Source organism: Phocaeicola sartorii JCM 17136 = DSM 21941, assembly GCF_054653615.1.
In genome coordinates, this window is sequence record NZ_BAAIFW010000006.1 from 403699 (window position 1) to 519041 (window position 115343).

Here is a 115343-nt window from a genome sequence, read left to right on the forward strand (position 1 = left end):
TTCAAATTGAGCCATATCTCTCCGCACGGATAGCATAAAAGCCTCAAGAATCTTTTCCATCCTATCTATGTGGCGCTGCAATTTCTGCTCATATTCCAAAACTTCCCTCTTCTGAATACTCATAAATATGCCTTGAGCGCGTAAAAGAGTACGCATCTCATTCAACTCACTTTCTGTTATAATACCCGGCTTCCTCTTACCCGCTTCATTCAACGCCATTCTCTCTTCAGGCGAATCATTCTCCGGCAATGTGGAATTTACCAAATTCCGGATATCCTCCAATAATTTCTCTGCTTTCTCTTTGTCCATCATTTTATCTATTTTTTAAATATTCATCCGAATCATAAAGTGAAGCATACAAGGTTTGCCGCTTCAATTTGTCCAAGCGCCTGTGCACCCATTCTGTATTGATAAGAAACCTCTCTATGCTAAATGACAACTGACAGGTATCGTTATTCAAATCATCATCCAAGAAACATAAAGTGCGGATCATTTCCTTATAGGTTTTCCCCTCCGAGTGCATGCCTATAGCCTTTTCATAATATCGTATGATCATTTCTATCTGGTCTGTCCGTGTCAGACGATGAAACATATCCACACCTACCAAATGCAACACCTCGTCTTCCAACACCTCCGAAGGCTTCTTGCCGTCCTCCCGTTTCCAGTCTTTCATCGCTCCACGCAGACTGAGTACAAGCGTTCTAAATACAAACCCGCCATTGCCGGATTCCAACCCATATTTGCGTTTCAGCACTTGAAAGATTCCAGCATAAGCATGACCTTCCGAGGCCCGGTATCCTAAATGAACCCAATCAAAGATGACTGTCCACCGCCATAAATGTTCACCAACCTCACCCATAAATACATTCGTATAAAGCGTAGTGTTGCTCAGCGGACTCACGATCCCGATTATTTTTGTCAGGCAGAACAGTGAATCAGCAATCAGGAAATTGACCAGTTCTATCCGGTCCTGCTTTCCCGTTTCTTCATCATACAGTCCATTTATACTCACCTTTTCCCCTTCTGAGAAGAGAGATTCCATTTTCTCCATAAATCTGACGTATCCGGCACCTCCATGCTCCAAACGCACCAGTTTCATATCTAATAGCTGCTCCAAAACCGATTCATTCATCATCACCTTCATCCGCAAGTTCTGCACATCCTGCGTCAAAGTGGAGATATGTTTATAAGGCCCCATCAGATCACTTTCATACAACCGGTACCGAAGAGACTTGGCGTTGCTATCATCCACTGCCATTTGCAACATATAATATCCATACAGCAATTCCTCTATATCCGGTGATACGGAGAGCGTGCTCAGGTCTAAATCGTCATAAGCTTCCACTCCATACATTGATTTCAGTTTCTGAGATTCGGCCAGGTTTATATGATCATAATGTGCATACAAAGCCATAATCCCCCTATCCACAATATACTTTTTTATCCGTCCCAAATATTCCTTCACTATCTGTTTATACTGCACCGCACTATGAACCTTCAAATAAGCATTCAGCATTTCTATCAGATGCTTATACAAAGCATACGCCGTATGCCCGTCACCTGCCATGCCATAAAAAACAGAAGCTTCCCAAAACAGCATGATCGATTTTTCCAATTTATTAGGAGCATAAGTCCCTTTATACGACAGTTTTCCCTCATAATAAATCTCAAGTATACGGAAAAAATACTCCAAGAACCCTCTGTTTATCAGCTCATGCTCACCGCTACAACTCAGCATCACGCATCCCAGTCCTTTCAGTGTATCACCTATAAGACTATGTTGGGTTTCGCGCATATTTTTCAGCTGCGGTTCATTATTCAGCAGCAAGTCCGCTATAATGACCGCCTTTTTCTCTTTCCTCCTGTCTGCTGTCCAACTCCAGCCCATCATCCGTTCCAATTCAAAGTTCATGCTGTGATTATAATACTTGCAAGCATAGCAGGGTGTACGCAGTCCTTTTTCAAAAAACCGTTCACGGTGTATCACGCATTCCCTTACCTTTTCCAGTGGAATATAGTCATCAAAAGAGTAATCAATCACTTCGTTCCAGTCCACTTTCTCACAACACCGGGTGCCTATGCGCAGTTCTGTTTCATGCCTCAGGTAATACCTCAGCCCTTCTTTAGTGGTTATCGCCTTTTGCTGTTCATTTGCCGGCTCATCAAACCAGCTTTCCACTATTTTCCGATAGTGATGGTAAGCGTCCCCCTTTTCACAAGTTTCTCCCCGACTTTCCAGAAAGGGCTTACAGATAGTATCCTTCAGCCAGCCCAAATCATATCCCCAAAAGTAAAGTGCCTGAAACAAATTACCGCTTTTAGTGTTGGCCAGCCCGTTCTTGTAATACACAATATCCCCGAACTTATTATAGAAATCGGCCACAGCCATCACCTTTTCCGAATCATCCGTGGCTAGATGCAGGAAGAAGAACTCCGCTTCCGCCACTTCCAGATTATTAAATGTGATCCCCTCCATATTCATCTTCTCCAGCACCGACAACTTGGCTAGTATAGGCAGGTAGGCCATACGGATATCATCAAAAAAAGTCATGCGTCCTATCACGGAATTCTTCAGTGGAGTGAGCAAGCGTGCAAACTCCGTCTTCAGGTGGTCGCACTGAAAAGCAAAGCCTTTTTTCCGTTCCGATTCCCCAAATCCGGGAAACATCGCTTTGGCCTGTCCCGAATCCTCCTCCGCGTCAAAAAAGAGCAGGGCATCCTTGTCCGCCCAACGCGTCTTATCCAGTATCTGATAGTGAAGGCCAAAATTTTCCTCCTTCAGGAAACGGTAATCCACCATCCGCTGTACCAGCTCGCTATAGGCCAGATAAGCGGAATCCAGCGTTTTGCGTTTTTCATAGGTCAGCCCCAGTTTCAACATATTGCGCACCAGAAAAAGCATGGACGATACCCAATGCGCATCCTTGTCATAATCCGGATCCTTTACCTGCCTCGATAATAGCTGCAAGCCTATCTGGTATTCAAAGATAGCTTGCGAATAGTCTTCGTCCTCCTGGTAGAGGTCTCCCAAGATATGATGGATGCTGGCCATTGCATGAAGCTCACGGTTCTCTATCCGGTTTATATTCCTGGAGTAATATTCCAGCAGGTTAATATAATGTTTCCGTATAGAGCGCGACTCATCCTGGGAAAAATTGAACAAGGCCGACAAGTCCTCCGACTGTTTGGACATAAAGGAAATCTCTTCCGATATCCTCATCGGGAACTTGAACAGATACAGTCCGGACAAGATGCGGGTGAGATGCGTCTTGCGTAAAAAGGCAACGATCGTCCCGATAAAGTCACGCAGTTCCGGAGTCTTGTTTATCTCCAGCAATTCCGGGATATGCTCCAGATTGCGCCATGAAAAGCCCGTGTTATGATACTTATAGATATGGTTGATCATAAATGAGGTGGATACCAGCAACTTGTCCTCATACACTTTCGATTTGTTGATCATGACTTGTGTCACAGGATAGACCACATAATGCACAAAGCCTATCTTCTGCACATCCTTTGCCCCGAAAGACAGATAGCAACCGCATTTCTCCGGTGGCTCATCCAAAGAGATATGCTTCACCTCTTCCAGGTATTCCCGCGAACGGATGTATTTCTCAAAATAGATGGAAATCTTTTTCGGCGACCCGTTGCTGACATGCACCAGATAGATAACAAACTGATAAAGCATCCCCACATTTCTGCTCAACCGTTTCCGATGCACTTCTTTAAGTCCTTCCTCAACCGTCTTCTCTATTCTTTCCTTTTCGATTTCGAAGTATTTCTTCAGCGTCATTTTTCCACCCTTCGTGCCTTTCTTTGCCAGCAAATGCAGGCACACAAACTCTTCCGTCAGCGATGTGATGTCGCTTCTGGAGTCTACCGGTTTTAAAAAGCTATTTACATTTATTACCCCATTGAATATACTGCTCACCGAGAACTCCCGGTCGGACACATCCTTCAAATAGGCTTCATACAAGTCCCTACCGGCTATAAAGACAAATTTGGCATGTACAGTAGACATGAAGTATTTCATGTTTGCCAGTGTACGTAGCAATTCTTTCTGACGGCTGTGCGGACTGTTCTTTCCCTCAAAGCCACCGACCGACGGATTGAATTCCGGCAAGATATCTTTATCCTCTCCGGCAACGGGCGGATCTACTTTATCCAATTCATCCAGCACAATGATGAAACGGGGATTTTTTATAAGCAGCATCCTTTCCATAGCTGCAAAAATAGAAACCAGCTCCTGTTCCATCTCATGCACAGAAGGTACATGATACTGCTTGCGGCGAAACAAGTTAAAAGCGATATGCTGATTAATGGAAGTCAAGTCATCACTGACAGAAGCGATAGACCTTTCATGCAACTGGTAAATTCGGTGCAACAGGGCGGCAGCCGTCTGAAAAGGGAACAGTTCTGACAGCCCCAGCAAACATAAAATACGCTCAAACACGATCGAAATAAAAAGAAAGACCAAGATATAGCCCAGTGGCGCGGCAAAGCCTCCCAATCTGTCTGCCGTGGAGGAGAAGACCTCCAGCACCCATCTCATATACTCGTTTCTCGGTGTCAGTGCCGGCATACCGTCCAAGGCAAGAAAGAGGAGAAAGGCCACACTTAGCTTTATCAACAAGGACAGATTATGATATAGTTCATTGCGCCCATAGTCCCAAACATATTCATTGAATTTATCGTAGGTGTTCTTCACAATAAGGTGAAGTATCTCACGATTACCCAAGATCTCATTCCCCACATTGATCTTCACTATGATAAACGGTTGCCTGCCTTTGGGCTTATGCCCCTTTCCCCTCATCAACCGGATGATGTATGTGATGCCTGTCAACCAGGCAATTACGCCTCCTATATATAAGCAATAAAAATAGGGATTGCTGTTTTTCGTTAAAATCCAAGCGCTTACCATTATCGTGCATATATAAAAAAATATGAAAAGACAGTTCACCCTGATATCCCCTTCCGTGCCATTCAACTGATGCAATGCTTTGCCTACAAAGCTGGACTTTCCCATTCCCCGAAAACCAGTTATCAGATAAGCCCCGTTTACGGAACGCGGATCGGCCAGCCAATGCTTCAGTTTGTCCAAAACAGGCTCCCTACCTAGAAAATTCTCGTCTCCTTTTTCCTCAGACACCGTCTGATGATAGCCATGAAAGCCACATAGCGGAATCAGAATATGTTTCACATACGAAGAATGCTCATCCGCAATAGTCCGTTTCTTATTCCCACTCTCCTCCGGGCTTTTCTCTTTGCTAAAGAGCCTCAAGAAAAACTTTAAACAAGTTTTGATATTCAATGGTTTCATCCTCCAATTCTTCTTTTATTGCTATCGGACATTTGGTCATCTTTATATGCTTGTCATAGAGTTCCTTCGCAACGCCACCGGTAGAGGAAACTGGGAGACAGAAAGCATCCTTATACTTATCAATGAACTGCAACGCCACAGCCAGATCTCCGGCTGCTCCCCCAATGACCACACCTGCATCATAACTATCCACTTTCAACATTTCATCATAAATAAGTTTCCAAGCCCCGGCCTCATCATTCTTTTCACTCTGCTCGTTTATAGTAACAATACAATCTTTAAATATCCCGTCATAATCAGGATGCTTTCCAATAAAATAGCCGTGCTTATATATTTTAACGCAATCTTTGGGGGGCTGTCCTCTCCATTTCAAAATAGACCCGATTAGAAAAAGGACAGAGGGATGCACCGCCAAATGCACCATGACATCAGACGGAAGCATGGCAAAGAATGTACATATCGCATGACGCACCGCCAACAAATTGATTGTCTGGAAATAGCTTTGATCTTCCTCCTTCCAAGGTGAAGGGATAGATACCAACAAGAAGACATTTTTCTTTTTTTTAGGTTGCTGAACAGGAAAGAATTTACGCACATCCATCAGTTCTATAGGCGAATATCCATTCAATCGTTCTCTATACGTTTCGTCACAAGACTTCGTACACAAACTGTCATAAAGCAGATATATCTTTTCTTTTTCCTCGCCTTTGGGAACAAGTCTTTCTGCCCGGGCCGACAGGGCATCAAAGCATTCGGGATGCGTAGCGCCTATGGCGGGCACATAACACTGTGTTTTGTCATATTGATAAGAGGAAACCCAATATCCCGGATGTAGTTTCCAGTCTACAGTAGAAAGTTTTGTTATATATTTGCACAACGTTCCGGTCAGGTTACTTGTTTGCGCCGTCCTATTGTCTATCCGCAAGTATTCTACAATGTCGGCCAGTCTGGCAGCAATGCCAGTCTGGCTGCGATTCAGTACCGCCAGTTTATCCAGCCGTACCTGCTTGTTCAAAAGTCCATACGGAAGCACATTATCCCATTCCATCACTTCCACTACCCCCACTTGCAGTCTGGCAGCATAAGCCAGCCGTGCCTGCACCCAAGGATCTTTCAGGCTGTGGGAGGTATGAAAAAAGATCAAAATTTCCGAGTCGGCCAATCGGTCTGTGCAAGTTTCTTCAAAATTCCCATTTCCTTTGATCTGATAAGGTTCTTCAGCCACATCATAGTTGCGTAAGAGCAGTTCCCTGGAAAGCGCTTTCACTATTTTATCCGATGCCTCTTTCTCATAATTAACTAACACCTTCTTCTTATCCAATAGTCCAAACAAATCCAACACATAATCAGCCAATTTTAAATAACTATCCGAAGAAGAAGAAGAAGCGAGCGTAAAGTTATCCTCAGAAAATAATGGTGATGCTTGCTCCTCTTTCATTTTATCAGAAAATCTTGCCACAGTCACCATAGGGACGCCCTCAGATTGAAGATTTTTTATCACTCTCTCATCTTCATTTTCTACAATTCCCTTTATTTTAAAATAGATAGCCAGAGCAGGCATATTCCGCACTCGGCATTCAGGGGTAGGATAATCTATCAGTTTATCCATTTCCAGCCCCAGCCGGCTCATCCGATCAATTAACATGCCTTTAAAATCATTTAAATGCTGATCTGAATCACCCAATAAAATCAGTTGGTATCTGCTCGTTATCTGGCCCATCGTTTATTTTAAAATTATATTGTTTTTAGCATACTCCACTTTGCGTTTCCATCCGTAATACCCATCCACAGGACTTTAAGAAAAACGATTTTTACAAAGATATAAATAATTTTCCATAATAAGGCTATTAATTGAAGGATAAAAAAGAAAAAAGCAGGGAAAGAACCGCCCGTTGCCGGATGCGTTTTCTTTCCCTACTTGGAAGAGTTAATTATATCTTTTATTTGACTACGACATTATAATTATTTGTTCACAATAACCTTAACATCAATAGACGCATCCTTAACATAACCCCATACGTCAGTTACCGTAACCTTAACAGGGGCAACAGTAGTCTGTGCAATATTCATAGGTTCTACCGGAACGTAACTTGCAGCCTTAGCTGTTGCAGCAACGCGTGTACCAACCTTGAATACATTTTCATTTTCAGACTTGAATGCTACATCTTTAATATATACACTGGCGAATGCGCTGGCATTTGAAATCCATTCAGGGAAGATGTGGTAAGCAACTGTATTATAAGTTGTTGCTTTAAAGTCACTTTCCACTAACTTAGCTTTAGAAAGATCAGTAGCTTCAACTTCGATAGCAGAACCTGTTGCAGAATCAACAGTACCTCTTTCTATCGGACTCATAACCTGGATGCTAAATGCAGCAGCTTCACGTTCTTCTTTAGTATAAGTGTATTTACCCAAATAAGAAGCAGCAGTGATATCAATGTTGATAGCCTTGTTGTATGCCTTCTCATTGTTAGTTAACTCAATTTGAACACCAGCAGCATTAGCATTATTCAACTTAGCCAATGTTGATACTTTATCATTACCAAACTTCTGATCAGCATTAATTGCAAATGTGATAGTAGTTCCATCCTTAAATGCATCAGCAAAGTTCTTGAATGCATATTTGAATGAATAAGTAGATGCTTTAATGCCCTTATCATTTTCTGTTGCAGCCTCTGCATCCTCGCTGTTCATATATGCCTTAGCAAGAGTAGTACCGGTAAATACAGCTTCTTCTTTTACCAACAGGCTAGCCAAAGAAGGAATAGAAATAGTGAACGGAGCTTTTACAGTATTCAACTTGTTACCTGTTGTATTGGCCTCATCATAGAATTCAATCAAAGCATAATAGTTCTTTGTATGGTCTAAGACTGTAGCGCCATCAATGCTAACTTTAACTTTAGTGATGTCTTTCAATTCCTTTTTATCAAATGTTACAGTCACTCCTGATATACTTGTATCTTCTGTTTCTGTTCCTGATTTAACTCGGTAAACAGTAACCTTGTGAGATTCAACATCAGACTTCCACAATGCGGTGTTATTCGTACCAAGATCAGTAAACATAGGAGCCAATGAAGCTTCAAAATTGTTCTTAGTTTGATCTTTCACAATTGCAATATTATTAGAAGCCAACTCTGTAATACCAGCGTATGCTTTAGCAGGCTGAACACTCAAAGTAGTTGTTTTCGCCTTACCCTCTAATGTTACATAATGAACATCTACCGAGATTGAAGGAACAGTAATTTGGTCAGCAAGTTTTGTAACTTTAAAGCTAATTCCATCAGTATATTCTATACCCCAACGAATCACATCTGCTTCATTAAAATGTAAATGAGCATCATATACATTTTCAATATTATCAAATGTTACAGTATTAGTCTCACCCAATTCAACAGGAGCCGAACCATCGGTAGTTTCATTGATTCCAATGGCATTCGCATCCAAATTAAGGTTTTGATTATAAGCAAATGCTAAATTATAATTAGTAGCAAAGCCATCTTTTTCTTGCAAAGCAAAAACAATTGCTTGATCATATGAAGAAGCATCTTCAAAATTTCTCGTAACAGTAAACTGTGCTTTATAGGCATCCGCATCTTTGTATGTCATTCCTTCCTTAGCTGATACAGGAATAGCCCATAGACCATTACCAGAAACAGCAGCCCTAGACAGCAAGCCATTGTATGCTTCAGGAGTACCTAAAACGAAAGGCGCTTCCGTCATCTTTGAATTAATCAATTTAAACGACAGTTGACTTGCATCTAATGAAGCAGGAGCAACGCGAACCAACAAATTGCTCCCCCATGAATTTACTGAAGATAATGCTTGACCTTTAATTATTTTCTTCACGCCTGCTTCTTTATTCCAAGCTTTCATAGCGTCAGCGTTAAGAATTGCATCGTCCACTAGCGTAAAGTTATAAATGAAATTGCTATATGTTGTATTCGCAACTACATCAACATTCATAGGAACCCACTTTCCATCTTCATAAGAGTCAAGAGTATAAAGATATCCCAAAACTTCTATTTCAGTGATAACAGTCGGAGATTTCGGCAATTTCACAGTAGTATAAGAAGTACCGGCCTTGTCAGCGGCTACATTCAATGTATAGTAGTTACCTTCATCTACTACATAAGCGCTTGCACCTTTGGCTGAAACACCTGTATCAGTACCTACATACTCTTGTTTATCAGCATCCCATGCATAAACTACCCAGTTTCCAGTAGTAGCATCGATAGAAGGTGATTTTGCACTGACACCGTTAGTAGAATTACCATCTTTGCCCTGTGCGCAAATACCGGTATCTTCGCCATCGATAATCCAGTTTTTAGTAGTAGGATCGATAGAGATTTCTACAGCGTCACCTTTATCACCCTTGTCACCTTTGATAGTTTCAATGGTACTTGTAGAATTGTCATTCCAAGTAATAGTAATACCATCACCGGCTTTTGTTATGTTGGTAACATACTTACCAGCATCTACTTTGGTTTGCAAAGCATCCAATTTAGACTTCAAATCGTTCAACGTATTGTCGATACGATCGATGTCTTCGTCATAGTCTTTACAAGACACAAATGTTCCCGTTGACGAAACCATTAAGGCTCCGAACAGGATTGCACTTAAAAACTTTTTGTTCATAATAGAAAAACTTTAAATTTATAAATTTAAAAAACTAAAATTGGTTATACATATTGAGCTTATTATTAACAGCTTGCCTAATTGGTTATCGGTATTCGCTGCCTCCTCCTTTCTCTTGACTGGTACGATAAAGGCGATACCCCCACAACACGACTGAAAGCCGAATAGAAAGCACTCTTCGACGCAAAACCACAACTACCGGGAAGTTCATTCAATGCACAACGGTCGGAACGAAGAAGCTCCTTGGCATATTCCACACGGTAACCATTCACAAGCTCCTTCAGATTGCACCCAAAGTACTTGTTCACTACATTACTCAGGTAAGTCTGGTTTGTCTCAAGCAGGTCGCTCAGCTTTTTCAAGGAAAGCGAGGTATCCAGAAATACCTGACGTATCTCAAGCTGGTACAATATACCTTTATATATATGGCAGTCCACCTTACGAGCGTCCGCTTCCTTTCCGGCAAACTCTTCCTTCCATTGCCGCTCGGCAGCCTTGAAAAGCAAAGTCCGTTGCCGCTCGGAAATGGCAGTCGTTTTTTTACGTCGTAGAAATAGATATTCCATCTGCTTTATGTTGTTTTCATTTAATTTCACAGCTTCAAGAACCAAGGTTGTCCCATATATAAAAAGGTCTTAAAAGCTACTTTTTTGTAGATCTCTTACTAAGAGATCTATATACACCCATTAACACGCATTATATCAATGAATTACGTTATATTCTAACAGATAGAAAAAGAAGATCAAAGAGATTCGGAAACTGATTTTTTATATAAATTCCTATTTTTTTTGCCAAAAATGTATTAGTTCTCAAAACTTTGCTTATTTTTGCACAGAAAATGTATATCTCTTAGTAAGAGATACATTAATAATCCGCTAACATTCTTCATTAAGCAGCTAGTTTTCAAGCAATTAAGCACAAGAAAAGTTTTTACCCTGTTCATACGATGGCATTTTGTGCGTTTACAACATTCCAAAACCAGACTTTCAGAAATATATCATTCAATTGGTGCCGGAAGACCCGTTCAATCTCTGAAGAAGAATATTCGGGTAAGAAATGCCCTGGTATGACTTTTGATAAAAGTTATGTAGAAAAGTAAGTTAAGTTCGTGGAGTAAGTAAGATAAGTAACTTGGCAAAGTAAGTTAAGTTCGTGGGGCAAGTAACATAAGTAACTTTTCCAAGTAACTTAAGTTACATAAAAAAGCGTACCGGCTTCGCCCGGCAAGCATTATGTATAAAATAAATCCGGGCTGCACTTTCAACGAATGAAAGCGCAGCCCGAACAGTGACTATCTTTTGTTTATAAACAAATATTCAAGCCTATCTGACCAGATCCTTTGGATAAACAGGAGGCATTTTCACCCGTTTCCAAGTTTCATAATACCAGGAATTAATCTCATTTCCGTCCTTATCCGTTTTCACAAAAAACTTCAGCACCATGACATCGCCCCCCTTCATCTCAAATTCCAGAATATTATCCACACCTACCAATTGCGGAAGATGCAGGTTTTTCTCCACATGCTCCGTATAAGCGTTAGGCGCTGTCTGCCGGTAAGTACCGGAACCAATGATAATAGCCCCATGATTGGGAATCATGGTCATATTGGTAAACTTGCCGTCATCCGACAAGATCTTAAAAGAATTACTTGGTTTCAACTCACCCGGAACCTGAGGAGTTCCTGATACATAAAAACACATCTGCCAGATACCTTTCAGGTTGACAGGGGCAGCGTCCGATTTTTCCTGTCCCACTACACGCGAAGTACCGATAAGCAAAAATGCTATCATCAGTAGGAATAAATTTTTCCGTTTCATAGTTGTATATATTTAGTTAACAATTTGCGTAATGTGGATATACAAAATTAGAAAAATTTTTCAAACTTCCTGCTTTTTTAATAACTTTTTTACAGGTAAATGCAAAAAAAATCCTGCTCTATGTTATAGGGCAGGATTTCTTGAATTATTTCCAGCAATTAGAATTCAGCATTGCGCGGAGTACGTGGGAAAGGTATCACATCGCGAATGTTGGTCATACCGGTAACGAACAGCAACAGACGTTCAAAACCAAGTCCGAAACCGGAGTGAGGACATGAACCGAACTTACGGGTATCCAGATACCACCACATATCTTTCATCGGAATTTCCAATTCCTGAATACGGGTCATCAGTTTGTCATAATCCGCCTCACGTTCAGAACCACCGATAATCTCACCAATCTTCGGGAACAATACATCCATGGCACGGACAGTCTTGCCATCCTCATTCTGCTTCATATAGAATGCCTTGATTTCCTTCGGATAATCTGTCAGGATGACAGGACGTTTGAAATGATCTTCCACCAAATAACGTTCGTGTTCAGAAGCCAAATCCACTCCCCAATATACCGGGAACTCAAACTTATGACCTTTTGCTACAGCCTCTTCCAGTATCTTGATACCTTCCGTATAAGGCAGACGGACAAAATCTTCTTTCAGCACGCCTTGCAAACGCTCTATCAATCCCTTGTCGAACATGTCGTTCAGGAATTTCACGTCATCATAGCAGTTGTCAAGCGCCCACCGCACACAGTATTTGATGAAGTCTTCGGCCAAATCCATATTATCAGTAATATCATTGAAAGCAACCTCAGGCTCAATCATCCAGAACTCGGCCAAGTGACGCGGCGTATTGGAGTTTTCGGCACGGAATGTAGGACCAAAGGTATAAATAGCCCCCAAGGCAGTAGCCGCCAGTTCACCTTCCAACTGTCCGGATACCGTCAGACTGGCTTGTTTGCCAAAGAAATCATCCTCATAAATAATCGCTCCGTTTTCATCTTTCTTCAAATCATAGAGGTTCTTGGTAGTAACCTGGAACATCTGTCCCGCACCTTCACAATCGGATGCCGTGATAATAGGTGTATGGAAATAGAAGAATCCCCGTTCATGGAAGAACTTATGGATAGCGATAGCCATGTTATGGCGGATACGGAACACAGCGCCGAATGTATTGGTACGGGGACGCAAGTGAGCGATCTCACGAAGGAATTCCATCGTGTGACCTTTCTTCTGCAACGGATAAGTGTTATCGCAAGTACCCAGCACCTCAATTTCGCGCGCCTGAATTTCGGCAGCCTGACCAGAGCCAATGGATTCGGTCAGCTCACCGTTCACACTGATACATGCACCGGTGGTGATCTGCTTCAGCATTTCTTCGTCGAAGTTTGCCAAATCAACCACAATCTGCACATTATTTATTGTAGAACCGTCATTCAGGGCGATAAAGTTTACCTGTTTGCTACCACGGCGGGTGCGAACCCAACCTTTTACATTGACCATCGCACCAAAGTCACGGCGCTTCAGCAGGTCAACAATCTTTGTTCTACTAATTTTTTCCATTGTTTTGTCTCTTTATTATTTATTATTCAAATGAGCCCATGCGGAGCATGTTCACTTCTTGTTCTGTCAGGTAACGCCAGTCACCGCGGCGCAGACCTTTTTTAGTCAGACCGGCAAAATAAACACGGTCCAGCTTGATCACCTTATATCCCAAGGATTCAAAGATACGACGCACAATACGGTTCTTTCCGGAATGGATTTCAATACCGACTTGTGACTTGTCTGTTTCTGACGCATAGCTGATGGCATCTGCATGGATTTCTCCATCATCCAATGTCACACCTGCTGCTATCTGATCGAGATCCGCCTTGGTTACATTCTTATCACAATATACATGATAAATCTTCTTCTTCAAGTATTTAGGATGAGTCAGCTTGGAAGCCAAATCACCATCGTTAGTCAGCAGCAATACACCAGTCGTGTTACGGTCCAGACGGCCCACAGGATAAATACGCTCCTTGCAAGCACCTTTCACAAAGTCCATGACCGTCTTACGTTCCTGAGGATCGTCGGAAGTTGTCACACAATCCTTCGGCTTGTTCAACAAAATATAAGTCTTGCGCTCAATGCTTACCGGTTCGTCATGGAACTTCACTTCATCAGTGCGCTTGATCTTAGTACCCAGTTCGGTCACCACTTCACCATTCACACTGACCACACCTGCTGTGATAAATTCATCAGCCTCACGACGGGAACATATACCGGCATTAGCCAGGAACTTGTTCAGACGGATCGGCTCGTTCGGATCTGTCAATATATCTTTGTATTCAATCTGCTTCTTCAGACTATATTTCGCATTCGGATTATAATCAGCCGTACGGGTACGGTAAGGACGATTGTATCCACCGCCTTGATTGTAACCGCCACCTTGGTTATAGCCACCGGTACGAGGACGATAAGGACGGTCGCCACCCTGATTGTAACCTCCGGTACGGGGACGCGGTGAGTAAGAACGCTGATCGCCCCCTTCACCACTGTTGAAACGGGGACGCGGAGAATAAGGACGCTGATCGCCGCCTTCACGATTGTAACCTCCGGTACGGGGACGCGGAGTGTAAGAACGCTGATCGCCGCCTTCGCGGTTATAATTCGTGCGGGGACGATACTGACGCTCACCACCTTCCTCACCATTAGGATTAAAGCGGGGACGCGGAGTATAGGAACGCTGATCGCCGCCTTCACGGTTATAATTCGTGCGGGGACGATACTGGCGCTCACCACCTTCCTCACCGTTAGGGTTAAAGCGGGGGCGTTGCGGACGGTCACCGTTATTGTTATAGCGATTATAGGAAGGACGGTCACCGTTGTTATAAGAAGAACGGTAGGGACGGTCTCCACCTTCGCGGTTATAGCTGTTCATACGGGGGCGGTAGGGACGCTGTTCGCCGTCGTTATTGTATCTGTTGTAATTACTGTCTCTGTTATAAGACTTATAACCACCATCACGGCTTACATTCTGGTTTTCCTCATTTGCAGCGCCTTCTTGTCTGCTTTCATTTTCTGTACTCATGGTTTCCTTCAATTTTTTAATTAATGTATAACGCCCTCTCGGGCTTTTGGATTAAAATCTAACTAACTATTTTTTAAATACCTGTATAGTTATGCGGTGTAATCACCCGCAATTCTTTTTTAATGTCTTCGCTTACATTCAATGTCTCAATGAATTCTTTAATGGATTCTTCTGTGATGGCCTGGTTTGTACGGGTCAAAGCTTTCAACGCCTCATACGGATGCGGATAGGCCTCACGGCGCAGAATAGTCTGGACAGCTTCCGCCACCACACTCCAGCAATTATCCAGGTCGGCATAGATTGCTTTTTCATTCAGCAACAGTTTGCGCAGACCCTTCAGAGAACTCTGGACAGCAATGACTATGTGGCCGAAAGGTACACCGACATTACGCAACACAGTAGAATCAGTCAAGTCACGTTGCAAGCGGGAGACAGGCAACTTAGAGGAAAGGTGTTCCAGAATGGCGTTTGCCATCCCCAGATTACCCTCGGCATTTTCAAAGTCAATAGGGTTCACTTTGTGCGGCATGGCACTGGAACCTACTTCGCCCGCTTTAATCTTCTGCTTGAAGTATTCCATAGAGATATACTGCCAGAAGTCGCGGTTCATGTCAATCATGATGGTATTGATGCGCTTCATGGCATCAAAGATGGCTCCCAGATTGTCATAGTTAGAAATCTGAGTAGTGTATTCCTCACGTTCCAACCCTAATTTTTCAGCTACGAACTTATTGCCGAATGTTTTCCAGTCATACTCGGGATAAGCTACATGATGCGCATTGTAGTTACCCGTCGCACCACCGAATTTGGCCGTGATAGGACAAGCCTTCAATGCAGCCAGCTGACGGTTCAGACGATAAACGAAAACCATGATTTCTTTACCCAGACGAGTCGGAGAGGCAGGCTGCCCGTGAGTTTTTGCCAGCATCGGGATGTTTGCCCATTCCTCAGCGTATGTAGTCAGCTGGGCAATCAGTTCTTCTATTTGCGGATAATACACTTGCTCCAATGCTTCCTTGATGGACAGAGGAACGGAGGTATTGTTTATATCCTGTGATGTCAGTCCGAAATGAATGAATTCCTTGTATTCCTCCATTCCGCCCAACTTATCGAATTCTTCTTTGATGAAATATTCTACAGCCTTCACATCGTGGTTTGTCACACTTTCTATCTCTTTGATACGCTGTGCATCAGCCTCTGTAAAGTTTTTATAAATAGCGCGCAACGCATCAAAACGTGCCTGATCAAAACTTTTCAGCTGTGGCAACGGTAGTTCACACAGGGTGATAAAGTATTCAATTTCTACCTGCACACGGTACTTGATGAGTGCAAATTCAGAAAAATAAGAGGCCAAAGCTCCCGCTTTTCCTCTGTATCGACCGTCAATAGGCGATATTGCCGTGAGTAAATCGAGCTCCATATTATATTCTTTGATAATTATCAGACTGCAAAATTAATTCTTTTTCTTGAGTTTAACAGTCTGAAGACGCATAAAGTTTGCGAAAATAAAGATTTATTTCACAAATCCCTTTTTTGCCCATTTCAAACTGTTCCAACGCTTCACAAAGATAATGCCGCGCAGATTTTCATCCAGCACGAATGCGCACCACATACCAGCCAGCCCCCACCCCCAATGGATGCCGAACAGATAGCCACAACCTACGGCCACCCCCCACTGGACGACAAGTCCCACATAAAACGGATAGTTCACATCACCCGTTGCGCGCAAAGCATTCGTAGCGTAAATATTAATCGCCCGGCCCACTTCCAAAATCACATCAATAAACAGGATGATAGTACCCAAACGGACAATCTCCGGATTGTCTGTCAACCAGCCGAACAAGGTATACCCCATCAAAGCCCAGATACAAGACAGGACAAGAGAGACCAGAATGGAGATACGCATCACATATTTGCCCAGCAGATAGGCTGCACGAATTTTCTTCTCGCCTACCAGATGTCCGATGCAGATGGCTCCCCCCTGCGCCATGGCGATGGCAAACAGATAGACGAACATCACTATATTCACCACGTATGTACGGGTAGTCAGCGCTTCATTCCCTAACATATTAATAAAATAGGTCAAGACTACCTGAGAGAAACTATAGGACATATTCTCTCCAGCCGAAGGGATCCCGATTTTCAACAGGTTTTTCAACTCGACAAACGGGAAAGGATGAAAATAGGACAACGGGAACTTGGGAATATGTTTCCGGAAAAGAATCACAAAAAGGATCACCATAGACACTCCCCGGGCAAATGCCGTAGAAATGGCCGCACCTTCCACCCCCAAAGCCGGCATACCGAACTTACCGAATATCAGCGAATAGTTGCCGATGATATTCAGAATATTCACAACCACCGTCACCATCATGGGATAAACTGCTTTGTCGGCACTTCGCAAAGAAGCGGAAATAGTCAAAGATATGGCCTGAAAGAAAGCGAACGCTCCTACTATTTCCATGTAACTCACTCCATATTCCATCAATTCGGGACGAAGCCCCATCATGGTCAGCAGAAAAGCGGCCCCGTAATGCAGAACAGCACTGACAAGCAGGCCGAACACTAAATTAAGCAGTAACGACACCCCTACTACTTGCACCATATTTTTCCGCATCTTCGCCCCCAGGTATTGGGAACAAAGCACGGAAGTTCCTATATTAATCACCTCAAATATCAGGAAAGCGAACATAACAAGCTGGTTGACTACCCCCACGGCGGCCACGCTATTGTCTGAATACTGACTCAGCATCACGGTATCCACCGCCCCCAGCATCATGATCAGTAATGTCTCTATGAAAATAGGAACCGCCAGCCTGGTCAGGTTCTTTCGCACACTCCTCGGTTCTTGAATTACGTCCACTTGTCTTCTTTTGATTTTCGGGGTGCAAAGGTACGTACTTTTCACGATGTAACGGTTTGATTTATATCAAGAAATACAAAGTTGAGATTTTTATAAAAAGATAAACAGGAGTCTGGTGTTTTCTTTTTATCTTTAGAACCGAATCTTAAATCAACAGAACAACATGAAAAAAGGAATCCTTTTGTTATCTGCACTTCTTGCATGGGGCTCCCTGTCTTCACCCGCCCAAAGAAGAACGGCCAACATGACCGGCGAAGAAATGTACCTGGATGCCATGCATCGTAACATCACCACCGAAAAAATTTTCGGTTATGTAAAGCAACTCTCAGACCCGGCTCTGGAGGGACGGCTCGCCGGTTCGTCCGGAATGGCCAAAGCCGTAGACATTGTAAAAGGATATTTTAAACAGTGGGGGCTGCTCCCCGGTGGTGAGAATGGTTCCTACATACAGCAATTCCCCCACCCTTGTGTGGAGATACAACCGGGAAGCACCATGGACATCTTGTTCCCTGTCACCCAGAACAAGAAAGAAACGGTATGGATTTCCAAAGCATATCCTTGGGCGGACGGCTGGTTTGCCGGAGGAATGACGAGCGACGGGGAAGTGACAGCCGATGTGGTATATGCCGGATTCGGCGTCACAGCGCCCGAGTTGGGATATGATGATTATAAAGGTATAGACGTAAAAGGCAAAATTGTACTGATAGAGGGAGAAACTCCTAATGTAAGCCGTAATCCCGATTCACTGGCCATGTGGTACAAACATACCTTGCACCAGACCAAGCTGAACAATGCTGCTGCCCATGGTGCGGCAGGCTTGTTATATAAATGGGTTCCCGGACCGAATGCCCCCTATAATCCGGGATTTGTCTATTGCCATGTCACAGACACGGTGGTCAATGACATTTTCAGGGGAACTGGAAAAACGTATAAAGAAACGGTCAGGCAAATTTATAAGACTCAGAAGCCTGCCTCTTTCCATACCGGAAAGAAAGCCCACATCAAAATGAATGCTACCTATCATCCCGATGCTACAGGGAAAAATATTTTCGGGGTGATCAAAGGCAGCGACCCTATATTATGTAATGAATATGTAATCATCTCCGCCCATCTGGACCATCTGGGAATGATTCCTTTCCTGATTGAAGGAGCAAATGACAACAATTCTTCTTCCGCTGCCATGCTGGGAGTCGCCGAAGCACTGGCCAAATCAAAAATAAAGCCGAAACGCAGCATCATCTTCATGAGTGTGGACGGTGAGGAAGCCGGACTTACCGGCAGCACTTATTATACGAATCATCCGCTTGTGCCAAAGGATAAAGTGGTGGCAATCCTGAATCTGGAGCAAGTGGGTGTAGGCAGGATGCTAGGAGCGAATTACCACCATGAATACCCCGAGCTGGCCGAACTGTCAAAAAAAGCCAATGACAAGTATGTGCATCGACGTCTGTTCACGAATGAGACTCATTTCCTGACCCGCCCTCGTACAGACGGTGCTGTCTTTATGAAAGCCGGTTATCCATGCATGGATTTATGGGCATTAGGAGGCGGTTATTACCATCATCCTAAAGATAATACCCGGTCTATCAATCCCGATATCCTCCGGGCAGCGACCGAATGGTTATACTGGACTGCTATTTTTATAGCAGACAAGTAACCGGATATAATAAATCCCGGCAAGTCATCGCTCTGCCGGGATTTCCTTATTCAACCGATGTCATGTCTGCATTGTTCCGTATATGTGTTGTGTTATTGTTGAGTCAGATATTCCTTGTACATTTTCTCTATCTCCTTCATGGGAACATCCAATGTCTTCATTTGTCTGAAAAACTCGGGCAGGTCTTCATGCAGGAATGTATCTTTGCGCAAAGCAATGATCCGTTCCTTGGCCCCTGCCGATACAAAATAACCGATACCGCGTTTATTGTAAATAATCTCCTGTCCTTGAAGATAATCATACGTGCGGACTACCGTATTGGCATTCACCTCCACTGTGGCAGCGTATTCCCTGACCGATGGAATACGCTCTTCTTCGGCATATTGCCCTTGCAGGATTTCATCACATATCCGGTCGGCTATCTGCAAATAAATGGATTTACTCTCTTTAAAATTCATAGCAAACGGAATTTGGGTTTAACAACTTGCGAACGGGTAAAGAGCCGGTAACTCAGCCACCAGTTAAACAGGGTGAACGCACTGAAGAATGCCACTCCTAACGAAAGTAACTTGTTCAAAGTCATCCATTGGAAATTGGCTTCCAGCCATTCCGCGAAGCTACGCATACCGTCATCGCCTACCCATGATATGATTTGCACCGACAAGACCGAACACAGAATAGAAATAAGTGTCAATGTACCCAATGTCTTGAAAAAAGGTTTCTTGTACCAATAACTGCCCCCTAGAATATACAGTGAGTGCGACCATACCAGGAAAGCCCATCCGCACAGTTCGCCCAGCCACTTCTGGTAGGACATATTCATGGCATAGCCTCCGTATGCCTGCTCACCATCTGCCGAAAGCATAGAAAGAAGGTTATACAGAACAGATTGATGGAATGTTTCAGGCACATTAAATAAAGGAAGTAACAGATAACGGGTAATTTCCGCCAATGACGCCGCAACAAAGACAGCCACCGCCAGTCCTACCGTAACAAGTAAGAACCGTGCCACAAATTTCTCTATCATAGTTGCCGGAAGCATCAGAAAAGCGATGCGTTTTTCTTTGGTAATCATGTTCTCCATAATGTTGGCAGCATAGACAATGCCGAAAATACCGATGATCAGAGCAAACGCCCCCAGCACATTAGAACAGTAATGCTGGAAAGCCGTCTGAGGATCATAATACGACGACGCCTGTTTCAACATTGTAAACACCATCACCAATAAAAATCCGGCATAAATCCCGATCAGACGATAAAGATTTGTTTTCCAATTTTCCATTATCTCGCGTTTCATGACCATTGCAATACGCGGAAAGCTAAAGAATTTATTCGTATCCATAGTGTTTGTGTATGTTACTTGTTAAACATTGACTGCATTTTTTCTCTCTCTGCCAGCATAGCGTTGAACAGTACTTCCAGATTCAGATTCGTCTCCTCATTATGTGTATTCGGAAAGATGACGCTGTTTCCCTGGACGGACGGCTGAACATACAGTGCGGTGTCTGTCGGTTCATTCATGCCTTGCTCTGCAAAATAAACCTTGTCACAGATGGTCTTTACCGACGCATCCAACAATACACGGGTTCCGTCAATAATAACCACATGATCCAGCAGGCTGTCAATATCCCTCACCTGGTGCGTAGAGATGATGACTGATTTTTCATCGGTCATGCCCGAAGCGATGACTTTGCGGAACTGACTTTTAGAAGGAATATCCAATCCGTTGCTGGGTTCGTCCATGACCAACAAAGAGGTATTGGTAGCTAATGCAAAGCACATAAATGCTTTCTTTTTCTGCCCCATCGAAAGCTCGCCCAGATGAATATCTTCATTCATATCAAAATCACGGAGACAGGCGTTCAACAGTTCTCTACTGAAATTCGGATAAAACGGAGTATTCAGTTTTAAATATTGTTTCAAACTGACTGCCGGCAAAGCAAATTCCTCAGGCACTAGAAACATGTCCTGCAAAGTCAGTGGATAGCGCATGGAAACATCCATCCCTTTGTAAAGCACCCGTCCGGACTGAGGACGAAGCAATCCCGTCATTAAATAGAGCAAAGTAGATTTGCCTGTGCCGTTCTTTCCCAGAAGACCGTAAACTGAACCTTTGTCCAATGCCAGCGAGAAGTCATCAAAGACTTTCTGTTTTCTCTTTCCATAACTGAAAGACAAGTTCTTTACTTCAATCATCATTGTGTTTATGGTTTTATTAGTTATTTAGTGTATTAGTTAATTAGTACACTGCAAATGTATATAGTTTATTTGAATAAACAAGAAGGACAACGGATATTTAATATTCATTAACCATTAAACGAATTAAGCGGGCAGCAACCAAGTGCTGTCCGCTCAACTCAAAATGATAAATGAAAAAAAGAAGGACTATTTAATTCCTCCCAGTGCCTTGGTGGCAGTCTCGTTTCCTGGATCAATTTCCAGGATCTTATTCCAATACAGTTTGGACTGGTCATAGTCTTCTTTTACAAAATAATAATATCCCAAATAGCTGTTACATTCCACCAACACCGACTTAGTAGCATCCGGCTTTTGCTCCAGAATGCCCAATGCAGCCTCATAATAAGGTTTTGCCAGTCCCTGAGCTGTCTCAGGATCACGCAACGAATTAACACGGGCACGCCAGAAGTTTCCTAAATAGTTATCGGGAACTTTAGCAGCCACTTGTGCAAAGACAGTATCGGCTTCTGCCAAATAGACCGGTTGCTTATCCTGACAAGCCGAATCGGTAGCCGCATAATAGTTCAGACGACCATACAAGAAGAGGTCACTGATATCCGGAGAGTTTTTCATTCCGTCCAGATAATTCTTATAAGCTTCTATCGCTTTCGGGAAATCACGTTCCTTCTCGTACACATCTGAGATCTCTTTATAAATTTCCGTATGCGACTGATCCATGGACAATGCTTTGTCAAACTGTGCCACCGCTTCTTCGTATTGCTTGTCCGCTTCCAGCAAACGGGCAAAATAGATATAGTCCAAGTACACATAATCCGGATTAGCGGGATTGGCAAAGAAGGTGGCAGCCGCTTCCAAGCCTGCCGTGTAGTCTTTCAATTCCAGATTATCATACATTGCCAGACGTTTCAGCACATGATTTTCCGGAGCAAGCTCCAGACCTTTCTCCGCCATGTCCAAAGACGGTGCGTAGTCTTTATTCAGATACAACAGCATGGCGTAGCGGGTATAGTCCTGCTCAGTGGGAGTGCCTGCTTTCAGATAACTTTCGTAAGCCTCTTTTGCCTTGCCATACTGCCCCATCGTATAATAGACGTCTGCCATCTCCTTGCTGATCCGGTTATCCTCCGGAGTCTTGGCCTGTAAGCGCGTCAGCATATCCAGTGACAGTTGAGGGTCTACCCCTTTATATACCTGTGCATATTTAAAATAAGCTTCGCCGCAATCCTCGTCCAGATAAATAGCCTGGTTATAATCACTGCTGGCTTTGTTCACATCATTCAGTTCCAGTGCCACATCCCCACTCAGCAGATAGGCTACAGCACATTTGCTGTTCACATCTTTAGCGCGCTGTGCATATTCGGCGGCTTCTGCCGTTTTCCCTTGGTCCAGATAAGCCCGGCCTATCTCTACCAACAAGGAAGTATTCTTCTTATTTTTACCTTTCAACAAGGCCTCAAAAGCCTCAGAAGCTTTTGCCGGATTCTCCTTTATCATCGTGGCAGCCTGTTTCACCTGCGGTGACCATTCACTGCCCGCCGATGTCTGTCCCCACATCGTTACAGCCAGGCACAGGCTCATCACGGTTAATGCTAATTTCTTCATGGTTCTTCTTTTTTTGATTCATTTATTATTCCTCTTTTACATCCACAATCCTCACGGCAGCCGTTGCAGGCACCAGCCCTGACTTCAAGATGATGCGCTGCCCCCGGAAGTCCGTCAGAAATGAAGTCAGACCACTGGGAAGGCCGCTTTTAGGATCATTGAGTAAAATATACACATTACGGGTTAGCGGATACTGGTTCATAGCCAGATAAGCTTGATAAGGCTTGAAACTATTTCCTACTGTAGCCGAATCCGCACGGCTGACAGCCATTATCCGAATGGCGTCATTGAAAGAGAGTCGTGTACTATCCGTAGGATTTCCTATCCAGTTGACACCGATAACCCCTAAAGCTGCGGGATTCCTGGCCACATACGAAATCACCTCCGGATTTGTTTTCTGCGCCTTCAGGTCCTTCGACAAAGGCTTACCCCCGCAGATCGAGTCGAGCACATAATGTACGGTGCTCGAATTGGGATTATCAAATACCAGTTGGAGTTTACCCAAACGGGAAGCGGGATTCAGCTGTTTCCAGTCAGTAACCTTCCCCGTCAGTATATCCTTGAACCGGTCAACCGTAATTAATGAATCTGTATTTTGCTTGTTCACGATCAAGGCCAGACCATCTGTCGCCATCTTCACCGATACGGGAAAGAATTTCTTGCCGTTGAAATACGCCGTTTCCTCCTGGGTCAGCTGCCTCGTGGTGACAGCCAGACGCACACTGTCCGCCAGCAAAAGTTTCATGGCTTCCACTTCACTGCAATAAACGGGATGCACGGTGGCATCCGGTGTCAATGCGTGAAACACCTGTAACTCCTCTTCCATAATGGGACGGAAAGTTTCGTCCACCGCTATCGTGATAGTGCCTGAGATCAACGTATCGTCTTCCCCCGGCCCGGGCTTGTTGCCGCAGCCCGAAAGCAGCAGCAACAAAGCAGCCAACAATGCAATATACAGTTTCATCATCATATATAGATATTATTGTAGCTTAAAAGTAATAGGAACGGTATAGTACACGGGAACATTGCGTCCGTTCTGCCTTCCCGGAATCCATTTCGGCAATGACTGGATGACACGGACTGCCTCTTTATCACAATATGGGTCCAGCGAGCGGAGCACCTTCACATCCTTCACCTCGCCTGTAGCCGAAACCACAAAGCGGACAAACACTTTACCCTGTATCCCATTTTCCTGCGCAATGGTAGGATAATGCAGATTCTTTGCTATAAAAGACAGCAATTCTCTGTCACCCCCCGGAAACTGAGGCATCTGTTCTACCATAGTATATGGTTTTTCTTCTGCTTCGGGGGCTTTGGTTATCACTTCTTTCAGTTCGGCAATATCTTTACCATTCAGTTCATCATTACCTTTCACATCGGCAATGGAGATAGCCACTTTGGTCTGAGTCAGTTCTTCCTGGCTCTTTATCTCTTCGTCATCACGCACCTCTTCATCCTTTTTGATGACAGGAGCGGTAAATTTGATAGAGCTTTTCAGAGCGGGAGGCGGAGCCACCGGTTCCACTTTCTTGAACTCCTCCTGCTTCACCTCGGGCTCTTCCAGTTGCGATAAGGTAGTCACTTCCGTCATCACCTCTTTCTGCTTCGGAGTTGCCAGTTTTACCAATGCAGGTATGCTGAAACCTATGGCGGCAATAATCACTACAATTACCATCGCCCACGTGTGGCGTTTCGGTGAATTGGCACGCATCTTATAGGCACCGTATGCCTTGTTCTTACCTTGGAATATCAGTTCACACCATTCGGGTGAGGTCAAATCTATTTTTGTCATTTTCTTTTCCTCCTTTTAAAAGTGTGTCACTATTCCGCGATGTCTTTACTCAGATCGCCCTTCGTATCATAATTCTTGATCAGAAACTGATCCGCATCGGCCATATCCGTTATCACATACTTACCTATATTGCATATCTGCATTTCATCCAGAGCATCAATCAGATTCTTGTAGGAAGAGTCGTCCGTCGCCTTTATGATGACCGTCGGAGTATCCTTTCCGCTTTTTATTTCAGAAAGTTTCTTCGTGTAATCTTCCTCTGATATCTTTAGGTCAGCTTTCTGCTTTTTCAGTTCGTTTACTTCACGAACTGCCGCCGAGTTCTTATCAAGAAGGATGGAACGCAGACCATCCGCCTGATAGGAAGTCTCCTTCAGCGATGTATAGTCTTTGTAATTAGGTTCTCCTTCATAATAATACAGTTTATCTCCTCCAGCCAGCAACAGGGTTATTGCTTGTGAAGCCTTCACCTTGCTCTGCTGCTCTTCAGTGATGTTCTTGTCATTGCTCGGCATACTTATTTCCATCGTCTGAGGTTTGCTCAGCGTGGTACACAGCATAAAGAAAGTAATCAGCAACATGTTCATGTCCACCATAGGCGTAAAGTCCACACGAACAGTCATCTTCTTTTGTTTTGATCCTTTTCCTTTTTTGCCGCTTTCTTGTACTTCAGCACTCATAATTATTCGGTTTTATTTATCAGAAGTAGTCTTCAGAGAAGTAATCAGATTATATCGGTTCTCTCTGAGGTCCTGAAGTGAGCTCATTACGTTTTTAATCACAGCATAGGGAGTTGAGGCATCAGCTTTGATGGCAATGCGCAGATCCGGATTCACCTGACGGGCATTACGTACCCATGATTTAAACTGATTGTCCGTACTGTCACAGGGGATACCTTCGTTTTTCAACAGTTTGTCCTGTTGTTCGGAAGGCAGATCCAGATATTTCTGCATGCTTCTCATCGGAACGCCAAATGCAGAAGCGGTCGCAAATTTCTTCTCCTGTTCGGGAGTAAACTCAACTCCATATTCCTCACCCATTTTCTCCAATACAGCCTTCATGTCGGGCTGTTTGTCGAGGCTCATAAATATTTTCCCTTGCGGGTCCACCAGAATCTGGAGGATATTCGTTTCCGGAATCTTGATTTCGGAAACGGAGGCGGGCGTAAACACCTGTACCGGTTCTTTCTTTACGAATGTCGAAGTCAACATAAAGAAAGTAAGCAGCAATACAGTGACGTCACTCATGGCCGTCATATCTATGAACGTACTTTTCTTTTTAATCTTTGCTCTACCCATAGCAGTTCATTTTAAAGGGTGGCACGATTATTTATGAGAAGCCGCAAAGGTCTGTACAATAGAGAAACCTACTTCATCGAGGCTGTAAGTCAATTTATCAATCTTATTAGTATAGTAGTTATAAGAAATAACCGCCAACGCACCTGTCAGGATACCGAACGCCGTATTGATCAACGCTTCGGAAATACCTTGTGACAATGCCATGGAGTCCGTACCGCCACCGGCAGACAAAGCCGCAAACGAACGGATCATACCGATTACCGTACCCAGCAGTCCCATCAGGGTACCCAGCGTGGTGATAGTACCGATAACCGGCAAGTTCTGCTCCATCATGGGAAGTTCCAGCGCTGTGGCTTCTTCCAGTTCTTTTTGGATGGCCAGTACTTTCTGGTCTTTTGATAGTGTAGAGTCGTTCTCCACATCGGCATACTTCTTTAAGGTGGAAGTAACGACATTGGCTACAGAGCCGCCTTGTTTATCACAAAGTTCCTGTGCTTTCTTCATATCCCCGGCAGCCAAAGCCGATTTGATATTAGCGACAAATTTCACCAACGAGCCTTTACCGAAAGCCGAACGGATGGCGAAATAACGCTCGAAACTCAAAGCAATGACAGTGAGCAAGAGGGTTTGAATAATAGGGACCACAATCCCCCCTTTATAGATAGTTCCCAGGAAATTACCCGGCAACGGATGATTGTTAGGATCATTGTTCATAAAATTAGCTGGGTTTCCCAGTAAAAAGTTGTATATACAAACCGCTATGATAAAGCAGCATACAATTACCCAACCTGCATTTTTTATACCTGCAATCTTATGAGTGGTTTTATTTTGAATAGCTTCCATGATATGTTTTAATTAATCGTTATAGTTAAGAAAAAGACAATTCTATACCAACCCCGACACTCTGCAGGGCGCCGGAGGAGGTTAAACAACTAAATTTATAACGATTAATTAAATCAAGATGCGTCTCAGCGTGAACACAAAATAATGACATGCCGGAGACACACAATGAATGGGGTTAGAGGGGAAGATTCTGGCGCGGTCAACAGCCAGTAGTCCCTCCCGTAGTGAAAAACGATTTATGAGAATTTTTAAGAAGTTCTGTTGAAGTTCCTCCGCCCTACGGATCCGAAGATCTTCAGGCATCAGTTTAACTAATACCTGCTGCTGCCCCGTTAGTAAAGAAGTAGTGAAACCCATCGTATCCAATGTTCCGTGATCAGAGTGCAGAGATTCCGTAGTAACAGCATATCTGTCAACAGCGGAAGAAAAAACATCCGCATTGACTCCCTGATAATTCAGCATTAAAAGCAGGGTGATTAATCCTATTTTGACGATAAGCTTCATTGGCTACTGATTTCGCAAGATTCTAGGTTTATATTATACAAACAATTCTGTTGTCTTTTTGTTCATGCAGACCTGAAATTATTCAAGTGTTTTTTTATACGAAGTTTTTCTTTTATCCTATAAGGTTTCTCTCATGAATGATTCGAAATGCACGTAACAAATGTAGCCAATATATTCGGTTATCATCAAGGGATGATGAAATAAAATCCCTTGTTTAACTCCTTTTCTGATTCCAGACGATAAAGAGCATTCTTTTCACTTTAATTAAAGATGCATCATACGAATACAAGCCTGCCTGTTTCTATTTCCGGGTGAATTTACCGGGCGTACATAACAAAAAAACTCCTCCGGAACTTGATTGTTCCGGAGGAGTTCTGTAAAACGGCGGCTACCTACTCTCCCACTGTGACGCAGTACCATCGGCGTGGTGAGGCTTAACTTCTCTGTTCGGAATGGGAAGAGGTGGAACCCTCACGCTATAGCCACCTGAATAAGGTTGACATATTGATAAGCTGTTATCGTAATTTCAATTCGTAGCAACAATGCTAAAGGTATACACCATCCACATATAAAGAAAGTGGACGGGCAATTAGTAATGCTCGGCTTTGATGTCTCCATCTTTACACCTGCATCCTATCAACGTCGTCGTCTGCAACGACCCTGAGAAATCTAATCTTGTGGCCGGCTTCGTACTTAGATGCTTTCAGCACTTATCCGATCCCGACTTGGATACCCGGCGATGCACCTGGCGGCACAACCGGTAAACCAGAGGTCAGTCCAACACGGTCCTCTCGTACTAGTGTCAGAGCCACGCAAATTTCATACGCCCACGATAGATAGAGACCGAACTGTCTCACGACGTTCTGAACCCAGCTCGCGTGCCACTTTAATGGGCGAACAGCCCAACCCTTGGGACCTTCTCCAGCCCCAGGATGTGACGAGCCGACATCGAGGTGCCAAACCACTCCGTCGATATGAGCTCTTGGGAGGGATCAGCCTGTTATCCCCGGAGTACCTTTTATCCTTTGAGCGATGTCCCTTCCATACGGAAACACCGGATCACTATGCTCTAGTTTCCTACCTGCTCGACTTGTGAGTCTCCCAGTCAAGCGCCCTTATGCCATTACACTCTCCCGGCGGTTACCAATCGCCGTGAGGGCACCTTTAGAAGCCTCCGTTACACTTTTGGAGGCGACCACCCCAGTCAAACTACCCACCAATCAGTGTCCTCGCATCACGAGTTAGAACTCAAACAAATGAAGGGTCGTATTTCAACAGCGGCTCCACAAATACTGGCGTACCTGCTTCAAAGCCTCCGACCTATCCTACACATCACGTGCCCAAATTCAATGATAAGCTATAGTAAAGGTTCACGGGGTCTTTTCGTCCCATCGCGGGTAATCGGCATCTTCACCGATACTACAATTTCACTGAGCTCACGGTTGAGACAGCGTCCAGATCATTACACCATTCGTGCAGGTCGGAACTTACCCGACAAGGAATTTCGCTACCTTAGGACCGTTATAGTTACGGCCGCCGTTTACTGGGGCTTCAATTCAACGCTTCTCTTGCGATGACGTCTCCTCTTAACCTTCCAGCACCGGGCAGGTGTCAGGCTGTATACCGGATCTTTCGATTTCGCACAGCCCTGTGTTTTTGTTAAACAGTTGCCTGGACCTATTCTCTGCGCCCTCTCTTGCGAGGAGGGACCCTTTATCCCGAAGTTACAGGGTCAGTTTGCCTAGTTCCTTAACCGTGAATCACTCAAGCGCCTTAGAATATTCATCCCGACCACGTGTGTCCGTTTACGGTACGGGTACCTTTACGGTATAGCTTAGCGGATTTTCTCGGCAGTATGCTTACGTGCGCTATTGCCTTGTCCCGGAGGACGCGGCATACTGTCAGGTTCGAATCACGTGGTGGATTTGCCTGCCACGATCAGCTTCTACACCCTTCAACCATCTATTCCGTCAGATGGCGGCACTGTCACTTCTGCGTCTCCACATCGCCCGTAAAGGTAGTAACGGAATATTAACCGTTTCTGCCATCGGCCTCGCCGTTCGGCTGAGCCTTAGGACCCGACTGACCCTGATCCGATTAGCGTTGATCAGGAAACCTTGGTCTTGCGGCGAGCAGGTTTCTCACCTGCTTTATCGTTACTTATACCTACATTTGCTTTTCCACACGCTCCAGAATACCTCACGGTACGCCTTCGACGCCGGGTGGAATGCTCCCCTACCGATCATTTACATGATCCCACTGCTTCGGTAGACAACTTCATACCCGATTATTATCCACGCCGGACTCCTCGACTAGTGAGCTGTTACGCACTCTTTAAATGAATGGCTGCTTCCAAGCCAACATCCTAGCTGTCATGGCAGTCCGACTTCGTTAGTTTAACTTAGCTGTCATTTCGGGACCTTAGCAGGTGGTCCGGATTCTTCTCCTCTCGGGCACGGACCTTAGCACCCATGCCCTCACTCCTGCGGTAGGACTGATGCGCATTCGGAGTTTGTCAAGACTTGATAGGCGGTGAAGCCCTCGCATCTTATCAGTCGCTCTACCTCACATCAGTAACCCGCAAGGCTGCACCTAAATGCATTTCGGGGAGTACGAGCTATCTCCAAGTTTGATTAGCCTTTCACCCCTACCCTCAACTCATCCAGAAGCTTTTCAACGCTTATTGGTTCGGTCCTCCAGCTGGTGTTACCCAGCCTTCAACCTGGTCAAGGGTAGATCACTTGGTTTCGCGTCTGCCACTGCCGACTCAGGCGCCCTCTTCAGACTCGCTTTCGCTTCGGCTCCGGGTGTCATCACCCTTAACCTTGCCGGCAACGGCAACTCGTAGGTTCATTATGCAAAAGGCACGCCGTCACAGCTCAAACTGCTCCGACCGCTTGTAGGCGCACGGTTTCAGGGACTGTTTCACTCTTCTGTTCGAAGTGCTTTTCACCTTTCCCTCACGGTACTGGTTCGCTATCGGTCTCTCGGGAGTATTTAGCCTTACCGGATGGTCCCGGCAGATTCACGCAGAATTCCTCGTGCTCCGCGCTACTCAGGATACCACTATGCTTCGACAACATTCGAATACGCAACTTTCATGCTCTATGGTTGAACTTTCCAGATCATTCCTCTCTGTTGTTTTCATGCAATATCGTGGTCCTACAACCCCACACATGCCGTAACATGGATGGTTTGGGCTCTTCCCCGTTCGCTCGCCACTACTTGGGGAATCATTATTTATTTTCTTTTCCTGCAGGTACTAAGATGTTTCAGTTCCCTGCGTTAGCCTCCTACTAAGTAGGATAATATCTCTTCAAGATATTGGGTTGTCCCATTCGGAAATCTTCGGATCAAAGGTTATTTGCACCTCCCCGAAGCTTGTCGCAGCTTATCACGTCCTTCATCGCCTCCGAGAGCCAAGGCATCCGCCATGCGCCCTTGCTTACTTTCTTTATTCATTCGCTGACACTTGCATGTCGGCGGGATGATATATACTTCCAGCTCTTTACTACTAAAATTACTTTTTGCTTGTACAATATGTCATAGACCGTTTCTCTTTTCAGAGACTGTGGAGAATAACGGATTCGAACCGTTGACCCTCTGCGTGCAAGGCAGATGCTCTAGCCAGCTGAGCTAATCCCCCGAATCTTGAGATTCGTAGTCCCAGGCAGAGTTGAACTGCCGACCTCTACATTATCAGTGTAGCGCTCTAACCAACTGAGCTATAGGACTAAGTTCAACCTAGTCTGTATTAGACCCGGCTTCTTCTTTCTCTTCTCTGTATTTCTACAGTTATATGTTAAATAAACAACCAGCAGCACAAGGACAAGAACCTTTCGATCAGTCATCCTCTCCAGAAAGGAGGTGTTCCAGCCGCACCTTCCGGTACGGCTACCTTGTTACGACTTAGCCCCAGTCACCAGTTTTACCCTAGGGCGCTCCTTGCGGTTACGCACTTCAGGTACCCCCGGCTCCCATGGCTTGACGGGCGGTGTGTACAAGGCCCGGGAACGTATTCACCGCGCCATGGCTGATGCGCGATTACTAGCGAATCCAGCTTCGTGGAGTCGGGTTGCAGACTCCAGTCCGAACTGAGAGAGGCTTTCGGGATTGGCATCCACTTGCGTGGTAGCGGCCCTCTGTACCCCCCATTGTAACACGTGTGTGGCCCCGGACGTAAGGGCCGTGCTGATTTGACGTCATCCCCACCTTCCTCACATCTTACGATGGCAGTCTCCATAGAGTCCTCAGCATGACCTGTTAGTAACTATAGACAAGGGTTGCGCTCGTTATGGCACTTAAGCCGACACCTCACGGCACGAGCTGACGACAACCATGCAGCACCTTCACACTCGCTATTGCTAGCTATAACGTTTCCGCTATATTCGAGTGCAATTCAAGCCCGGGTAAGGTTCCTCGCGTATCATCGAATTAAACCACATGTTCCTCCGCTTGTGCGGGCCCCCGTCAATTCCTTTGAGTTTCACCGTTGCCGGCGTACTCCCCAGGTGGAATACTTAACGCTTTCGCTTGGCCGCTTGCAGTATATCGCAAACAGCGAGTATTCATCGTTTACCGTGTGGACTACCAGGGTATCTAATCCTGTTTGATACCCACACTTTCGAGCATCAATGTCAGTGGCAGTTTAGTAGGCTGCCTTCGCAATCGGAGTTCTTCGTGATATCTAAGCATTTCACCGCTACACCACGAATTCCGCCTACCTCAACTGTACTCAAGGCTGCCAGTATCAATTGCAATTTTACGGTTGAGCCGCAAACTTTCACAACTGACTTAACAACCCATCTACGCTCCCTTTAAACCCAATAAATCCGGATAACGCTCGGATCCTCCGTATTACCGCGGCTGCTGGCACGGAGTTAGCCGATCCTTATTCATAAAGTACATACAAAAAGGCACACGTGCCTCACTTTATTCCTTTATAAAAGAAGTTTACAACCCGTAGGGCAGTCATCCTTCACGCTACTTGGCTGGTTCAGGCTCGCGCCCATTGACCAATATTCCTCACTGCTGCCTCCCGTAGGAGTTTGGACCGTGTCTCAGTTCCAATGTGGGGGACCTTCCTCTCAGAACCCCTATCCATCGTCGACTAGGTGGGCCGTTACCCCGCCTACTATCTAATGGAACGCATCCCCATCTTATACCGAAGTTCTTTAATCACGAGAAAATGCTGGCTCGTGATACCATCCCGTATTAATCTTCCTTTCAGAAGGCTGTCCGGGAGTATAAGGCAGGTTGGATACGTGTTACTCACCCGTGCGCCGGTCGCCATCAGTCTTAGCAAGCTAAGACCATGCTGCCCCTCGACTTGCATGTGTTAAGCCTGTAGCTAGCGTTCATCCTGAGCCAGGATCAAACTCTTCATTGTAAAAATATTCTTTCCACTATTGCTAGTGTTGTAATCTGCTCAAGGATCCAGATCTATCAATATCAATTATTGACGGTTCTTGTTTTTCCATACATCATATAATGTATAGGCTTGTACTACTTGTTTGTTTATCTATAAGTCTTTCAAAGAACTCTTCTTCTTGTTGTGCTATCGGTTTCGAAAGCGGATGCAAAGGTAAGGGATTTAATTTTAACCACCAAATGTTTTTGAAAGTTTTTTAAAACTTTTTTTTCAAGGCGGCCGGTTGTACGTTCCGGAAGGTCTTATCCGTTCTCGCTCCCTTAGCCACGCCAAGGTAAGATACCGGGTGCAGATCCTTATAAAGGAAAGCAACGCTCCTACGTTTGTATCACCAAGTCAGTCACACTGTTTTGTCAGTGCCGCATCTCTCCCGATTGCGGTTGCAAAGGTAGACGGTTTTAACTTAACAGCCAAACATATCTTACGGTTTTTCCTGAACTTTTTTGAAACAAGTTTGTAACAGGCTGGTTTACAGTTGTGTTACAGAACATATTTTTATGGTGACGTCCGGAGGCGGGAAAACAGATACACATTATAATATTCACGCGCGGGCGTGCAAGCGCGTATATGGGAAGGGAAAGGGGAAAGAATGGGAAAGGAATGGGCGGGAATGGGAAAGGAAGCGGATTACGGCAGCGGCAAAAAACATCAGGACCTTTTTTAAAAAGACCGGCATCTTTTTAGAAAAGACCATCATCTTTTTATTAAAGACCGTTATCTTTTTGGAGAACGGCCTCATCCTTTTCCGAAAGGACAAGAACGTCCGGGCCGGAGAGGAAAGGGCATTTCACATACATATCCGGAGAATTCCGTGCACACCCGGACGATTCACAAAACACCTACAACAGAGTTTTGCAAAACTGCTGCCACTGCTACCACCCACCCCTCTGAAACCACGATGGACAGGGCGTTTCAAGGGGTGGTGGCAGCATCTTTTTTTATGCGGTAAAAAGGGCTGCTGCCACCACTTTCACCTGTTTTTTACCCCGGAACGACCGTTGGAGGGGGAAGATACAGGAGGCGGAGGAGGACCAAACACAGGGAAAAGGAGACGGGTACGGACAGACAAAACTACGGTTGCATACAGACAAAGCCACAGTTGCAATCCGGCGGAACTCTGGTTACATCTTGACGGAACTGAAGTTACAGCCGGACGGAACTGTAGTTTCAACCGGATGGAACTAAAGTTTCAGCCGGACGGAACCGGTTGAAACTCCTTGTCCGTATGCTCATTCATTGTAGCTTAACGCTTCAGGCTGACTACTACTTCATCTTACTTGTAAGGATGGTTGACGGAGTTAATACTTAGTTATGATATCAGTTGACGCTTTCAAGATGAACAAGGCGGACCGTACGCATCACCAGCTCCGGACACCAGCCCCGAAAAAAACAGCCGGAAAGCACCGGTCATCCGGAAAAAAAACGAAGAAAGGTGGTGGCAGCAGCCCTTTTTACCGCATAAAAAAAGATGCTGCCACCACCCCTTGAAACGCCCTGTCCATCGTGGTTTCAGCAAAAAGGGTGGTGGCAGTGGCAGCACTTTTGCAAAACTTCAGGAGGGGGAAAAGGCAGAAAAGAGAACCCCGAAACTACACAAAAAGGAAAGAGTTCATTTTCTTACATATTGACAGTTGTCCAAAAGCACTATCAACTTCAAAAAAATACTTGCATCCAGCCAGAAGCAACAAAACAAACACATTATCCATCGAGCCACATATATTCCGCTTCATGAATAAAAGACAACTGCCCTATTTAAAGAAGAAAAGTTTTCAGTAGATTTGCACCATAAAAGATATACAATGAAAAAAGTAATTATCGCCATCGATTCATTCAAAGGCTGTCTAACTTCAGCAGAAGCAGGAGAAGCTGCCGAAAAAGGTATCAAAAACATAAATCCTTCCTGCCACACTTCAGTTATTCCCATCGCCGATGGCGGTGAAGGTTTACTGGACGTACTCGTCACAGCCACCAAAGGAGAATATATAACCCTATCAGCACACGACCCACTCATGAAAATGACAGAGACACGTTACGGTCTGTCCGGCAACGGCAATACAGCCATTATAGAAATGGCCGCCATCAGCGGACTGCCTCTCGTACCCATTGAACAAAGAAATCCTATGCTGACAACCACCTTTGGCACAGGAGAATTGATAAAAGACGCATTAGACAAAGGATGCAGGGATTTTATAATCGGCATTGGCGGAAGCGCGACCAATGACGCAGGGCTAGGAATGCTACAGGCACTAGGGTTCCGCTTCCTGGATAAATCAGGACATACATTAGGGACAGGAGGCCGAATCATGGAAGCCGTGGCCAACATAGACACATCCAGTATTCACCCCGCACTAAAAGAAGCGCACTTCATGGTAGCATGCGATGTAGCCAACCCTTTCCACGGCCCTGACGGAGCGGCATATACCTTTGCACAACAAAAAGGAGCCGACCCTGAAATGGTGCAAAGGCTGGACAAAGGCCTGCAATCGTTAGCCGAAGTTATAAAAAGAACGACAGGAAAAGACCTCACAAACTACCCCGGTGCGGGTGCGGCCGGAGGCATGGGTGGCGGACTGCTGGCTTTTCTACATGCAGAATTAAAGCCGGGAACAGAATTGTTATTGGAAGCTACCGGCTTCCCCGAGAAAATAAAAGGAGCAGACCTCATTATTACGGGCGAGGGAAAAGCAGACCGTCAGACTGCCATGGGAAAAGTGCCATACGGAATACTGAAGGAGGCACAAAAAGAACACATCCCCGTCATTGTACTAGCTGGCTGTATAGAAAACCTGCCGGAATTAAACAAAGCGGGATTCAAAGGTATATTCTCCATAGCCCCCGGCCCCATCACCCCGGAGGAGGCAATGAAACCGGAGTTTGCTAAAGAAAATATCACCCGGCTGGTGTCCCAGCTCTGTTCTGTTATAACTAGCTTCGGCTAATCTGCAAGCCCTTGTCGGACAAAGTCATATCAACAAAGCGGGCACAACTGTTGGGTGGATTCTGAGTAAGGATACTCCGGATACGTATAGCAGCCTCGGGATCTTTAGCCACCATATAAAGATAGCCGCCTCCCCCCGCACCTGGCAATTTATACCCCAGGCAATAATCATCAATCCGACGAATGACAGCCTCAACCGCCTCAGGATTAGTGCCGGGATCCAACGCCTGGTTCAGTTTCCAGCTTTTACCAACCAAACGTCCCATTTCATCGAAGTTTCCACACTGAATGGCTTCATATAAGTCAAGGGCATGCCCCTTCATACCGCCAAGTATAGACAAATGCTCTGTGGAGTTGAGGAACATGCTGCGCACGATTTCAGCTAAAATTCCTTTGGCTGTACGGGTAATTCCCGTGTAATAAAGCAAATGACACTTTTGATATTCGCCGCCTGTAAACAAATAATCGGGCAGCCAGCGCACCAATGGACTCTGATCCATACCTGCATGGGTCTGTAATAATTTCACTCCACGAAGCACACCTCCGTATTGATCCTGCCAGCCCCCTCCGGTAGTCAGCAGCTGTTCCAGAATAAGCGTACGGTTGCATACCTCGTTCTTATCCCAGTTCAGCCCGCAGAAATCAGCGACAGCCCCCAGCACAGTCGATGCAAGAATAGAACTTGTACCCAGACCGGAGCCCGCAGGAATCGCAGAAAGCAGCGTTATTTCCATTCCGGAGCCAAACGCCTTCAACTGCTCTTCCAGTGAAGCGTACGATTCGGTGGAAAAGCCCGGTTGAAAACCTGCCAGCACCAATGCCGCTTTAGGTATGGAGAACGGAGAACCCACCTGCATGAAATCCCTCAGTTTCTCGTAAGTGTCAACCTCCTCCATAGCGCCTAAGTCTATGGAGCGAAGAATTATTTTATACTCCCGGCAAGGTTTCACATAAACCTGCAAAGGAGGCTGCCCGTTCAGTTCAATAGCTATATTCACCACATTCCCTCCTTCGTTCAGGCAATAAGGCGGAGTGTCCGTCCATCCGCCGGCCAGATCAATACGGACCGGACTGCGCCCCCAGACAATCTGATCGGAGTACACAGACAGATGCGGCTGCTGTCTTTTGGCCAAGGCCGAAGCGGTGAGCCCGTCGCGCATCAGGCGGAAAGCCTCATCCTCATATTCCCGATAAGCCATTCCCTTGAGCTGCTGCACCCGGGCACGGAACATGCTGTCACTGATACGCGTCATCAGCGGAACCGAGTCCGATAAAGGCTCAGGCAACGACAGGTCATACCGGGCAAATTCTCCGGCAGCATTCTCCAGATTGAGCTGATAAAAGACACTTCGCTCATAATTGTGCGCCAATGCCGGCCAATTCTTTACCCGGAAAGCCTCACGCTGTTCTGCCAGACGGTGAAGATCAGCATAAGCGGATATTTCATCGGCAGACAACTTACGGCTGCGTTGCCATATTTCTTTTCCTTCCTGTAATGCCGGTTCAGAGACCATCCAGCGCATAACCGCCCCCAGTTCTTCCACAGACGAACAAACCGGGAACAGGCGTGCGGCCTGCAAATCGTGACCATTCTCTATTTCCTCCACCGAAAGACCGCGCACTGCACACCACTCGCCTACAGGCATCCCTTGGTAACAGGTTCCAGCCTCGGACAAAGCCCCCTTGAATGTATCATGGAAGCCGTATGGACGCGCCACATAGTCAGATTCTCCGAAAGGCACCACATCAATGCAGACACCGGACGGAACCTCCAGATTCCAATCATTGACCGGCACACCTGTTATGATGGTCTGCTGATGGATGTTCCACGCTGCTCCTACACAACTGTTCTCTATCCATATTTCCGAATTCTGCGAGGTCAGCTGATAACCTACCTCAGCGTTCTGGACAAACATAGCCGGATGCGGTTTTACCTTCCTGTGCATGATCTCCCGCTGGTCGTTTACCAGATTTTGTACAGCCAATGTAGAAGAAATAAGCTCACGACTGGTTCCGTAATGATAAAACTCACCTCCGGGCAGCGGCAGAATAGCCACGCTCAGCGCGTTAAGCTCATCGTCCATCATACGCGGATGCTCTCCCAATGTCAGTCCGAAATCGGAATACATGTCATAATAAGAAAGCTTTCCTTCCTGATGCGAGCGCTTCACCAACAAACTGACCGCACGGTCACTCAACAGCCAGATACCGATGTCCATCAGGAAAAGATGAGTCTGCATTAATTTCCCCAATTCCTCCACCGAAGGCTTCTGAAGCATAAAATCGAGTTTGTCGGGAGTGGCCCGTGAAGAGACAAAAACGCCATGGTTCTTTGCCAGATTAGGATCCACCCATAAACCGTAACACACCACATCTGCATCAGGAATAGCCTGAAGCGGCTGGCCCGCACGAATATAGACATCCCCACTGGCAATCAATGTATGAAGAGAAGACGGAGCCTTCTCCATGATCCGCTCGTATAAAGGAAGTTGGAGCGAAAGCAGGTTTTGCGACAGTCGTTGTCCTCTGGCCCATCTGAACACAGGGACGGGGGTAAGAATTTTGCCGGACGGCGCATATCCGGGCAAACGGCGGCTCTGTCCGCCTGCATGAAGTAAAATACGTTTTTCTTTTCCCAGCCAGGTAAGAAAATCACTGTCAGAATCCATTTCCTGACGACAAGCTTCCAGCAGCCATGCGGTCCCCCCGCCCGACCCCAGCTTGCTGCCTATAGGATCGGAGGTACAAAACCATTCAGTCCGGTCTGCTTTCTCTATATCATGAAAACATTCCACCAGATTAGGAGGAAGTGATAATAATTTCTTCATAACGCATCTTTGTTTTTATTGCACACAAAGATGCTCATTTTCCCCTAATAAGCCAAAAGAAGAGGCATGAATTTAATCAGTGAACTCAAAAACGCGCTTGTCCAGCGGCATCACTTCTTTAGGCCCCGGTTGCGCAACAGGCACACCGAACGGCATCTGTGCTATCAATTTCCAATCGTCGGGCAAATTCCAGGCTTTACGTACTTCATCATCAATCAACGGATTATAATGTTGCAAAGACGCCCCCATTCCGGCCTCCTCCAGCATAGTCCATACCGCCAGCTGATGCATGGCGTCGGTCTGTTCCGACCAAACAGGGAAATTCTCCTTATAGGCAGGAAAACGTTCCTGCAAAGAACGGACAACAGCCACATCCTCGAAATAGAGAATAGTACCGTATCCGCAAGCGAAACTGCCGTCAATCTTCTCTTCGGTCTTACTGAACGCCTCTGCCGGAATCCGCTTGCGCAAGGCATCTTTTACAATATTCCACAACCTTTCATGCGCCTTACCTGTTAATAATACAACACGTGTGGATTGAGAATTGAATGCCGAGGGAACATGTTCTACAGCAAAGCGGATCAGATCTCTTATTTCTTTATCAGACAACGTGGACTTGCTATCGATCTGATAAAATGTGCGACGGGCTTTCAGGGCCTCTTTGAAACTTTTTGTCATATCATACAACGTATTTATGGGTTATTATAGAGGAAGAACAAACAGGCGACAAAAGAAGTTCACTTTTTTTGCTTTTTTCAATGCAATAACCTATTTTTGTTAGCTAATTATTAACATTAAAACAACACATTCAATGAAAGATTTTTTAAAATTTACGTTCGCCAGCGTCATCGGCGTCATTCTGGCAGGCGTAGTGTTCACGATACTAGGGATTATCACTCTGGTTGGCGTAGTTGCATCATCGGATACCGAGACGGTGGTAAAGGACAACTCTATCTTTGTACTCGACTTTAAAGGCAGTTTGTCCGAACGTGTACAGGAAAACCCACTCCAGCAGCTGTTGGGCCAGGAGTTTGAAGCATACGGGCTGGATGATGTTCTGGCTTCCATCAAGAAAGCAAAAGAAAATGACAAAATCAAAGGAATCTATCTCCAACCTTCTTATTTGGGAGCTTCCTACGCTTCCTTAGAGGAGATACGCAACGCACTGCTGGATTTCAAGGAAAGCGGCAAGTTCATCGTTGCCTATGCAGACCAATATGCACAGGGAATGTATTATCTCTCCAGTGTGGCCGATAAAGTAATTGTCAATCCACAGGGAAGTATCGGATGGCACGGGGCAGGCATGCAACCTGTCTTCTTCAAAAATCTGGTTTCCAAACTGGGACTGGAAGTGCAGGTATTCCGGGTGGGTACGTACAAATCGGCCGTGGAACCGTTCATCGCTACAGAAATGAGTCCGGCCAACCGCGAACAGATGACCGAATGCCTGGAGTCCGTATGGCATCGCATCCTGGCAGATGTGTCCGACTCACGCCACATCCCGACAGATTCCTTGAACGCTTATGCTGACCGGTATATGGATTTTTGCCAAGCCGAAGAGTACGTTCAATGCGGACTGGCAGACACCCTGATGTATAAGGACGAGGTAATTTCCTATCTGAAACAACTGAGCGGCCGTGACGAAGACGACAACCTGAACAGTCTCTTCATGGAAGATATGATAAACGTCAAGAAGAATGTGCCCAAAGACAAAAGCGGAAACGTAATTGCCGTATATTATGCATACGGAGAGATTCTGGACGCCCCCGGCAGTTCCACCGAAGATTGCATTGATGTACAGAAGATGTGTAAAGACCTGCGCAAACTACGCGACAATGAAGATGTAAAGGCTGTCGTATTACGCGTCAACTCACCGGGTGGCAGCGCATACGGTTCAGACCAAATATGGCGTGAAGTAGTAAGACTGAAAGAGAAAAAACCGGTTATCGTCTCTATGGGTGATTATGCCGCATCAGGAGGCTATTACATTTCCTGTGCCGCCGACCGTATCTTCGCCGACCCCACCACGCTGACCGGCTCTATCGGCATATTCGGCATGATGTACTCGGGTGAGAAACTGTTCACTGAAACCTTAGGACTGAATTTCGATGTAGTGAAAACCAACAAGATGGCTGATCTGGGCGCCAGCCTGGGCCCTGTCCTTACCCGTCCATTGAACGCATCAGAACAAGAGTTAATGCAGAACTATGTCAACCGTGGCTACAAGTTGTTCGTAAGCCGTTGTGCGGAAGGCCGAAAAATGACGACAGAGGCTATCGAAAAAGTGGCTGAAGGCCGTGTATGGACCGGTGCTATGGCAAAAGACCTCGGGCTGGTGGATGAACTGGGAGGTATAGACAAGGCTTTGAATGCCGCCGCCACCCAAGCCGGTATAGAAAATTACAGCATTATCAGTTATCCCGAAAAAGAAAATATTTTCGCAAGTCTGCTAGGCAGCCAGAAAAAACATTATGTAAACAGCGGAATCAAAGAATATCTGGGAAGCTACTATAACAGTTTCAAGGCGTTGGAGAACATAAAAGACGCCGACTGCATACAGGCACGCATGCCGTTTGATCCTAATATTCAATAATTTGCGCATGGAAGGTAATCTTATCAAAATAAACAAGTGGCTATATCCGGTTTCATGGCTTTATGGAACCGGTGTATGGCTGCGTAATAAATTGTTCGACTGGGGGATATACAAAGAACGCAAGTTTGATATCCCGGTCATCTCGGTGGGCAACATCACCGTGGGCGGAACCGGAAAGACCCCCCATACAGAATACCTGATAAGATTATTGCAGAAAGATTACCAAGTGGCCGTACTGAGCCGTGGCTACAAACGCAAATCCAAAGGCTTTGTACTAGCCGGACCGGACACGCCCGTACAGATGACAGGCGATGAACCTTTCCAAATGAAACAGAAGTTTCCGGAGATCTATATGGCCGTGGACCGGAACCGTTGCCACGGCATAGAGCAGCTATGCAACAGTCACGTCGCCCCCGGAACAGAAGTGATTATTCTGGATGATGCCTTCCAGCACCGGTATGTGAAACCCGGCATGAACATCTTGCTTGTGGATTACCACCGGCCGATTTGCGAGGACGCCTTGCTGCCTGCCGGACGAATGCGCGAACCCGAAAGCGGAAAAAGCCGGGCGCATATTGTCATTGTCACCAAATGCCCAGAGGACATCACCCCGATGGATTTGAGAGTCCTGAGCAAGCAAATGGAACTTTACCCCTATCAACAACTCTATTTCACGACATTGACATACGGCAAGCTGTATCCGTTGTTTACAGCAGAACATGCGGTTTCATTGAAAGAGACAGGAAAGGACCAGCATATCCTACTGGTGACAGGTATAGCCTCACCGGCAAAACTCATTCAAGATTTATCACCCTACAATGAGCATATTGACTCGCTGGCTTTCAGTGACCATCATGACTTTACAGCCAAAGACATGGAACTGATAAAAAAGCGTTTCATGAAACTTCCGGAAGGTAAACGCATGATTATCACCACAGAAAAAGATTCAGTGCGGCTGGCCGCCCATCCGCTGATGGACGAGACACTGAAACCTTATATATATGTGTTACCCATTGAGGTATCCTTTTTACAAGACCAACAAGAACTGTTTAACTCAAATATAACCGACTATGTTAGAAAAAATTCAAGAAACAGCAGCTTTTCTTAGAGAAAAGATGCATACCAGTCCCGAAACTGCTATCATACTAGGTACCGGCTTAGGAAGCCTGGTACACGAAATTACCGATAAATACGAAATCAGTTACAAAGATATCCCCAATTTCCCTGTTTCAACCGTAGAGGGACATAGCGGCAAATTGATTTTCGGCAAATTGGGCAACAAAGACATCATGGCCATGCAGGGACGTTTCCACTTTTATGAGGGATACTCCATGAAAGAAGTCACTTTCCCTGTACGGGTAATGCGTGAATTAGGTATCAAAACGCTGTTCGTGTCCAACGCCGCAGGAGGTACGAACGCAGACTTTGAAATCGGTGATCTGATGATAATCAGAGACCATATCAACTTCTTTCCCGAACATCCGTTGCACGGCAAGAACATTGAATACGGCCCCCGTTTCCCGGATATGAGTGAGGCCTACTCCAAAGAACTGATTGCCAAAGCACTGGAGATCGCCAAAGAAAAGGGTATCAAAGTGCAACAGGGAGTATATATCGGTACACAGGGCCCGACTTTCGAAACTCCGGCAGAATACAAGATGTTCCACATTCTTGGAGCTGACGCCGTAGGCATGTCCACCGTTCCCGAAGTCATTGTAGCGAACCATTGTGGCATCAAAGTGTTCGGAGTATCAGTCATCACAGATCTGGGTGTGGAAGGAAAGATTGTGGAAGTTTCACACGAAGAAGTTCAGAAAGCGGCAGATGAAGCGCAGCCGCGTATGACTACCATTATGCGCGAAATGATTAATAGAGTTTAAAAAAAGATATGCAGGAAACAAACAGAACAGAAATAGCCACCTTGGGCGAGTTCGGTCTCATCAAACATCTGACAAAAGATATCGAGTTAAAGAATCCGGAAACCCAATATGGCGTGGGAGATGACGCAGCCGTGCTGGAATTCAAAGACAAAAAGGTTTTGGTGACCACAGACTTGCTGATGGAAGGAGTGCACTTTGACCTGGTCTATACCCCGTTGAAGCATTTGGGATATAAATCGGCCATCGTAAACTTCTCGGACATTTACGCCATGAATGGCACTCCGAAACAAATCACAGTCTCTATCGCACTGTCCAAACGTTTTTGTATCGAAGATCTGGAACAGTTCTATGACGGGCTGAAACTGGCTTGTGAACTACACCATGTAGATATTGTGGGGGGAGACACAACTTCTTCCGTAACGGGGCTCGCCATCAGTATCACTTGCATAGGCGAGGCGGACAAGGACAAAGTGGTTTATCGCAACGGCGCACAGGACACGGACCTGATTTGTGTCAGCGGCGACTTGGGAGGAGCCTATATGGGACTTCAGCTGCTGGAACGTGAAAAGGCCGTCTTCCAAGGAGAGAAAGAGGCTAATCCGGATTTTTCGGGAAAAGAATATATTCTGGAACGTCAGTTAAAGCCTGAGGCACGCAAGGATATTATTGAAAAACTGGCAAAGGCGGGAATCAAACCTACCGCCATGATGGATATTTCCGACGGCCTTTCTTCGGAACTGCTGCATATATGTTCACAAAGCAATACCGGTTGCCGTGTTTACGAGGAAAGAATTCCCATTGACTACCAAACGGCTGTGATGGCGGAAGAACTGAATATGAATGTGACAACATGTGCCCTAAACGGTGGTGAGGATTATGAGCTGCTATTTACTGTTCCTTTGACGAAACATGAACAGGTTTCGGCCATAGAAGGCATTAAAGTGATTGGCCACATCACCAAGCCGGAACTGGGATGTGCCTTGATAACCCGCGACGGACAAGAGTTTGAACTGAAAGCGCAAGGCTGGAATCCACTAAAAGAAAAATAAATTCAGCAGAATAGCACTGATAATAAGCATATTATGTTTTTATCAGTGTTTTTTCTTTAGAAATAGTTTGCAGATTTAAAAAGTTTCACTACCTTTGCAACCGCAAACGAGAAACAATGGTGCCATAGCTCAGTTGGTAGAGCAAAGGACTGAAAATCCTTGTGTCCCCGGTTCGATTCCTGGTGGCACCACTTTTCAAGAAGGCAAAACGATGTAAATCCCTGAATTTCAAAGAAGTTCAGGGATTTTTTTTTCCAAGAATAGGCAAAATTAGTGGGATTGAAGCAAACCATACGTCCTTATTCAAGGGACTGGTTTTAAAAGCCCAGAATGTTCCACCACAAAGCATCTACTTCATTCTTTTACAGCACGTTGCACTATTTTACATAACAGGGTTCTCGGTTCGATTTCCTAACTTTGTATCATTAAAAATTGAGCCGTATGGAAAGAAAAAGATTCAGCGTGTTGTTCTTCATCAAGCGTAGCAAACTGTTAAAAAACGGGGAAGCACCCGTGCGTGTGCGTGTCACTTATGACCGCCTATACGTGGAACTTCAACTAAAGCGGAGTATCAAAGTCTCACTTTGGTCGCAGGAAAAAGAGAAATCGACAGGCAAAGACCGAAATTCAGTCGAACTTAACCATTACATTGACGCCCTGCGTGTGAAATTCTATCAGATTTACCAAGACTTGGAACTGGAGGGAAAGATTATCTCCGCACGTGCCATAGTGAACCGCTATCAGGGAAAGGACGAAACTTTCAAGACATTGTATAATGTATTCAAGGAACATAATGACAACTGCCGAAAGCTAATCGGGACGGACTATGCCGACATCACCGTAAGACGTTACGACAATTGCCTTAAATACCTCATGGAACTGGTTAAACGGAATTACAAGGTAGATGATATACTGTTGCGTGAGGTAAACGGGGAATTGGTGCGTAAATTCGATTTATACCTAAAGACAGAAAAGCATTGCGCACAGAATACCGTTATCCGGTACATGAAATGTTTCAAGAAAGTGATAAACCTTGCCATTGCCAACGAGTGGCTGACAAAGAACCCGTTTGCAGGAATCAAGTTTCACGAGGTGGAGGTGAACAAACAGTTCCTAAGCCAAGCCGAGATAAACCGGATATGGCAGAAAGAGTTCAGGATTGAACGGCTGGAACTGGTACGGGATGTTTTTATCTTCTGCGTATATACCGGGCTGGCATTCATAGACGTGTATAACTTGCGCCCCGAACACGTTTCAGAGGACAGCAACGGCAACCTGTGGATAGTGAAACCCCGTGAAAAGACAAACAACCTCTGTAACATCCCGCTTTTGAGCATTCCCAAACAGATACTTAAAAAGTATAAGGATAACCCCTACTGCATGGATAAAGGAACTTTGTTGCCCGTTCCCTGCAATCAGAAGATGAACAGCTACCTGAAAGAGATTGCCGACCTGTGCGGTATCAAAAAGAACCTGACCACGCACACAGCCCGGCACAGTTTCGCTTCGGTTATTGCGTTGGCTAACAACGTGTCACTGCCGAACGTGGCTAAAATGCTGGGACATTCATCCACCCGAATGACACAGCATTATGCAAAGGTATTAGACCAAACGATACTAAGGGATATGCAAGCCGTTGAAAAACAACTATCTGTATAACAAAAGATTACTTAATACATACTTATAGAACTAATACTTCCTAAAATTGTGAGGAAAATTTTCCTCACAATTTTAGGAAGTATTGACCTATTTCTTTATATTTGCAGAAAATTTTCTGCAAATATGGACAATATAGACATAGAACTTAGTAAAGTAATTGATGCAGCTGTTCAATCTTCAATCGATATAGGTCAGGTTGCATCCTTAAAGGATTTGTATAAAGAAAAGAAAAATTCACTAAACTTATCAGATAGGCAGATTCAAAAAATTTTAGGAATGGATTCTAAAACTATAAATCCTATATTAAATGGAACTGCTAAACAAATCAATTTCATAAATGTAGTAAAATTGGCTCATTTTTTAGGTCTGTCTGTTAATGACCTAATAAAAGTTTACGTACCAGAATTAGCTCCTAAACAAATAGGAGAAATCCAACGAGCAAGAGAAGCAGGATATATCGTTGAAAATTTTGATGTATCTATCCTTGTTAAGATGAAGTTTTTTAATTCCAATGCTTCATCTAAAGATATGAGTGATAAAATCAAACGTTTTTTTGACATTGATAATATTTACAGTTACTCGGAAAATTCTTTGCTTCCCGTTTTTAGTCGCTCTAAAAGAAACTCGAATGATTTAATGCGTAATTTTTGGATACAATCTGCGTTTATCCAATTTAAATCTATTGCAAATCCCAATCCATACATAAGAAAAGAACTAGTTGAACTAATACCCAAAATCAGACCATACACAAGAGATATAAAAAATGGTCTAATTAGAGTGCTGAAAGCACTATTTCGTATTGGGGTCACAGTTATATATCAACCAAGCTTAGAAAAAATACAAGTTAGAGGAGCTACCATGATAATAAATGATAAACCATGTATTGTACTTTCTAATTTACAAAATAATTATCCTACATTATGGTTTACTCTTTTACATGAACTACATCATGTACTTTTTGATTTTGATGAAATCAAAAAACAGACGTATCATATTAGCAATAATGAGGGAGACATATTTTTAATGAATGAAGAACAAGCAGATAATTTTGCTTGTGAATATTTATTAAATGAATCCCGATTAAAATTTGCATCAGGGTATATTACATCACATTATAATATTGAAAAACTAGCTAAAGAATGGGGAGTACATACCTCTATTATATATGCAATGTATTGTTATAAAACCAACGAATGGGCTTTTTATAATAAATATATACCTAAAATGAATGAAGCCTTAGAGCTTATAAATACTCACCCATTTGAAAAAGAAACGTTAATGGAATCAGTACAACAAATCAAAGAGTTTTTATACAATTAATTATGGAAGAAAAAAAGAAAAAAAAATCTCAGGAGGAATTAGAAGAACTCCAAAGGAAACAAGAACAAGATTTAGAGCGTGCAGCAATTTTAATGAAAGCTGATGAAATCAAAGAAGAAACATTTGATTTTGATGTAAACGGTCAAATCGAACTCAAAAATGAGTTGGCAGATATGGTTTTAGAACAAATCGATGACCCTGAAGCTAAATATAATTTATATTATAATGTTGTCAATCGTTTATTAAGAAAATATCTTCCAAAAGGCGATACATATAAAGATGCGAGAGATTTGATTTATGAAGAAAAGAACACATTTTTAACTCGTGGACACAGAAAAGATGCACAAGGTATAAGAGGAGCAGACGGAAGAATGTCCTATATTTCAGATATAAATGAGCTTGTTAACATTATCACTGAATGGATTTCAAACAAAGGAACAATGTTTGATTTATATACTCAAATTAGGGATTTGAATATTTCTAAAGGATATGGTGCTCCACAGTCAAAATAAAATGAATAGAGCTATATATATACTCATAATCTCTATTTTAACCTTTCTTTGTTTACACAGTTGCACTGTGGATATTGACCCTAAAATAGCTAATACAGCCTTTGGGCTTACAGCTATAAAATACGAATATATAATAATGATTTTAAGTTTATGCAGTGGCATCTTCTGCATTATTGGAGGTATTATACTTACTATTTTAGGGTTTACTGGGAACATCAATTGGATTATTGAAGGAACAGATTTTACATCAAAATTAATAAATGCTTCTCCTGGAGTTTTACTAATGGTAATAGGAGCCTTGATTATTATTTTTAAAAGATTGAAAATAAGAAGTAAGTAAATAGAAAAGCCAGCAACACAGTTTTCAAGAAAACATGATTGCTGGCTTTCAATCAATCAAACAATATAGAAAACAAGATAGCTATATTTCAAGAAAGCAAGACATCAATAAAACAAGATTTCATGTTTTCAAGATTTCATTTTCTGTAATGCCTTTCCAGCAGGTCTAAAATCTCGCTTTCACGGTAGATGATTTTTCCCGGAAGCTGCACGTAACCCAGCAGCCCCGTGTCCCTGTAATCCTGCAACGTCCGTTTGCTGATGCAAAGCCGTCTGCACACTTCATCGCCCGTCAGGTAGTGTTCACCGTTCAATACCGGGCGATAGTTCATTACCACGTACTCCACGTTTTCCAATACCCTGTCGAGGGAAGAAAAACAGTACCAGCGTGGTTTCGGAGTCTTTCGTTATCAAATCCATACGCCTACTTTTTAGAATTGTCCCTTACTTGGTCGAGCAGAAAGGCTTCCACGTCCGAAGCCTTGTAGTAAATCTTGCCGTTAACCTGCGAGTAAGGCAGTTTTCCCGTGTCACGGTAGGTCTGCATCGTCCGGGCTGAAACGTTCAGCAGGCGGCAGGTCTCGCAGTTATCCAGCCATTTGTCACGCTTCCTGCGTAAAGGCACGCAGAGCGCATCCACACGTCCCACAAAGTTTTCAAACCTCTGTTTCCATAGTTCAAACGTTTTCTTTTCAATCGTCACTATTTCCATAACCGATATATTTATTCTTGTCAATACTCCGTTTTTCTTCACTGGTGCAAATATATAAGGCTGAATAATAGGTTGTTCCCCTCTGTCCGAAAATGACCTTGCGTGTCCGAAAATGTCCACTGCCAACCCAAAAACAACATGAAAGAAACGAACCGATAACAAAAAAACTGTTTTTTCTCCACTCCTTACATAAGTAAGGTAATGAACACAAAGCCGTTTTCTATTTGCCGACATTAATTTGGTGCAGAGCGAAGCAAAGCGATTCCAAACGGCTGACGCTTTGTTTTTTACCGATTTTTCTTATTTTATTTGTGGTGCTAATTCAAAAAATAAGCACTTATGAACAATCCTTTCGAAGAAATTTTCAAACGGCTGGAGAACATCGAAAAGATGATTGCCCCGGTCACGGGCGCACAGCCCGAAGAACGGCAGGACGGAAAAGAGCCTGTGTTAGTCAAAATATCCGTTGCCAGCGGTATAACCGGGTATTCGGTCAATTACCTGTATCATTTAGCCGGCAAGGGGATGATACCGTGTGTCAAGCGTGGGCGTACTCTGCGTTTCGACATGGAGGAACTCAAAAAGTGGATGCAGCAGCAGTATGTCCCGGCTTCTAACAGACTTCCCGATGAAAAAGAAAAGAGGTGATGAAACACGGCATATCGAGGGCTGGCAGTCAAAGAACGAGCGCATCGAAAGCCTGTTGAACGTCCTGTACGATTTCCGGTTCAACACCGTAAAGAGCCGGACGGAATACCGGGCTGCGGGCTCTTCGGACTTGTACCAGCCCGTTACAAAATTCGCCCTGAACACTTTCAGGCGCAGGCTGGACGCAACGGCTGACATAGCCACCTCGACCGACAACATACGCATGATACTGGAAAGCGACTTCGCAAGAAAGGCTCACCCCATACAGGAGTATTTCAACGCCCTGCCGCTTCTCAATCCAGCCGAACACGGGCATATCGGCAGGCTTCTGAACACGGTACAGGTAGCCAACCCCGGCAAATGGGAGGAATATTTCACGAAATGGCTTATCGGTGTAGTAGCCAACGCGATGAACGACACGGGGTGTCAGAACCATACTTGTCTGGTACTGACCGGGGACAGGCAGGGGCAGTTCAAATCGTGGTGGCTGGACAACCTTTGCCCGACACCGCTTAAGAACTACCTGTTCACCGGGAAGATAGACCCGCAGGGCAAAGACATCCTGACACTGATAGCCGAATACCTGTTCATCAACATTGACGACCAGCTAAAGGAACTCAACAAGCAGAACGAGAACGCATTGAAGAACCTTATCACCACCCCGGCGGTGAAATACCGCAGACCGTATGATATTTACATCGAGGAATACCCCCACCTCGCCAGCTTCATGGCTTCGGTGAACGGCAACGAGTTCCTGACCGACCCGACAGGCAGCAGGCGTTTTTTGCCGTTCGAGGTGCTGCACATAGACAAGCCCACGGCAGAAAATATTCGCATGGATAACGTCTATTCCGAAATCATGTACCTCTACCGTCAAGGCGTGCGCTACTGGTTCAATGATGCGGAGATTGAAGAACTGCACCTGACAAATGCGGAATTTGAGGTACAGACAATCGAGTTTGAGATGCTTACACAATACTTTGAGAAGCCGACAGAGGAGGAAGAAGCCCTGTTCTTCATGACAACGGCACAGGTACTCGCATACCTGCGTAATATATCCCCCGTCCAGCTATCCGAAAAACGGCTGGGCGAATCATTGCGGAAAATCGGTTTCAAGCGGGTACAGAAGCGCATCAACAACAACCATTATCCGGTATACGGGTACAGGATAAAGCCCGTTCCGGCTTCCCGTACAGGGGATGATTACGGATAGAACCGGAATGTAGTAGCTTCTACATATTGTCTTATATATACATAACAATCTAATAAACAACAGTTTACCAATTATGTAGTATGAAGTAAGATAGAATCCCAAACTTTTGGAAAATCCGGGAAAAAGAAAAAACGGCAATATGATATATAGAATATATTTATTCCTTTTTTAAAGGATAAATAATTACTATGTTACTACATGTACTACAATCCGTTGAAAAAGAAAAAGATAGATGTAGTAGTGTCCCGTGCTTCTTCTTACTCGCTTCTTGCTTCATTATTACTATCGTTAAATAAAAAAATAAAGATTATGACCTACAAGGAAGCCAACAATATCAGTATCAAGGATTACTTGAACTCTTTGGGAATCCAGCCCGTCACGGAAAAGGGAAGTTACGGGATGTACCGTAGCCCCTTACGGGAGGACAACACACCGAGTTTCAAGGTGGATTATAACGCCAATCTATGGTGTGACTACGGAACTGGCGAGGGCGGGACGCTCATCGACCTTGTGATGAAGCAGAACGGGTGCAACGCCTACGGTGCTATCTGTCGGCTGGAACAGGGCGACACCGCCTCTTTTTCCTTTCACGGGAAAGATCTGCCCGAAAGGGACACGAAAAGGCAGGCTGCCAGCCCGATAGAGATACGCAGAATACAGCCGTTACAGAATCCGGCACTCATGCGCTACTTGCTGGAAAGGGGGATTTCCCCCGGAACGGCAGCCCCATACGTGCAGGAAATGTATTACCGCATCGGTGGGAAGCCTTATTTTGCGCTGGCATTCAGGAATGATTCAGGAGGTTACGAGCTTCGCAATCCCCGTTTCAAGGGCAGCACATCGAAAGACATCACCCATATAAGGCAGCAGGGAGAGCCGAGAGATACCTGTTTCGTGTTCGAGGGCTTTATGGACTATCTTTCATTCCTCACTATCCGGCAGCGGGAAAGCCCGGGTATGCCCTGTACCGACTGGCAGGATTACGTTATCCTGAACTCCACCGCCAACGTAGATAAAGCCTTATATCCGCTGGCTGGTTACGGGCATATACCCTGTATGCTTGACAATGACGAGGCAGGCAGGAAAGCCGTTGAAGCCATAAGGCAGGAATACAAATGGCGTGTACGTGACGCATCACACCTGTACAGCGGTCACAATGACCTGAACGACTATCTGCGTGGGATAAAGGCAAGCCAGCCGGAAAAGCGGGGCTTTGAAAGCAGGATGAAGCAGCCCGGCAACATATCCCAGCCAGAGCAAGGCAACAGACAAAATCCGGGTGAAAAAAGAAAGAGAGGGCTAAGGATGTGACCTGCAAGGCTGACGGCATGAACCGACGGCAGGCTGTGTGATTAGGGAGAGCAAGGTTATGTTTCGGTAGACCGAAACACCTTGCTTTGCTTGACAGCAAAGAAAATTTCTCCCGTTGGTCGCAATTTTTAAGATACCACCTAAAAGCAAAAACGTATGACAGGGATAAGGAATAAACCGGGAGGTCGCCCGGCAAAAAGCCGGATAGACAAGCAGAACCGGGTAGTCAGCACGAAGTTGACCGAGTTACAGTTCTATGCAATCAGGAAGCGAGCCACCGAAGCCGGGCTGCACGTCAGCGAGTACGTCCGGCAGGCGGTCGTTTCGGCAGAGGTAACGCCCCGGCTGAACAGGCAGGATGCGGACACTATCCGCAAGCTGGCGGGCGAAGCCAACAACATCAACCAACTGGCGCACCGGGCGAATGCCGGAGGATTCGCACTGGTAGCGGTGGAACTGGTGAAACTCAAAAACAGGATTGTTGAAATCATAAACCGGTTGTCGGATGATTGGAAAAATAAAAAAGGGAAGCGGATTTAAGGGCTGTGTAAATTACGTGCTGGGCAAGGAACAGGCTGCCTTGCTTCATGCGGAGGGAGTGTTAGCGGAAAGCAACCGAGACATCATACGCAGTTTCATTCTGCAAGCCGGGATGAACCCCGACCTGAAAAAGCCTGTCGGACATATTGCGCTAAGCTATTCCCCAGTGGACGCACCCAAGCTGACAGACGGGAAAATGATACAGCTTGCGCAGGAGTACATGCGTGAAATGAAAATCACCGATACGCAGTACATCATCGTGCGCCACCAAGACCGGGAACATCCGCACGTGCATATCGTGTTCAACCGCATAGACAACAACGGCAAGACCATTTCGGACAGGAACGACATGTACCGTAATGAACAAGTATGCAAGAAGCTGAAAGCCAAACACGGGCTTTATTTCGCTAAAGGCAAGGAGCATGTAAAGCAACACCGTTTGAGAGAGCCGGACAAATCCAAATATGAGATTTACAACACAGTAAAGAATGAAATTGGGGAATCAAGGAACTGGCAGCAGTTACAAACCCGGCTGGCAGAAAAGGGTATCGGGATTCATTTCAAGTACAGGGGACAGACTGGCGAAGTGCAGGGTATATCCTTTTCCAAAGGCGAATATACGTTCAAGGGTTCGGAGATAGACCGCAGTTTCAGTTTCTCCAAGCTGGATAAATGTTTTGGGGATGTGGGGCTGAACACTACCGAAAGCAACCGACAGACGATTTCCGCACCTGTTCAGGAGCTATCGCAGACACCGGGCAAAGCCGACAGTCCGTTACTGGCAGGCTTGGGCGGTCTGTTCTCTACCCCGTCCTCTCCGGCTGATGATACGCCCGACAATCTCGGTGAAAGAAAAAGGAAGAAAAAGAAACGACACTTAAAATTGTAGGAACATGGAAGAAAATTTAATTTTGGAGGGGCTTCTCTCTATGGTTACGGAACTGAAAGAACGGCAGGAGAAGCAGGTAACGCCAGCCAGCCGGGAGGAAACGATTAACCGACTGGACGTTATCGAACAGCGCATTTCGGAAATGCAAGGTAAATCCGGCATTACTGAAAACACGGTACGGGAGATTCTAAACCAAATCGGCAGTATCGGAAAAGGGCAGTCCGAGAACCAAAAACAAGACCTTGAAGATATAAAGGGGCTTATCGTGACCTCGCACCGATATTTCAAGGAACGGTTAAAGGTGTTGTTCCCGGCTGATGATACAACGACAGGGGAAGCAATGCCCGTTTCATGGTACGGCAAACTGACATACCGGGTAACTCCCTATTTGAAACCCAAGTTCTTTCTTCTTTCAGCAGGGATAATCATTTGTCTTGTGTCGCTTGCATTGAATGTGCGGTTTATACAAAGAATGCAGCGGTTACAGGACAACGATATAAAATACCGCTATATCCTGATGAAAGGAAAGGCAGACGGCAGCAGCCTTGATTTGCTGGAAACGAGGTTCAGCAGGGAACGGGACAACGATTTCATCCGAAGCCTGACCGATTCGGTGAAAGGCTTTGAATACCGCAGCAGAAAGCAGGCGGAAGCGTTGGAACGGGCAAGGCTGTTAAACGAGCAAGCCGAGCAGCTAAGGGAGCAAGCCGACAAATTAGGCAAGCCATAAAACAAAAGCGAAACCGGAACAGAACCGCCCCGGCTTTTTAATTCACTTCTTTTTCTTCGTGCAGTGTTCTTTCTCGAACTGGCGCAACGTGGTGACGCTGAACCGCTCCTTGATGAACTCCCGGACATCGGAAGCCTTGTAGTACACTTTTCCGCTGATTGTGAAGTACGGCAGCGCACCGATAGCCCGGTAGCGTTGCAGGGTCTTGATACTTACTTTGAACAGCAGGCACAAGTCCTGATTATCCAGCAGGTTGTCATCTTCGGGCAGCACCCTGTCGGCATTGCGCAGTACCCGTACATCCTTGCAGAGTTCTTCCAGTTTGGCGTACAGCTTCTGCATCCATACGCTGAAATCGTCATTGTCTATATACATGATTGCTTCATTTTTCTGATTATACATTATGGTCTGTCAATCGATTGATGAAGCAAAGTTCAGAAAACAGGTGCAAAGAAATTATAGGGGAACTAATGGAATCCCCTATAAATAAATCGTAAGCCGTTGGTTATCTGTACCCCTTCTTGTCATGTTCCTTTTTGATAAGTTCTACCAATCCATTAAGAAACCCGGTCAGTTTGCCCGGCTTTCGTTTTATCACGTCCTCATGTTTTTGGTAACAGTCGCCTATCTTGATGTTGAACAGCCATTCAAAGGCTTTCGCCAAGTCCACCAAGTAGGCGGGCTTGCCGTTCTGATACACGATGTCTTTGGAGAGGAACAAACCGCTTACCATTTCCATGATGTTGATAAGGGTTGTCTTGTCAGCGAGGTAGAGAGGGGAAAGTGGTTGTGTATTAGAATGTGTCCTGAACTGTTCGGGATATTTAATTCGTAACCTTATAATATAAATTTCTGTATTTATTATTCCTATTGCTTCATCAATAAATTGCGTAAAGGGTATTTTCCTTTTGCCCAAATTGCATACGATACAATTTGAGCTTGTTTAATCCCATTGAATAAAAACGTAATAGGACTGCATAATCCTGTTCTACTGTACTTATTTCTACTAAATAAGCAGTCAATTCATTGATAGCATCTGTCAACTCTGCAACAGATGCTTTGTGTTGAGTATATTCAGACAATAACTGAAATATGCTCAATTCAAGGATTCTTTTCATTTTCTTTAATTTAAAGTGTCGTTAAACATGATTTTATGTACTCGTCAGTCGATATAATAGTGGCATAAAATGGTGTTAATGCAGCTAAAAAAATAGCTTGCACTTTTTCTGCTTCTACCTTAAAACCTTGAAATTCTAAATCTTTAGTAGCGCAAGCGTCCTGTATTATAGTGCATTTATATCCCAAGTCTTTAGCAGCTCTTACGGTAGCATCCACGCACATGTGTGTCATCATACCACAAATAACTACATCTGTGATATTTTTAGATTGTAACAAATTATTTAATTCTGTCTGATAAAAACTGTTCGGAGAATGTTTAATAATTATATCTTCGTTTTTTATCGGAGCAACACTGCTATGTATTTCTGCCCCTATAGTATCAGGTAGAAAAAAAGTTGCATCCTGTCTAGATGAAATATGCCGTATATATATAACTGGTAGGGAATTTAACCTAAAATAATGTATAAGTTTTTGCGCTTTTAATACAGCATCCAAACTGCCTACCAGTGGATATAATCCACCTTCAAAATAATCATTTTGGAGGTCTATAAGAATTAATGCTTTCTGTTTTTTCATTTTTATGCTTTTAATATTTCCCACAAAGTTAAATGTTTACTATCTTTGTATCAAGTATGTACAATTTAGTATGATACAGACTAAAAGGTATCGAATATTGATTATCAAATTAATGTGCTCAAATAAAAATGAATAAGAACATTAAAAAAGATATTTGTGTGCTTGATTTTGCTTTCCAACGGATAGGAGGGAAATATAAAGGACGTATTCTTTGGGCTCTGTCAAAACATACGGTTATGCGATATGGTGAACTGAGCCGTGAAATATCCGACATAAGTACAAAGATGCTCACACAAACCTTGAGAGAGTTGGAAATGGATAATTTGATTCATCGTGAAATGTATCCCCAAGTTCCCCCAAAAGTCGAATACTCTTTAACCAAGACAGGCAAGGAGCTTATTCCATTCATTAAATATTTGGTTGATTGGGGATATAAAAAAATGGCTGAAGAAAACGAGAATTGATTAATTTTCATAATAACTAATTTTGTATCATCGTCATAAAAACTTATGCTGAATACAGAAACCATACAATCACTCATTGACAGTGGAGAGGGCTACAATGTGGAGTTTAAAGTTCGTGTTCCTTCAAAGGTTCGTGAACTGACAGAGGAAATATGTGCTTTCGCCAATGCAGACGGAGGATATTTGCTTATTGGAGTAGATGATAACGGGCAAGTGGTAGATACTAACTTAGAAAACGATAAGCGTTCTGCTATTCAAGGTTCTATCAGCGAAATATCTCCTGCACTCCACTGTGAACTGTATTCCGTAAATATTGTGAATAAAACTGTTTGGGTGATTGATGTTCCGTCCGGCAAGGATAAACCTTATATATTCTCCGGTTCTATCTATGTCCGTGAGGGGGCAAACTCACAGAAACTTCGCACAGCCGAAGAAATGCGCAGCTTCTTTCAGGAGTGTAACAAAATCTTCTTCGACCATATACCCTGCCATTGGTTCAATATCTACACAGATGCAGATGAACAGATGATTAAGGATTTCCGAACAGAAGCAAAACTAAGTCCATCCACACCCGACAAACAAATATTTGAAAACTTGGAACTGTTTACCGAGAATGGAACGGCAAAGAACGGTGCAGCGATGTTCTTCGGCAAGCAACCTGAACGAAAGTTTCCACATGCTACCACAAGGTGTGTTCTTTTCAAGGGAACGAATAAAGTCTATATTATAGATGATAAAACATTCGGAGGTTCATTGTACCAGCAATACCTACAGGCTATAGCTTGGTTGGAAAGTAAACTGCAAGTAGCCTATAAAATAGAGGGAACAGGACCAAGAGAAGAAATTTGGGAAATACCTCTGACCGTATTTAAAGAAGCTATTATAAACGCTCTGTCACATCGTGATTACTATGAACAAGGTGCAAGCATTATGATAGAAATGTTTGACGACCGGGTAGAGATTTCCAATCCCGGAGGACTTCTGCCTGTTGTGGCTAAAGATTTCGGGCATAAAAGCATGACACGTAATCCGTTAATTTTCAGTTTATTTACCCGTATGCACTTAGTAGAAAGAGTTGCATCCGGTATTCCTCGTATGCAGGAAGCCATGAGGGAAGCAAATCTGCCTGAACCGGAATTCCATACAGAGGGGATGTTTACAGCAGTATTCAAACGCCAAATCTCTAACTCTGCCAACTATGACACAGTAAATGGCATAGTAAATGGCATAGTAAATGACATAGTAAATGACATAGTAAATGATACTATAAACGAGAATGAACAAGCTATTCTCAATCTATTGGTAACTACTCCCGGCTTAAATGCTTCTGAAATCAGTAAGCATATCAACAAAAGCTTAAGAACGACTATGCGATATATCAAGATTTTACAAGACAAAGGTTTGATAAAATTTAAAGGCGCGCCCAAAACTGGAGGATATTATATATTAATTTAATAGATATTTATGGAACAAAATTTTTTAGAATCAAATTTTTTACAAACTATTATAATGACAATAACTGTTTGTGTTACGGCTATTATCTATTGGAATAATAAAAGAAATGCACTTCAAGCAGCAGCAACTATATTGAAGCTTCAAATTCAGGATATTGAAGAAAATATTGAAACATTGAAAGCGGAAGCGATTGTAGGAAACAGTTTGTCAGAACAACCATTATATTATTCAAGAATTATTTTTGAAGAGAATAGTTGGTTAAAATATAATCACATGTTTGCTAATAAACTAAAAGCTTCCGATTTTGAAACAATAGATAAGTTTTTTAAAGTAGCTCAAGAAATTAAAACTCAACAGATTTTTATCAAAATGAAAATCCAAGATTCAATAAATACTAAATGCTCTTTTTATTATTTACAACAATATAATAGAATAAATCAAACAGTATCTGATATTAGAGAAAATAGAGAACAACTTTGTACATTTGATTTACAATATGCTAAAACTCTATACAATACTCCAGCTTTAAGTGTCGGAACATATATACATCAAGAATTATGTAATGGGTTAGAAAAAGGATTAAATAGATACCAAAAACTATCAGGAAGTATTGCTTTTCAAAAACTATGTGAAGTTGGCAAGATTATTCGTTAATACTTATTTGTTTTTTACTTCTTAATTACTATCTTTGTATTCAGAAATCGTACCCAAGATACAAACTAATGTCGAACGGTGCAAAGCTGTGAAAACCTTATTCAAGGGACTAACATCGTGATAAAGATATAACTTATTGAGAAATAGTGCTATACAAACCGATTTTCGGTTGCTGGTGGCACCACTTTAATAACCAGAGAGTTACTTACTAAAGTAACTCTCTTTTTTTGTCTATACCCTACCTGTTTCACCCATGATTTGAGCAGAAAGTTAAACCAAGAGTTAAACCAGTTTTCTTATGAATACTAACGTTAACATCTTGTGCTACAAGTCTAAAACATTATCAAACGGCGAGCATCCGCTCATGATTAGGGTCTGTAAGGATGGAAAGAAGAAGTACCAAAGTTTAGGAATTTCTGTTCATCCTGCTCATTGGGACTTCAAGAAGAACAAGCCCAAGAACAATTGCCCTAATAAAGAATACATTAACAAGATTATCGCAGACAAGTCTAATGAGTTCACGGAACAAGTAGTTAAACTAAAATCTGAACATAAAGATTTTACAGCCAACAGTTTAATAGATAACACTTCTAAGAAAGTTAAACCAAGAACTGTTGGAGATGTGTTTTTGGAGCAGTTACAACGTCTTGCAGACGAGAACAGGCGTGGCTATATGCTCTCTACCAAACAAGTTTATAACTCTCTTATGGAGTTCAACAAGCATTTGAATATCTACTTTTCTGACATGGATGTTACTTGGCTGAGAAGATATGAAACTTATCTAAGGAAGAAAGGACTTGCAGAGAACACAATTGGAATAAGGTTCAGAACGCTACGAGCCATGTACAATCTGGCGATTGAGGAGAACATTGTAAAAGCTGAACATTATCCATTCAACACCTTCAAGGTCTCCAAACTCCACAAAGAGACAGCTAAGCGAGCTATATCTAAAGAGGATGTAAACAGGATATTGGAATACCAATCCACCAATAAGTACATGAGGCTTCCCATAGACCTATTTGCATTCACTTATTATGTGGGGAGAATAAACTTTGTGAATATTGCCTATTTCACTAAAGAGAATCTTATTGATGGAAGATTGATTTACACCAGACGCAAGACCGGGAAGCTGATCAAGCTCCCTCTGCCCCCCAAGCCTTGGGCTTGATAGAAAGATACAGGAATGAAGACAATCCTTACTTGTTTCCAATTCTCTCCCCTAAACACAAGACTGAGCAACAGAGAGCAAACAGGGTACATAAGGTTATCTCCAAGGTCAACCAAAGGCTGAAAGAGATAGGAAAGGCTTTGGACATTCCTATAGACTTGACCACATACGTGGCAAGGCATAGCCAAGCAACTGTAATGAAGAAGGCTGGTGTTTCAACGGCTGTAATCCGTGAGATCATGGGGCATAGCTCTGAAAGAGTGACACAGATCTATCTTGACAGCTCCGACAATGAGCAGATAGACGAGGCGATGAAGAATCTACTCTAAACCAATAATTCTCCACTTGTAGCAATACAGGTGGGGATTATTCATTTGCTGACGTTAAGGGATGTGTTTATAATTTAACTAATCCGCACGGTTTTCAGATGAGACATGAAATTACCACTGAGAGGTTTGGACACTTCTAATAATATGCCTTACTTTACATTGTCGAAAGGTTCTTGATACCAGCCGACTGATCTTCTGATAAAGACTGTAGTACAATCTTATTTCACCTACGGAAGGCGTAGGTCACTAAAAGAAGACGAACAGCATATCTTTTAAATCAAAGTGAACAATAACGGTCATCCCCGCAAAGGCTGACTATTTATTTCCTTTAAAATTTAATTGATATGAATATAATTAATTTTGGGACGGAAACAGCCCCTAAGTGGCTCGCAGTAGCCACAGTTTCAATCAAGGGTGAAGAACAAGATATTATTCCGGCATTCACCGACTATTCCATCAAGCAGAAAGACTTTAGTAAAGATAAGGTTTATACAGCAATGGATAAATCTAAAATTTTACCTACCATTTTCTGTTTAACAGATGCGGAAGTGTTCATTAAGGAAAATGTTAAGCTATTCGACTACAATGGTCAAGAGATTGATGGACTTCCCGAAGGAGCACCACGAATATTAGTCTGTCTTGACAAGCCGGATAACATCAATCTTTGGAGCTTAGATATTCCGATCAAAGCAGAAATAGTGGAGTGTGACAGCGTAGCTGATGCTTATCAACGGGTGGCAACGACAGCATATCTATCCCAATGCCCATCAAAGGATGATTGGATAGGACTTGCCGGAATCGTTTCCAAAGATGAGCTTCTGTTGCAGATTAAAAAGTTCAGCAATAGTTTTGGAATGAACGGCACGGCCGCACAAGGTTATTTTGGTTTAGATACCACAACTTCCTTAATGCAAAGCAAGGCAATTGTAACAAGTACTCTGCTGCCAAAGGGAGAGCACCGAACATACAGCCAAGCTGAAATTTTAATGAAAGCCACCGTCCAAGCATTTGGAGCAAAAGCAGCCAAACAGACCAGATACATCAAAGCCATTAATTATTGCATTTCACAATACGGTTTTGATAGAATCTGTGAGGCTCTTAACAATATTGAAGCTGACGAGAAACTTAAATTGGATGCTTCCAAATGTGAGGATAAAGTTCAATGCCTTCAAGGAATTATCATTGAGCAGGTGCATATACTGCACAAAAATTCCAACAATAATTAATTAAGTCAAATAAGGTTGTACATAAAATAAATGAAGGGGGGATCGAACTAATTATAGATAATCCTGTCTGTGGCCACTAGTGTCGTATTCCTATTTCTTACCCGCAAAGACCACCTTTTGTCCCCGGCTGCGCAAGGCGATCCTTTGGACAGGTTGACTGAAAAAATCATCCTCGCTTCGCGAGGGCACTGGAAAATAAGGACTTTTTCAGATTCCTTTCGATTGAGTCCTAAAAAATGAGTTCTCCAAATCCCTATTCTCGGATTTGGAGAACTTTTTGTTTTTATACACCTATGATGTTCATAGTGTGATGTTGTTTTTATGAACTAATTTGCTGTTATACACAAAACAGAGGACTGATTTATATTCGAGACTGGAAAAACGATGTCATCAAATATCATCAAAAGTCATCAGATGCCACCGATCATCCATCTTAAATATTCATTATCCAATACGATGTTCCATAGCATTATCCAAGAGTTTTGATAATAGAGTCGAAAATGAAATAAGAATACAGTTTTGAATCCAGAGAACTTTTTGTTCTATGGAAACAGGATTGTCACTGAAAACTCAGCTATACTCTGTTCTTTTCCAAGTTCATGTAAGGAACATGGTGTCAACCCAAAAGAATGGCAGAACGATGTGGTCGGCAAACGTCCTTATTATCTTGCTCTAAAATTCAATAAAAACTTGAAAGAACTGTTTCTGGATATATGGAGAAAACAATCGGGACAGTTCCGGAAAAAAACGAGATAGTGTGGGGATAATACTTAAAAATCACTCTAATAGACAAAATTGGAATGTCTTTATTAACTAATACATTTTTTGAATAAGAGAACACACTAGATGTATTAACTCAACTGCTTACTGTACATTATGCAATGCCGATATATTGATGATAAGGAGAACCAAGACAGCCGAAATAAACATACCTCCATGATAAGGAAGTTTATCGGGTATTTACACTAAAAGAGGAGCAAATAGTCAAATATATATTGTCATTCATCCTGACTTTTATAGATAAAAAGCAGACCCTTGAAAAACAGATACTTGTACAATATGCATCCTTGTACATTAAGCCCTCTTTTCTCTTTTGAACGAAAGGATCTTTTGTTTGTACGATACGGACCACACCTTTCTTCGCGATTATCGACTTTTGTGTTAAAATCAATTGTGTGTTGAAAGGTCAGACCAAGTATCCGCAGTTATTATTGTTCTTTTCCGGTGGAATTTTTTTATGATTTTAACTGCGGATTCATTCTGGATACAAGATGTTTCTTGGAGGATTCAGTCGCCTGAAAAGAATCAACGCCGATATGTCGAATCTGGGATAACAATATTGGGTGTTATCCTTTACATGGAATATAAAATATGAGATTAAAGTATGAGTATGAATGATAGAAAAATAGACAGAATCCCTTACGGATGTTCGGGTATATCAGTTATAATTGTTGTCATCATTAGCGTTTTATTTTATAAAAGGTGTTTTTGTGACGATGACATCCTGCTTACCGGAAAGCTAAAAAATCTTGAGGCCGGTGAGTTATTGCTGTTCTCGGAGAACAACGAGGAAGCTGACAGCATCCCGGTGGGTACGGATGGCACTTTCGTGTGCCGTTTCGCTATGGATGAACCGCCCGGGGTCTATATGCTGTATATACCACAGACCTCGACATCCGTTTATCTATATTTACGAAAAGGCGCCCGGGTACATGTCATGTCTGACCCGGCACAAGCCGGTCAGTATCCGAGAATATGTGGGAATGTTGCCAATGAATGCGAGATAGTCCGTAAAATGAACGAGGAGTTCATCCCCAGAGACCCGGAAGAGATAGCCCGGATGAGTTTCCCTGAATACAGGAAGGGAATTATGGAGGAATACACAAAGATCACCGAGTTGCTGGAAAAGGTCAAAGACAAGGATTTTGTGAATTCCGTCACGAAAGAGCTGAACGCACGCAAGGATTATCATCTCTATTGTTACCGTGCCAGTTACAAACTTTATGTCTCGCCCGAAGGCGATGTGCCGGATGAGATGTTCCGGAAATTCGCGGAAGGAATAGACCTGGACAAACCGGAGAATGCCAGAAGCGGACTGACGAACCTTGTACTGGTTTGGGATTTGCAGGCCGCGGGGAAGCCACGCTCAGATATCAACATACTGTATGAATTACGGAGAAGGGTGTCCAACCAGGAAGTGCTGGACTATATATCCGAGCGTTGTCTCGGCTCCTCTCTGGTCAACGAGACTTCCATAAAAAATTTGGAGGAGGTTTATACGCTTTTTACCCGTACATGCAGGGACAGTAAAATGTTGCAGGACATGGGACGTAAATATGAATCCGCCATAAAGGCGCTGCACGACCTTTCTCGGGGGAAAGAGCTGCTTGACATAGAAATGGAGGACCGGTATGGCAACAGGACCAGTATCTCCGCCCTGAAGGGCAGGGTACGGTATGTTGACGTGTGGGCCTCATGGTGCGGCCCCTGCCGCCGGGAAATTCCCTTTCTTGAGAAATTGGTGGAAAGGCGCCGCAAGGACGGACATCTGGAAATCATAGGTCTTTCCATTGACGAGGACAGGAATGCATGGCTGAAGAATGCCCCGTCTGACCGTCCCGGATGGAAACAGTACAGGGCGACGGAACATTCACGCAAAATGCTGGAGGATGAATACGGCATCACCGCCATCCCGCGCTTCATGCTGTTTGATGAGAATGACAGGATTATTGACGTACACGCCCCGTTTCCTTCCGATACAGAAATCGATATCATGTTGCGGGATTATTTGGTTCCGGAGGAGAGATGAGGCGGTATTGAACCATAAAAAACAAATCTTATGAAAACAAACAGGAGACTTATTCGTACAGTGTCGCTTCTGGCCTTTCTTTTAATCCCCATACCCCTCTTACCTTCAGGGGACAGTCTGCGGGCCTTCGTTTATTTTGACCGTGGAAGTTCCACGTTGGAATCCATCCTGCATGACAATGCCAGGGAACTGGAGAGCTTCGTGTCAAGCATACGTTTCGTGGGAAAGCGGGTCCCGTGTCACCCGCGGCATATCCGCATCATTTCAGGTTCCTCCGTCGAGGGAAATCCGGCCCTCAACGAGAGACTGTCCTGGCAGCGTGCCATCCAAATCCGTTCATACCTTCAGGAACGCCTCTCTTTCCCGGATTCACTGTTCGTCTTGTCAAGCCGTGGCGAGGATTGGGACGGTTTGTATCGTCTGGTCGTGGATTCCGACCTCCCTTGCCGTGGCGAGATTCTTACCGTCCTGAATGAAATCATGGGAGAAGCGGATCGCGGTGACATGACGAAAGAAAAGCTTAAAAGTCAGCTCATGATGCTGCATGAGGGACGCGTATGGCATTATATGCTCAGACACTTCATGCCGGAATTGCGCCGGGGCATAATCGTATGCGAGTTTGAAGAGGCGCAGCCCGCCCACTCCCCAACCATCCAGATACGGGAGGGAAAAACACAAGAGGGGGCATCCCCCATACGGGAGTTCGTCGGTGCTGTCCCCGACACGGTAATCCCACCGCGTGGTGGCATGCATTCAGGAATACCGGAAAATACACACGGACATTGTCGTATGGCCCTGAAAAGCAATCTGCTCTATGATATCGCCCTCGTGCCCAATATCGGCCTGGAATACGCCCTTGGCAGGGGATGGAGCGTAGGGTGCGGCTGGCAATATGCCTGGTGGAAAAATGACAGGCGTCACGATTACTGGCGTGTTTACGGTGGAGAGCTGGAGATCCGCAAGTATTTCGGCGCACATGTGGCAGAAAAAGCGTTTGCCGGACATCATGCCGGACTTTACCTGCAAGCCCTGACTTATGATTTTGAATTGGGCGGACCGGGATATTTAAGCAGGTTCAGCTACGGCGGCGGTTTCGAATACGGCTATTCCCTTTCCCTCCACCGCCAGCTCAGACTTGATTTCAGTATCGGCATCGGCTGTCTGTCCGGCAGATACGAACAGTATACTCCGGCTGACAGCCATTATGTCTGGGAACGGACCGGCATGCACTACTGGTTCGGGCCGACCAGGGCCGGGATCTCATTGCTGTGGCTGCCCGGAAACGGGTGCCGCAAATCAAGAAAGGGAGGTGTATTATGAGATTTTTCCGTAATCTGTCCGTCCTTCTTTTCTCTCCGCTGGGAATTCTCGTGTTCCTGCTCGCTTCCTGTGAGCATAAAGAACTTTGTTATGACCATTCCCACACGGTCGATGTGCGTGTCGTCCTCGACTGGAAGAATGCAGCGGAAGCCAGTCCGTCAAGCATGCGACTCTATCTGTTTCCTCAAGACGGGGGGGATGTCCTTTCATACGGGCTTGCCGACTGTCGTGGTGGAAATATCACTGTACCCACCGGTTGTTACAAGATCTTGTGCCTGAACAGTGACACCAGGTCCATTCTCTATCGCAACATCGGCCGGTTTACGGATTTTGAGGCTTATACCGTCAATGATGTTCTGGTACGTCGTTCCGCTTCTACGCCGCGCGCCGACGGGACACAGGAGGAACGTGTCGCCAGATCCCCCGACAGGCTCTGGTGCGCCCGTGCGGACGGGGTCTGTATCGGAGAATCCGACAGGCTTCTTACGCTTTACCCGGAAGAAGCCGTATGCCGGTACCGGTTGGAAATCAGACATGTGGAAAACCTGAAACACATCGCCCCGGATGGCATAAGCGGAGCTCTCTCTGGCATGTCCGGAGGTTTGTTTGCCGGCAGGGGAGTCACCGGCACGGAAGTCGTCACCGTGCCCTTTGGAATCATCCGCGGGGACTCAACCACGCTGACCGCCGATTTCCTATGTTTTGGCTGTCCCCCTCCACCGGGGAAAAAGCACATACTGACCGTCTATGCCTTTTTGGCTGACGGCGGCAAATACTATTATTCCTATGATGTGACCTCCCGTATTCACACTGCGAAGGATCCCCGGGATGTCCCCATAATAATTGACAGCCTCCATCTGCCCAGACCGATTACCAATGGCGGCGGTTTCCGCCCCAGTGTGGACGAATGGCAAAACATGAACATTGATATCCCCATGTAAACATGCATGTATAATAAGAACATATTCATTTAACTATTTATCTTATGAAAACGAAACTTTTATTTGGAGTCCTGGCTACAGCAGCCCTGGCTTCCTGTAACAACGACGATGTGGTGAAGGTAAACAACGGGAAGGGTATCTTTTTCCGCACCTCATTGGACAATCCTGTCACACGTGCCAACACGATATCGCAGAGCAACCTGGACGTGTTCTATGTCACGGCGGTCGGTAGTGAGCCCGTCCTGATGACACACAACGGGGTAAGATCGACGGATGGGGGGAACACATGGAATTGTGACCGCGTATATTTCTGGCCGGATTACCGTGTGAGATTCTTCGCTTATTCCCATCTGGACACCACACTGGTGAAAATAGACAACGTATCCCAAAAAATCCTTGGATTCGAACCCGCCCATACGGTATCCGGACAAAAGGACCTTGTGGTCTCCTATAACAGCGGGACACGGGAAGCGAACGAGGCGGGAGGCGTGGCCATGAATTTTAAACATGCCCTCTCGCAAATAGAGCTCAGGGCCAAGTGCTCGAACAGCAACATAAAAATCAATGTCCGGGGTGTGAAACTTGCGAACGTGGCCACAAAGGGCGATTTCACGTTTCCTGACGAGGTGACCGACGCCAGCTATGTATTGAGGCAGGAAAAATGGGACAATCTGAAGGGGGGTGACGCCCCTTCCCGGGCTTATGTGATAAGGGGTGACGAGTTTTCCCTGACGGGTGACGCCGAATCCCTCATGTTCGGAAATGACAATTTCATGCTGCTCCCGCAAAAACAACACAAGTGGAATGCCACCAGAGACACCACCGGCGTTTATATTTCCGTGCTGTGCCAGATTTTCAACGTGGATGGCGACAACAAGACACAACTTTTCCCGAAAACGGCCGGACTGTTCGGTTTCGCGGCCGTACCCGTTGAAATAGACTGGCAACCAGGTAAGAAATATATCTATACACTAGACTTCTGCAGTGAGGGGGGAGGAGCCGGAAAGCCCGATCCGGATCCACAGGACCCCACCAACCCCAAGGATCCGCTGATCGATCCCGATCCCGCGGTTCCGGGTAAGGACATTCTGGGAAAACCTATCAGGTTCACGGTGACGGTCGAAGAATGGGGTGAGGAGGACAGTGATATCAGGATGTGATAATTATTCCATCCGCGTTGCCGAACGGGCATCCCGGTGAAATACCGGGTGTCCGTTCCACGCATGGCATAGCCGGACTTTGGGAAACGCTGGTACCCTTTTTGTTCCCCTCATTCAAGTCCGTTTCTCCAAGGCGCTTGACGTTACCTTGAGACCATACGCCCTCCCTAGCCATGACAAAAAATATTTTTAGGGCATATTGGTCCTATTGCCTTGTCCAAAAGAGAAGACAATGTGAAAATGGCTGTCAGTCCTGAACCGATATGACCTTTTGGGGAGGGATGTTGGGAAAGCCCATAAGATGTAGCGGGTTTTGCGGGCGTCTTGAACCGGTTATACGGGCGGACAGTCCAAGTCAATTATACCGACACATACCGCAAAAGCGATCATGATAATATGGTAGGTGCAAGGCGTCACTGTTTCCGGGGATTGAGTCTATTTCCCTACCCGCATTTTAGTGCCGGTTATCTCAATTTTCATCGTATCAATAAAAAAAGAAGAAAAATGAAAAGAATATCTGACGGAATTCTTTATTCCTTATCGTTGGCGCTTCTCGTGCTCGTGTCCTGTGACAGGCATGAGAACAACGGAGACATTTGTCCTACGGGACCGGATGCGGACTACACGGTCATGATGTATGGTTGTGGAGGCGGTGATCTGGATGAAAATATGATATATAATCTGGAACAGACGGAAAGTTACGGCTATACGCCGCGCGTCCATTTTTCCGCCAAATTGAAGTTCTCCAGAGAGTTACAGGAGGAAGCGGGCGCTTATGGAGGCACCCGCCTTTTTACGCTGACAGAGAACGGTCTGGAAAATGAATGTGTGGCCGACCGGGAGTTCCGTCTGGACGATCCGCGGAATATCGCCGACTACATCCTTGATACCCGACGGCGTCTGCCCGCCAAACATTATGTCCTGATTTTGTGGAACCATGGGGACGGATTCAGTATCGGGGACCAGCCGGTGGAGAAAAATTATCCGTCAGAGGCGGGCACACGTGGTGTCGCCTTCGATGACAACACGAACGAGAATATCTCCATTTTTGAACTGGAAGAGGGGCTGAGACGTGCCGGGGTGAAAATGGACCTGATATATTGGGACGCGTGCCTGATGAACATGCTCGAAAACCTGTACCAGATAAAGGAGCGTGCCGCCTATACGCTGGGTTCGGCGCACCTCGTCCCGGGAATAGGAGGAAATTACGCGCAGCTAATGCATGCGTTGGACAACCATCCCGTCCTGCTGGAGGCGATGCGGGAATACGTTCCCGCCACCGTGGCGCATTGGGGGAACGTGCTGGGGGAGGATGACGGCAGGGACCTCACCCTTTGTAACATGGAGTATATTGACGGGGTCGTACAGGATGCAAAGGAGTACGTGGACGAGTTCTTGCGACTGCGTGGCGGAATGGAGGCGGACAGCGAGGAGGAGATGTATTTCCAGAAAATAAACGGAACGCTCCAACCGCATTATCATTCTGACGAAGGGGTTCTTTATTTCTTTCACAATGACGAGGATGAATTTGTTCCGAGCGCCGACATGTATTCCGCTTTCACACGCATAGGCAACCGTCTCATGTCCGGCAGGCTTTCGGCGATAACCACCCGAATGCGTATAGCGTTGGGACGAATGATTCCCGTGAGCGCCTGTCATGGAATTCCTGACTATATGGACAGGGTAAGCGTCGGGATATCATGGATGGAGCGGGATGATTTCATGTCTGCCGATCAAAGTCATGCCGTTCCATCGCTGGACAAATTGTATCCTCTGTTGAATTTCGACAGGGCGACAGGATGGAGCCGCTTTTTAAGAGACAATGTGATGAGAAAGTCATTTACAGAATAAGAACGATACTTCCATATATGCGAATATTTTCCATAAAATTAAAACAATACCATTTTACCATGAGACATTTCTCGTTTATATATGACATCCTTTGGAAAGCAGGATTTTGTTTGCCGGTCTGCGTCTGTCTGTGCGTGCTCTCCTGTTCCGATGAACTGGAACATCCTTCCCGTTCCTCCCGCGTCTCGTTCAACCCGAGCGTTCGGTATTCGTGCCTCTCCGTGTCCCGTGGGGCTGTGGACACCTTCCCCGGAACCACCGTCCCTTTGACGACCGATGACGGGAATGGTATTTTCCTGCATACATCTTACACGGACGGCATCGTTCCCGTCCCGGCGCAAGCGGGCGGTGATGGCACGTCCGTTACCCGTGGCACCCCCATAAAGGGGGACAACATGTACGCCACCTTCGGCGTATCCGCCTATGCCTATACCGGCCCATGGAATGAAAATTGTCACCCCAATTTTATGTATGACATCCCCGTAACCAGATCCGGGGACTCCTGGGCTCCCTCCTCCGATTATTATTGGCCCGGAGAAACGTACAAGACAAGGTTCTTTGCGTATGCCCCGAGAGGAAATGCGGCCTACCGGTTGTCAGGGCAGGTCGCCGGTGCCCCCACCATAGCCTGCACCATACCTGCCGATGTCGCGGAACAGGAGGATCTGCTTGTCGCGGGTACGGGGGAGCTGGACGGAAACTCCAACTCCGTCGTAAACCTCACATTCCAACATGCCCTTACCGCCGTCAAATTCGTCTGCGGCAGTGACATGCAGCCCGGAACGGTAAAAAGCGTGGTTTTGAGAAATGTCTGTTCGGGTGGCGTTTATAACATGGAGACCGGAGAATGGAGCGATACAGGAGGGACGGCCTCCTTCTCCCAAACACTTGACCGGCAGACTAACGGAACGGAAGGGGATACTATCACCTTCGAGCCGCAGACCTTCATGATGATTCCACAGACACTTCCCGACAGTGCGGCGGTCGAAATAGTTTTCAATGACGGAAAAATAGACCGTACATTGAAAGCCAGTATCAAGAATAGCGTATGGCCGAAAGGCAAGACCGTCACTTACAGAATCTCCACCAGTTCCATCAACTGGAGATACATTCTGGATGTTACAGCCCCGAAAGACATGGAATATTATGGCGGCAGCCAAAACTACAGTGTCTCCAGCTATAGGGAAAACGCAAGCGGGGTCAGGGAACCCGTTCCATGGAATGCGGTATATTCCACGGACGGAGGGATAACTTGGATGCCGACAAAACCCGAATGGCTGGCAACCTTTACGGCGGAGGGTGACGGCGGTATCACCGCAACCTCCTACAGCGTATCCGTTTGCTCCCAGACAATCAGCCCCCAGACTGTGAGGGACAACGCGCATATCCGGAACTTGCAAGACGCCCCGAGCAGGGGAACCGCCGGACGGCCATACAACCTGTCGAACAGCAACGGGGATAGGGATGTGGAGAATACCGCAAACTGCTACATTGTCGGTGCGCCGGGTGTATACTCTCTCCCACTGGTATATGGCAACGCCATCAAAGAAGGGAAACCCAATGAACCGGCTTATCGTTCGAATAAGTTGAATAACAGGATGTTGGGCAACTTCCTGAATCATCGAGGTGATATAACCGATCCCTATATCAACAACAATACTGGGTGCGAGGCGAAAAGCGCCGAACTTGTCTGGCAGGACGCGATGGACCTGCTGGCTGACGTGGAATTGGAGGGCAGCGGAGAATCCGCCTACGTCTCTTTTAGTGTAAACAAGACGACAATCCAGCAAGGCAACGCAGTGATAGCCGTAAAGGACGCCGGAGGGACAGTCCTATGGTCCTGGCACATCTGGGTAACTGACAGGGATATGACCGGGACCAAGGAAATCACCAACTACCAGGGAACAAAATATGAGTTAATGCCTGTCGATTTAGGATGGTGTGATGGTGGAAACATAATTTACGAGGCACGGAACGTGAAAGTAAAATTCACACAGGGAGAAGCCGGTGAGACAAAAATCATCATGATCTCCCAAAAAAGGCATGAGGAGATCCTGAACGGAAACGCGCCTTACTATCAATGGGGACGTAAAGATCCTTTTCCACCGTCAGTCGGAAAGGGAAGCGTTACCAATAAAACGTGGTATGACGCGGAGGGAAAAGCCTCCAGTCTTGCTCCTAAAGTGTCCGCTTTTCAAACGGGCAAGGGATGTATCACTGACGGCATTCAAAATCCCGCAGTGATGAACAAGAATATGTATATGACCAATGTCTTTTATAATCTGTGGGATGCCAGTTGCTCTGCAAATGTCGATCAGGACAGCCGTCTTGTAAAAACTATCTATGATCCTACCCCCGTTGGTTTTCATTTGCCCAACAGGATGACATTTACCGGCTTCGTCGCTGGAGGTAAAGCCGGCTCGAATATAAAGGGCTTTTGGGATTCAGCTTTACACGGTTGGTATTTTTATTGCAATTCAAGAAAAGAGGAAACCGTTTTTTTCCCGGTTCTAGGGCGTAGACTAAATAATGGTAAAGTCGAAAACACCAAACCACTTCAAACTCGTTGGTTGGCCAGTGCGGCCACTGAAGCATTAGGAGGAGTTCTCTCTTTTCCAAAAAAATCAAGCGGTTCTCTGAATCCTCGTCATTCGGGCTACAGCGGAGAGGGAGTTGTCATTCGTGCGGTCAGAGAATAAAGGCTTGTCATATATTAGTCAGCCTTAGTAATTATAGGTGATATAAAGACCTTATTGTTCCTTTGGCCGGCAGCGTTGGTCTTTTTTCTGACAGACACCTTGGCGCAGAAGAAAAAAACGATAATTCATCCTGTAGTAGTACGGGAACGGATTCCTGTTTCCGGTTGTATTTCAAAAATATTACAGGGGATTATGGGATCCGTACTTTTCACGGTACCAGATTGCACGATTCATAAATTGAAATGTGCAATTTGATACCGTTCAAAATATGACGCATCCTTTGGCAAACAGTTCCCATGGTTGTGAGAGGTTTCCGGAAAATAAGTCACTTTGGAGGGAATGACAAACAGCGCAATTCATCCCGTACCTTCCGATTTCCGCCTTTTGCCCACCCCCGACAGGTCATGGGAAAAATATCACGCTCCTCTTATTCCCGGAGCCTGTTTTAATTTTACTTTTTTTATTGAATTCTCATCCATTCTCACTATCTTTGTATCGTATATAGTTCGCAATCATGGCACGTCGGAACCAGAGGAGACAGTCGGTTGTATTTCGCCCATGAAAAAACACGGATTTAAAAGCGATATGTGACTGTTGGAATCTTACCGGTAATAGTCGAAACTGTCATATAAGTATATGTTGATATATATCCAGTTAATACTGAGTCTGATGATCTTAAGCCTGTGTGTGTTTGGTGGAATAACCCTCCTCGCACATCCACGCAGGAGCAAGGCCAAATTCATTCTAGGGGCAAGCATGTTGTTCTGGGGAGTGCTGATAATCCTCCGGCTGTCTTTCAACCCTTTTTTGGATTGCGCCAAGACTCTTTTTCAACCGATGATTCTCATCACGGGAAGTATCGTGATGGCGACCACGACATGCTATGTCATTGAGGTTCTACGGCCCGGATATCTTACCTTCAGACGGTTTTGCCTTTTCATTTCCCCGGCTATTGTCTGCTCACTGCTTTTCGGATGCCATTACATATGTTCACCTCAGACGCAAACGTATTACAACCTGTACGATTTGTTTCTGTTTTCGGATACCGACATCTTCTTACGGCTCATGCTATTGGCGTGCAATATATTCTATATGGGTATACCGGCTTATCTTACGGCACGTTACAACAGGGAGTATTCGCAGTTCATTAAAGAAAACGTATCCGATCCGTACGACTATGATTTGCAGTGGCTGCAAAGGACCATGTTCACTTTGTCAGCCCTATACATATCCTACCTGGTACTGCTGTTCACGAATGACACGCTCCTGTATGTGATCAATAAGGTCTTTATCCTTGTCTTATGGTATTATCTTTTTTACAAGGCCTTGTTCCTGAAAGAAATCCCATGGAAGATATCCTTCAAGGCGGGTTGGCAACATCCAGACGAGGGAGTGGATGAGAATAGGTACGAGGACTGTATCTCTCAAAAAACAAACTGTCTGGAGGATATAAACCGATGGTTCGAATCTGAAAAGCCGTATCTGCGGGGTGATTTACGTTTATCCGACTTACAGAGAAAATTTCCAATCAGCAGAACTTATCTCTCCCAGTTGTTCAACAAGGTGCAGGGAGTTTCCTTCTCTGATTATGTAAACCGGTTCAGGATTGAGGAGAGCAAACGCCTGCTTGAAACGGAACCTCAAACAAGCATCAATGAGATCGCAGAACGTTCGGGGTTCAATTCTATCAGTGCTTTTCGCAGGGCTTTCATAAAAAGCACAAACATATCCCCTTCGGAATATAGAAAAAAACATAGTGAGAATTCCACATCATTGTGATACACAGGATACAAGTCTGACTAGTACAGAAAAAATCAGACTTTAAGAACATATTCTTCGTTGCGTAAAGTAAAAAAGTATCATTTTCAAAGCCGCTTTTAGCATAGTCTATGATAGCGGCTTACAAAATCTTAGAGCCTGTTTTGTTCAAGCCAATATGTTATGTTATTTCATTCGTATTTGTTATTAGGAGGAGTCGTTTCATTACAGATTTTCAATGCAGAAATATAATCTTCATTCGATGTTTTTGTAATACGCTTAATTGCAAATCTGTGTTCTAACAAATTGGGCATAGATGATAATATTAAGTTATCAGTTATTCAATATGCAAATTTATATAAATGAATATCAGAAACCAAGTAAACCGACATCAATATTTTGATAATGATACGTAAAGCTATATTGAAGGAGTTTAATGAAATCCGAAACATAAACACTTAAACCTGATTCTCTGATGGTTATCACCTCACAAAGATTACATTGTTGAATCCTTTGTTTTCTAATTTTTTATCCTTATATTTGCAATAGTACTCCAAAAACATGAAATTTTATGTTGTATCAAAAACTCTCTATAGACAATTTTTTGTGTTTCGACCATTTCGATATACAGTTTGCACCAGGTGTGTCCATTATTATCGGACGCAATGGTGCTGGAAAGACCACACTCATTAGAGCTATGGTTTACTCGCTTTATTTTATGTTTACGAATGACCGTTCAATGGGGGATGACTTCTTGTCGGCAGGAAATCCTGATTTAAAAATGAAATCTATCAAATATGATGAATTTCATAGAAGAAAAGATTCAGAGGATGTAACTGCTGATGCTAATTTTCATGGACAAATAACTTTTCAAGGAGAAAATATAGAATGGGATATGTATCGCCGTTCAACTAGCGGGTCTTCACTGAATCCATCACGCTATAAACCTGCTTATCAACATCTGATGCAACTGTACAGAAAATACGATGAATTGCCATTACTTGCATATTTTTCAGACTCTTTCCCGCATACACTCACAAATATATCCTCCTTTGCCAAGCAACAGATGGCTGCAAATGGAAAAACATTACGCAACTTTGGTTATTACCAATGGGATAATGAAACAGCGTGTGTAGAAATATGGCAACGACGACTATTAAATTCAATGGCTAAACTAAAACAGCTAGATGATGATACTGACACATTCACACGTAATGAAGTTGCATTTGTCACTAAAAAATTGACACAGTTTTCTCTAGTACTTAATAGTGATATATGTGATACTGCTTTTGAGATAGATCGTCTTTTCTATTTATTTGATGAAGAACAAAAACCAGAATTGTGGCTTCGTTTAAAATCAGAACAGGAAATCAAATTTGACAGACTTCCCGCTGGGTATAAACGATTATATTCCATTGTCTTAGATCTGGCATATCGGGCTTATTTGTTAAATAGACGAATAGATGTAGAACCTACAGGTCTAGTTATGATAGACGAAATTGATTTGCACTTACACCCTTCGTTAGAAACAGAAATTGTAAAGCGGTTTACACAGACATTCCCGAAATTACAATTCATAATGACTTCCCACTCGCCATTAATAGTAAGCAACTTGTCACCGGACGAGAAACAAAATAAAATATTCAGACTTGTGGCTGGAGAGAAGCAACCGCATGAATTGCCAGACCTTTTTGGCATTGATTACGATGATGTATTACTGGATTGGATGGGAGGTATTCCTAGAAACGAGGAAGTGGAATTTTTACAAATGGCAATAAAAAGAGCTATACAAATGGAAAATACACAACTATTCAACATGAGACGCAAAGAACTAGAAAAAATGCTGGGAGAAAAAAAAGCGTTACAATTAATCAATAAATGGAAGGAAGAATAACTTCACATTATTTAGATATATGTTTTGGATTGATAAGCATAATAAAGGAAAGCGACGTAAAGGTCATCAAATTGTAAATCGCTTTCTACGTGAAGCGTGGAACGAACAAGATGGGCTATATGTAAATTGCACTTATGCTTCATTTAAGAGAAATCACAAAATGGAGAGATTGCTTTACTGGGAACAACATGGATTCTGCTGTTATTGTATGAGGCATCTAGAAGTAAATCAACACACTTCCTTGGAACATGTGATGCCTCATAGTTCTGTGACCAAACAAAACAAGATAGATTTTAAGAAAATTGATTACTACAAACGATTCAACAAGAATTTTAAACGAAATGTCATTTATAAACATCTAAACGGTACAAGACGAAAATGGCACAGCGGCCCACTATATCCTCATTTTTGCGCTTATGAAAACCTAGTATTGTCATGCGATGGTAGTCTTTTCATTGATGAAGACAAGGACAATAAATTATATCCTTCTAAAATGCATTTATGCTGTAATGAGCACAGAGGAAATAAATTAATTGTCCCATTATTTTTCATTCCTAATATAAACGATTTAATTATATACAATAAAAATGGAACTATTGGCATATCGAAAATAGTCAAGTCCTCCCAGCGTCAGATTGAATTATCCAATACTATTGAGGACTTAGCATTGGAGCATGAGCGTTTAAGAATCATTCGACAAACCTGGTATCATATAGCTGCAAGCAGTATATACAATGTAGAGCAAGTAAAGGCTGCTATTAGTGATGAACCTTTACGAAAAAATATTATGATAGACAGTGGTATTCCACTTAATATCGTAAACCGCATTAAACATCCTATATACTGGTCCTTATTATGTGAATATTTTTGGTTTTATAAATACTTCACACAATAAATATGCAACTTCATTCTATATTTTTTATGGTACAGTTATGATTTTGATGTTACATCGAGGATAAGAACAGGGACGAATGGAACAATTATCGACATTAGTGTCAAAACAAAACATATCAATATTCTTATTGACAAAAAATATTTGATTATACCTAAATCAAGTTCTAAAACGATGTACAAATAACCTCGTTTTATATTTTCTAATAGCTTCAATAAAGTGTCTTTTGATTTGAATAAACAAAAAAAATCTGCCTCATATATCTTATATACAACAGATTTTGCATTGTTCCTTTGAAAAATTTAATAAAAGCTTGTAGCAATCGAACCTTTTATTTATCTTTGCAACGTCAAAGAGATAATGAATGTTGAATTGATAAAGAAAAGCGATGAATTTAGTGTGATGCTAATTCAGTGGCTTTCATAAAAGATAAAGTAATAAGTGTACAGTCACTCAAGGGGTTAGAATAAACCGAAGCAAAAGGTTCGATTCCTGGTGGCACCACTTTTTAAGAAAAGCAACAAGCAGTAAAATCCTGATTTCCAAACGAAATTGGGATTTTTTGTTTTCCGGCGGAACGCAAAAAGCGGTAGAATATTACGGTTGCCGGTGTTCCAAAAGGTGGAGCAAAAACAGTGGAGTATAAATCTCCTTCTAATGAGTTTACTCCTTGATATGTTTCCAGTTTCTATGGCTACTTTTGCATCAAGGAAGTGATGTTGATAACAAATCACAGCTAAGCATAGAAAGAAACACGGTTGCCACTTCGTTACTTGGTACTATAAAATGTTTCCCATTTACACAAAATATTTTATAGTGCCACTGAATTTAACACTTCGTTTCACTTCCTCATGCCATCCGGTTTTGACGACACGAATCCTTATACATTATTTTATATTGCGACTCCGTATGTTCCCCTCCCGCAGCGACCACTTCTGTCACAAAACGTACATTGCCATCAGGAAAAACAGCTTCTCATACGGCAGTTTTCTGTCCGCAAGCCGACAAGAACAAGGCCACCGTGCCACAAACTCCATCCATAGTTTTTTCATATTCATTTATTCTTTAAGGTAAATCTAACTATATATCCCCCGCCACTACGCATCATTCCAGTGAGTGAATCAGTTCTCCGACAAAAGACACGTTCTTTCTTGATAGAAGCCCCGTCACCCGGACGATCCTTATAGACTGTTCCTTCATACCAGCCCTCGCCCAAGAACGAAAGCGGGAATTGAAGTGTCCGCTCTTCTTTGCCGTTCAGCACAGCCAGGTACCAAGTTTCTCCTTTACGACGGGCAAAGGCAGCCACCTTGCCTATCTTACTGTCGGGCAATACAATAGTCTCATCCCATTCGGCAGGCATAGTTTTGAACAAATCGGCTGCCGGATTATCCCCAATGGACTGCGGATGCGCTCCGAAGAAAATAACTGAAGAATTAAATATCAATGCAGTAGCAATCTGATGACACCAAGAGGTCTCCAACCTGCGCTCACCAAAAATCACTGGAGTATAATCACCCGCCCCCACTACAAAGCGAGTAAAAGGAAGCGTCACGTTGTGGACTGTCCACTCAAACTGATGTTTACCATATTCCAGTCCATGCACTCCTTCACGGCTCATCTCATTGGGCCAAGTGCGCAGTTCGCCAGTCGGTTTGTTACTTCCATGTATGTTCAGCATCAGTTTGTGCTCAGCCGCTTCTTTCAGACAAGCTTGATACAAATCCACAAACTCCTTCGACTCATGCGAGAAAGCATCCAGTTTCAATCCAGCGATTCCCAATCTTTGGCAACGGTCAAACAGTTCCTTTCTTTTTTGCGGGTCGCGAACATCGCGTCCATGACGCCACAACCAAATCTTCACCCCAAACCGGGCTGAATAATCCACCAAATCCTTAATCTGCTCATCCGTCCATTTATACCAGAAAGCATCTACCGTATTGTATTCAAAACCAAGTTCACCGGCTAGTCTGGAAAATTCCTTCATGCCTTCTACCGTCCGTTCTCCACCGTCCAACCAACACCACACCGAACGTCCCGGCTTCACCCAATCGGTATGCACACCGCGAGGAAACAACTTTTTATCAGGAGCCGGAGATAAGTTGGTTATCAGGTCCGTATTAACCAATCCATTCAAATCGTTGGCTATAATGATGCTTCGCCAAGGAGTCAGGATATCGCCCTCTATGGCAGCCGGAACCGACAGACGTACTGCTTCTTCCAGACTATAATCGTGTGCAAACGGATAACCTGCAGGCTGGGCATGTCCCAAGCGAGTCACCAGTCCACACTGCCCGTCTGCCTGCAAAGACATACCGGCATAATTCTTTAAGGCAGCCTCCGTTATGCAGGCATATCCCTGCGACTCTGGCAATTCAACAGTTACCGGGGGTGCCGCCCACTCCCCTTCCTTGACCTCGGTTATTTCTTTTTGTTGATGAATTCCTTCATAATGCGCATACATATCATGATACCACATCCGGCTTCCGGCAGGAAGAACAAACGTGGTTTGTTCATCGGGCACCAGCTTCATCCCCGGCTTACCGGAATAAAGAAGGCGAAATGCTATACCGTCATTATAGGCTCTAGCCTCCACTGTAAAGTCTTTGCCTGAATTGCTTTTCATTTTCATCTTCAAGCCATTGGCCTGATTGACTGCTTGTGCATGAACACCACGCACCGCATACGTTTCATTCACTTCATAGGATTGCGAAGCAAACACTGTGCAATCAGCAGTCAATACCTTGCCATCTATGGAAAACACCAAAGGCGACTTTTCAATGACCGGAACACCGGCTTTGGTTACTTCAAAATACAATCTTCCTTCTGTCATCCACCACTGAAACGCAATTTTTTCGTCCGGACTTTTCAATGTGGCTATCTGCGCCAGCGCATTCACTGCACTGACACAAAGCCACAACATAAAACCTATTTTATATAACCTCATATACAACCTCCTTTTTATCATTTATAAAAACAGCTAAAAAAACGTTTCATACGATTCTTCTATTTTACAGATTAATTTCTTTCCTTTACTATAAACAACCGATGAATGCGGTTGCCACGTCTTCCCTGTATCTCAAACTGAAGGGTACTGGTTCCCTTTTCCAGTTCGATAGGGAAATAATAATCGCGTGGCTGATTACCCACCGTAACCAAGAACCCAAAGTTTTCCGTCACCTTCTCCCCATTCAGATAAACAAAAGCGGGAGCTGGGTCCGTTCCGGTATAAGTGGCACCCAAGTAATACTTTCCTTTCTTTGGAACCTGAATGTTCCAAGTAGCCACATTACGTTCCTTACTTCTTTCACCCGAGAGTGCCAACTGGCCTTGATCGTTAATCAGGAAAGTTCCTTCCAGCTTTGCATCGCGTACTGGACAGTCCTTCACTTCATCCATGTTTCTCACCACCAATCGTTGCTTGACCACTTTGCCATCAGCATCTTCCACCAACAATTCAAAACTGGATGTCCGCTTTACAGCAACAATCAAATTTCCTTTGCCTGCCACTTCCTTACCGTTCAACAACACTTTCTGACCATTGGATGTATTCCAATACAATACGACTTCTCCTTTTCCTACCACCACACTGCGGTCGGCATAGAATGTTTCAATAGCCGCGCGGTTTGCTTTCAACGGAACACGATACAACTCGATGCCTTCTCCCGTTCCTAGGTTACGACTATACAGACGGTCGTCCGGATTGTTCCAATGCTCGTGTACACCCAGACTTTGCTGGTCACGCCCTTTGTAAAGAATGCCCGAAGGAGGATTACCGATATTGGCAGCCTCGTGCAAAAAATTATCCGAATTAGCGGGTAACGGAAGTTCCGAATAAATAAAGTCGAGCACAACCGATTCAATAGCTACCTGATCATTGGACGCAAAAAAACTGGAAGTCCAACCGTTATTGAATGGAGCACGCTTGAAACGAAACGCCTTGCCATTATGTTTCGGGTTGACATACATACCATCCACAATATAAACCAACGTGTTTCCGCCAATACGCTCGTGTGCCATTAAATCGACAATGCAATTATAGGTGCCCATGCCGCGGAAAGAAGACCAGTCACGAATGGAGTAATGCAAAGGAGGTACTTTGCCCACCGAACCAAACTGATTCTTTCCCGTTGCTGTGATACCAGTCTGTCCGGCACTGTCACGCCACCTTTTGGTCGGTTCGGAGTGACGCTTCAACAACGCCATGTTTATCATATAGTCCGCCTCGTATGCAGCACGTGCCAAACTCATAGCTCCCTCATCGGTAATCTCGCTGGAATAATGAATCACATTGGGCACAAAACCACCCCAGTTCTGATAAACCACATCGGGATAAAGCGACTCCACATACGTGTAAACGGCTGAAATGCCCCGACGCTGCGCATCATACACCGTGATGCAATTTTGAGGAACACCTACCACTTCTACCAACTGATACAGCAAAGAACAAACCGACTGCGGAGTAGCATCAATGATGTTCGAGCCACCATTGTCATTCAAGTTAATCTTAATAGCAATCTTCTCACCCTTTTGGTAACCCACGGTTCCTTTTCCTTTCCGCTGATTAAACGTACGAAACAGTTCATCCCAAGCATCACCTATAGCACTCTGATTGGTCAATGCCAGAATCACTCCTTCCAGCATATCTTCCACACGAGTCTGGCTGTTGTTGTCGGCATCCGAATATAATCCGTGTTTGCCGTCCCAAGCAGCCGCCTTGGCATCGTGCGCCCACGCCACACGTCCCGGATGAATTCCTCTCGCTGTCCCCATGGGAGTGTTAGGCTTGTCAATGGGGATAAACTCTCCCATGTCTGTATCATTGTCTATCTGTTTCCGGATAACCTGCCCTAATACCATATTATCTACCGACATGACATACAGGGAACCCGTAAGCAAGATTCCCGTCAACAACACTCCCATCCCCATGCAGAAACGATGCGAATGCCATAAAGCGCGAAACTTTTTCCAAGTCGTAAATCCTGTTAAGGTACTACCTATAAAAGCAAGAAACGAGAAAGCAATCGGCGCCGCCACTTGTTGGCAAGGATAATCTATACGATTGGGTTTCGGTATCACACGTATCAGAAACCATACCAACGCCGCCAGTCCGAACAGCGGGAAAAATATCTTCAACATCACATTCTTTTGATTGACTCCCACGATGCGTCCGCTTTTGGGACAAGTCTTAAAAAACCATTTCTTAATCTTTTCCATATTATCAGATTTTACATTATATTTCACTAGTCCAAAGGTAGTCCTGTAACAAGAAAAGAATTTATAAGATTATGCCCAATATTTATAGTATCGTTTCAAAAGAGAGAAATGCTCCTCTTGCAGCAGTTATGCGGCATCCTTTCACGACAAAAGGCGGCCTTACTCAAGAAACAGCAGACACGCCATGCCGCGGCATAAAAAGACGAAGCGAAGAATACATAGAGATGAGAATGAAGCAAAAAATCCTTTATTCCCCTCTTTCCAAACCGGCTATACGATTTTCACCGCTTTTCCAATGAAAACCCATCCATTATTCTACAAAAAATTTTATAGAACATACATCTGTATAGAAGACAATTATAAGAAAAGCAAAAGGAGAATTATGTAAGGAAAGGCTGCCGCAATATTATCCAAAGGAAGATGCAGCGTTACACACTTATTAGTGTATGCTTACATCCCCTTTAGGAAGCACGATAAGTCTTTTAGAAAGTACCATCAAAAACTAGATCACCGCTGACAAAACACCAGTTCGATGCCTTCCGGTTTGCCCAGGTTACGACTATACTGTTTGTCCGCAGCATTGTTCCAATGTTCTAACACGCCCAGACTCTTTAAACCTGTGCCGTCACGTTCCGGATCATAAAACGTGCCTGACAGCGGTTGGTCTGCTAATGCCGCCTCCACCAGATACATATCACAATAGTCCACATCTGCCATAGCAGGGAACTCCGAAGAAAGGAAATCCACACCCACTGCATCAATGGCCACTCCATCCTGCGAAGCAAACAATGAGCAAGGCCAAGCGTTGTTGAAAGGTTCCATTTTCCACTTGCCGGAGGGCGCGCCATTCACATCCTTCGAACCATACAGACCGTCTATCAGGAACAACATGGTTTTAGCGCCCAGATCCTTGTGCCCCATATAGTCGGTGAAAGTCATGTAACGCGGCTTGCCGCCACGGTCCTGATTGAAATTGTTATGCTGGTTCTTGCGAAAATTACGGTCTATGTCCGTCACTCCGTACCAGTTCTTGGCACAAAGTGTCACCCCCTGTCCGCCATGTCCTTTCAGCAATGCCATGTTGATGAGATAATCCGCCTTGACGGCACACTGTGCCAGCCCGCGTGCCAAGCGACCATTGTCTGCCGAATAAGGAATGGCTTCGGAAACATAAGCCGCCTTGGTACGTCCGTGCGTACCTTCATTGTCCATGTAAACCACATCAGGAAACTCGGCATGGCATTTGTTAAACAACGCATCGGTCATGAAACGGCTGGCATCAAAAACCGTAATGCACTGCTGAGGTACACCACCCTGACGCACCAAGCTGCGCAATAAGGACAGAGTGACATGGGGCGAGGCATTGAGCTGCTCGTTGTCGGCATACTCAAACGTGTTGTTCATGTTCACCTTTATGGCTATTTTCTCTCCTGCCGCATAGCCTTTCTTGCCTTTGCCATGCTGCACGTTGAAATAACGGAAAAGCGAGTTCCAGGCTGCCTGTTCGTCTGCCTCACCGGTAAGGGAAAGCAGCACCGTACTTACCATCCAGTCGGTTGCTTCCTGATTGTTCCAGCGGTCTTCGTACCAGCGACCTTCCTGTTTGTCCCAAGTAGCGGCACCGGGTGCATACGCCCACGACACACGTCCGGGATGAATGCCACGTGCCGTGCCCACCGGATTGTTCTTTCCCCATGCCATGCGCGGTTCCTGCTTGCCGCGAACGGTCTGCGCCACCAATTCCGCACTGTTCTCGACCATAAGCGTTGCGCCGCAAACCACTGCCAGCAACAGGCCCGCGAGAGCCCATGCGTATTTCCGACAGCGCAAGCCGGCAAACAACTGGCGGAAGCCAGTAAACAATCCTGCCAACGATAGCAGGTAAAGCACAAAAGCAGACATCAGCGGAGCGGCGGTCTGCATACAGGGATAAGCCGCCCGCGAAGGCTTGGGAATGACACGAACCAAAAACCACATCGTAGAAGTAAGTCCCAGTCCCCAGAACAACAATGTGCGATAAAGGGCGGAGTTTGTTCCTGCCTCCGCCTTCCGTTTAAAATACCAATAGAGTCTTTTCATATCTCTTCTTTTTTATCGCCCGGATACAGCTTGCAGACGGCTGTTGCCTGGATATACCTTTATCAAACGAACCCCATGCGGAGCAATAGCTGTAGTAAAACTTTCAGCCGAATCTGCCACATCCTGCTGACGCCACAAGTCACGCACTTTCTGCATGCCGCGCAAGCCCAGGTTCTTCCAAGTCACGGTGCCTTCAGCAGACGACAAACCCCGATTGAACAAGCCTACCGCCATAGAGCCATCCTCCAACGGCTTGGCATAGACCACCACATCACCTTCCTGCGCCACGACCATGCCCTGCTTACCCAGTGGATCTTGGTTCACCTCAATCACTTCGTCATTGGTAAGCAGACTCAGGGTGAAGTCATCCAGCTGCGCCATATCGCACCCTATCAGCATCGGCGAAGAAAGCAGGCTCCACAGGCTGATATGTGTATATTGTTCATCGGCAGTGAGACGCGTATAGTGCAACTTCGGTCCCCAGCCCACCATGCCTACTACCAGCATGTCGGGGTCTATCCAATGGCCCGGTCCCACAAAAGGTGCCCACTTGGTCTGGTTAAAGCCGAGTTTACTCATGCTTTCCCACGTATCTTTGATATCGCCCGTGGTGCGCCAGCAGTTTGCCATTTTCTCCCATTGAGCGGCATCGCCCCACGGCGCACTGTTCGACAGACTATATACGATATCGCGGTCGTGCGAACGGAGGGCTTCCTGCATCTCTTTCACATGATAGACATCATTGGGGTTCCAGTCATACTTCAGGTAGTCCATGCCCCAGTCCACCCACTGCTGCACATCGTTTTTCACAAACGAGTACTTGCCATGGTGGTAGTTCACACCGTGTTTCACTTTCTTTTCCGGATCAACAAAACGATAATACTCATTGGCATACTTCTCCACCCAGTCGTAAGTACCATCCGGATTGTCGCAATACGCGCCTACGTGTCCGGCGTAAGTACCTACCCACGGACCGGAATAAATGCCTATTTTAAGTCCCATGCCGTGCACTTCGTCTGCCAGTCCTTTCATGTCGGGAAACTTAGAGTTGGTCATGATACCTTGATGCTTTCCACCACGCAGCCCCTGCCAACCGTCGTCAATGTTGATGTACTGCCAGCCGTGATTTATCAATCCTTTCTCGACCATTGCTTTTGCCGAACTCAGCACCTTTTCCTGGCTGACGGCATTGCCCCAACAGTTCCAACTGTTCCAGCCCATGGGAGGAGTCAACGCAATGTGTTCGCCTACCCGGATGCGTAACTCGCGGCGAGCCGTTCCCAGTTCATTGACAGCCACCAACTGCACACGGTACTCTCCCACCTTTTTCACCCGACCGGTGATTCGTCCCGTTTGTTTGTCCAGCTTCAAGCCCTTTGGCAGGTTTTCTGCGGAGAAACTCATGGGACGGTGTCCTGTAGCCGGAATGGTATAAAGGAACAATGACCCGGGACGAACGCCAAACACTTTGGCTCCATTGATGCGAGGAGTCTCGGGTGCTTTCGGAGTCAAGATATAGTTGCTCAATGTATCGGGCACGGACAAAGCCTGCGCCGAAGCAGTTCCTCCGCCCAACAAAACTGCTCCGCCCAACAAAACTGCTAAAATGAAATCGTGTTTTTTCATCATATTCCTTTTATTTAATCGTAATGTTTTTGCTTCGAACACTCTCCACCGGCTTTTTCTCATTGATGCCGTCCGCCACCTGCAAACCGGTAATGGCAGCGTTCAGTACATCGTCCAGATAAACAGCATGACGCGCATCGGGTTTCTCGGTGCGGATGGTGCAATTCTCCAGCACCATCCCGTCCACATGACGGAACCAGAAGCCGAAAGCCGGTTGTATCTTTAAATCGCCTACATTATAACGGCCCACCCCTATCTCGGGCGGAAAGGCTGTAGCGTCTTTCTCCGGATGACCACCTTTTACAGTCAGATCCACATCGCTGAAGCAGATATTCCGGATATATCCGGTGTGGCGTCCGTCAGGCATCCGGAAGGTTAGCCCTCCTTTCACCGCCTCCGTATCCGGCAGCTTAAAGCCGGCTATGATGGGAGCCGCCTCATTCTGAGAACCGTCGTAGGGTTTCCAACGCTCCTTCTTGAAAGAACTTCCGCCATAGACCTCACTCACATCCACCGCGTGGATAAAGATATTTTCCACTTTTCCGATGTTGGCATTGGTCACTAACAGTTCTTTCCGTTCCACCCCGTTTTCCATAAACGTGAACATTTCCACATCGGCACCCAGCACACGTCCACGGTTGGAGATCGAGATAAAAAAAGGTGCACGCGTACGCTTCATCACCGAACGGGAATGAAGCGGACCGGTCTTTCCACTGTTGAGATAGACATTCTTGATATGTCCGCCATCATTCGTGGAAATGGAAAAACCTGCCTTGTTGGCTCCCAAGACATAGATATTGTCCACATACAAATCCTGAATGTCGTCCGCCGTTTCCGAACCTATCTGAAAAAGATTGCAGTTGGTATCGCCCACAATATTGCGCACCCAGTAGCCGGAAGCCGGGCGGGTAAAGCCGAGCGAACAGTCCGAACCCGGTTTCACGATATCATCTGAACTGACTTTGGAATAGATATTCATCACACGTACATCGTTACAGCCCATGAAGTCATAAATGTCGCGCGCATTTTCCGTATTATACTTCCCGAAAAACGTATCGTGTACATAAATGCCGTCCGTACCGGTAGCCAACAACACGAAGTGCCCTCCCTGGTCGATGTGCAACATGGTACTGTCGTTGTAAATGCGCCGGTCACCGTCCATATAATAAGGTATATCCTTGTCCGGATCATACCACATATCCCTGCCTGTGTACAGACCGCCAATTTCAATATCCTTGCACAACTTGAAGGAAAACATCTTGTCGCAACGGCGGTCGGGGGCATTGTTCATCACACGGTCGGTAGTGACGATATTTCCATTGCCGGTGATGCGTCCGTTGCCCACAATCTTCACATTCTCGATGCGTTCACCAAAGAACATGGTATTATGAAAAAAGGTATGACCTACATCCTGTTTGGTCAAGTAATTCTCCGGATCCTGATAAGGACGCGGGTCAGTAGGTGACAAGCCCGAACGATAAGCACGGTCGCTGAACCAAGTCGTTTCGGGCGCATCGGCACCGGGCAAAGCACGAATGACCGCTCCCCGGTCTACATGCAGCCATACATGACTTTTCATGTGCAATGTCCGAACCGGGTATTCCCCTGCCGGAAAACGGATGATTCCACCGCCCAAATTGTGAACACGAGTAATCAGTTCGTTAATCTTGTCCGTATCGTCGGCCGTACCGGTTCCTTGCACACCATATTCCTGCGCATTCCACTCTCCCGAATAGAACCAAGCTATATTAGAATCACCACGAGCCGGTCCATTCGGCACCCGTAGTTTAAAAGCATACAGCCGATCGGGTTGCAGACGCGAGATATTCAGCTGGCCGTCAGCATCCGAACTTCTCATCTCCTTAGGCAATGTATCCCAAGTTTTACCTTCATCCATAGAGTAAAGTACCGCAAACTCCTGCGCATCTCTGACGGGCGTCCACGCAAAAGAAGCCCCTGAGAAACCTTGCGTATCCTTGTAATAAGCACGGCGCAAAGGCAAGCGGACCCAATCAGCAATGGTAGAAACCGCTTGAAGCGAAGCCACTGTCACCGGGCTACGAAGTATCCGGGGCTGGGAGGTGGTATAAGATGCCTCGAAACAATATTCCTTTACTCGCGATACCGTGACCCCTTTGATTACCAAGCGGATATCTGGCCCGTTGGAAGGGCGCAAGTCTAATCCCGAGAAGCGGATTACTGTCCCTCTCTTTCCCATCGGATGCAAAGTAACCTCTCCCACTTGCTTATAAGAATAATGCGTACCGGTACGTCCGATTGACTGCTTCGGCAACTCGCGTAACACAACCATACCGCGTCCGATCACATCTACCATAGCATTATCCAATGTCACATCAATGCCCGCTGGAACAAGAATATCGACACAGGCCATCGGTGTGCGCTGTCCGGCAAAGAAATCGAGCGTGATTTCCTGAGACACCCCTGCCGTCACTGCTTCCCGATGCAATTTCAGCACCGGAGGCAAAGCTGCCTCCTGAATGCCTACTTTATATTTTTTCAGTACCTTGCCCGAAAGCGGAGAGAACTGTTCCAACCGATCTCCATTCTGTGGAGTTCCGGTCAGTCGTGGTTGTTTCCGAGCATCTACAAGGCGATATGCTATTGTAGAGTCCTGTGACAGTTTTTCCAGCAATGCCGGAACCGACAACAAAGTAGATACTACACCCTCTCCTTCGGGTGTATCTACGGTATAGCGACAAGTTTGTCCGGCATAAAGAATCAGAGAATCAGCAGTCATTCTCCATTCATTGCCCGACTGTGCCCAAGTGGAAAGAGCTAATACCCAGCCCATCAAGCCTAGTTTCCATCCCTTTTTACCATTCATACGTTTTTCCTTTCTCTGTTTTCACATCAATTGTATAAGTATCTTTCAAATCCAACGAGCCACGATGCTTCGCCGTGTTCCCGTTGCATACCCACTGCGGAGCATCGGGAACAAAACACAATGGATTGGGATTCACTCCTTCCGCCGCCTCACCTTTCAGCGGGGTAAAACTCCTGATCCGGCAATTACCGCCCAGCGTGGACGTGATTTTCACATGCGTCAGTCTGCCTTCCTTCCAGTCCATGTCAACAATGAAGCCGCCGCGCGCACGCAAACCGCTGACTGACCCCGACCGCCATGCATCGGGCAAGGCAGGCAGCAAGAAGAGTTCCCCCCCATGGCTTTGAAGCAGCATTTCGGTAATTCCTGCCGTTCCTCCGAAATTTCCGTCTATCTGGAAGGGCGGATGCGCATCAAACAGGTTAGCATACGTTCCACCACCTTTAGTCGAGACATCGGTAACATCAACATACTTCAATCCGTTTTTCAACATCCGGTAAGCATGGTTACCGTCTTCCAATCGTGCCCAGAAATTAATCTTCCAAGCCATCGCCCATCCGGTACCTCCGTCACCACGGATCTCCAAGGTGCGTTTGCAAGCCTCAGCCAGTTCGCGATCGCGACGAGGCAGAATCTGTTTGCCGGGATGTAAACCAAACAAGTGTGAGGCATGACGATGTTCGGGATCCTGATCCTCAAAGTCCAGATGCCATTCCTGTAACTGCCCCATAGCTCCTTCATGAGCAGGATAAAGATTCTTCAACACAGACCTGACACGTCCGCAATAAGCGTCTTCGCCCAAGATAGCGGAAGCCTGCAAATAATTAGAGAAAAGGTCACGAATCAAAGCCATATCCATAGTCGATGCTTTCGCCACTTCGCCTTCCCTGCGTTGTCCTTTGCTGTCAGTGTAGAAAAAACGATTCTCCGGTGAAGTGGAAGGATTGGTCACCCAATATCCCGATTCGTCTTTTTGCAGCCATTGCAGTACAAAGACTACCGCCCCTTTCATCAGCGGATAGGCAGTATCACGCAAATAAGCCGTATCGCCATGGAAAGCATAATGCTCCCACAAATGCTGGCAAAGCCACACTCCCGACATAGGCCAGCACGACCAACGAGGCGCACCTTTCACATCATTCGCATACCCTCCCGTAGGAGCGGTCTGTGCCCAAGCGTCCGAATTATGATGAGACGCCCATCCTTCGTTGATTCCATAATTAACACGGGCGGTCTGCTCCCCGTTCTTAGCCAAAGCGCCGATGAAGTCGGACAAGGGAGCGAGACACTCTGAAAGATTGGCCACTTCCACAGGCCAGTAGTTCATTTCCGTATTGATGTTTACCGTATAGTTAGAACCCCAAGGCGGCTGTACGTGCGGATTCCATATACCTTGTAAATTGGATGGAAGTCCTCCGGCACGCGAAGAAGCAATGGTAAGGTAACGTCCATACTGATAATACAACTCCACCAATCCCTGGTCCGAATCGTCTTTCGCAAAATGCCGAAGCCGTTCGGGAGTGGTGAGCCGGCTGACCGCATCGCTCTGTGACTCACCCAGTGAAAGATGTACCCGGTTGAACAAAGCCTGATAGTCCTGTTCGTGTGCTTTCAGCAAGGCAGCATACTCTTTTCCGTCAATAGCCGCCAACACTGATTCCGTCAGTGCCGACGGATCTTTCCCTTCCGAACCGGGCTGTTTGTCCACACCATTATAACTGGTGGCAGTTGCCAGTATCAGGACAGCCCCATTTGCCTGACGTACGGATACGACCGAGTCTTCTACAACGGAAGTCCCTCCATCGGACAACACCTTGACTTTCACGTCAAAATTCATGCCTTCCTTTCCTGTCTCGTCATAAACGATCTGATTGGGATCATAATCACGGTTCGCCACATACACAGGTGCTTTTCCTGTAAGCGACAAAGTTTGCGCATCATACTTGGCAGTCTGGAAACGAAGCTGGCTGGTCAGTTTCATATCGAAAGACAACGCCTGAGGCTTGTCGGCTTCCAGTCGTACCACCATGACTTGGTCCGGATAAGAAATAAAGGAAGTACGCGTATAAGTAACTCCGTCCGCCATGTAACGTACAGTAGCGGTGGCATTGCTGATATTCAGATCACGGTACAGCCCACTGACTTCCCCGTCAGTCTTTACATCCAGTTTCAAGTCCGCCAGCGGCAAATAACGTGCCGTGTACGGACCTTGTCCATGATTTTTCCATAATTCACGTGCCTTTGCATAATCTCCCTCGTCCACGGCCTTACGAATTTCGGGAAGCGCCTTTACCGTTTCCTGATTATTCCAGTCACCCGGTCCACCAGACCATAACGTTTCTTCATTCAACTGATAGACCTCCTGCAACGGATTTCCAAACACCATGGCACCGATGCGTCCATTGCCCAAAGGTAACGCTTCCTCCCATCGGGAGGCAGGAGCATCATACCACAATCTCAAGTCTTCAGCCGGTTGCCGATCTCCCTGATCCACACACCCCGAAAGCACGGCACCCAATAATATACATTTCAAATAATTTTTGTTTTTCATGCGTCTTTCATACTTGCTTGTTATTTTATGCCTGCTTATTACTCCGTATCTACAATTTTAAAGACCTTCTCCGAATTGGAAACCAACTTGATAGCAGGAAGCTTTTCCTTCAAATCCAGCCGAATGACAGTCGCTGTCCGGTCGGGCATTCCGGCAGGCAGCTGAATGGTTACCGAACCTTTACGTGCTTCCAGTTTCAGCGGTGATCCGTCTGCCAGAAGAGTGGCACGTCTGCCTGTGAAATCTCCTTGCAGATGCAGCTTGCCGTCCGTGGGCCAATCGAAGACACAAAGATAAAGTACCGAATTCTTCTTGTAATCCTTACGCACACACTCTCCCCATGCCGGATGAAGTCCGCTTCGTTGGGTATTATATATCGCCTCACCGTTACGCGACAGCCATTCACCTGTCTCTTTCAGACATTGACGTGCCTCAACAGGCACATCGCCCAATCCGTCAGGCCCTACGTTCAACAAGTAATTCCCGCCCCGTGCCGCAATAGTAATCAGATTACGGATAATCTCCTGAGACGACTTCCAGTTTTTGTCCCAGCTTTTATAGCCCCAAGAACTGCCGATATTCATACAGGTTTCCCAATAAATACCTTCTATATCCTCAGCCTTGGGTACTCGTCCTTCCGGTGTTTTATAGTCTCCGGGAAAATTAGGACGCTTTAAGCGGTCGTTCACAATGATGTGCGGATAGTTTGCCAGTTCCTTCATCACATCCTGCGCCTGCCGATCGGTAATCACCTGCGGTGTATCAAAAAACATGACTCCGATGTCATTGCCGTAACGAGACAACAACTCACGAATCTGCGGCAACGATACCCGATAAAAATAATCCTGGAAGGATACCGATGTTTGCAGACAATCCCACGATCCGATATGTTCTTTCGTATAACGGTCTATCTCTACCGAATCGGGATTCGCCCAACCCTCGCGCATCTCTTTACGGGCCGTGTTACCTCCCGGGTTACACCAGTCCTGCGATTGCGAATAATAAAAACCTATCTTCATGCCGTGACGGCGGCATGCCTTCACCACCTCATCCACAATATCACGACGGAAAGGCGTATAATCCACTATATTGAAAGAACTTGCCCGGCTTTGAAACATGGCAAACCCATCGTGATGCTTGGTGGTAAAGACAATATATTTCATACCAGCCTCACGAGCCATAAGCACCAGACTATCCGCATTAAAATGCACCGGATTGAAAGTACTGGATTTGGCACGATATTCACGCACCGGTATCTTGCAACGGTTCATTATCCACTCGGCACCGCCACGACGTTGCTGATATCCGTTATACACTCCGCCATACAGGCTATAAGGCCCCCAATGGACAAACATGCCGAATTTGGCTTCTTGCCACCATGCCATTTTCTGTTCTTGAGATAAAGACCGCTGACCGACACATCCTATGGTTGTCAGACAAAGCAAAAGGAATATTGACAATTTTCTTTTCATCGTATCAATTATTTAATCAGTAAAGACAAATCCGCTTTTTGGCGGGCCATCAGTTGAGTTACATAAAGAGAACGCGGAAACACATTGGTTTCATTATGTCCTTCCCATACGCCGTCAGGCCTGTCTGTAAAGACTCCGGGATATCGTTCCCCTTTAGTCCCTATACTATAGTTCTTTCCAGAAGCCCAAGGACTCTGCACTGCCGCGCGGCCTACATGACAATTCCACAATACCTGAGTCACCCCGGCCCAACCATGACCGCTACCCATTTTTCCACGATCCTGCACATTGATATCGCCATCTGTCACAATATTATCATATAGAGTTCCTACTGCCCAGCGATGATGAGGACCAATGTCCGCATACGTCTGTGTAGCCGTACAATTATAAAAAACATTGGGACCGCAGACCTGTGAACCGGTGATATAATCATGCCTTCCTTCCGTACTTTGACAATTCATAAACAAATTCTGCTGGCCTATGTTATTGAAAGAATAACGCAAACCACCCGTAATGACTGCCTTGGGTTCCAGATTCCGACAATTCCGCACGGTCACATTCTTGGCGAAACGTTCACAACTGACAGCGGCATAGCCAAAATAACGTGCTGTGACATTATCCACCCAACAGTTTTCCGCTTTTTCTATCTGTACGCCTATCCACCCGTGTTGTGTATCTTCATAGTCGTCAAACTCTGATTCCAGACACAAATCCGATACACCTACCTCATTGATGCGTCCGTCAAACTTATACTTGTAAACATCACCGCCACCATATTTCCAGTCCATCTGCATCACTACCGGATTATCAATAAAGAGGCGATTTCCCTCCACCCGAGTCACCTCCCTCTCAAAAGCAAGGTTGTATTCCTGAGGTGTCCATTGGCGGGTTCCTTTCCGTTCCTCAATCTGATCCATCTTTATATCATGAACCCATTTCTGTGTTCCGGGACGATAAACAACGATTTTATCACCGGACTTGAATCCCTCACCACAAGAGACTTGGAAAGAATGAGTACCGACAGGAACAAATTTATCCGTGATGCTCACCCGTGTCCCTGATATTTCCTCACGAATGCCGGCACCTGAAATTTTTATTAGAGCATACTTCCTTTTGGCAGTAGCAATGAGCCGAGTCTCGTCCACATTACTTCCCTCTCCCTTCAGAACCACTCCTCCAGCCTTTATCACGACAGACTGTGAAACAGGATATAATCCCCGCTTCAAAAGCAACACCCCCCGATGTCCGTTCTGATCAGCGGGAAGCTGCGATATTTCATCCACCGCCTGCTGAATATGCGCCCAGTTATCTCCCTCAACAGGAGAAATAATCCGAGTAACAGAATGTTGCGGAATACTTTGGTTGCCATGATGATAACCCACCCGACTGAAATCGGGGATTACATTCCCCTCCTCATCGGGTATATAAACCAGTTCTCCACTTTTACTTATTTTCACAAGAGAGGATTGCCATGGAGCCGGCATCTTTGTCTGTGCAGGCAAGACCGTACACAAGGCTGACAATGTGCATGCACTTATCCAATGTCTGAATGTCTTCATTTCTTTATATCTTCTAAGTTATACCTACTTTTTCACATACAAAAATAAAGAGACACCCTAAAAAAGACTTTTAATATTATTCCAATAAGTTGTAGAAACACTCCAACAATGCCTGTCCCCATAAAAAAAGAGGCTGAAAACAACAAACCTTTGTTTCCAGCCTCTTAATAATTACATAGTTCTTCAAAAATGCACTTTAAACCCACCCATTCCGTTGAATCCAGGCATTGTATAACCACGATTGATCATATAATCGGTATTTGTTATATTATTTAATGTAACAAATAGTTCGAAAGCACGGAATGCCATATAGGTGATTTTCATATTGAGCAATACATAGTTCTGGTGTTCTGTTTGATCAGAAACATAAAGCCCGCCGATTCCCTTCAATTCCGCATCCATTTTAAGTTTTGGCAAAGCCTGCCAACCAAATCCTAAAAAATATTGATTTCTGGGTGCTGCCGTCAGATTATCTAACGAAGTGTGAAGATAACTATAGGAAGCCCTCAAGTTTAACTTATCAATCGGACAGCTACTTGCCGACACCTCTATTCCCTTATTGATGAAACGACCTGCGTTCTCATTCTTCATATCTACTGTTTGAATCAAATTATCTCCCTTGCTGTAATAACCGGTGACATCCATGCTGAAATAACGGGAGAAAGTTTTTTCTACAATCACTTCATAGTTCATCATCCGTTCCGGATCAAGTTCCGGATTGGCAGAACGATAAAGATACATCTCGCGAAAGGAAGGGTTACGATATCCTTCAGACAAAGAGGCTTTTACCGTCCAACCCTCAGCAGGATGAATCACGAAACCTCCTTGCGGTATCCATTGCGTACCGAAACGATCACTGTTCGCCATACGAAGCCCTGCATTCAGAATCAATGCTCCTTCGAACCAATCTTGAGAAAAAGTAATATAAGGAGAGTATTCCGTAATGCTTTTCCGACTGATAGTAGATATAGAACCTTCTGTATGCGCATTGCCGCCTGAAACAGGAATTTTGCCCGTATAAGTATCATAGTCAAATCCCAACGTAACTGACGCATCCTTCCAAGGACGGACATTCTGATAGGCAAGAACACCAAAACGGTCATCCAGACTATGGAAATGTTTCGGATCATCAATGTAATGGTTACCATAACTATAATAGATACGCACACAACCATTTGTCCTCTCATAATAGTTGCTCAATGACAAGGATGCCTCTCCACGAGTGATGTTTTGGTGATAAATATCCGTAGATTCCGATTTAGAGAGCTTGGGATAAATCGGGTCATTGCCTACAAAATTCATTAAAGAATAGTCAGCACGCTGTTTCCAAGTCTGACTGAAATCATATCCCAACTTGACATACAGACTACCTTGTTTGAAATCAAAGTCATCCTCTATACCGTCCGTACGGTCATAGCCCAAAGATACGAGTGAGGAAAATTTGCCTAGCCGGACCGTATTGACAAGCGATGAACGCCAAGTGTTATAAGAACCATATTGGGAGCTAAGGGTCGTATGCACTCCATTCCGGTCGGCATTCTTGGTAATGACATTGATTACTCCTCCCATGGCATTAGACCCATAAAGTACCGAGCCAGGTCCTCGAAGCACTTCCACCCTATCTACATATTCCGTTTCGTAAAAATCAGCCACATGATGCGAATAGATTCCGGCAAACTGAGGCTGACCGTCCACCATCATCAGTACCGCATTCGTAGGAGAACCGCCAACACCTCGTATCTTGATTCCTCCCGATCCTCCGTTACTGACTCCAAAACCCAACACATTGCGTTCGGAGACAAATAGACTGGGCACCTGGCCTGAAATAGCCGAAAGCAACTGCGACTGTCCGGTAGCCTCCAACTGGGAACTTTTGACAGTAGAAACGGTATAAGGAAGCAAATTACGTCCGGTAGCATGATTGCTGCCAGTCACTACCACTTCACCAATGCGGTAAATGCGAGTTGTATCCACCACCTGTGCTGATGCACCCAAAGAAAGAAAAGCTGTGCATAAAGTAGCACAGCTTATACATTGTTTGAAGGATAGTCGGTTCATATTCCAATAATCTATTAAACGCTATTCTACAAAAACCAACTGTCTATCTACTTGCAAGCATTTTCAACAAGAAATACCCTCCAAAAATCTGCAATAAAATGCCAGGAATACCTATACGGAAGTCTTGGACAGCCGCATAAAAACTGCCTGTCAATGCCCACTCTGCCAACGTACCGAATACTTGGTAACCCAATACTACTCCCATTAATGCCGGTATGGAAATCTGCTTACTACGAGAAGCCATATACCCCGCAATAATTGCCAACAATACGGACTTAATCAGAATAGCCGGCAAAACAGCCACGGCAGGCATTCCAAAGAAAGAACTATTAACAAGCGGAGACAGGATAGCTGTCAACAATCCCACCTTCATGCCATACTTATACGCACCCACCAAAGTAAAAAAATAAATAGGAAGCAAAGTAGGTCCACCTAAATGTACCCAATGACACAACTGAGGAAGCATAACATTGCCAAAAACGAATAATAGGGCAAACAGATAAGTGTGCACATTATTATAATTCAATGAATAAAGTTTTGCTGTAGATTCCATAATTTTCAAACGATTCTAATTTATATCCATGTTTATTTTTCTGTCATCATTTTATTGGGCTATCTTGTCCTTTTCCATAATTACCGCAGCCCACAAAACGCCTGCCACTGCTTCTTTGGCGTTCAAAATTTTATTGACTGTAACATAAGCCACAAAATCCTTCTTGATGGTCACCCCATCACACGCGCCGATGACATCGAGCAGACCTTGATTGTTCACTCGCACAAAAGGATAAAGGCTTTCATATCCTCTCCGGGCCACAGAAGCATATTCCTTCTCTTTCAACAATCCCAAATCAATGCCACGCTGTATAGCATATACAAACATCGCCGTACCCGACGGATCGATAAAATTCAGCGGATTAGTACCTTTATCTACCACCATGAACCACCCCCCGGTATTGGCATCTTGCACATTCTTCAATCCTTTCACCATTTTTTGATAGACATTCAACACATCATTATAATGTGCATGAGTTTTAGGAAGGATAGCCAACAATTCGGGAACGACCAAGGTGTACCAGCCCATACCCTCACTCCACACTTCGGGAGAAAGACCGGTCTGCTTATCTGCCCATATAGCTTTTTCGGGTTCGGTAGTCCAAGCATGGAGCAACAATCCGTCAGGACGCTGCAAATGCCGGGCTGCCGACAGAATATTACGACAGGCTATATCCAAACAATAATCCGTCTCACCCACGTATTGTGCACAACGAATCAAGAACATCTGCATCATAAAAACACCGTCAATCCACATATTAGGCGATTTATTACCATGCCAGAATTGTCCGTCGGAACTAGGGTAATCGGCAACAGCTTTCAGAATCTGTAAAGCAGCCTTTTTGTAACGCTCATCACCTGTACGCTTGTAAAGCGTGCAAAAAGCAGAACCTGTCATAAAGTTATCCAAATTAGTCAAGGCACCTCCCTTATAATTACCTTCCGAATCCATAAAATGATCGATGTATTGTTTCATATACTGGGTGTACTTCTCATCACCAGTAAGCAATCTTAATCGGTCCATGGCTTCGAACATATATCCTTGTACATACGTATAATCCTTCCAATAAGCAGTACGGTAATCCGGATAACGCGCCATAATTGTTTCCGCCAATGGTACAGCCAACATTTCGGGAGCTGCTCCCGGTACATAATTCAGTTTTGCAGCAGGATCTCCCTGTGAAGTTGTACGGCGCAAACGAGTGGTAACTTGTTGTGTCACCATCATAGTTACATTGTTCTCATTAGTTACATATCCGGTTGTAGATACAGTATTCTGAGCTTGTACAAACACAGTCTGCAAGGCAGCAAGGCCCAAAAGCCCTATTACCGCAACAATTTGTTTTTTCATGGTATTCATTTCCTAAGATTATTCGATTTTTAATAAAGCCAAAGAATGGGATTACGAATCGGCAGGTTACGAACCACTTCTTCATTTTCAGGGAAATGATCCAATGCCAACCATGTCCGATAATAATCCTCATTATTAAATTGTTTCCAAGCAAAAATCAATGCAGGTTGCGCCACCGGCCACTCTTCCCAATACATCACATCGGCAGGATAGCCCCACGACTGTTTATCAACAATATAAGGATGCATAAACTGAAGAGCTTTCCGCATATTTTTCCCGTCGGAAGTGGTGTACTCCCATAAATTATCTTTGTCAGTAGAAAGTATTTGGCAGAGAGCAGCCATGGCATCCAGATTGAACAAGGAATATCCATAAGGTTTTGTGCGTTTCAGCTCACGCGGAAAACTTCCATCAACTTCCATTTGCTCTACCAAGAATATGTGCTTGAAACGTTCTGCACATTGTTCCATGATCTGCTTGTTCCCCACGTATTTGGCGAAAATAGCAGCCTGCATGGCCCAACAAGTTCCATGATTATTGGCAGCGTTCATTTCATCTATGCCATAAGGATGTGTCGTCATCCAATCCAGATAAGCGTCAAACCATTTCTTTGTACCCTCCAACAACTCTTGAGACAGAAGTCCCTTTTCCTCCAACCGGATAAGCGACTGAACGATCTCTACCAAATGAATCGTATCAATTATACCAATGCCACGTCCTGTCGCTATGCCTTTAATAGCCTGTGCATAAAGTAAATGCGGATTCATACGGGTTCTTTCATCCATAAACCAAGCCTTTATATGCTTCACAACAGGAGCTATATAGTTTGGATCACCCGTCAGCAAATAGGCAGAAGTCAGATTACCCACAATCCGGCTGAAGCGTATCATCGCATGTCGGTGTTCCACAAAGTTATCCGGATTGGTTTCTCCATCCCGACGGATATACGGACCTTCGGGATGAAGTGTATCAGGCCACCAATAATCCCCTTCTGAAAAGAAATCATGGGGAGTACCTACACTGCGCTCGGCAATAAAAGATGTCACAGTCACCGGTTCTGCCTGCATATCTTTTTCTGCCCTTTTCAGAATCTCCAGTTTCAATGGCTCTTCCAACTGCGCCCGCACCTTGTCTGCTGAATGGCAAGATTGTAAAAGAAAAGTCCATACAACAACTATATAATATACATGCTTCATATTTATTAATTTATAGTTATAAATTGTGTTTCAAGATTCTCTGATTTCACGGCTACCACTGACTTACCGGAACCTCTTTTTACCCGGATGGAAGCAGTACCATTAGCAGCCTGTACTTTAGAAGACCCACTCACCGTTCCTTGATTCTTGACAAGTTCCCCATCACCGGCCAGTTCAAAACGAATCACTTTCTTTGAATCCAGACAAGGAATACCCTTCTCATCCACCAAACTTACCTTCACTAGAACAAATGTTTCATCCATCCCTTCTGACGAAACGAGCAAACGTTTTTCCTCTCCCCATTTCTCAGTCTGATATCTTACCGTAATTTCATCTTCCAGAACAGTCTTGTCTTTCGCCACAGCTATTGCCTTTATCTCATTCTTTCCTGCATTCAGCAGTACCTCCCAACGCAGACCTGCAGCAGGAAATTCACGGCTGTCACGCAGTTTTTTTCCTTGGCTTATCCCATTGACAAACAACTCCACCTCTTTGCAGTTGGAATATACCAGCACTTCTTTCCTTTCGTTCTCACCGCCCCATCTTACAGCTTGGGAATGCCCATAAATATGCACCATAGGAGCAATCGCCCAATAGGACTGGAATACATAAAAACTTTCTTTCTTAGTAAAATCGCGCTCTATCACTCCTTTCTGGTTTACATACGGCACCGGATTTTCAGGACGAACCGGAGTAGAAAAGTCTTTGAACGGCCAGTAAGCGGTTCCGGTAAGCCATGGCATATTCTCTTGTTCTTTCAAATGCCAGTCTATCAACTTCACGACGTAAGTCTCGGACCAATCTTTTTTTGTTGGCTCCTTGTCTTCAACATGACGCCCCGCATGACTGTCACCTCCCCATTCCACATGCAGAAAATGTTTAACACGCTCCATCGCTTCCCTTGAATAATTCACATAGTCTGTATATTTTCCGCGATACCATCCTGCCCAAATGGTAGGTGAATAGACATCAACAATATCACTGCAAAACTCACAACGACGGATAGCCGTCTTACGACAAGCGTCCAATGTGTGAGACAACGTATTCAGTTCACTCATGAAAGCACGTATTTCACCCTGTTCGTAACGCTCGAAATCATTAGGCCAGTCATTCTCATTACCTAATCCCCAAATAATAACAGCCGGATGATTGTAATGCTGGGTAATCATGTTAGTCAACATACGCCGAGCTTGCGCCCGATAGTTCTCTCCACCAACTCCACCACGGCACCAAGGTATTTCCTCCCATACCAGAATGCCTAGTTCATCACACAAGTTCAAAATGATTTCAGACTGCTGATAGTGTCCCAAACGAATAAAGTTCACTCCCATCTCTTTCATCATTTTCATTTCTTGTATCATCTGTTCCTCAGTCATAGCTGCTCCTACCCCTGCATGGTCTTCATGACGGTGAGTACCCCGAAGCAACAAACGTCGTCCGTTCAAATGAAAGGGACCTTTCTCAACAAACTCAAAATGACGGAATCCAAATTTCTCGACCGAAGTGACGCTCTGTCCGTCTGCACTCACAGTGACTTCACAAGTATATAGCCTTGGAGCATCCACGTCCCATACTACAGGTTTATCGATCTTGACATCAAGCAAAGAGAGTTCCCCCAGCGGAGTAACCCCATTCAGTTTCCGACTAACAACGATCTTTCCATCCGCATCCTTGACACATACCTGCACATCTGCCGTCCGGACATCTGCCGGGTTATAGAACGTTCCTGCGATTTTCAAAGAAGCATCCTTCAGATTCTTTGCCAAAGACGGATCAATGTGCAATCCGCTCATGGCTACCTTTGGTAAATAAACCAAATTCAGGTAACGGTAAATGCCACCATATACATTGAAATCAGACAAGTCCGAAGGAATCATTTCAGCATCTCGACTGTTGTCACAACGTATGCTCAAAGGGATCTTTCCCTTAAAACGAGCCGCGGCATCACTTGCTAAAAATGCCTTAACCGCATCCGTGATATCTACATTCCAACTGTCATAACCGCCCACATGGCTTCCCACCTTGGTGGTATAAATATAGACATCAGTCTTCTGCCCGGCTCCTTCAAATTCCAACAGGATACGTCCGTCAGGATAGGGATTATGAAGGGAAAGCTGTGTCTTGTACCAACCTGGACCCTGATAATAATTCACATCCGGATCCACCCCATCTTCCGCATTGAAACAATGCGGAAGAGTGACTTCCTGCCACAAAGGCAGTTCTTCGGGCTGCCCAGGTTTTACAGGACGGACCGCCTCCCATATATTCCCTATGTCCTGACGAAGAAATACCCAATTATCCGTCAAACGCTCTTTATGTTGCACAGGAACCTTCGCTTGGAGGCTACCTGCCAACACCGTTAAAAAAATAATAACACCTATCCACCTACTAACCATAATCCTATCTGTTATTTTTTTACAATACCGCACTACCTGTCGCTTCCAATTTAGCCTTCTTCAACAATGCCTCCAAGAAATAATAATCGGCATAGATGATAGGCACATCCATTTCTGAATTATGATTGCCCGATCCTACACTGTGAAGCAATAAAAAGCCACGATCTCCCCGCAAACGTGCACGATACCCCTTCGTAAGATTTTCCAAAATAGCATCGGCCCATACTTTGTATTGCATGGACATATCCGAAACATACGTGGACAATTCGTACAAAGCGCAAGCTGTCACGGCGGCAGCAGAGACATCCCGAGGTTCATCAGGAATTTGAGGAGCATTATAATCCCAATAAGGTATCAAATCCTCGGGAAGCGTCTTGCTGGAAAAGATGAAACCGGCTATCCTCTCGGCTTGCTTCAAGAATTCGGGCAGACGAGTTTCACGATAACACATTGTGTACCCATAAAGCCCCCAAGCCTGCCCTCTAGACCAAGCCGACTCATGTGCATATCCCTGATGAGTATGCTTATGCAACACCGCACCAGTTATTGTATCATAATCAACTACATGATAAGAACTGTAATCTTCTCTGAAATGATTTCTCATCGTCGTACGCGCATGATTCACCGCAATGTTATAATAAATAGAATCACCCGATTCCTTGAATGCCCAATATAGCAATTCCAAATTCATCATATTGTCAATAATGACCGGGCACTGCCATTTATCCCGATTATGATCCCACGAACGAATACATCCCACATTTTCCTTATAACGCGTAATCAAAGTAGCAGCCGACTGAAGCATAATTTCCTTGTATTCCTTATTACCTGTCAGCCTGTATCCGTTTCCGAAACTACAATAAACCTTAAAGCCCATATCATGAGTACCCGCATTCGTTTTTTCACGTTCTACCGGTGCTGTAAATTCTTCTGCTTTCTGCTTCCAGTAATTGTCTTTGGTATATTCATACATATACCAAAGCTCTCCTGGAAAAAAACCACTACACCAATCACGCGAAGCCACCAGACGCAAGGATCCATCCGGCTGTATATTACGCGGAGCAAACAAATGACGTTCTTTTTGCTCGTCCGTGAAACCGCTTTTCACACTGTCAATTTCCGTAAAAGCATATTTCAACTGTTGGGAGGCAAAGTCAAAATTATCTTTCACAACATCTGTCGATGCCGTATTCCTCACTCCACACGAACTGCATAAAAGCAACAATGAAAAAATTCCTGTCTGTATTTTCATAGATTTTCTATATTAAATATTTGTTATCGTCATAGGACAAAAGTACGTCATTTGCGCCCAAACTCATTATAGATTTATTTCAAATCCTTTTATTATTTTCCCAACTATCAATGCAGAGCACCTTCCAGCGCACAATCGACCACAAAAACAGAGGACAGTGTCTGAATCTCTGTGCGATGCCCCCATGTACAAAGAATCTTTTTTTCCCTATTGACTAAAAACATGTGAGGCACTTTCTCCTTCACCCCATGCCCTTGCCAATTGGTAAACAAAAGCCCTTTCTCAGGAATGTACTGCATGCCCGACAAAAATTTGAACGGCCGCGTATCCGGAAAATCTTTATTAGATAATTCCCATACAATTTCCTTTCGCGGATTGAACTCCACAATCCGAGGATTCTTATCCGCATCGGCTACAGCCACCACGGTATTTCCATCGGGCAAACGAATGACAGAATGCGCACCACCGGATATAGATACCTCCCAAATATTTTTTCCGTTTTCATCATACTCCACCACTTTCTTTCCTCCATAATGAGCCACCAAATAATGACCATTATCCAGTCTGCGCGCATTTCTGATAAAAGATTTCTTTCCGTCTTTCACACCCGGAGGTAAAATACAAACCTCCTTGACAACCCTTCCTTTCGAGTCCACTTCCAGCATTCTACCCCTGTTGCACTCACCAATGAACGTATTTCCATTCTTCAGCCGCTGACAGGCAAAGATATAACTATCACTCTTATACTGGAACACCGTATCTTGATCTCTGGTCATTTCCAACACTCCATGCCCGATAGTAAAAAGAATATTTCCATTCTTCAAGACCCATATATCATTAGAATCAGGCGCGTCATGTTCCCATACAATCTGATCATTTTCAATCAGGAAAACCTTACCTTGAGAATAATCCGTACAAGCAAAAGCCGGGCAAGGCTGTACCTCTGCCAACGGTTTCAACGAGGAGTAATATTGTTCCACAATCCATGTTCCCCATAAAAAAGAAGAAATGACTTCCTGACCGTTCATTTTACGAGGACGAGTAACATACATTTCATAATCTTTTTGAATGCCTAATCCATTGTTGGCATCATACAAATCAATCAATCCATCGTTCAAACTGATTTTCGCTTTCGACAACAAGCCGTAATAACCTTTCAAGACCGTATCTTTATAAGAAGTTTCAGCTATGAGTCCTAGTTCTATGGCACGTTGAATGGCATACGTAAACATACCGCTTCCAGATGTCTCATGCCAGTTTCCCGATTCCATTCCTTTATCGACTACCTGATACCATAATCCGGTTGTTTGATCCTGACAATGTTTCAGCCCTGCCATCAGTTCACAGGTAATCTTGACCAATTCATTGTATTGCGGATGAGATTTCGGAAAAATGTCCAGTGTTTCTACCAATATCAGAGCATACCATCCCAGCCCCTCACTCCAGACTTCAGGAGCCATGCCTGTGTTACGGTCTGCCCAACGAGCATCCTTATCTTCGTCCCAGCCATGATAAAGCAATCCTGTTTCTCCTTTTTTCAGATGCGTATGCATACCAATCAGTTGCTTTGCCGCCTCATCGAAACAATAAGAAGCATCACCAACATACTTTCCATATTTAGTCAGAAACATTTGTCCCATAAAAACACCATCTACCCATATCTGGCCCACTGTGCCTCTGCCATGCCAAAAAACGCCATCCGTTGTCCGAGGATAATCATCATAACTTTTACGGATAGTTTCGGCAGCTTTTCTGAACTTTTCCTCCTTGGTCTGCTGATAAGCCCATACAATAACAGAACCTGCCATCATATCGTCCATACTACGTCCCTTGAAATAAACCAAACTACCATCCGGACGTACCACCTGGTTTGCCCAATTCATGATATAGTTATAATATTGTCTTTCTCCGGTAGTACGCCAAAGTTTTTCCAATCCCATCAGGAAATAGCCTTGCGGATAGCACCAAGGCTTAAAAGGAATATTCAATGCAGAAGGATAACGTGTCATTACAGTCTGGGCTATCCCCTGCGACCACTTTCCGGGCACTCGCCCCGGCAATTGCGCAATAGCTTGCGCAACAACCAAACACATCAGTGTTACAATTGTTATTTTTTTCATTATACATTTATTTTAAAGCCTGTGCTAAGGTAAACCTCTCCCCCTAAACCGGCTTTAAATAATGTATCAATAGTTAGCAAAATCAATCAACACCCTATTCTTTCTTATGTTCCATCAAAAATTCGGTAGGCGAACATCCATACACAGACTTGAAACATTGAGTAAAATAGGCATGGCTGTTGAAACCAACACAAGTTGAAATCTCCGATACAGAATAATCAGACTCCAACAATAGTCTGGCCGCCACTTCCAGACGTTTGTTACGGATGAGTTCCACCGGTGACAGTTCGGTTATGGCCTTCAGTTTACGGTAAAGATTGGTACGGCTCAGCCCCACTTCACGACATATCAAATCAATATTCAACTCCGGATTGGCGATATTCCTCTCTATCACTTCAAAGAACTTCTGCGTGAATCTGTCGGTTCCGGAAACAATCTCCACTCCGATGGCCTCCGGAGAGAACTTCTTCCCGTAGAGACTCCTCAGCTTTTCGCGTGATGCCAGAATATTCCGAATGCGATAAATCAGCACATCCATGTTGAACGGCTTCACAATGTAGTCGTCAGCTCCCGCCGAGAAGCCTTCTTTAATGTGCATCACCATGGAACGGGCGGTCATCAGAATGACAGGGATGTGGCCTGTCCTCAGATCCTCCTTTATCAGCGTACAAAGTTCAAGCCCGTCCTTGCGGGGCATCATGATGTCGCTCACCACAATGTCGGGATATTTGTCCAAAACGATCTCGAAAGCCGTTTCTCCATTATCCGCCTCCAGCACAAAGAAATGGGGGTCCAGACACTCCCTTACATAACTGCGCACCTCCTCATTGTCCTCCACCAGCAATACGGTGTATTTCTTCTCCAGACCGAAAACCTCGGGAGCGGTGGTCGAAGGGATGACATCCATGACCACCCTATCCGCAGCCTCCCGGTCTATCTCCTCTTCGGTGTACACACGGCGGTCTATGGGAAAAAGCACATGGAAGGTGGCACCACCCCGCGCATTATTCTCCACCCGGATGGTGCCATGATGCAACCGGACGATGGACTGTGTCAAACTCAGTCCGATACCGGTGCCCGCCACATCCTTCGCCTTCCTGTCCTCGATCTGATAGAACGGGGCGAAGATGTTCTTCATCTCCTCCTCGGGAATACCCTTGCCCGTGTCGCTTACGAAAAGATGAACCAGCTCCGTATCCTCCGACAGACTTTCCAGTTCTTTCCGTTGTCCGGCAGGGACATCTTTCAGCTTCAGTTTGGCAACAGACAAAACTATTTCGCCTCCCGCCTGCGTGTATTTGAACGCGTTGGAAAGCAGGTTGAACACAACCTTCTCGAACAGGGACTTGTCAAACCAGGCAACAATGCCCACCTCACCACCCTCATACCGAAAGCGGATCTCCTTGCCGGAGGCTATCTGGTTGAACGCGCAGTAAATCTCCATGACAAAGGAACAGATATCGTCTTTGGCTATCTTCAACTGCATCTTTCCTGCCTGATTCTTGCGCAGGTCCATCAACTGGTTCACCAACAGCAACAAACGCTGTGAGTTGTTGTATATCAAATCGAGCTTGTTTCTGATCCCTGTATTAAATTCATTCCGTCGCAGCAGTTCCTGTAAGGGGGAAATGATGAGGGTCAGCGGGGTACGCAGCTCATGCGAGAAGTTGGTGAACATGCGCATCTTGGTCTGATGGAACTCCTCGGCCTGCTGTTGTTTCAAGTGCTCGTAAACCAAAGCCTGTTCCAGATTCTTCTTCTTGATGATATAATACATCACCAGGAAACAGATACCGAAAAAAGAAAAGGCATAAAACAAATAAGCATACCAAGTCATCCAGTAAGGAGGATGGACAATAATAGAAAGTGTACGTATCTTATCATTCCAAATACCGTCATTGTTGGAGGCTTTCACCTCGAACACATATTTCCCAGGTCCCAAATTGGTATAGTATGCTTCTTTACGGTTGCCTACATAATTCCAGTCTTTATCATATCCTTTCAGCCGATAGGCATATTGATTCAAGTCAGAACACACATAGTTCAAGGCGCAATAACCGATCGTTATATTATTCTGATTATAATTCAACTCTATTTTCTCCGTATCGTCCAGTACCATTTGCAAGATGCCCTCCCCAGTCGGATTCACAACCCTATTGTTCACCGCCAGTGTAGTCAAGACCAATGGAGGTAAGAATGAATTGATTTGCAGGTTTGCAGGATCAAAAGTTATAAAACCATTATTAGCACTAAAACAGATATTTCCGTCAGGCAGCAGCATTCCGCTATGTGGACTGAATTCCTGTGCACCAATTCCGTTATCCATATAATAATTATATACCTCATCCGTTTTCGGATTATATCTGGATATACAACTATTGGTACTCATCCATAAATCCCCGTTACGATCTTCCACAACCATACAAACTTCATCATCCAGCAACCCTTCCTTTTTCGTTATATACTTCACGATTCCTTTTTCTTGATCAAACAGACTGAGGCCTCCGCCAAACGTGCCCACCCAAATCTGTCCTGACTTTGTACGGACAAGCGAAGTCACATAATCGGCAGGCAAATGGTTAGCGCCCTTCCCATTCTTACTGAACACAGTACATTCACGCTTGTTCTCGTCATACTTGTACAATCCATTATTACGCGAACCGACCAACAATACCCCTTTTTCCAATTCCAGCAGGCAACGCGAACTACCCGGTGTCCATATACGCCCGGAATCGGCCAACTCAAAACGATTCTGCATCTTTCTGTCTTCAGTCAGTTTCACCAATCCCACCTCCGGCTTAGAAGTGGCCAGCCACAAATTATTATCCTGTGTACGCAAAATAGAATAAACAGATGTAGACTGATGCAAAGGAAAAGCATAGTACAATGAAAAACGTTTGCTACGAGTATCAAACCGATAGATACTTCCTTGCGTCGTCCCGCACCAAATATAATCCTTCTCTTGCATGACCGACTTAATAATATTACGACTATACTGCTGTGACGAAGACGTATCATATAAATAATATTGATAAGTATTCGATTCCAGATGATAATCCAACAAACCTCCTCCTTCAGTTGCTATATATAGACAATGAGGAGGCTGGCAAGCCATAGCGCCATAGACCCCCATCAGCATATTGAGAGCGTTTGTCGGCTCATGAAAGACAAAACGGTTATTATACTTGCTGAAATAATTAACTCCTCCCGAATAAGTACCAACCCATACATTTCCACTATTGTCCACACAAATGGAATAAATGGAAAAATGGCTTAACGTCCCCTTTTCCAAAGCAGCATTGGAACATCCTTTCAGTTGATTGTCTGTCAAGTCAATGGTATAAAGCCCGTCGAAGGTTCCGATAAACAAAGTTCCGGCCGCCTCAGCCAAACAACGGATATTATCTGTAGTAAGTTTACTGTTAGCCGTTGTATAATGAACAGATGTCCCAGTGGACAAATCGACCTTTGACACTCCTCCATAATTGGTAGACACCCATAACTGCTTACGGGAATCTTCATGAATATCAGAAATATTATTATCGGGCAAAGAAGCATTTCCCTCAGTCTTGGCATAATGACTGATTAATTTCAAATTTAAATCACATACGTACAATCCCTTATGTTCCGTACCAATCAACAACTGATGATCTGAAGTTTCCGTAATGACAGAAATAAATTCTCCCTTTATTTTCCCGTCCAAATCGACAGATTGAAAAGTGTCCGCCTCATGCACAAACAAATACAATCCTTTGGAGGTACCAACCCATAAACGGTCATTTGAATCGATAAAAAGAGAACGCACTCCCGAATCCAACAACGAAAAGTTCTTCCCTGCATAAGGAGTGATCCGGTCTGTTTTTAAATCCAGCCGGTTCAGCCCGCGTGACGTTCCCACCCATAAACAATTCTTTCTATCCTCTACTATCGCCGTGATGTGGTTGTCCACCAAACTCAATGAATCACTGTCCAAATGTTTATATACCACCATACGGTTTCCATCATATTTGTTCAGTCCGTTCCGCGTACCAAACCACATATACCCTTTCGAGTCCTGATAAATTTTCAATACGGAAAGTTGGGAAAGCCCGTCCTTCAGGCTTAAATTAGAAAAATAATATGTATTGGCAACCGGAGCGGACTGTACCTCCGTCCATCCTGCAATTTGTAACAATAGAATTATACAAAGCAGTCTTTTTAGCATCTTTGTGGTTTTCATTGTACACTATCAAATAAAGGTTATGCGACACAAAGATAAAATGTTTTCTTTAAAAATTCCAAGCTCTGTACAATTCTATTTATAAAATATTATTTTATGATAAAATCCGGAATCAGTTTACAGTAACCAGTTCCGTAGCACACCATAATAACGGTGCATGTGCATGCAAATCACCTGTAATACGTTTACGATTCATATAATGATTCTTATCATTCTTGATATTCGTTCCCTCACATACGTCCTCCACCTCATCATCCGCATTGATATAAGACACCAGTCCCAACCATCCTTTGCGCGCGACAAGCGCATATTCTTTTTCATCCAGCCATCCTTTTTTTACTCCGACAATCATGGCGTATGTAAACATTGCTGTACCCGACGTTTCATTCCACGCCTCCCTTTCATCAATCAACTGATGCCACAATCCTTCTTTTCCCTGATACTTTTTCAACGTCTTCATCATCGTCTTATAAGCCTTCATGATAGCCGGACGATTCGGGTTGTCCTCCGGTAAGGCAGAAAGCAGTTCAGCCATGCCCGCCGCCATCCATCCATTGCCTCTCGCCCAAAAGAAAGGGGCTTCGGGAGAATGATAAAACAATCCGTTCGGACGTTGTATCTCTTTCAGGTACATCACCATCTCATTGGCAGCACGGTCAATATACTTACGGTCACCCGTCACCCGATAAGCCTGCGACTGAATGGTTGTAATCATAAACATATCATCTATCCAGATGCGAGTCTGCCAAGAATAACCTTTGTCGGCATAAGCCCTTTGTTCCGGTTTCGCGTCAGCCGGCACCTGCCACTGGGTATCAGCATATTTCATACCCAAATCATAGTATTCCTGTCCTCCTTGCTTTTGAATATAAATTTCCAAAGGGACTGCTCCCACCACATTATAGTCCACATGAACCATACGTGGCAACATGTGTTTCTCTGTAGAAAAAAGCGGTTCAAAGCGTTTCACCAGTCCTGCTGTCATCAGCTTGTTATCGGTCGCTTTTGCATACCACAAAGCACCCAGCCATGTACATGCATCAGGATAAGTTATGTAATCAGGTGCTTTTTCCGCACGTGGGTTTCCAAATCGCGTATGTGGAGTTTTCAGGAACTTGTTCACAATTCTGTCTCCCACTTCTTGCGGTTGTGAACCTTCAGGGAAATTTTTTAATGCGGCATTTTGCGCTGATACATTTACCGTGCTCCATAAAAGCATGCCCCATACCCAATTCAGTAAATAGTGTTTTTTCATGTGATCTGTCTTTTAAATTTATACTCGTTTGACCACAAAGATAAAAGAGTTCATGATCATGAACTGCCAAAAATATTCCATTCTCTTTATGTTCTGTATCAAAATAAAAAAGGAGGAGAAACCGTCACTTGGCATTCTCCCCCCAATAAACCTCGGAACCCGAACCGATAGAACGGAATCCACCGATGGACAAGACACTGACTACAGCCTGACAGAAATCTGCTTGCGATCCGCTTGAAAGAGTCAACTCATATTATAACTAAGTATTAACTCCGTCAACCATCCTTACAAGTAAGATGAAGGAGTAGTCAACCTAAAGCGTTAAACTACACCAGAACTACGGTTGCATCCCGACAAAACCACAGTTTCATCCCGGTGGAACTGAAGTTTCAGCCTGATGGAACTAAAGTTTCAACCCTACGTAACCGGTTGAAACTCCTTGTCCGTGTACGCATTCATACAGATGAACGAAGCAGATCATGCGTATCAATAAGTGCTGCCAACAGTTCCAGAAAGACAGCCGGAAAGCATCACACCTCCAGAAAGAACTGGGAAAAGTGGTGGCAACAACACTTTTTACTACATAAAAAAAAGTGCTGCCACCACCCTGCTGAACGCCCTGTTCATAGTGGTTTCAGCAGTAAGGGTGGTAGCAGTGGCAGCACTTTTGCAAAACTCTGAGAGGGGGCGAAAAGTTCAACTAAAGAATAAAACTTAGCCTGTTAGGATTTTGTTCAGCATTCTTTTGAACATTCTTTTTGAAGAAAATTTAAACAGGCTGTTACATTAAAGGCTATTTGATGTTCACTGTCACATAATAATTCTCACTGAACGCACGTACTTCGTACTCATTCGTACGTACAATGACTGTACTTTCCACATCTGTCACATCCATTTTCTTAGCCGGATCAAAAGTCAGCACGCGAATACGCCCTTTTTTTCCAGGCAATGCCTTGATGTATACATTCTGACTGCCCTTCACAGCGTTCTTCCACACCATGCTATAACCTCCTTCGTTGGTATCAGGTGCCAACACATTCCCTTGAGCGTCTACCACTTGGTAATCCTTACCGCATTCCAACCCCTCTGCCGAAGAAGTGTAATAAGCCACTACCGGACTATAAGGACGTGTAAACACGCTCCAAAAATAAGTGGGGACAGCCAATGTTTCTCCTTGATTGACATTATAAACCAATTCATTACCACCCGGAAACTTCACATTTCCCAATCCATAATAGTAAATATGTTCCATTTCCGGATTATTGTTACCCCACTCATCATCACTACAGCTTGTGAACAAAGAAGATACACAAACCATCACTAACAAGATTAAGATATTTCTTTTCATCATTTCCCTTTTTAAAATTAATTACCCCATTTCGGATTTTGTGTTATATTTCCACCAGACGTACTGATTTCATGTGTCGGAACCGGATACAAATAATCACGTTCAGGATCAAAGCTACGCGATTCAGCTTCTTCCAACACATAAATAAAACCTTGGTCATACACTTTCACCCCTTTATAAGTTCCATCCTCAGCAGTCAGGTTATTCTTCAGTTCATTGTAGTTCGCCGTTGTTTCATCAGAACAATAAATCAATCCCAGAATAGCCTTCGGCAAAACTTCTTCAGCTGTTTTCCAACGGATGATATCATCATAGTGCAGATTTTCGTCTATAAATTCCACCATACGTTCGCGACGGATTTCATCAAGCATGTCCAAACCGTTTGCAGCGACAAAGGCATTGGTCAATCTAACATTGAAACCGGCTCTTTCTCTTACCTTATTAATAGTAGCGTCCAATTGATCGTCCGTAATGCTTCCATTCTTCTCATAAAGCAATTCGGCATACGAAATCAAGACTTCGGCATAACGGATAATCATCTTGTCATTCGTTCCATCGCTGGAGTATTCAGAACCGATGTATCCCTTCTTGATAGCATAACCAAAAGCATGGTTCTGATTGGTGGTCACAAAAGGTACATAACTTCCTTTATAAGCTTCTTCACCTGGAGTAAATACAGTCATAGCCAAACGTGGATCGCGATTCTTCAACATATCGGCATACGAACTTTCGGGATGTATCCGTAGAGGTGATTTTTCACGAGGCAATCCATCAGTGTACAAAAAATTGTCCACCATATTCCGGGTCAGTGTAATGCTGCTTTCCAACTGACGGGAATGCTTATGGTTGATAGTACCTGCCGGTCCGTAAATCTTGACAAACAGATTTTCCTTGTTTTGACGTCCTTCTCCATCGTGCAAGAACAGTTTATTGAAATCCGGATAAAGATCATGCTTGCCACTGTTCATCAACTGCCGGGCCGCTGCTATCCCTTTATCTAAATGATCCACATAATTGCCATCCGGTGTATGGTGATATTTCTTATGAGTACCCTCATATAAGCCGATACGGACCAGCAAGCCCAATGCAGCCGACTTCGACACTCTGCCCCAATCATTCTTCAACTCGGAATCATCAATATCGGGCAACCATTCCAAAGCAAACTCCAAATCATCATAACACTGCTGGATAACCGTTTCCCTAGAATCACGAGCACGAACCACATCGGCATCCGACGTGCTGTTGAACACTTTCAGAATCAAAGGAACATCGCCATACTTCTTCACCAACTCAAAATAATTATAAGCACGGAAGAAATAAGCCTCAGCCACCCAGCGATTTCTGCGCCCCGTCTCCACCTGCGCGTTTTCCGATTTTATAATAATGTTATTGCAAACCCCGATACGGTTATAAGGATCCGTCCAGTCACCGGAAGTACCGGAAACACTACGGTTTCCACTGGAAATTCCATTCTGGCTCTTGTCTCTCAATTCATCCGAACGGAAATCGTTCACAAAACCCGGCAAATCCTTATACATCTTATTACAAGCTCCCCGGAGGTCGGTTTCCGACTTCCAGAAGTTATTGTCCGCCAGCGTGGTTTCAGGTTCCCTGTCCAGCGTACAGCCCGACACCATCAATGTGGCGGTTATAAAAAATGAAACTATTTTTTTCATGATCAATCAGTTATTTTAGAATGAAACATTAAGTCCGACAGTCCAACTGCGGAAGAACGGATAGAAACTCCGGTTGATACCATCCTTGCCATTGTCCTGCTCAGGATCGAATACAGACAGCATCTTGGTGTGCTCCCAAATATCCTCACCGGTCACATACACTCTCACGCGTTCCACATATTTTTTCGGTATAGGCAATGTATACCCCACTGTGACATTCTTCAAACGGATATAGGCGGCATTCTGTATCCACTTATCCGAAGTTTTGAAATTGAAATCATTGTTGGCATAGTTACACAGACGAGGCCAGTAAGCATCCTGGTTATCTTCCGTCCAGTAATCACGATGAATGGTCCACGGCATACTCCCCGTACCCGAAAGTGGAGCAATGGCACCAAACTGAACCATCGCTTTACGCTTGCCCACACCTTGGAACATAACAGAGATGTCGAAACCACGCCATTGTGCAGACAAGTTCAATCCATACAGATAACGAGGGTCTGTGTTGCCCAAGTAAACCAAGTCTCCGGTATCGCTCAACGTGCCACTGCCTACACCAATCTCGTGGTCGGCCTTGCCCTGTGACACATATCTTATATCACCGCCACTTACTTTTCCGTCATTAAACGACTTGTACCCCGGATTATCTTTCTTATACTGCAAATATTCCTCACGGCTGCTCCAGTAACCGTCCGTCTTATACCCCCAAATAGTGTTCAGTTCATATCCTTGAAGGTGCTGCACAATACCTGCCTTCACCACACTAACTCCATTGTATTCCACCAGTTCGTTCTTGCTGTCTGAAATATTGAAACCGATCTGATAATTGAAATCCTTGATTCTGTCCTTCCAAGTCACATTCAAGTCCCATCCCCATGTCTTCAGTTTTCCAATATTCAGGTTGGGTACCTTGATACCGATCTGATGAGGAACCTGCGGACTGGCCAACATGTTGTCGTTCACTTTCCAATAATATTCAAAACTACCGGACAAACGATTGTTGAACAATCCAAAATCCATACCGATGTTGGTGGTAGAAACAACTTCCCATGTCTTATCAGTAGAAGCCAGTTCTTCTTGGAAATAGGCCCCTTCACCCATATAGTCCTCTCTCTTGATGAGCGGCATATAGTCATACAAACCCAATACCGCACCATTTCCCAATTCACCCCATGACGCACGTAATTTCAGCTGGCTGATGAAATCAGCCTTGAACCATTTCTCCTCATTGACACGCCAAGCGGCCGACACAGAAGGAAATGCTTTCCAGCGTTTGCCGGGTGCCAGACGGGAACTTCCGTCATAGCGAATATTGGCCTCAAACAAATAACGTTCACGATAATTATAATTGATACGACCGAAATAAGACATCATAGACCACGGATCAATCTTGTCAGAAAGTTCGGTATTGGTCGCAATCGAAGAGTCATAACCGTTGAAAGAGAAGAAATCATCCGAGTTCAGCGATTTAGCCGTAGCATCAATCTGGTCCTGACGATAATTCTCATAAGTACTTCCGGCAAGCAGACTGAAGTTATGCTTTCCATTCAGATCAAACGTATAATTCGCTGTAGCCTCCAACAAATCATGGTAATTGGAATATCTGCATTTGTAGAGCTCGTCCGGATTGTTCACCTGATTACGGATCGTCTTTCCGTCACGGGTTCTCCATTCCAGATGATGCTTCTCCATCACTTCGGCATAGTAACCGGCACGACGGGATGCACTTAAATCAATACGTAGATTCTTCACTACATCTTTGATGCCCAATGTCGCTTTCCCAATGTAGTTTTCCAGCTTTCTCTCTCTGATACCTCCATTCTTCATGATGTCAATAGGATTTCCCTGCAGGTCTCCATTATAGATACTGCCGCTTTCATCCCCCTCGGGTACGAATACCGACTGGCGTCCGCGTGTGGTAAAGAGCGAGTTGAAAATACCTCCCGCACCGTATGAAGGAGCTTCGATATTCCTGCTCTGATATTGCGCATTCAACGAAAATTCAAAATATTTGTTGAACTCAGTCTTCACCTTGGCATGAAGGTTATAACGTTCATTACTG

General features: G+C 44.7%; 78 protein-coding genes, 3 tRNA genes, 3 rRNA genes and 2 pseudogenes (2 of these 86 only partly in view). 32 read left to right on the top strand and 54 right to left on the bottom strand.

All coding sequences use genetic code 11. The features are described 5' to 3' along the window. The 10 genes from ACYQ0C_RS18740 to ACYQ0C_RS18785 form a co-directional block, all read right to left on the bottom strand. On the bottom strand, positions 1 to 312 hold the 5' portion of the coding sequence (locus ACYQ0C_RS18740; RefSeq protein ID WP_016278584.1) for a hypothetical protein. 69 nt of this gene lie to the left of the window's left edge; only the first 312 of its 381 coding nucleotides appear in the window; it begins with the start codon at positions 310 to 312; the stop codon falls past the left edge of the window. A 1-nt stretch (position 313) separates the two neighbouring features. Further along, positions 314 to 5320: an ATP-binding protein gene (locus ACYQ0C_RS18745; RefSeq protein WP_016278585.1), complete on the bottom strand. Its 5007-nt coding sequence runs from the start codon at positions 5318 to 5320 to the stop codon at positions 314 to 316. Continuing rightward, on the bottom strand, positions 5268 to 7040 hold the full coding sequence (locus tag ACYQ0C_RS18750; protein WP_016278586.1) for an SLOG domain-containing protein: 1773 nt from the start codon (positions 7038 to 7040) through the stop codon (positions 5268 to 5270). The genes ACYQ0C_RS18745 and ACYQ0C_RS18750 overlap by 53 nt, the downstream gene beginning before the upstream one ends. 242 nt (positions 7041 to 7282) lie before the next feature. Then, positions 7283 to 9955, bottom strand: a complete 2673-nt coding sequence (locus ACYQ0C_RS18755) for a PL29 family lyase N-terminal domain-containing protein (protein WP_016278587.1) — start codon at positions 9953 to 9955, stop codon at positions 7283 to 7285. Between the two features lie 77 nt (positions 9956 to 10032). Next, a complete protein-coding gene (locus tag ACYQ0C_RS18760; protein WP_016278588.1) occupies positions 10033 to 10521 on the bottom strand; it encodes a helix-turn-helix domain-containing protein in 489 nt (162 codons plus the stop codon). 756 nt (positions 10522 to 11277) lie between these two features. Then, positions 11278 to 11772 (bottom strand): DUF4488 domain-containing protein, encoded by a 495-nt coding sequence (locus ACYQ0C_RS18765; RefSeq protein WP_016278589.1) that lies wholly within the window; start codon positions 11770 to 11772, stop codon positions 11278 to 11280. A gap of 158 nt (positions 11773 to 11930) precedes the next feature. Next, positions 11931 to 13334, bottom strand: a complete 1404-nt coding sequence (gene asnS, locus ACYQ0C_RS18770; protein WP_016278590.1) for an asparagine--tRNA ligase — start codon at positions 13332 to 13334, stop codon at positions 11931 to 11933. A gap of 22 nt (positions 13335 to 13356) precedes the next feature. After that, the gene (locus ACYQ0C_RS18775) at positions 13357 to 14844 is read right to left on the bottom strand and encodes a pseudouridine synthase (protein WP_016278591.1); all 1488 of its coding nucleotides are present in this window, start codon (positions 14842 to 14844) and stop codon (positions 13357 to 13359) included. 73 nt (positions 14845 to 14917) lie between these two features. After that, positions 14918 to 16264 carry an adenylosuccinate lyase gene (purB, locus tag ACYQ0C_RS18780; RefSeq protein WP_016278592.1) on the bottom strand — a complete coding sequence of 449 codons (1347 nt, stop codon included), beginning with the start codon at positions 16262 to 16264 and terminating at the stop codon, positions 14918 to 14920. Positions 16265 to 16357: 93 nt separating this feature from the next. Then, positions 16358 to 17707: an MATE family efflux transporter gene (locus ACYQ0C_RS18785; RefSeq protein ID WP_025077051.1), complete on the bottom strand. Its 1350-nt coding sequence runs from the start codon at positions 17705 to 17707 to the stop codon at positions 16358 to 16360. A gap of 163 nt (positions 17708 to 17870) precedes the next feature. Between ACYQ0C_RS18785 and ACYQ0C_RS18790 the strand changes: the two genes are divergently transcribed. Then, on the top strand, positions 17871 to 19364 hold the full coding sequence (locus ACYQ0C_RS18790) for a M28 family peptidase (protein ID WP_016278594.1): 1494 nt from the start codon (positions 17871 to 17873) through the stop codon (positions 19362 to 19364). A 92-nt stretch (positions 19365 to 19456) separates the two neighbouring features. Here the strand turns inward: ACYQ0C_RS18790 and ACYQ0C_RS18795 are convergent, their stop codons facing one another. From ACYQ0C_RS18795 to ACYQ0C_RS18865, 15 genes are all read right to left on the bottom strand, one after another. After that, positions 19457 to 19822 carry a GntR family transcriptional regulator gene (locus ACYQ0C_RS18795; protein ID WP_016278595.1) on the bottom strand — a complete coding sequence of 122 codons (366 nt, stop codon included), beginning with the start codon at positions 19820 to 19822 and terminating at the stop codon, positions 19457 to 19459. After that, a complete protein-coding gene (locus ACYQ0C_RS18800; RefSeq protein ID WP_016278596.1) occupies positions 19819 to 20706 on the bottom strand; it encodes a hypothetical protein in 888 nt (295 codons plus the stop codon). The genes ACYQ0C_RS18795 and ACYQ0C_RS18800 overlap by 4 nt, the downstream gene beginning before the upstream one ends. A gap of 14 nt (positions 20707 to 20720) precedes the next feature. Beyond that, positions 20721 to 21563: an ABC transporter ATP-binding protein gene (locus tag ACYQ0C_RS18805; RefSeq protein ID WP_016278597.1), complete on the bottom strand. Its 843-nt coding sequence runs from the start codon at positions 21561 to 21563 to the stop codon at positions 20721 to 20723. Positions 21564 to 21749: 186 nt separating this feature from the next. Then, the gene (locus ACYQ0C_RS18810; protein WP_016278598.1) at positions 21750 to 23165 is read right to left on the bottom strand and encodes a tetratricopeptide repeat protein; all 1416 of its coding nucleotides are present in this window, start codon (positions 23163 to 23165) and stop codon (positions 21750 to 21752) included. A gap of 25 nt (positions 23166 to 23190) precedes the next feature. Beyond that, complete coding sequence (locus ACYQ0C_RS18815) at positions 23191 to 24135, bottom strand: PstS family phosphate ABC transporter substrate-binding protein (RefSeq protein WP_016278599.1); 945 nt, start codon at positions 24133 to 24135, stop codon at positions 23191 to 23193. A gap of 9 nt (positions 24136 to 24144) precedes the next feature. Further along, entirely contained in the window at positions 24145 to 24957 is an 813-nt protein-coding gene (locus tag ACYQ0C_RS18820) for an energy transducer TonB (protein ID WP_016278600.1), read from the bottom strand. A 29-nt stretch (positions 24958 to 24986) separates the two neighbouring features. After that, complete coding sequence (locus tag ACYQ0C_RS18825) at positions 24987 to 25637, bottom strand: ExbD/TolR family protein (protein ID WP_016278601.1); 651 nt, start codon at positions 25635 to 25637, stop codon at positions 24987 to 24989. Between the two features lie 12 nt (positions 25638 to 25649). Continuing rightward, positions 25650 to 26255 (bottom strand): ExbD/TolR family protein, encoded by a 606-nt coding sequence (locus ACYQ0C_RS18830; RefSeq protein WP_016278602.1) that lies wholly within the window; start codon positions 26253 to 26255, stop codon positions 25650 to 25652. Positions 26256 to 26282: 27 nt separating this feature from the next. After that, positions 26283 to 27098, bottom strand: a complete 816-nt coding sequence (locus ACYQ0C_RS18835) for a MotA/TolQ/ExbB proton channel family protein (protein WP_016278603.1) — start codon at positions 27096 to 27098, stop codon at positions 26283 to 26285. Between the two features lie 108 nt (positions 27099 to 27206). Beyond that, the gene (locus tag ACYQ0C_RS18840) at positions 27207 to 27602 is read right to left on the bottom strand and encodes a hypothetical protein (RefSeq protein ID WP_032941537.1); all 396 of its coding nucleotides are present in this window, start codon (positions 27600 to 27602) and stop codon (positions 27207 to 27209) included. Between the two features lie 379 nt (positions 27603 to 27981). Continuing rightward, positions 27982 to 28092: ribosomal RNA gene (gene rrf, locus ACYQ0C_RS18845) — 5S ribosomal RNA — on the bottom strand. Positions 28093 to 28171: 79 nt separating this feature from the next. Next, a 23S ribosomal RNA gene (locus tag ACYQ0C_RS18850) occupies positions 28172 to 31057 on the bottom strand. Positions 31058 to 31174: 117 nt separating this feature from the next. Continuing rightward, a tRNA-Ala gene (locus ACYQ0C_RS18855) sits at positions 31175 to 31248 on the bottom strand. Positions 31249 to 31263: 15 nt separating this feature from the next. After that, positions 31264 to 31337 (bottom strand) — tRNA-Ile (locus ACYQ0C_RS18860). A 125-nt stretch (positions 31338 to 31462) separates the two neighbouring features. Further along, positions 31463 to 32991 (bottom strand): 16S ribosomal RNA (locus ACYQ0C_RS18865). Together the 16S, 23S and 5S rRNA genes with 2 tRNA genes alongside form the textbook arrangement of a ribosomal RNA operon. 1353 nt (positions 32992 to 34344) lie before the next feature. Here ACYQ0C_RS18865 and ACYQ0C_RS18870 point away from each other — a divergent pair. Beyond that, entirely contained in the window at positions 34345 to 34521 is a 177-nt protein-coding gene (locus tag ACYQ0C_RS18870) for a hypothetical protein (protein ID WP_159106285.1), read from the top strand. 311 nt (positions 34522 to 34832) lie between these two features. Continuing rightward, on the top strand, positions 34833 to 35972 hold the full coding sequence (locus tag ACYQ0C_RS18875) for a glycerate kinase family protein (RefSeq protein WP_016277466.1): 1140 nt from the start codon (positions 34833 to 34835) through the stop codon (positions 35970 to 35972). On the opposite strand, the gene ACYQ0C_RS18880 is transcribed toward ACYQ0C_RS18875, so the two are convergent. Together ACYQ0C_RS18880 and ACYQ0C_RS18885 are read right to left on the bottom strand one after the other, a co-directional pair. Continuing rightward, entirely contained in the window at positions 35959 to 38799 is a 2841-nt protein-coding gene (locus ACYQ0C_RS18880; RefSeq protein WP_016277465.1) for a bifunctional fucokinase/fucose-1-phosphate guanylyltransferase, read from the bottom strand. The two genes, ACYQ0C_RS18875 and ACYQ0C_RS18880, sit on opposite strands and share 14 nt — an antisense overlap. A gap of 72 nt (positions 38800 to 38871) precedes the next feature. Then, positions 38872 to 39477 carry a nitroreductase family protein gene (locus ACYQ0C_RS18885; protein WP_016277464.1) on the bottom strand — a complete coding sequence of 202 codons (606 nt, stop codon included), beginning with the start codon at positions 39475 to 39477 and terminating at the stop codon, positions 38872 to 38874. 133 nt (positions 39478 to 39610) lie between these two features. Between ACYQ0C_RS18885 and sppA the strand changes: the two genes are divergently transcribed. The 9 genes from sppA (at position 39611) to ACYQ0C_RS18930 (ending at position 48152) form a co-directional block, all read left to right on the top strand. Then, positions 39611 to 41392 (top strand): signal peptide peptidase SppA, encoded by a 1782-nt coding sequence (gene sppA / locus ACYQ0C_RS18890; protein ID WP_016277463.1) that lies wholly within the window; start codon positions 39611 to 39613, stop codon positions 41390 to 41392. 7 nt (positions 41393 to 41399) lie between these two features. Next, positions 41400 to 42500 carry a tetraacyldisaccharide 4'-kinase gene (gene lpxK, locus ACYQ0C_RS18895; protein ID WP_016277462.1) on the top strand — a complete coding sequence of 367 codons (1101 nt, stop codon included), beginning with the start codon at positions 41400 to 41402 and terminating at the stop codon, positions 42498 to 42500. Further along, a complete protein-coding gene (locus tag ACYQ0C_RS18900) occupies positions 42463 to 43272 on the top strand; it encodes a purine-nucleoside phosphorylase (protein WP_016277461.1) in 810 nt (269 codons plus the stop codon). The genes lpxK and ACYQ0C_RS18900 overlap by 38 nt, the downstream gene beginning before the upstream one ends. 8 nt (positions 43273 to 43280) lie before the next feature. Beyond that, positions 43281 to 44321, top strand: coding sequence for a thiamine-phosphate kinase (thiL, locus tag ACYQ0C_RS18905; protein WP_016277460.1), 1041 nt, complete (start codon positions 43281 to 43283; stop codon positions 44319 to 44321). 118 nt (positions 44322 to 44439) lie between these two features. Then, positions 44440 to 44512: transfer RNA gene (locus tag ACYQ0C_RS18910), tRNA-Phe, on the top strand. 250 nt (positions 44513 to 44762) lie between these two features. Continuing rightward, complete coding sequence (locus tag ACYQ0C_RS18915) at positions 44763 to 45980, top strand: site-specific integrase (RefSeq protein ID WP_016277459.1); 1218 nt, start codon at positions 44763 to 44765, stop codon at positions 45978 to 45980. Between the two features lie 123 nt (positions 45981 to 46103). Next, positions 46104 to 47300, top strand: coding sequence for an ImmA/IrrE family metallo-endopeptidase (locus tag ACYQ0C_RS18920; RefSeq protein ID WP_016277458.1), 1197 nt, complete (start codon positions 46104 to 46106; stop codon positions 47298 to 47300). A 2-nt stretch (positions 47301 to 47302) separates the two neighbouring features. After that, positions 47303 to 47812 (top strand): hypothetical protein, encoded by a 510-nt coding sequence (locus ACYQ0C_RS18925; protein ID WP_016277457.1) that lies wholly within the window; start codon positions 47303 to 47305, stop codon positions 47810 to 47812. 67 nt (positions 47813 to 47879) lie between these two features. Beyond that, entirely contained in the window at positions 47880 to 48152 is a 273-nt protein-coding gene (locus ACYQ0C_RS18930) for a hypothetical protein (RefSeq protein ID WP_232430221.1), read from the top strand. 136 nt (positions 48153 to 48288) lie between these two features. On the opposite strand, the pseudogene ACYQ0C_RS18935 reads toward ACYQ0C_RS18930, so the two are convergent. Then, a pseudogene (locus ACYQ0C_RS18935) lies at positions 48289 to 48571 on the bottom strand (helix-turn-helix domain-containing protein). Between the two features lie 4 nt (positions 48572 to 48575). Continuing rightward, positions 48576 to 48863 (bottom strand): helix-turn-helix domain-containing protein, encoded by a 288-nt coding sequence (locus ACYQ0C_RS18940; protein WP_016277454.1) that lies wholly within the window; start codon positions 48861 to 48863, stop codon positions 48576 to 48578. 339 nt (positions 48864 to 49202) lie between these two features. Between ACYQ0C_RS18940 and ACYQ0C_RS18945 the strand changes: the two genes are divergently transcribed. The 6 genes from ACYQ0C_RS18945 (at position 49203) to ACYQ0C_RS18970 (ending at position 54194) form a co-directional block, all read left to right on the top strand. Further along, positions 49203 to 49511: a helix-turn-helix domain-containing protein gene (locus tag ACYQ0C_RS18945; protein ID WP_016277453.1), complete on the top strand. Its 309-nt coding sequence runs from the start codon at positions 49203 to 49205 to the stop codon at positions 49509 to 49511. Continuing rightward, positions 49492 to 50724 carry a virulence-associated E family protein gene (locus tag ACYQ0C_RS18950; protein ID WP_016277452.1) on the top strand — a complete coding sequence of 411 codons (1233 nt, stop codon included), beginning with the start codon at positions 49492 to 49494 and terminating at the stop codon, positions 50722 to 50724. The genes ACYQ0C_RS18945 and ACYQ0C_RS18950 overlap by 20 nt, the downstream gene beginning before the upstream one ends. 309 nt (positions 50725 to 51033) lie before the next feature. After that, a complete protein-coding gene (locus tag ACYQ0C_RS18955) occupies positions 51034 to 52035 on the top strand; it encodes a toprim domain-containing protein (RefSeq protein WP_172681599.1) in 1002 nt (333 codons plus the stop codon). A 156-nt stretch (positions 52036 to 52191) separates the two neighbouring features. Further along, the gene (locus ACYQ0C_RS18960; RefSeq protein WP_007653828.1) at positions 52192 to 52575 is read left to right on the top strand and encodes a MobC family plasmid mobilization relaxosome protein; all 384 of its coding nucleotides are present in this window, start codon (positions 52192 to 52194) and stop codon (positions 52573 to 52575) included. Continuing rightward, on the top strand, positions 52541 to 53464 hold the full coding sequence (locus ACYQ0C_RS18965) for a relaxase/mobilization nuclease domain-containing protein (protein ID WP_016277450.1): 924 nt from the start codon (positions 52541 to 52543) through the stop codon (positions 53462 to 53464). The genes ACYQ0C_RS18960 and ACYQ0C_RS18965 overlap by 35 nt, the downstream gene beginning before the upstream one ends. 4 nt (positions 53465 to 53468) lie before the next feature. Further along, entirely contained in the window at positions 53469 to 54194 is a 726-nt protein-coding gene (locus ACYQ0C_RS18970; protein WP_016277449.1) for a hypothetical protein, read from the top strand. Positions 54195 to 54236: 42 nt separating this feature from the next. Here the strand turns inward: ACYQ0C_RS18970 and ACYQ0C_RS18975 are convergent, their stop codons facing one another. The 4 genes from ACYQ0C_RS18975 to ACYQ0C_RS18990 form a co-directional block, all read right to left on the bottom strand. Then, positions 54237 to 54569 carry a helix-turn-helix domain-containing protein gene (locus ACYQ0C_RS18975; protein WP_005645903.1) on the bottom strand — a complete coding sequence of 111 codons (333 nt, stop codon included), beginning with the start codon at positions 54567 to 54569 and terminating at the stop codon, positions 54237 to 54239. Positions 54570 to 54699: 130 nt separating this feature from the next. Beyond that, complete coding sequence (locus ACYQ0C_RS18980; RefSeq protein WP_007653837.1) at positions 54700 to 55110, bottom strand: RteC domain-containing protein; 411 nt, start codon at positions 55108 to 55110, stop codon at positions 54700 to 54702. Next, entirely contained in the window at positions 55073 to 55312 is a 240-nt protein-coding gene (locus tag ACYQ0C_RS18985) for a hypothetical protein (protein WP_007653839.1), read from the bottom strand. Before ACYQ0C_RS18985 ends, ACYQ0C_RS18980 begins: the two co-directional genes overlap by 38 nt. A 10-nt stretch (positions 55313 to 55322) precedes the next feature. After that, the gene (locus ACYQ0C_RS18990) at positions 55323 to 55889 is read right to left on the bottom strand and encodes a cysteine hydrolase family protein (RefSeq protein WP_032942014.1); all 567 of its coding nucleotides are present in this window, start codon (positions 55887 to 55889) and stop codon (positions 55323 to 55325) included. A gap of 128 nt (positions 55890 to 56017) precedes the next feature. Here ACYQ0C_RS18990 and ACYQ0C_RS18995 point away from each other — a divergent pair, with 128 nt between their 5' ends. From ACYQ0C_RS18995 to ACYQ0C_RS19035, 9 genes and pseudogenes are all read left to right on the top strand, one after another. Continuing rightward, positions 56018 to 56353 carry a winged helix-turn-helix transcriptional regulator gene (locus ACYQ0C_RS18995; RefSeq protein ID WP_007653850.1) on the top strand — a complete coding sequence of 112 codons (336 nt, stop codon included), beginning with the start codon at positions 56018 to 56020 and terminating at the stop codon, positions 56351 to 56353. Positions 56354 to 56398: 45 nt separating this feature from the next. Beyond that, positions 56399 to 57808: an ATP-binding protein gene (locus ACYQ0C_RS19000; RefSeq protein ID WP_016277447.1), complete on the top strand. Its 1410-nt coding sequence runs from the start codon at positions 56399 to 56401 to the stop codon at positions 57806 to 57808. Positions 57809 to 57817: 9 nt separating this feature from the next. Beyond that, positions 57818 to 58462: a hypothetical protein gene (locus tag ACYQ0C_RS19005; protein WP_016277446.1), complete on the top strand. Its 645-nt coding sequence runs from the start codon at positions 57818 to 57820 to the stop codon at positions 58460 to 58462. A 298-nt stretch (positions 58463 to 58760) separates the two neighbouring features. Then, a pseudogene (locus ACYQ0C_RS19010) lies at positions 58761 to 59959 on the top strand (phage integrase SAM-like domain-containing protein). Positions 59960 to 60303: 344 nt separating this feature from the next. Continuing rightward, the gene (locus ACYQ0C_RS19015; protein ID WP_016277444.1) at positions 60304 to 61185 is read left to right on the top strand and encodes a hypothetical protein; all 882 of its coding nucleotides are present in this window, start codon (positions 60304 to 60306) and stop codon (positions 61183 to 61185) included. Positions 61186 to 62575: 1390 nt separating this feature from the next. Beyond that, positions 62576 to 63994 (top strand): TlpA family protein disulfide reductase, encoded by a 1419-nt coding sequence (locus ACYQ0C_RS19020; RefSeq protein ID WP_167330614.1) that lies wholly within the window; start codon positions 62576 to 62578, stop codon positions 63992 to 63994. Positions 63995 to 64213: 219 nt separating this feature from the next. Further along, positions 64214 to 65314 carry a DUF3575 domain-containing protein gene (locus ACYQ0C_RS19025; protein ID WP_167330613.1) on the top strand — a complete coding sequence of 367 codons (1101 nt, stop codon included), beginning with the start codon at positions 64214 to 64216 and terminating at the stop codon, positions 65312 to 65314. Beyond that, a complete protein-coding gene (locus ACYQ0C_RS19030) occupies positions 65311 to 66255 on the top strand; it encodes a DUF5119 domain-containing protein (protein WP_016277441.1) in 945 nt (314 codons plus the stop codon). Before ACYQ0C_RS19025 ends, ACYQ0C_RS19030 begins: the two co-directional genes overlap by 4 nt. A gap of 44 nt (positions 66256 to 66299) precedes the next feature. After that, complete coding sequence (locus ACYQ0C_RS19035; protein ID WP_016277440.1) at positions 66300 to 67415, top strand: fimbrillin family protein; 1116 nt, start codon at positions 66300 to 66302, stop codon at positions 67413 to 67415. Here the strand turns inward: ACYQ0C_RS19035 and ACYQ0C_RS19040 are convergent. Further along, complete coding sequence (locus ACYQ0C_RS19040) at positions 67405 to 67590, bottom strand: hypothetical protein (RefSeq protein WP_016277439.1); 186 nt, start codon at positions 67588 to 67590, stop codon at positions 67405 to 67407. The genes ACYQ0C_RS19035 and ACYQ0C_RS19040 overlap by 11 nt on opposite strands. A 329-nt stretch (positions 67591 to 67919) precedes the next feature. Here ACYQ0C_RS19040 and ACYQ0C_RS19045 point away from each other — a divergent pair, with 329 nt between their 5' ends. The 5 genes from ACYQ0C_RS19045 to ACYQ0C_RS19065 all read left to right on the top strand — a co-directional run bounded on the left by ACYQ0C_RS19045 (position 67920) and on the right by ACYQ0C_RS19065 (position 76512). Further along, positions 67920 to 69266, top strand: coding sequence for a clostripain-related cysteine peptidase (locus ACYQ0C_RS19045; protein ID WP_016277438.1), 1347 nt, complete (start codon positions 67920 to 67922; stop codon positions 69264 to 69266). A gap of 59 nt (positions 69267 to 69325) precedes the next feature. Continuing rightward, positions 69326 to 71965, top strand: coding sequence for a fimbrillin family protein (locus ACYQ0C_RS19050; RefSeq protein WP_016277437.1), 2640 nt, complete (start codon positions 69326 to 69328; stop codon positions 71963 to 71965). 636 nt (positions 71966 to 72601) lie between these two features. After that, a complete protein-coding gene (locus ACYQ0C_RS19055) occupies positions 72602 to 73744 on the top strand; it encodes a helix-turn-helix domain-containing protein (RefSeq protein WP_025076981.1) in 1143 nt (380 codons plus the stop codon). Positions 73745 to 74294: 550 nt separating this feature from the next. Then, the gene (locus tag ACYQ0C_RS19060) at positions 74295 to 75617 is read left to right on the top strand and encodes an AAA family ATPase (RefSeq protein ID WP_016277433.1); all 1323 of its coding nucleotides are present in this window, start codon (positions 74295 to 74297) and stop codon (positions 75615 to 75617) included. Positions 75618 to 75636: 19 nt separating this feature from the next. After that, the gene (locus ACYQ0C_RS19065) at positions 75637 to 76512 is read left to right on the top strand and encodes a hypothetical protein (RefSeq protein ID WP_016277432.1); all 876 of its coding nucleotides are present in this window, start codon (positions 75637 to 75639) and stop codon (positions 76510 to 76512) included. 1051 nt (positions 76513 to 77563) lie between these two features. On the opposite strand, the gene ACYQ0C_RS19070 is transcribed toward ACYQ0C_RS19065, so the two are convergent. The 20 genes from ACYQ0C_RS19070 to ACYQ0C_RS19165 form a co-directional block, all read right to left on the bottom strand. Continuing rightward, positions 77564 to 79456 (bottom strand): glycoside hydrolase family 97 protein, encoded by a 1893-nt coding sequence (locus ACYQ0C_RS19070; RefSeq protein ID WP_025017576.1) that lies wholly within the window; start codon positions 79454 to 79456, stop codon positions 77564 to 77566. A 71-nt stretch (positions 79457 to 79527) separates the two neighbouring features. Next, positions 79528 to 81726: a DUF362 domain-containing protein gene (locus ACYQ0C_RS19075; protein WP_016277430.1), complete on the bottom strand. Its 2199-nt coding sequence runs from the start codon at positions 81724 to 81726 to the stop codon at positions 79528 to 79530. Positions 81727 to 82233: 507 nt separating this feature from the next. After that, the gene (locus ACYQ0C_RS19080) at positions 82234 to 83805 is read right to left on the bottom strand and encodes a DUF362 domain-containing protein (protein WP_016277429.1); all 1572 of its coding nucleotides are present in this window, start codon (positions 83803 to 83805) and stop codon (positions 82234 to 82236) included. Between the two features lie 12 nt (positions 83806 to 83817). Beyond that, positions 83818 to 85434: a putative Ig domain-containing protein gene (locus tag ACYQ0C_RS19085; protein WP_016277428.1), complete on the bottom strand. Its 1617-nt coding sequence runs from the start codon at positions 85432 to 85434 to the stop codon at positions 83818 to 83820. Between the two features lie 7 nt (positions 85435 to 85441). Continuing rightward, positions 85442 to 88276: a hypothetical protein gene (locus tag ACYQ0C_RS19090; RefSeq protein ID WP_016277427.1), complete on the bottom strand. Its 2835-nt coding sequence runs from the start codon at positions 88274 to 88276 to the stop codon at positions 85442 to 85444. Further along, positions 88266 to 90827, bottom strand: coding sequence for a glycoside hydrolase family 95 protein (locus tag ACYQ0C_RS19095; RefSeq protein ID WP_016277426.1), 2562 nt, complete (start codon positions 90825 to 90827; stop codon positions 88266 to 88268). Before ACYQ0C_RS19095 ends, ACYQ0C_RS19090 begins: the two co-directional genes overlap by 11 nt. Positions 90828 to 90865: 38 nt before the next feature. Further along, positions 90866 to 92299: an alpha-L-fucosidase gene (locus ACYQ0C_RS19100; protein ID WP_016277425.1), complete on the bottom strand. Its 1434-nt coding sequence runs from the start codon at positions 92297 to 92299 to the stop codon at positions 90866 to 90868. Positions 92300 to 92307: 8 nt separating this feature from the next. After that, positions 92308 to 93858, bottom strand: a complete 1551-nt coding sequence (locus ACYQ0C_RS19105; protein ID WP_016277424.1) for a hypothetical protein — start codon at positions 93856 to 93858, stop codon at positions 92308 to 92310. Positions 93859 to 94041: 183 nt separating this feature from the next. Beyond that, a complete protein-coding gene (locus tag ACYQ0C_RS19110; RefSeq protein WP_016277423.1) occupies positions 94042 to 95916 on the bottom strand; it encodes a TonB-dependent receptor in 1875 nt (624 codons plus the stop codon). Between the two features lie 43 nt (positions 95917 to 95959). After that, positions 95960 to 96469, bottom strand: a complete 510-nt coding sequence (locus ACYQ0C_RS19115) for a hypothetical protein (protein WP_016277422.1) — start codon at positions 96467 to 96469, stop codon at positions 95960 to 95962. Between the two features lie 51 nt (positions 96470 to 96520). Further along, positions 96521 to 97819: a glycoside hydrolase family 88/105 protein gene (locus tag ACYQ0C_RS19120; protein WP_025076980.1), complete on the bottom strand. Its 1299-nt coding sequence runs from the start codon at positions 97817 to 97819 to the stop codon at positions 96521 to 96523. A gap of 29 nt (positions 97820 to 97848) precedes the next feature. After that, complete coding sequence (locus ACYQ0C_RS19125; protein WP_016277420.1) at positions 97849 to 99015, bottom strand: alginate lyase family protein; 1167 nt, start codon at positions 99013 to 99015, stop codon at positions 97849 to 97851. A gap of 5 nt (positions 99016 to 99020) precedes the next feature. Continuing rightward, on the bottom strand, positions 99021 to 101411 hold the full coding sequence (locus tag ACYQ0C_RS19130; protein ID WP_016277419.1) for a glycoside hydrolase family 2 TIM barrel-domain containing protein: 2391 nt from the start codon (positions 101409 to 101411) through the stop codon (positions 99021 to 99023). A 19-nt stretch (positions 101412 to 101430) separates the two neighbouring features. After that, positions 101431 to 102663: a glycoside hydrolase family protein gene (locus ACYQ0C_RS19135; protein WP_016277418.1), complete on the bottom strand. Its 1233-nt coding sequence runs from the start codon at positions 102661 to 102663 to the stop codon at positions 101431 to 101433. A gap of 107 nt (positions 102664 to 102770) precedes the next feature. Beyond that, on the bottom strand, positions 102771 to 104783 hold the full coding sequence (locus ACYQ0C_RS19140; RefSeq protein ID WP_025076979.1) for a glycoside hydrolase family 88 protein: 2013 nt from the start codon (positions 104781 to 104783) through the stop codon (positions 102771 to 102773). A 94-nt stretch (positions 104784 to 104877) separates the two neighbouring features. Continuing rightward, complete coding sequence (locus tag ACYQ0C_RS19145; protein ID WP_016277416.1) at positions 104878 to 108987, bottom strand: hybrid sensor histidine kinase/response regulator transcription factor; 4110 nt, start codon at positions 108985 to 108987, stop codon at positions 104878 to 104880. Between the two features lie 127 nt (positions 108988 to 109114). Continuing rightward, positions 109115 to 110257, bottom strand: coding sequence for a glycoside hydrolase family 88/105 protein (locus tag ACYQ0C_RS19150; protein WP_135950460.1), 1143 nt, complete (start codon positions 110255 to 110257; stop codon positions 109115 to 109117). Between the two features lie 793 nt (positions 110258 to 111050). After that, a complete protein-coding gene (locus tag ACYQ0C_RS19155; protein WP_016277414.1) occupies positions 111051 to 111608 on the bottom strand; it encodes a hypothetical protein in 558 nt (185 codons plus the stop codon). A 14-nt stretch (positions 111609 to 111622) separates the two neighbouring features. Next, the gene (locus ACYQ0C_RS19160; protein WP_016277413.1) at positions 111623 to 113281 is read right to left on the bottom strand and encodes a RagB/SusD family nutrient uptake outer membrane protein; all 1659 of its coding nucleotides are present in this window, start codon (positions 113279 to 113281) and stop codon (positions 111623 to 111625) included. Positions 113282 to 113296: 15 nt separating this feature from the next. After that, positions 113297 to 115343 carry the 3' portion of a SusC/RagA family TonB-linked outer membrane protein gene (locus ACYQ0C_RS19165; RefSeq protein WP_016277412.1) on the bottom strand. 1076 nt of this gene lie beyond the right edge of the window, so only the last 2047 of its 3123 coding nucleotides appear in the window; its start codon lies beyond the right edge, outside the window; its stop codon occupies positions 113297 to 113299.

Bases quoted from the DNA above. Each gene is read 5' to 3' on its own strand.
- ACYQ0C_RS19105 (WP_016277424.1), bottom strand. From the start codon at position 93,858: ATGAAGACATTCAGACATTGGATAAGTGCATGCACATTGTCAGCCTTG.
- ACYQ0C_RS19155 (WP_016277414.1), bottom strand. From the start codon at position 111,608: ATGATGAAAAGAAATATCTTAATCTTGTTAGTGATGGTTTGTGTATCT.
- ACYQ0C_RS19130 (WP_016277419.1), bottom strand. From the start codon at position 101,411: ATGGTTAGTAGGTGGATAGGTGTTATTATTTTTTTAACGGTGTTGGCA.
- ACYQ0C_RS19100 (WP_016277425.1), bottom strand. From the start codon at position 92,299: ATGAAAAGAAAATTGTCAATATTCCTTTTGCTTTGTCTGACAACCATA.
- ACYQ0C_RS19000 (WP_016277447.1), top strand. From the start codon at position 56,399: ATGCTGAATACAGAAACCATACAATCACTCATTGACAGTGGAGAGGGC.
- ACYQ0C_RS18820 (WP_016278600.1), bottom strand. From the start codon at position 24,957: ATGACAAAAATAGATTTGACCTCACCCGAATGGTGTGAACTGATATTC.
- ACYQ0C_RS19015 (WP_016277444.1), top strand. From the start codon at position 60,304: ATGAATATAATTAATTTTGGGACGGAAACAGCCCCTAAGTGGCTCGCA.
- ACYQ0C_RS18745 (WP_016278585.1), bottom strand. From the start codon at position 5,320: ATGAAACCATTGAATATCAAAACTTGTTTAAAGTTTTTCTTGAGGCTC.
- ACYQ0C_RS18970 (WP_016277449.1), top strand. From the start codon at position 53,469: ATGGAAGAAAATTTAATTTTGGAGGGGCTTCTCTCTATGGTTACGGAA.
- ACYQ0C_RS18950 (WP_016277452.1), top strand. From the start codon at position 49,492: ATGAAAAAGAAAAGAGGTGATGAAACACGGCATATCGAGGGCTGGCAG.
- ACYQ0C_RS18830 (WP_016278602.1), bottom strand. From the start codon at position 26,255: ATGGGTAGAGCAAAGATTAAAAAGAAAAGTACGTTCATAGATATGACG.
- ACYQ0C_RS19020 (WP_167330614.1), top strand. From the start codon at position 62,576: ATGAATGATAGAAAAATAGACAGAATCCCTTACGGATGTTCGGGTATA.
- ACYQ0C_RS19070 (WP_025017576.1), bottom strand. From the start codon at position 79,456: ATGAGGTTATATAAAATAGGTTTTATGTTGTGGCTTTGTGTCAGTGCA.
- ACYQ0C_RS18800 (WP_016278596.1), bottom strand. From the start codon at position 20,706: ATGGATACGAATAAATTCTTTAGCTTTCCGCGTATTGCAATGGTCATG.
- ACYQ0C_RS18985 (WP_007653839.1), bottom strand. From the start codon at position 55,312: ATGAAAAGAATCCTTGAATTGAGCATATTTCAGTTATTGTCTGAATAT.
- purB (WP_016278592.1), bottom strand. From the start codon at position 16,264: ATGGAGCTCGATTTACTCACGGCAATATCGCCTATTGACGGTCGATAC.
- ACYQ0C_RS18765 (WP_016278589.1), bottom strand. From the start codon at position 11,772: ATGAAACGGAAAAATTTATTCCTACTGATGATAGCATTTTTGCTTATC.
- ACYQ0C_RS18805 (WP_016278597.1), bottom strand. From the start codon at position 21,563: ATGATGATTGAAGTAAAGAACTTGTCTTTCAGTTATGGAAAGAGAAAA.
- ACYQ0C_RS19140 (WP_025076979.1), bottom strand. From the start codon at position 104,783: ATGAAAAAAATAACAATTGTAACACTGATGTGTTTGGTTGTTGCGCAA.
- ACYQ0C_RS19150 (WP_135950460.1), bottom strand. From the start codon at position 110,257: ATGAAAAAACACTATTTACTGAATTGGGTATGGGGCATGCTTTTATGG.
- ACYQ0C_RS19040 (WP_016277439.1), bottom strand. From the start codon at position 67,590: ATGGCTAGGGAGGGCGTATGGTCTCAAGGTAACGTCAAGCGCCTTGGA.
- ACYQ0C_RS18840 (WP_032941537.1), bottom strand. From the start codon at position 27,602: ATGAAGCTTATCGTCAAAATAGGATTAATCACCCTGCTTTTAATGCTG.
- ACYQ0C_RS18885 (WP_016277464.1), bottom strand. From the start codon at position 39,477: ATGACAAAAAGTTTCAAAGAGGCCCTGAAAGCCCGTCGCACATTTTAT.
- ACYQ0C_RS18925 (WP_016277457.1), top strand. From the start codon at position 47,303: ATGGAAGAAAAAAAGAAAAAAAAATCTCAGGAGGAATTAGAAGAACTC.
- ACYQ0C_RS19145 (WP_016277416.1), bottom strand. From the start codon at position 108,987: ATGCTAAAAAGACTGCTTTGTATAATTCTATTGTTACAAATTGCAGGA.
- ACYQ0C_RS19075 (WP_016277430.1), bottom strand. From the start codon at position 81,726: ATGGAAAAGATTAAGAAATGGTTTTTTAAGACTTGTCCCAAAAGCGGA.
- lpxK (WP_016277462.1), top strand. From the start codon at position 41,400: ATGGAAGGTAATCTTATCAAAATAAACAAGTGGCTATATCCGGTTTCA.
- ACYQ0C_RS18825 (WP_016278601.1), bottom strand. From the start codon at position 25,637: ATGAGTGCTGAAGTACAAGAAAGCGGCAAAAAAGGAAAAGGATCAAAA.
- ACYQ0C_RS18960 (WP_007653828.1), top strand. From the start codon at position 52,192: ATGACAGGGATAAGGAATAAACCGGGAGGTCGCCCGGCAAAAAGCCGG.
- ACYQ0C_RS19065 (WP_016277432.1), top strand. From the start codon at position 75,637: ATGTTTTGGATTGATAAGCATAATAAAGGAAAGCGACGTAAAGGTCAT.
- ACYQ0C_RS18835 (WP_016278603.1), bottom strand. From the start codon at position 27,098: ATGGAAGCTATTCAAAATAAAACCACTCATAAGATTGCAGGTATAAAA.
- ACYQ0C_RS19095 (WP_016277426.1), bottom strand. From the start codon at position 90,827: ATGAAAAACAAAAATTATTTGAAATGTATATTATTGGGTGCCGTGCTT.
- ACYQ0C_RS18755 (WP_016278587.1), bottom strand. From the start codon at position 9,955: ATGAACAAAAAGTTTTTAAGTGCAATCCTGTTCGGAGCCTTAATGGTT.
- ACYQ0C_RS18955 (WP_172681599.1), top strand. From the start codon at position 51,034: ATGACCTACAAGGAAGCCAACAATATCAGTATCAAGGATTACTTGAAC.
- ACYQ0C_RS19080 (WP_016277429.1), bottom strand. From the start codon at position 83,805: ATGAAAAGACTCTATTGGTATTTTAAACGGAAGGCGGAGGCAGGAACA.
- ACYQ0C_RS18790 (WP_016278594.1), top strand. From the start codon at position 17,871: ATGAAAAAAGGAATCCTTTTGTTATCTGCACTTCTTGCATGGGGCTCC.
- ACYQ0C_RS19055 (WP_025076981.1), top strand. From the start codon at position 72,602: ATGTTGATATATATCCAGTTAATACTGAGTCTGATGATCTTAAGCCTG.
- ACYQ0C_RS18965 (WP_016277450.1), top strand. From the start codon at position 52,541: ATGATTGGAAAAATAAAAAAGGGAAGCGGATTTAAGGGCTGTGTAAAT.
- ACYQ0C_RS19050 (WP_016277437.1), top strand. From the start codon at position 69,326: ATGAGACATTTCTCGTTTATATATGACATCCTTTGGAAAGCAGGATTT.
- ACYQ0C_RS18995 (WP_007653850.1), top strand. From the start codon at position 56,018: ATGAATAAGAACATTAAAAAAGATATTTGTGTGCTTGATTTTGCTTTC.
- thiL (WP_016277460.1), top strand. From the start codon at position 43,281: ATGCAGGAAACAAACAGAACAGAAATAGCCACCTTGGGCGAGTTCGGT.
- ACYQ0C_RS18975 (WP_005645903.1), bottom strand. From the start codon at position 54,569: ATGTATATAGACAATGACGATTTCAGCGTATGGATGCAGAAGCTGTAC.
- ACYQ0C_RS19030 (WP_016277441.1), top strand. From the start codon at position 65,311: ATGAGATTTTTCCGTAATCTGTCCGTCCTTCTTTTCTCTCCGCTGGGA.
- ACYQ0C_RS18775 (WP_016278591.1), bottom strand. From the start codon at position 14,844: ATGAGTACAGAAAATGAAAGCAGACAAGAAGGCGCTGCAAATGAGGAA.
- sppA (WP_016277463.1), top strand. From the start codon at position 39,611: ATGAAAGATTTTTTAAAATTTACGTTCGCCAGCGTCATCGGCGTCATT.
- ACYQ0C_RS18815 (WP_016278599.1), bottom strand. From the start codon at position 24,135: ATGATGATGAAACTGTATATTGCATTGTTGGCTGCTTTGTTGCTGCTG.
- ACYQ0C_RS18915 (WP_016277459.1), top strand. From the start codon at position 44,763: ATGGAAAGAAAAAGATTCAGCGTGTTGTTCTTCATCAAGCGTAGCAAA.
- ACYQ0C_RS19090 (WP_016277427.1), bottom strand. From the start codon at position 88,276: ATGAATGGTAAAAAGGGATGGAAACTAGGCTTGATGGGCTGGGTATTA.
- ACYQ0C_RS19120 (WP_025076980.1), bottom strand. From the start codon at position 97,819: ATGAAAAAACAAATTGTTGCGGTAATAGGGCTTTTGGGCCTTGCTGCC.
- ACYQ0C_RS18920 (WP_016277458.1), top strand. From the start codon at position 46,104: ATGGACAATATAGACATAGAACTTAGTAAAGTAATTGATGCAGCTGTT.
- ACYQ0C_RS19115 (WP_016277422.1), bottom strand. From the start codon at position 96,469: ATGGAATCTACAGCAAAACTTTATTCATTGAATTATAATAATGTGCAC.
- ACYQ0C_RS19125 (WP_016277420.1), bottom strand. From the start codon at position 99,015: ATGAAGCATGTATATTATATAGTTGTTGTATGGACTTTTCTTTTACAA.
- ACYQ0C_RS19135 (WP_016277418.1), bottom strand. From the start codon at position 102,663: ATGAAAATACAGACAGGAATTTTTTCATTGTTGCTTTTATGCAGTTCG.
- ACYQ0C_RS19110 (WP_016277423.1), bottom strand. From the start codon at position 95,916: ATGAACCGACTATCCTTCAAACAATGTATAAGCTGTGCTACTTTATGC.
- ACYQ0C_RS18810 (WP_016278598.1), bottom strand. From the start codon at position 23,165: ATGAAGAAATTAGCATTAACCGTGATGAGCCTGTGCCTGGCTGTAACG.
- ACYQ0C_RS18990 (WP_032942014.1), bottom strand. From the start codon at position 55,889: ATGAAAAAACAGAAAGCATTAATTCTTATAGACCTCCAAAATGATTAT.
- ACYQ0C_RS18900 (WP_016277461.1), top strand. From the start codon at position 42,463: ATGTTAGAAAAAATTCAAGAAACAGCAGCTTTTCTTAGAGAAAAGATG.
- ACYQ0C_RS18795 (WP_016278595.1), bottom strand. From the start codon at position 19,822: ATGAATTTTAAAGAGAGTAAATCCATTTATTTGCAGATAGCCGACCGG.
- ACYQ0C_RS19035 (WP_016277440.1), top strand. From the start codon at position 66,300: ATGAAAACGAAACTTTTATTTGGAGTCCTGGCTACAGCAGCCCTGGCT.
- ACYQ0C_RS19085 (WP_016277428.1), bottom strand. From the start codon at position 85,434: ATGATGAAAAAACACGATTTCATTTTAGCAGTTTTGTTGGGCGGAGCA.
- ACYQ0C_RS18880 (WP_016277465.1), bottom strand. From the start codon at position 38,799: ATGAAGAAATTATTATCACTTCCTCCTAATCTGGTGGAATGTTTTCAT.
- ACYQ0C_RS19160 (WP_016277413.1), bottom strand. From the start codon at position 113,281: ATGAAAAAAATAGTTTCATTTTTTATAACCGCCACATTGATGGTGTCG.
- ACYQ0C_RS18760 (WP_016278588.1), bottom strand. From the start codon at position 10,521: ATGGAATATCTATTTCTACGACGTAAAAAAACGACTGCCATTTCCGAG.
- ACYQ0C_RS18875 (WP_016277466.1), top strand. From the start codon at position 34,833: ATGAAAAAAGTAATTATCGCCATCGATTCATTCAAAGGCTGTCTAACT.
- ACYQ0C_RS18940 (WP_016277454.1), bottom strand. From the start codon at position 48,863: ATGGAAATAGTGACGATTGAAAAGAAAACGTTTGAACTATGGAAACAG.
- ACYQ0C_RS18945 (WP_016277453.1), top strand. From the start codon at position 49,203: ATGAACAATCCTTTCGAAGAAATTTTCAAACGGCTGGAGAACATCGAA.
- asnS (WP_016278590.1), bottom strand. From the start codon at position 13,334: ATGGAAAAAATTAGTAGAACAAAGATTGTTGACCTGCTGAAGCGCCGT.
- ACYQ0C_RS18750 (WP_016278586.1), bottom strand. From the start codon at position 7,040: ATGGGCCAGATAACGAGCAGATACCAACTGATTTTATTGGGTGATTCA.
- ACYQ0C_RS18870 (WP_159106285.1), top strand. From the start codon at position 34,345: ATGATATCAGTTGACGCTTTCAAGATGAACAAGGCGGACCGTACGCAT.
- ACYQ0C_RS19005 (WP_016277446.1), top strand. From the start codon at position 57,818: ATGGAACAAAATTTTTTAGAATCAAATTTTTTACAAACTATTATAATG.
- ACYQ0C_RS19045 (WP_016277438.1), top strand. From the start codon at position 67,920: ATGAAAAGAATATCTGACGGAATTCTTTATTCCTTATCGTTGGCGCTT.
- ACYQ0C_RS19060 (WP_016277433.1), top strand. From the start codon at position 74,295: ATGTTGTATCAAAAACTCTCTATAGACAATTTTTTGTGTTTCGACCAT.